Origin of the sequence: Paractinoplanes globisporus DSM 43857 (assembly GCF_000379645.1) — a bacterium.
Lineage (GTDB): Bacteria > Actinomycetota > Actinomycetes > Mycobacteriales > Micromonosporaceae > Actinoplanes > Actinoplanes globisporus.
Genome location: NZ_KB903311.1, coordinates 1 through 112,961 on the forward strand (window position 1 = coordinate 1; position 112,961 = coordinate 112,961).

At 71.5% G+C, this 112,961-nt stretch carries 102 protein-coding genes, 1 tRNA gene, 1 rRNA gene, 1 pseudogene and 2 riboswitches; of the genes and pseudogenes, 48 read left to right on the top strand and 57 right to left on the bottom strand.

All coding sequences use genetic code 11. The annotated features are described in order from the left end of the window. Positions 1 to 111: ribosomal RNA gene (locus A3CQ_RS0125830) — 16S ribosomal RNA — on the bottom strand; the annotation flags it as partial. A 339-nt stretch (positions 112 to 450) separates the two neighbouring features. Here A3CQ_RS0125830 and A3CQ_RS0125835 point away from each other — a divergent pair. Next, positions 451 to 2,055: an amidohydrolase gene (locus A3CQ_RS0125835; RefSeq protein ID WP_026206193.1), complete on the top strand. Its 1,605-nt coding sequence runs from the start codon at positions 451 to 453 to the stop codon at positions 2,053 to 2,055. Here the strand turns inward: A3CQ_RS0125835 and A3CQ_RS0125840 are convergent. The 7 genes from A3CQ_RS0125840 to A3CQ_RS0125870 form a co-directional block, all read right to left on the bottom strand. After that, positions 2,052 to 3,755 (bottom strand): SulP family inorganic anion transporter, encoded by a 1,704-nt coding sequence (locus A3CQ_RS0125840; RefSeq protein ID WP_051115351.1) that lies wholly within the window; start codon positions 3,753 to 3,755, stop codon positions 2,052 to 2,054. The genes A3CQ_RS0125835 and A3CQ_RS0125840 overlap by 4 nt on opposite strands. Positions 3,756 to 3,836: 81 nt before the next feature. After that, a complete protein-coding gene (locus A3CQ_RS62990; protein ID WP_157296308.1) occupies positions 3,837 to 5,243 on the bottom strand; it encodes a phosphatase PAP2 family protein in 1,407 nt (468 codons plus the stop codon). Between the two features lie 188 nt (positions 5,244 to 5,431). Continuing rightward, positions 5,432 to 6,397 (bottom strand): cyclase family protein, encoded by a 966-nt coding sequence (locus A3CQ_RS0125850; protein WP_020513851.1) that lies wholly within the window; start codon positions 6,395 to 6,397, stop codon positions 5,432 to 5,434. Continuing rightward, a complete protein-coding gene (locus A3CQ_RS0125855; protein WP_020513852.1) occupies positions 6,394 to 7,539 on the bottom strand; it encodes an alpha/beta hydrolase family protein in 1,146 nt (381 codons plus the stop codon). The genes A3CQ_RS0125850 and A3CQ_RS0125855 overlap by 4 nt, the downstream gene beginning before the upstream one ends. Beyond that, positions 7,539 to 8,459 (bottom strand): fumarylacetoacetate hydrolase family protein, encoded by a 921-nt coding sequence (locus A3CQ_RS0125860; protein ID WP_020513853.1) that lies wholly within the window; start codon positions 8,457 to 8,459, stop codon positions 7,539 to 7,541. Before A3CQ_RS0125860 ends, A3CQ_RS0125855 begins: the two co-directional genes overlap by 1 nt. Further along, entirely contained in the window at positions 8,459 to 9,397 is a 939-nt protein-coding gene (locus A3CQ_RS0125865; protein WP_020513854.1) for a VOC family protein, read from the bottom strand. Before A3CQ_RS0125865 ends, A3CQ_RS0125860 begins: the two co-directional genes overlap by 1 nt. A gap of 11 nt (positions 9,398 to 9,408) precedes the next feature. Beyond that, positions 9,409 to 10,539, bottom strand: a complete 1,131-nt coding sequence (locus A3CQ_RS0125870) for an FAD-dependent monooxygenase (RefSeq protein WP_026206195.1) — start codon at positions 10,537 to 10,539, stop codon at positions 9,409 to 9,411. Between the two features lie 116 nt (positions 10,540 to 10,655). On the opposite strand from A3CQ_RS0125870, the gene A3CQ_RS0125875 reads away from it, so the two are divergent. After that, positions 10,656 to 11,624: a LysR family transcriptional regulator gene (locus A3CQ_RS0125875; RefSeq protein ID WP_020513856.1), complete on the top strand. Its 969-nt coding sequence runs from the start codon at positions 10,656 to 10,658 to the stop codon at positions 11,622 to 11,624. A 49-nt stretch (positions 11,625 to 11,673) separates the two neighbouring features. Further along, positions 11,674 to 13,272, top strand: a complete 1,599-nt coding sequence (locus A3CQ_RS0125880) for a methyl-accepting chemotaxis protein (protein ID WP_020513857.1) — start codon at positions 11,674 to 11,676, stop codon at positions 13,270 to 13,272. A gap of 8 nt (positions 13,273 to 13,280) precedes the next feature. Here A3CQ_RS0125880 and pcaDC read toward each other — a convergent pair whose 3' ends face one another. Genes pcaDC through pcaH form a run of 4 tightly spaced genes read right to left on the bottom strand, consistent with a single transcriptional unit; the run spans position 13,281 to position 16,862 of the window. Then, positions 13,281 to 14,420 carry a bifunctional 3-oxoadipate enol-lactonase/4-carboxymuconolactone decarboxylase PcaDC gene (gene pcaDC / locus A3CQ_RS64355; RefSeq protein ID WP_020513858.1) on the bottom strand — a complete coding sequence of 380 codons (1,140 nt, stop codon included), beginning with the start codon at positions 14,418 to 14,420 and terminating at the stop codon, positions 13,281 to 13,283. Further along, positions 14,414 to 15,568, bottom strand: a complete 1,155-nt coding sequence (locus A3CQ_RS0125890) for a lyase family protein (protein WP_020513859.1) — start codon at positions 15,566 to 15,568, stop codon at positions 14,414 to 14,416. The genes pcaDC and A3CQ_RS0125890 overlap by 7 nt, the downstream gene beginning before the upstream one ends. Then, complete coding sequence (gene pcaG / locus A3CQ_RS0125895) at positions 15,565 to 16,125, bottom strand: protocatechuate 3,4-dioxygenase subunit alpha (protein WP_020513860.1); 561 nt, start codon at positions 16,123 to 16,125, stop codon at positions 15,565 to 15,567. Before pcaG ends, A3CQ_RS0125890 begins: the two co-directional genes overlap by 4 nt. Next, positions 16,122 to 16,862 carry a protocatechuate 3,4-dioxygenase subunit beta gene (pcaH, locus tag A3CQ_RS0125900; protein WP_020513861.1) on the bottom strand — a complete coding sequence of 247 codons (741 nt, stop codon included), beginning with the start codon at positions 16,860 to 16,862 and terminating at the stop codon, positions 16,122 to 16,124. Before pcaH ends, pcaG begins: the two co-directional genes overlap by 4 nt. A gap of 67 nt (positions 16,863 to 16,929) precedes the next feature. On the opposite strand from pcaH, the gene A3CQ_RS0125905 reads away from it, so the two are divergent. Together A3CQ_RS0125905 and A3CQ_RS0125910 are read left to right on the top strand one after the other, a co-directional pair. After that, on the top strand, positions 16,930 to 17,673 hold the full coding sequence (locus A3CQ_RS0125905; RefSeq protein ID WP_020513862.1) for an IclR family transcriptional regulator: 744 nt from the start codon (positions 16,930 to 16,932) through the stop codon (positions 17,671 to 17,673). A gap of 40 nt (positions 17,674 to 17,713) precedes the next feature. Next, complete coding sequence (locus tag A3CQ_RS0125910) at positions 17,714 to 18,871, top strand: 4-hydroxybenzoate 3-monooxygenase (RefSeq protein WP_020513863.1); 1,158 nt, start codon at positions 17,714 to 17,716, stop codon at positions 18,869 to 18,871. On the opposite strand, the gene A3CQ_RS0125915 is transcribed toward A3CQ_RS0125910, so the two are convergent. Then, positions 18,804 to 19,946, bottom strand: a complete 1,143-nt coding sequence (locus A3CQ_RS0125915; protein WP_020513864.1) for a YibE/F family protein — start codon at positions 19,944 to 19,946, stop codon at positions 18,804 to 18,806. The two genes, A3CQ_RS0125910 and A3CQ_RS0125915, sit on opposite strands and share 68 nt — an antisense overlap. A gap of 124 nt (positions 19,947 to 20,070) precedes the next feature. On the opposite strand from A3CQ_RS0125915, the gene A3CQ_RS0125920 reads away from it, so the two are divergent. From A3CQ_RS0125920 to A3CQ_RS0125930, 3 genes are read left to right on the top strand one after another with little or no spacing between them, the layout of a single operon-like run. Then, positions 20,071 to 21,102, top strand: coding sequence for a permease (locus tag A3CQ_RS0125920; protein WP_020513865.1), 1,032 nt, complete (start codon positions 20,071 to 20,073; stop codon positions 21,100 to 21,102). After that, complete coding sequence (locus tag A3CQ_RS0125925; RefSeq protein WP_020513866.1) at positions 21,099 to 21,860, top strand: TIGR03943 family putative permease subunit; 762 nt, start codon at positions 21,099 to 21,101, stop codon at positions 21,858 to 21,860. Before A3CQ_RS0125920 ends, A3CQ_RS0125925 begins: the two co-directional genes overlap by 4 nt. Further along, a complete protein-coding gene (locus tag A3CQ_RS0125930; protein WP_020513867.1) occupies positions 21,857 to 22,921 on the top strand; it encodes a hypothetical protein in 1,065 nt (354 codons plus the stop codon). Before A3CQ_RS0125925 ends, A3CQ_RS0125930 begins: the two co-directional genes overlap by 4 nt. A 94-nt stretch (positions 22,922 to 23,015) precedes the next feature. Here the strand turns inward: A3CQ_RS0125930 and A3CQ_RS0125935 are convergent, their stop codons facing one another. Next, positions 23,016 to 24,371 carry an extracellular catalytic domain type 1 short-chain-length polyhydroxyalkanoate depolymerase gene (locus A3CQ_RS0125935; protein WP_026206198.1) on the bottom strand — a complete coding sequence of 452 codons (1,356 nt, stop codon included), beginning with the start codon at positions 24,369 to 24,371 and terminating at the stop codon, positions 23,016 to 23,018. 118 nt (positions 24,372 to 24,489) lie between these two features. Continuing rightward, positions 24,490 to 25,896 carry a glycoside hydrolase family 10 protein gene (locus A3CQ_RS0125940; protein WP_020513869.1) on the bottom strand — a complete coding sequence of 469 codons (1,407 nt, stop codon included), beginning with the start codon at positions 25,894 to 25,896 and terminating at the stop codon, positions 24,490 to 24,492. Between the two features lie 608 nt (positions 25,897 to 26,504). On the opposite strand from A3CQ_RS0125940, the pseudogene A3CQ_RS64250 reads away from it, so the two are divergent. Continuing rightward, a pseudogene (locus A3CQ_RS64250) lies at positions 26,505 to 26,627 on the top strand (metal ABC transporter permease); the annotation flags it as partial. A gap of 72 nt (positions 26,628 to 26,699) precedes the next feature. Here A3CQ_RS64250 and A3CQ_RS0125945 read toward each other — a convergent pair. From A3CQ_RS0125945 to A3CQ_RS0125960, 4 genes are all read right to left on the bottom strand, one after another. Continuing rightward, positions 26,700 to 27,254, bottom strand: coding sequence for a hypothetical protein (locus A3CQ_RS0125945; protein ID WP_157296310.1), 555 nt, complete (start codon positions 27,252 to 27,254; stop codon positions 26,700 to 26,702). A gap of 61 nt (positions 27,255 to 27,315) precedes the next feature. Then, positions 27,316 to 27,846: an AAA family ATPase gene (locus A3CQ_RS0125950; RefSeq protein WP_020513871.1), complete on the bottom strand. Its 531-nt coding sequence runs from the start codon at positions 27,844 to 27,846 to the stop codon at positions 27,316 to 27,318. Between the two features lie 3 nt (positions 27,847 to 27,849). Next, complete coding sequence (locus tag A3CQ_RS0125955; RefSeq protein WP_211216684.1) at positions 27,850 to 29,136, bottom strand: MFS transporter; 1,287 nt, start codon at positions 29,134 to 29,136, stop codon at positions 27,850 to 27,852. 22 nt (positions 29,137 to 29,158) lie between these two features. After that, complete coding sequence (locus A3CQ_RS0125960; protein ID WP_020513873.1) at positions 29,159 to 33,265, bottom strand: bifunctional nitrate reductase/sulfite reductase flavoprotein subunit alpha; 4,107 nt, start codon at positions 33,263 to 33,265, stop codon at positions 29,159 to 29,161. A 134-nt stretch (positions 33,266 to 33,399) separates the two neighbouring features. Here A3CQ_RS0125960 and A3CQ_RS0125965 point away from each other — a divergent pair, with 134 nt between their 5' ends. Together A3CQ_RS0125965 and A3CQ_RS0125970 are read left to right on the top strand one after the other, a co-directional pair. Beyond that, on the top strand, positions 33,400 to 33,777 hold the full coding sequence (locus A3CQ_RS0125965; RefSeq protein WP_051115353.1) for a YccF domain-containing protein: 378 nt from the start codon (positions 33,400 to 33,402) through the stop codon (positions 33,775 to 33,777). Positions 33,778 to 33,792: 15 nt separating this feature from the next. Further along, on the top strand, positions 33,793 to 34,065 hold the full coding sequence (locus tag A3CQ_RS0125970; protein WP_020513875.1) for a GlsB/YeaQ/YmgE family stress response membrane protein: 273 nt from the start codon (positions 33,793 to 33,795) through the stop codon (positions 34,063 to 34,065). Positions 34,066 to 34,115: 50 nt separating this feature from the next. Here the strand turns inward: A3CQ_RS0125970 and A3CQ_RS63000 are convergent, their stop codons facing one another. Then, the gene (locus A3CQ_RS63000; protein WP_020513876.1) at positions 34,116 to 35,153 is read right to left on the bottom strand and encodes a DUF4352 domain-containing protein; all 1,038 of its coding nucleotides are present in this window, start codon (positions 35,151 to 35,153) and stop codon (positions 34,116 to 34,118) included. 283 nt (positions 35,154 to 35,436) lie between these two features. Here A3CQ_RS63000 and A3CQ_RS63720 point away from each other — a divergent pair, with 283 nt between their 5' ends. Then, positions 35,437 to 36,204: a helix-hairpin-helix domain-containing protein gene (locus tag A3CQ_RS63720; protein ID WP_026206201.1), complete on the top strand. Its 768-nt coding sequence runs from the start codon at positions 35,437 to 35,439 to the stop codon at positions 36,202 to 36,204. A gap of 212 nt (positions 36,205 to 36,416) precedes the next feature. Here A3CQ_RS63720 and pstS read toward each other — a convergent pair whose 3' ends face one another. The 3 genes from pstS to A3CQ_RS0125995 form a co-directional block, all read right to left on the bottom strand. Next, on the bottom strand, positions 36,417 to 37,487 hold the full coding sequence (gene pstS, locus A3CQ_RS0125985; RefSeq protein WP_245577331.1) for a phosphate ABC transporter substrate-binding protein PstS: 1,071 nt from the start codon (positions 37,485 to 37,487) through the stop codon (positions 36,417 to 36,419). Next, positions 37,484 to 38,794 (bottom strand): GlnX family signal transduction membrane protein, encoded by a 1,311-nt coding sequence (locus A3CQ_RS0125990; RefSeq protein ID WP_157296312.1) that lies wholly within the window; start codon positions 38,792 to 38,794, stop codon positions 37,484 to 37,486. Before A3CQ_RS0125990 ends, pstS begins: the two co-directional genes overlap by 4 nt. Before the next feature lie 89 nt (positions 38,795 to 38,883). Continuing rightward, a complete protein-coding gene (locus tag A3CQ_RS0125995; protein WP_245577332.1) occupies positions 38,884 to 39,252 on the bottom strand; it encodes a hypothetical protein in 369 nt (122 codons plus the stop codon). A gap of 163 nt (positions 39,253 to 39,415) precedes the next feature. Here A3CQ_RS0125995 and A3CQ_RS0126000 point away from each other — a divergent pair, with 163 nt between their 5' ends. After that, complete coding sequence (locus tag A3CQ_RS0126000; RefSeq protein ID WP_020513880.1) at positions 39,416 to 39,679, top strand: class I SAM-dependent methyltransferase; 264 nt, start codon at positions 39,416 to 39,418, stop codon at positions 39,677 to 39,679. A gap of 1 nt (position 39,680) precedes the next feature. On the opposite strand, the gene A3CQ_RS0126005 is transcribed toward A3CQ_RS0126000, so the two are convergent. Genes A3CQ_RS0126005 through A3CQ_RS0126020 form a run of 4 tightly spaced genes read right to left on the bottom strand, consistent with a single transcriptional unit; the run spans position 39,681 to position 44,415 of the window. Next, entirely contained in the window at positions 39,681 to 40,208 is a 528-nt protein-coding gene (locus tag A3CQ_RS0126005; RefSeq protein WP_026206203.1) for a GNAT family N-acetyltransferase, read from the bottom strand. A gap of 8 nt (positions 40,209 to 40,216) precedes the next feature. Further along, positions 40,217 to 41,509: a threonine/serine exporter family protein gene (locus A3CQ_RS0126010; protein ID WP_020513882.1), complete on the bottom strand. Its 1,293-nt coding sequence runs from the start codon at positions 41,507 to 41,509 to the stop codon at positions 40,217 to 40,219. Further along, positions 41,490 to 42,845, bottom strand: coding sequence for a dipeptidase (locus A3CQ_RS0126015; RefSeq protein WP_020513883.1), 1,356 nt, complete (start codon positions 42,843 to 42,845; stop codon positions 41,490 to 41,492). The genes A3CQ_RS0126010 and A3CQ_RS0126015 overlap by 20 nt, the downstream gene beginning before the upstream one ends. 13 nt (positions 42,846 to 42,858) lie before the next feature. After that, positions 42,859 to 44,415, bottom strand: a complete 1,557-nt coding sequence (locus tag A3CQ_RS0126020; RefSeq protein WP_040432889.1) for an MFS transporter — start codon at positions 44,413 to 44,415, stop codon at positions 42,859 to 42,861. 145 nt (positions 44,416 to 44,560) lie between these two features. Between A3CQ_RS0126020 and A3CQ_RS0126025 the strand changes: the two genes are divergently transcribed. Together A3CQ_RS0126025 and A3CQ_RS0126030 are read left to right on the top strand one after the other, a co-directional pair. Continuing rightward, positions 44,561 to 46,054 carry an MFS transporter gene (locus A3CQ_RS0126025; protein ID WP_020513885.1) on the top strand — a complete coding sequence of 498 codons (1,494 nt, stop codon included), beginning with the start codon at positions 44,561 to 44,563 and terminating at the stop codon, positions 46,052 to 46,054. A gap of 119 nt (positions 46,055 to 46,173) precedes the next feature. Further along, positions 46,174 to 46,941 carry an ATP-binding protein gene (locus A3CQ_RS0126030; protein WP_020513886.1) on the top strand — a complete coding sequence of 256 codons (768 nt, stop codon included), beginning with the start codon at positions 46,174 to 46,176 and terminating at the stop codon, positions 46,939 to 46,941. A gap of 2 nt (positions 46,942 to 46,943) precedes the next feature. Here the strand turns inward: A3CQ_RS0126030 and A3CQ_RS0126035 are convergent, their stop codons facing one another. After that, a complete protein-coding gene (locus A3CQ_RS0126035; protein WP_020513887.1) occupies positions 46,944 to 47,552 on the bottom strand; it encodes a TetR/AcrR family transcriptional regulator in 609 nt (202 codons plus the stop codon). A gap of 92 nt (positions 47,553 to 47,644) precedes the next feature. On the opposite strand from A3CQ_RS0126035, the gene A3CQ_RS0126040 reads away from it, so the two are divergent. After that, positions 47,645 to 48,739 carry an epoxide hydrolase N-terminal domain-containing protein gene (locus A3CQ_RS0126040; protein WP_020513888.1) on the top strand — a complete coding sequence of 365 codons (1,095 nt, stop codon included), beginning with the start codon at positions 47,645 to 47,647 and terminating at the stop codon, positions 48,737 to 48,739. A 111-nt stretch (positions 48,740 to 48,850) separates the two neighbouring features. Here A3CQ_RS0126040 and A3CQ_RS0126045 read toward each other — a convergent pair whose 3' ends face one another. After that, a complete protein-coding gene (locus A3CQ_RS0126045) occupies positions 48,851 to 49,399 on the bottom strand; it encodes a DUF4190 domain-containing protein (protein WP_026206206.1) in 549 nt (182 codons plus the stop codon). Positions 49,400 to 49,755: 356 nt separating this feature from the next. Here A3CQ_RS0126045 and A3CQ_RS0126050 point away from each other — a divergent pair, with 356 nt between their 5' ends. Continuing rightward, positions 49,756 to 50,931, top strand: a complete 1,176-nt coding sequence (locus A3CQ_RS0126050; protein ID WP_020513889.1) for a nucleotide disphospho-sugar-binding domain-containing protein — start codon at positions 49,756 to 49,758, stop codon at positions 50,929 to 50,931. A 1-nt stretch (position 50,932) separates the two neighbouring features. Here the strand turns inward: A3CQ_RS0126050 and A3CQ_RS0126055 are convergent, their stop codons facing one another. The 4 genes from A3CQ_RS0126055 to A3CQ_RS0126070 all read right to left on the bottom strand — a co-directional run bounded on the left by A3CQ_RS0126055 (position 50,933) and on the right by A3CQ_RS0126070 (position 58,760). Next, complete coding sequence (locus A3CQ_RS0126055; protein ID WP_026206207.1) at positions 50,933 to 51,448, bottom strand: putative immunity protein; 516 nt, start codon at positions 51,446 to 51,448, stop codon at positions 50,933 to 50,935. 331 nt (positions 51,449 to 51,779) lie between these two features. Continuing rightward, on the bottom strand, positions 51,780 to 52,199 hold the full coding sequence (locus A3CQ_RS0126060; protein ID WP_020513891.1) for a VOC family protein: 420 nt from the start codon (positions 52,197 to 52,199) through the stop codon (positions 51,780 to 51,782). 5 nt (positions 52,200 to 52,204) lie between these two features. Then, complete coding sequence (locus A3CQ_RS0126065) at positions 52,205 to 57,364, bottom strand: diguanylate cyclase (protein ID WP_020513892.1); 5,160 nt, start codon at positions 57,362 to 57,364, stop codon at positions 52,205 to 52,207. 73 nt (positions 57,365 to 57,437) lie between these two features. Beyond that, the gene (locus tag A3CQ_RS0126070; protein WP_020513893.1) at positions 57,438 to 58,760 is read right to left on the bottom strand and encodes an L-serine ammonia-lyase; all 1,323 of its coding nucleotides are present in this window, start codon (positions 58,758 to 58,760) and stop codon (positions 57,438 to 57,440) included. Between the two features lie 126 nt (positions 58,761 to 58,886). Continuing rightward, a riboswitch (glycine riboswitch) is annotated at positions 58,887 to 58,981 on the bottom strand. Positions 58,982 to 59,114: 133 nt separating this feature from the next. Here A3CQ_RS0126070 and A3CQ_RS0126075 point away from each other — a divergent pair. Continuing rightward, complete coding sequence (locus A3CQ_RS0126075) at positions 59,115 to 60,413, top strand: methyl-accepting chemotaxis protein (RefSeq protein ID WP_020513894.1); 1,299 nt, start codon at positions 59,115 to 59,117, stop codon at positions 60,411 to 60,413. Positions 60,414 to 60,478: 65 nt separating this feature from the next. Continuing rightward, positions 60,479 to 61,438, top strand: coding sequence for a glutamate-cysteine ligase family protein (locus tag A3CQ_RS0126080; protein ID WP_020513895.1), 960 nt, complete (start codon positions 60,479 to 60,481; stop codon positions 61,436 to 61,438). On the opposite strand, the gene A3CQ_RS0126085 is transcribed toward A3CQ_RS0126080, so the two are convergent. After that, positions 61,435 to 61,995: a dihydrofolate reductase family protein gene (locus A3CQ_RS0126085; RefSeq protein WP_020513896.1), complete on the bottom strand. Its 561-nt coding sequence runs from the start codon at positions 61,993 to 61,995 to the stop codon at positions 61,435 to 61,437. The two genes, A3CQ_RS0126080 and A3CQ_RS0126085, sit on opposite strands and share 4 nt — an antisense overlap. Positions 61,996 to 62,451: 456 nt before the next feature. Here A3CQ_RS0126085 and A3CQ_RS62205 point away from each other — a divergent pair, with 456 nt between their 5' ends. Both A3CQ_RS62205 and A3CQ_RS62210 read left to right on the top strand, forming a co-directional pair. Next, the gene (locus A3CQ_RS62205) at positions 62,452 to 62,769 is read left to right on the top strand and encodes a hypothetical protein (protein WP_020513897.1); all 318 of its coding nucleotides are present in this window, start codon (positions 62,452 to 62,454) and stop codon (positions 62,767 to 62,769) included. A 12-nt stretch (positions 62,770 to 62,781) separates the two neighbouring features. Continuing rightward, a complete protein-coding gene (locus A3CQ_RS62210; protein WP_026206210.1) occupies positions 62,782 to 63,057 on the top strand; it encodes a DUF4352 domain-containing protein in 276 nt (91 codons plus the stop codon). Positions 63,058 to 63,062: 5 nt separating this feature from the next. On the opposite strand, the gene A3CQ_RS0126100 is transcribed toward A3CQ_RS62210, so the two are convergent. After that, the gene (locus A3CQ_RS0126100) at positions 63,063 to 64,253 is read right to left on the bottom strand and encodes an aminotransferase class V-fold PLP-dependent enzyme (protein WP_020513899.1); all 1,191 of its coding nucleotides are present in this window, start codon (positions 64,251 to 64,253) and stop codon (positions 63,063 to 63,065) included. Between the two features lie 36 nt (positions 64,254 to 64,289). Then, a riboswitch (SAM riboswitch) is annotated at positions 64,290 to 64,404 on the bottom strand. Positions 64,405 to 64,435: 31 nt separating this feature from the next. Between A3CQ_RS0126100 and A3CQ_RS0126105 the strand changes: the two genes are divergently transcribed. Beyond that, on the top strand, positions 64,436 to 65,233 hold the full coding sequence (locus A3CQ_RS0126105; RefSeq protein ID WP_020513900.1) for a DUF1684 domain-containing protein: 798 nt from the start codon (positions 64,436 to 64,438) through the stop codon (positions 65,231 to 65,233). Here the strand turns inward: A3CQ_RS0126105 and A3CQ_RS0126110 are convergent. Continuing rightward, complete coding sequence (locus A3CQ_RS0126110; protein WP_020513901.1) at positions 65,214 to 65,651, bottom strand: CBS domain-containing protein; 438 nt, start codon at positions 65,649 to 65,651, stop codon at positions 65,214 to 65,216. The two genes, A3CQ_RS0126105 and A3CQ_RS0126110, sit on opposite strands and share 20 nt — an antisense overlap. A gap of 171 nt (positions 65,652 to 65,822) precedes the next feature. On the opposite strand from A3CQ_RS0126110, the gene A3CQ_RS0126115 reads away from it, so the two are divergent. After that, a complete protein-coding gene (locus A3CQ_RS0126115) occupies positions 65,823 to 66,626 on the top strand; it encodes an SDR family oxidoreductase (protein ID WP_026206211.1) in 804 nt (267 codons plus the stop codon). A gap of 45 nt (positions 66,627 to 66,671) precedes the next feature. Here A3CQ_RS0126115 and A3CQ_RS0126120 read toward each other — a convergent pair whose 3' ends face one another. The 3 genes from A3CQ_RS0126120 to A3CQ_RS0126130 all read right to left on the bottom strand — a co-directional run bounded on the left by A3CQ_RS0126120 (position 66,672) and on the right by A3CQ_RS0126130 (position 69,362). After that, a complete protein-coding gene (locus A3CQ_RS0126120) occupies positions 66,672 to 67,667 on the bottom strand; it encodes a PucR family transcriptional regulator (RefSeq protein WP_026206212.1) in 996 nt (331 codons plus the stop codon). Between the two features lie 14 nt (positions 67,668 to 67,681). Continuing rightward, positions 67,682 to 68,656, bottom strand: coding sequence for an alpha/beta hydrolase (locus A3CQ_RS0126125; RefSeq protein ID WP_020513904.1), 975 nt, complete (start codon positions 68,654 to 68,656; stop codon positions 67,682 to 67,684). A 103-nt stretch (positions 68,657 to 68,759) separates the two neighbouring features. Beyond that, entirely contained in the window at positions 68,760 to 69,362 is a 603-nt protein-coding gene (locus tag A3CQ_RS0126130) for a TetR/AcrR family transcriptional regulator (protein WP_020513905.1), read from the bottom strand. Positions 69,363 to 69,475: 113 nt separating this feature from the next. On the opposite strand from A3CQ_RS0126130, the gene A3CQ_RS0126135 reads away from it, so the two are divergent. Both A3CQ_RS0126135 and A3CQ_RS0126140 read left to right on the top strand, forming a co-directional pair. Continuing rightward, a complete protein-coding gene (locus A3CQ_RS0126135; RefSeq protein ID WP_020513906.1) occupies positions 69,476 to 71,635 on the top strand; it encodes a glycoside hydrolase family 3 C-terminal domain-containing protein in 2,160 nt (719 codons plus the stop codon). A gap of 422 nt (positions 71,636 to 72,057) precedes the next feature. Next, the gene (locus A3CQ_RS0126140) at positions 72,058 to 72,897 is read left to right on the top strand and encodes an NPCBM/NEW2 domain-containing protein (protein WP_211216685.1); all 840 of its coding nucleotides are present in this window, start codon (positions 72,058 to 72,060) and stop codon (positions 72,895 to 72,897) included. Positions 72,898 to 72,909: 12 nt separating this feature from the next. Here the strand turns inward: A3CQ_RS0126140 and A3CQ_RS0126145 are convergent, their stop codons facing one another. Continuing rightward, positions 72,910 to 73,950, bottom strand: a complete 1,041-nt coding sequence (locus A3CQ_RS0126145) for a LacI family DNA-binding transcriptional regulator (protein ID WP_020513908.1) — start codon at positions 73,948 to 73,950, stop codon at positions 72,910 to 72,912. A gap of 110 nt (positions 73,951 to 74,060) precedes the next feature. Between A3CQ_RS0126145 and A3CQ_RS0126150 the strand changes: the two genes are divergently transcribed. From A3CQ_RS0126150 to A3CQ_RS0126175, 6 genes are all read left to right on the top strand, one after another. After that, complete coding sequence (locus A3CQ_RS0126150) at positions 74,061 to 75,311, top strand: sugar ABC transporter substrate-binding protein (RefSeq protein ID WP_020513909.1); 1,251 nt, start codon at positions 74,061 to 74,063, stop codon at positions 75,309 to 75,311. Positions 75,312 to 75,313: 2 nt separating this feature from the next. Beyond that, entirely contained in the window at positions 75,314 to 76,255 is a 942-nt protein-coding gene (locus tag A3CQ_RS0126155; RefSeq protein ID WP_020513910.1) for a carbohydrate ABC transporter permease, read from the top strand. Further along, positions 76,252 to 77,061 (top strand): carbohydrate ABC transporter permease, encoded by an 810-nt coding sequence (locus tag A3CQ_RS0126160; RefSeq protein WP_026206214.1) that lies wholly within the window; start codon positions 76,252 to 76,254, stop codon positions 77,059 to 77,061. Before A3CQ_RS0126155 ends, A3CQ_RS0126160 begins: the two co-directional genes overlap by 4 nt. 9 nt (positions 77,062 to 77,070) lie before the next feature. Then, positions 77,071 to 78,954 carry a glycoside hydrolase family 127 protein gene (locus A3CQ_RS0126165; protein ID WP_020513912.1) on the top strand — a complete coding sequence of 628 codons (1,884 nt, stop codon included), beginning with the start codon at positions 77,071 to 77,073 and terminating at the stop codon, positions 78,952 to 78,954. 276 nt (positions 78,955 to 79,230) lie between these two features. Further along, positions 79,231 to 80,721: a carbohydrate-binding protein gene (locus A3CQ_RS54010; protein ID WP_020513913.1), complete on the top strand. Its 1,491-nt coding sequence runs from the start codon at positions 79,231 to 79,233 to the stop codon at positions 80,719 to 80,721. Between the two features lie 62 nt (positions 80,722 to 80,783). Beyond that, entirely contained in the window at positions 80,784 to 81,791 is a 1,008-nt protein-coding gene (locus A3CQ_RS0126175) for a LacI family DNA-binding transcriptional regulator (protein WP_020513914.1), read from the top strand. Positions 81,792 to 81,982: 191 nt separating this feature from the next. Here the strand turns inward: A3CQ_RS0126175 and A3CQ_RS57690 are convergent, their stop codons facing one another. From A3CQ_RS57690 to A3CQ_RS0126205, 6 genes are all read right to left on the bottom strand, one after another. After that, a complete protein-coding gene (locus tag A3CQ_RS57690) occupies positions 81,983 to 83,410 on the bottom strand; it encodes an MFS transporter (protein ID WP_020513915.1) in 1,428 nt (475 codons plus the stop codon). Between the two features lie 96 nt (positions 83,411 to 83,506). Then, positions 83,507 to 84,883: an FAD-dependent oxidoreductase gene (locus A3CQ_RS0126185; protein WP_026206215.1), complete on the bottom strand. Its 1,377-nt coding sequence runs from the start codon at positions 84,881 to 84,883 to the stop codon at positions 83,507 to 83,509. Between the two features lie 14 nt (positions 84,884 to 84,897). After that, positions 84,898 to 85,395 (bottom strand): GNAT family N-acetyltransferase, encoded by a 498-nt coding sequence (locus A3CQ_RS0126190; protein WP_040432871.1) that lies wholly within the window; start codon positions 85,393 to 85,395, stop codon positions 84,898 to 84,900. After that, positions 85,392 to 85,721 (bottom strand): ArsR/SmtB family transcription factor, encoded by a 330-nt coding sequence (locus A3CQ_RS0126195; RefSeq protein ID WP_020513919.1) that lies wholly within the window; start codon positions 85,719 to 85,721, stop codon positions 85,392 to 85,394. The genes A3CQ_RS0126190 and A3CQ_RS0126195 overlap by 4 nt, the downstream gene beginning before the upstream one ends. 12 nt (positions 85,722 to 85,733) lie before the next feature. Next, positions 85,734 to 86,987, bottom strand: coding sequence for a M28 family metallopeptidase (locus A3CQ_RS0126200; protein ID WP_020513920.1), 1,254 nt, complete (start codon positions 86,985 to 86,987; stop codon positions 85,734 to 85,736). Beyond that, positions 86,984 to 87,199, bottom strand: coding sequence for a hypothetical protein (locus tag A3CQ_RS0126205; protein ID WP_020513921.1), 216 nt, complete (start codon positions 87,197 to 87,199; stop codon positions 86,984 to 86,986). The genes A3CQ_RS0126200 and A3CQ_RS0126205 overlap by 4 nt, the downstream gene beginning before the upstream one ends. A gap of 101 nt (positions 87,200 to 87,300) precedes the next feature. Here A3CQ_RS0126205 and A3CQ_RS0126210 point away from each other — a divergent pair, with 101 nt between their 5' ends. Genes A3CQ_RS0126210 through A3CQ_RS0126220 form a run of 3 tightly spaced genes read left to right on the top strand, consistent with a single transcriptional unit; the run spans position 87,301 to position 88,809 of the window. Next, complete coding sequence (locus A3CQ_RS0126210; RefSeq protein WP_020513922.1) at positions 87,301 to 87,672, top strand: ArsR/SmtB family transcription factor; 372 nt, start codon at positions 87,301 to 87,303, stop codon at positions 87,670 to 87,672. Position 87,673: 1 nt separating this feature from the next. After that, complete coding sequence (locus A3CQ_RS0126215) at positions 87,674 to 88,408, top strand: aquaporin (protein WP_020513923.1); 735 nt, start codon at positions 87,674 to 87,676, stop codon at positions 88,406 to 88,408. Further along, on the top strand, positions 88,405 to 88,809 hold the full coding sequence (locus tag A3CQ_RS0126220; RefSeq protein ID WP_020513924.1) for an arsenate reductase ArsC: 405 nt from the start codon (positions 88,405 to 88,407) through the stop codon (positions 88,807 to 88,809). The genes A3CQ_RS0126215 and A3CQ_RS0126220 overlap by 4 nt, the downstream gene beginning before the upstream one ends. Positions 88,810 to 88,834: 25 nt before the next feature. Here A3CQ_RS0126220 and A3CQ_RS0126225 read toward each other — a convergent pair. Continuing rightward, a tRNA-Gly gene (locus A3CQ_RS0126225) sits at positions 88,835 to 88,907 on the bottom strand. A 63-nt stretch (positions 88,908 to 88,970) separates the two neighbouring features. On the opposite strand from A3CQ_RS0126225, the gene A3CQ_RS0126230 reads away from it, so the two are divergent. Both A3CQ_RS0126230 and A3CQ_RS54020 read left to right on the top strand, forming a co-directional pair. Beyond that, positions 88,971 to 90,638 (top strand): FAD-dependent oxidoreductase, encoded by a 1,668-nt coding sequence (locus tag A3CQ_RS0126230; RefSeq protein WP_020513925.1) that lies wholly within the window; start codon positions 88,971 to 88,973, stop codon positions 90,636 to 90,638. Between the two features lie 24 nt (positions 90,639 to 90,662). Continuing rightward, entirely contained in the window at positions 90,663 to 90,983 is a 321-nt protein-coding gene (locus A3CQ_RS54020) for an STAS domain-containing protein (RefSeq protein WP_020513926.1), read from the top strand. Here the strand turns inward: A3CQ_RS54020 and A3CQ_RS0126240 are convergent. The 3 genes from A3CQ_RS0126240 to A3CQ_RS0126250 form a co-directional block, all read right to left on the bottom strand. Continuing rightward, entirely contained in the window at positions 90,980 to 91,291 is a 312-nt protein-coding gene (locus tag A3CQ_RS0126240; RefSeq protein ID WP_020513927.1) for a hypothetical protein, read from the bottom strand. The two genes, A3CQ_RS54020 and A3CQ_RS0126240, sit on opposite strands and share 4 nt — an antisense overlap. Before the next feature lie 25 nt (positions 91,292 to 91,316). Continuing rightward, positions 91,317 to 92,003 (bottom strand): hypothetical protein, encoded by a 687-nt coding sequence (locus A3CQ_RS0126245; RefSeq protein WP_020513928.1) that lies wholly within the window; start codon positions 92,001 to 92,003, stop codon positions 91,317 to 91,319. Positions 92,004 to 92,085: 82 nt separating this feature from the next. After that, positions 92,086 to 92,847, bottom strand: coding sequence for an SDR family oxidoreductase (locus A3CQ_RS0126250; protein ID WP_020513929.1), 762 nt, complete (start codon positions 92,845 to 92,847; stop codon positions 92,086 to 92,088). A gap of 87 nt (positions 92,848 to 92,934) precedes the next feature. On the opposite strand from A3CQ_RS0126250, the gene A3CQ_RS0126255 reads away from it, so the two are divergent. From A3CQ_RS0126255 to A3CQ_RS0126270, 4 genes are all read left to right on the top strand, one after another. Further along, complete coding sequence (locus tag A3CQ_RS0126255; RefSeq protein ID WP_040432894.1) at positions 92,935 to 93,414, top strand: RrF2 family transcriptional regulator; 480 nt, start codon at positions 92,935 to 92,937, stop codon at positions 93,412 to 93,414. A gap of 309 nt (positions 93,415 to 93,723) precedes the next feature. Next, a complete protein-coding gene (locus tag A3CQ_RS0126260; protein ID WP_020513931.1) occupies positions 93,724 to 94,779 on the top strand; it encodes a glycoside hydrolase family 26 protein in 1,056 nt (351 codons plus the stop codon). Positions 94,780 to 94,837: 58 nt separating this feature from the next. Next, entirely contained in the window at positions 94,838 to 95,614 is a 777-nt protein-coding gene (locus tag A3CQ_RS0126265) for an alpha/beta fold hydrolase (RefSeq protein ID WP_245577333.1), read from the top strand. Positions 95,615 to 95,654: 40 nt separating this feature from the next. Then, complete coding sequence (locus tag A3CQ_RS0126270; RefSeq protein WP_245577334.1) at positions 95,655 to 96,227, top strand: GNAT family N-acetyltransferase; 573 nt, start codon at positions 95,655 to 95,657, stop codon at positions 96,225 to 96,227. Here A3CQ_RS0126270 and A3CQ_RS0126275 read toward each other — a convergent pair. Next, on the bottom strand, positions 96,224 to 100,297 hold the full coding sequence (locus tag A3CQ_RS0126275; RefSeq protein ID WP_051115355.1) for a trypsin-like peptidase domain-containing protein: 4,074 nt from the start codon (positions 100,295 to 100,297) through the stop codon (positions 96,224 to 96,226). The genes A3CQ_RS0126270 and A3CQ_RS0126275 overlap by 4 nt on opposite strands. 141 nt (positions 100,298 to 100,438) lie before the next feature. Between A3CQ_RS0126275 and A3CQ_RS0126280 the strand changes: the two genes are divergently transcribed. Together A3CQ_RS0126280 and A3CQ_RS0126285 are read left to right on the top strand one after the other, a co-directional pair. Beyond that, entirely contained in the window at positions 100,439 to 101,668 is a 1,230-nt protein-coding gene (locus A3CQ_RS0126280) for a cytochrome P450 (protein WP_245577335.1), read from the top strand. A gap of 10 nt (positions 101,669 to 101,678) precedes the next feature. Then, positions 101,679 to 104,780, top strand: a complete 3,102-nt coding sequence (locus A3CQ_RS0126285; RefSeq protein WP_026206220.1) for an ATP-binding protein — start codon at positions 101,679 to 101,681, stop codon at positions 104,778 to 104,780. On the opposite strand, the gene A3CQ_RS0126290 is transcribed toward A3CQ_RS0126285, so the two are convergent. Further along, positions 104,764 to 105,516 (bottom strand): ABC transporter permease, encoded by a 753-nt coding sequence (locus tag A3CQ_RS0126290; protein WP_020513937.1) that lies wholly within the window; start codon positions 105,514 to 105,516, stop codon positions 104,764 to 104,766. The genes A3CQ_RS0126285 and A3CQ_RS0126290 overlap by 17 nt on opposite strands. Beyond that, the gene (locus A3CQ_RS0126295) at positions 105,513 to 106,445 is read right to left on the bottom strand and encodes a daunorubicin resistance protein DrrA family ABC transporter ATP-binding protein (RefSeq protein ID WP_020513938.1); all 933 of its coding nucleotides are present in this window, start codon (positions 106,443 to 106,445) and stop codon (positions 105,513 to 105,515) included. Before A3CQ_RS0126295 ends, A3CQ_RS0126290 begins: the two co-directional genes overlap by 4 nt. Before the next feature lie 74 nt (positions 106,446 to 106,519). On the opposite strand from A3CQ_RS0126295, the gene A3CQ_RS0126300 reads away from it, so the two are divergent. The 3 genes from A3CQ_RS0126300 (at position 106,520) to A3CQ_RS61030 (ending at position 108,564) form a co-directional block, all read left to right on the top strand. Further along, complete coding sequence (locus tag A3CQ_RS0126300; protein WP_020513939.1) at positions 106,520 to 106,882, top strand: nuclear transport factor 2 family protein; 363 nt, start codon at positions 106,520 to 106,522, stop codon at positions 106,880 to 106,882. Between the two features lie 272 nt (positions 106,883 to 107,154). Continuing rightward, complete coding sequence (locus tag A3CQ_RS61025; RefSeq protein WP_157296317.1) at positions 107,155 to 107,439, top strand: hypothetical protein; 285 nt, start codon at positions 107,155 to 107,157, stop codon at positions 107,437 to 107,439. Between the two features lie 417 nt (positions 107,440 to 107,856). Then, a complete protein-coding gene (locus tag A3CQ_RS61030) occupies positions 107,857 to 108,564 on the top strand; it encodes a VOC family protein (RefSeq protein ID WP_169516307.1) in 708 nt (235 codons plus the stop codon). Positions 108,565 to 108,566: 2 nt separating this feature from the next. Here the strand turns inward: A3CQ_RS61030 and A3CQ_RS0126315 are convergent, their stop codons facing one another. Next, positions 108,567 to 109,010: a DUF2569 family protein gene (locus tag A3CQ_RS0126315; RefSeq protein ID WP_245577338.1), complete on the bottom strand. Its 444-nt coding sequence runs from the start codon at positions 109,008 to 109,010 to the stop codon at positions 108,567 to 108,569. Positions 109,011 to 109,138: 128 nt separating this feature from the next. Between A3CQ_RS0126315 and A3CQ_RS0126320 the strand changes: the two genes are divergently transcribed. After that, entirely contained in the window at positions 109,139 to 109,897 is a 759-nt protein-coding gene (locus tag A3CQ_RS0126320; RefSeq protein ID WP_020513942.1) for an MBL fold metallo-hydrolase, read from the top strand. An 18-nt stretch (positions 109,898 to 109,915) separates the two neighbouring features. Here A3CQ_RS0126320 and A3CQ_RS0126325 read toward each other — a convergent pair whose 3' ends face one another. Together A3CQ_RS0126325 and A3CQ_RS0126330 are read right to left on the bottom strand one after the other, a co-directional pair. Further along, positions 109,916 to 110,788 (bottom strand): TIGR03620 family F420-dependent LLM class oxidoreductase, encoded by an 873-nt coding sequence (locus A3CQ_RS0126325; RefSeq protein ID WP_020513943.1) that lies wholly within the window; start codon positions 110,786 to 110,788, stop codon positions 109,916 to 109,918. 68 nt (positions 110,789 to 110,856) lie between these two features. Next, positions 110,857 to 111,336, bottom strand: coding sequence for a DUF1772 domain-containing protein (locus tag A3CQ_RS0126330; RefSeq protein WP_020513944.1), 480 nt, complete (start codon positions 111,334 to 111,336; stop codon positions 110,857 to 110,859). Between the two features lie 54 nt (positions 111,337 to 111,390). Between A3CQ_RS0126330 and A3CQ_RS0126335 the strand changes: the two genes are divergently transcribed. Next, positions 111,391 to 111,936, top strand: a complete 546-nt coding sequence (locus tag A3CQ_RS0126335) for a TetR/AcrR family transcriptional regulator (RefSeq protein ID WP_020513945.1) — start codon at positions 111,391 to 111,393, stop codon at positions 111,934 to 111,936. Between the two features lie 17 nt (positions 111,937 to 111,953). Next, positions 111,954 to 112,340 carry a RidA family protein gene (locus A3CQ_RS0126340; RefSeq protein ID WP_020513946.1) on the top strand — a complete coding sequence of 129 codons (387 nt, stop codon included), beginning with the start codon at positions 111,954 to 111,956 and terminating at the stop codon, positions 112,338 to 112,340. Here the strand turns inward: A3CQ_RS0126340 and A3CQ_RS0126345 are convergent. Then, the gene (locus A3CQ_RS0126345; RefSeq protein WP_020513947.1) at positions 112,327 to 112,887 is read right to left on the bottom strand and encodes a hypothetical protein; all 561 of its coding nucleotides are present in this window, start codon (positions 112,885 to 112,887) and stop codon (positions 112,327 to 112,329) included. The genes A3CQ_RS0126340 and A3CQ_RS0126345 overlap by 14 nt on opposite strands. Between the last annotated feature and the right edge of the window lie 74 nt (positions 112,888 to 112,961).

Consider the following 112,961-nt stretch of genomic DNA (forward strand, 5'->3'; position numbering starts at 1 on the left):
TACTCACCCGTTCGCCGCTCGAGTACCCCCGAAAGGGCCTTTCCGCTCGACTTGCATGTGTTAAGCACGCCGCCAGCGTTCGTCCTGAGCCAGGATCAAACTCTCCAACAAAAACCTGTTGAACAATCGTCCCGGCAACAAACAAATGTTGCCAAAGGAATCCAAGCCGGAACAAACCGGCCAGGGTATAAAACAATTGGCACTGGCTTTACAAGCACCCTGTTGAGTTCTCAAAGAACAACCACACCCGAAACTGTACGCGACTCGTCGCCGCGCCATTTCCCCGGGGTTGCCTCCAGGACGGCCGCTCCGGCGGCCCGAAGGCCTCCGAATCGCTCGCCCGTCTCCCTGGCGGCTCGTAGAACACTACAGCCCGCCGCCGGGAGCGCCAAATCGGCCCCCGTCCCGCCGCTAGGCTCACCCGCAGGTGTGACCAAGAGGAGCGTGACCATGCAAGCCGACCTCGTCTTCCACGGCGGACCGGTGTTCACCGACGGCGCCCGCCGCACCGACCCGGTGGCCGTCCGCGGCGGCCGGATCGTCGCCGTGGGCACCGAGGTCAAGGAGTTGACCGGCCCCGGCACCGAGGTCGTCGACCTCCGCGGCCGCCTCCTGTTGCCCGGCTTCCAGGACGCGCACATCCACGCCGTGATGGGCGGCGTCGAGCTCGGCCAGTGCGACCTCACCGGCACCGTCGACCTCGACGAGTACCTGCGCCGCATCGTCGCCTACGCGGACGGCAATCCTGACGCCGAGTGGATCGTCGGCGGCGGCTGGTCTATGGAGAGCTTCGAGGGCGGCGTACCCGACAAGGCGCTCCTCGATCGTGTGGTCGCCGACCGCCCGGTCTATCTGATCAACCGGGACCATCACGCCGCCTGGGTCAACTCCCGCGCGCTCGAGCTGGCCGGCATCACCGCCGACACCCCCGACCCGGCGAACGGCCGCATCGACCGCACCACGACCGGCGAGCCGATCGGCGCCCTCCAGGAGGGCGCCATGGATCTGGTGTACGTGCCGCCCACCACGCCCGAGGTCCGGCTCGAGGGCCTTCTGCGCGCCCAGCGGCTGCTGCACTCGCTCGGCATCACGGCCTGGCAGGACGCCATGGTCTGCGCCACCAACGGCTACGACGACATCTCCGACGCGTATCTCACCGCCGCCGTCACCGGCCAGTTGACCGCGACCGTCATCGGCGCGCTCTGGTGGGACCGGGATCTCGGCGCCGAGCAGATCCCCGATCTGGAGGCCAAACGCGAGCGCTTCACCACCGGCCGGCTCCGCTGCAACACCGTGAAGCTGATGCTCGACGGTATCGCCGAGAACTTCACGGCCGCGCTGACCGAGCCGTACCGCGATTCGTGCGGCTGCGTGACCACCAATCGCGGGTTGTCCTTCATCGATCCGGAGCAGCTCCCGACGTACGTGCGAATGCTTGATGCCCTTGATTTTCAGCCGCATTTTCACGCCCTCGGCGATCGGGCGGTGCGGAACGCGCTCGACGCGGTCGAGGCGGCCCGGCGGGCGAACGGCGCGAAGGACACCCGCCCGCACCTGGCGCACCTGCAGGTCGTACACCCCGATGACGTGAAGCGATTCGCGGCGCTCAATGCCACCGCGAACATGCAGCCGTACTGGGCCGCGCACGAGCCGCAGATGGACGACCTGACCATTCCGTTCCTGGATCCGGCGCTGGCCGGTTGGCAATACCCGTTCGGCGATCTGCATCGCTCGGGCGCGCGCCTGGCCGGTGGCAGCGATTGGCCGGTGAGCACGCCCGATCCGCTGCAGGGCATTCATGTCGCGGTCAACCGGGTCCATCACGGCGACAATGCCGACGGATTCCTGCCCGAACAGGCCCTCGATCTGGGTACGGCGTTGACGGCGTACACGGCCGGATCGGCGTACGTGAATCACCTCGACGACACCGGAAGCATCCGTCCCGGATTCCGCGCCGACGTGATCGTCCTGGACCGCGACATCTTCGCCGGCCCGACGACAGAGATCGGGGACGCCCGGGTGGAAATGACGTTCGTGGATGGCCGGGCCGTTTAGACGTTCCACTCCGCGCCGGTCTGCTGGCGATAGGCGGCCACCGCGTCCTCGACGGTCGGGTAGAAATGCTCGGGGTCGATCGTCTTGGTCAGCTGATACCGGACGATCTTCTCCTGCACCCGGCTCTTCATCTCGGCGAAGACGAGGCTGATTCCCTGCTCGTTCAGCTCCTGGTCGAGCTCCTCGAGCACGTCGGCGGCGGTCGTGTCGACATCGGTGATCGGCTCGGCGGCGACTACGATCCACTTGAGCTCCGGCTCGGTCCGGGCGAACTCGCGGATCCGATCCCGGAACACGCGGGCGTTCGCGAAAATCAGCGGAGCGTCGAACCGGAACAGCAGCAGCCCGGGCATCCGCTCCGCGTCCGGATAGACGCTGACGTCGTGATAGCCGCTGACGCCGTGGGCCCGCCCGAGCACCGCCTGATACGGCCACCAGAGCCGCCGGAACACATTGAGCACCGACAATCCGACCGCGATCCCGATGCCCGGTAGCACCCCGAGAACCGCCACTCCCAGGAACGCCGCGACCGCGAGGCCGAACTCGACGCGCCGGCGCCGCCACAGGCTCGTCATCGCGGGCAGGTCGGCCAGCGACAGTGCCGCGGCGATCACGACGGCCGCGAGCGTCGGCTGCGGCAGATCCCGTAGCAGCCCCGGCGCGAACAGCAGCAACAGGCTGATCGCCACCGCGCCGACAACCCCGGTCACCTGCGTACGCGCGCCGGCCTGCTCGGCGACCGCGGTGCGCGACCCGCTGGTGCTGACCGGGAAGCCCTGGAAGAACGAGGCCGCGACGTTGGCCGCGCCGATGCCGACCATCTCCTGGCTGCCGCGCACCTCCTGCCCCGTGCGCGCCGCGAACGCCGACGCCGTGGAGATCGTGTCGGTCAGCGAGACCAGCGTGATCCCGAGCGCGCCGGCCGCGAGAACACCCAGGTCGGAGAATGAGAAGGCAGGCACCGTGAACGGCGGGAACCCCTGCGGGAGCGACCCGACCAGGTCCACCCCCCGGTCCTCGAGCCCGAACACCGGCACGGCCGCGATCGACAGCACGACCGCGATCAGCACACCCGGCACCCGCGGCAGCCACAGCCGCAGCCCCACGATGACCGCGAGCCCGAACAGGCCGATCACCAGCGCGGCCGGCACGATCTTCCCGTCCGCGATGCCCTCGACGAATCCCTTGGCCTCGGCGATCAGCCCCTCCCCGTCGACGGAGAAGCCGAAGAGCTTGGGCAGCTGCCCGACGAGGATGGTCAGCGCGAGACCGTTCAGATAGCCCACCTGTGTCGGATGCGACAACAGGTCGGCGAGAAACCCCAGCTTGGCCACGCCGGCCAGCACGAGCAGCACACCCGTGAGCAGTCCGAGCGCCGAGGCGAGCGCCACCGCCTCCGCCGGATCCGCCCCCGCGCCGAGCGAACCGACCAGCACCACCGCGATCATCGGCCCGAGCGACGAGTCCGGCCCGAGCACCAGGATCCGCGAGGGCCCGAAGACCGCGTACGCGAGCAGGCAGAGGATCGACGTGTAGAGCCCGGTGATCGCCGGCAGCCCCGCGAGCTCGGCGTAGGCCATGCCCTGCGGCACGAGCAGCGTGGTCAGCACGATCCCGGCCACCAGATCGCGAGGCAGCCACGAGACCTTGTAGGTGGTGACGGTCCGGATGCCCGGCACCCACCCACGAATATCGATCACGACCAGAAAACTACGTGACAATCGCCCTGAGCGACCCACCCCCGCAGGGTGGCTTTTTGCGTCCGTACGCCAAGAGCACCGTCACCGCCCACGCCGGTGCTCAGCGCCACCGCCCGCCGACCGCCCGTCCACGGCCCGCCCCACCGCGACCAGATTCCACCCCACGATCGGATCCACACCGCCCGACCGCGAGACACCCCCAGCCACCCCACCTTCCCGCCGGGCCGACGCGGCCTCCCGCCCGGCCGACGCCCCTTTCCGGTCGGCCGCCTCCCCGTCCCGGCGGCCCGAACGGAAGGGTTGGTTCCGTTCCACGTCGAGCAGCTCCGGGATCGGCGAGTGGAACGGCTGGTTCCGTTCCGAACCCCGCTGCCGCGGAATCGCAGGCCGCTGGACGGCAGGGCGCGGGGCAGCAGCAGGCGGGACGGCAACGGGCGAGACACCAGCGGGCGGGACGGCAACGGGCGGGACGGCAGCGGGCGGGACACCAGCGGGCGGGACGGCTTCCCGCGGGACGGGAGCACTCGGAACGGCAGGGAGCGAAGCGCCCCGACTGGCCGGCGTCGGGTCGCCAGGCGCCGATCGCGCTGACGCGGTCGGCTCTGGCGAGATGGTCTGACCTGCGAGCGAGACGGCAGGCCTAATCGACGCGATGGTCTGACCTGCGAGCGGGACCGGGCGTCTCGGTGTTGGGACGGGGTTTGGCCGAGGACGGAGGGCGGGCCTGGCGGTCAGGGACTGGCGGGACAACGGAGTCACCACCGCCAGGACCAGGGCCAGCAGGGCCACGGCTGCTATCGCGTCCAGCCAGTAGTGGTTGCCGGTTACCACCACTACCAGCAGGGTGGCGACCGGGTGGGCGAGCCACAACCAGCGCCAGCGGGAGCGGGTGGCGGCTATCAGGGCGATCGCTACTGCCAGGGCCCAGCCGACGTGGAGGGAGGGCATGGCGGCGTACTGGTTGCTCAGGGTGTCGGTCGACGGGGAGCCGTAGACCGAGGGGCCGTAGATGTGGCCGGTGTCGACCATGCCGGCCGTGGTCAGCATGCGCGGGGGCGCCAGGGGGAACAGGGCGTGGATCACCAGGGACAGGGCGGTCACGGAGGCCAGCGTGCGGCGGAACCAGAGGTAGATCTCGGGGCGCTTCACGTAGAGCCAGACCAGGGCGGCGGCGGTCGCCGGGAAGTGGACGTAGGCGTAGAAGCTGTTGGCTACGTGGATCCAGAACGTGTGAGCGAGCACGGTGGCCTGGAGCGACGCCTCGCTGGGCAGATGGACCAACCGTTCGAAGTCCCAGACGTTCTGAGCATTGGTCAGCGCGTCGCCGACGTGGCCCTCGACCAGGAGGCGGCCCAGCTTGTAGGCCAGGAACAGGACGGCCACGAAGACGATCTCGCGGACCGCGCGCCGCACCGAGGACGAGCGGGCGGAGGACGAGCCGGGAGGAGCGGTGGTTACCACCGGCGACGCTGACGGTTTCCCGCTCATCTGCACCTCCCCGGGCCTCGGACCGGCAGGCGCCCCGTTGGCCGGCAGTCCGGCTTCAAGGATTGTTCAGATCTTGCTCAATGCGCACACACCTGGCGTGAGAACTGGATCACCTTCTCAGCCCGCTCACAGCAACCCCCCGTCCGCCCGCAGTTCACCCGCAGGACGGGGCGGGGCAGCAGCCGCGGCTATTTGACGGCGATCGGGTTGATGGGTGAGCCGACGGCACCCGTGATCGGGAGCGGGGCCGCGGTCAGCCAGAAGTCGTAGACGCCGCTCGCGGCGCAGTCGACGGCCAGGGCGTCCGGGTCCCACATCTCGCCGATGAACAGACCTATGTGCGGGATCACCACCTGGTGCAACGGCTGGAAGGCGTCGTCGAACTCGTTCGGCCGCACCTCGAAGCCCCACGTGTCGGTGGCGATCGCGGCGATCTCCGTGTCGTGCAGCCAGTCCGCGGTGGTGAACGACAGGCCGGGGGCGGGACCGCCCGCGTAGTCACCCCAGCCCTCGCGGCGGCACCGGGACAGCTGGCCGGTGCGGACGACGACGATGTCGCCCCGCCCCACCGCCGAGCCCTGGCGGGCGATCGTCTCCTCCAGGTGCGCGGCGGTGACCGCGAACCCGTCCGGCAGCTCGCCGCCCATTCCGAGGCAGCGGCCGACGTCGAGCAGGACGCCTCGGCCGGCGATCACCGAGGCGACCGTCTCGATGCCGGTGGTGTTGTCGCCGAGGCTGGTGACGGTATCCGCGGCCAGGCGGCCGTTCCAGCTGTGGCCGTGGTCGAAGATGTGCCCGAGCCCGTCCCACTGCGTCGAGCACTGCAGCGGCATCGCGATCACGTCGTCGGCGCCGCCGATGCCGTGCGGGAAACCCTGGATCCCGGCCGCCGCGTCGGTGCCGGTGTCGAGCATCGTGTGCACCGGATTGGTCCGGCGCCGCCAGCCCTTCTGTGGTCCATCCATGTCGAAGGACTGCGCGAGCGAGAACGACACACCGCGCCGGATCAGGGCCGCCGCCTCGCGCCGATGAGCCGGGGTCAGAAAATTCATCGTTCCCCGTACATCGTCACCGCCCCACCGGCCCCAGTTGGAGTTGCGCCCGGCCGCGGCCGCGATCGCCCCCTCCGGATCGGAACGATCCAGTCCGGTCATGCGGTCGTCCCGAAGCGGTCGGCGATCCAGTCGGCGATGAAGACGCTCACGTGCGGCAGATGGTCCAACCCGATGTGCTCCGCCCCACCCTCGGCGGGCGTGAATATCCGCAGCTCCCGGCGCGGGCTCCCGGTCGCCTGCTCGTAGGAGCGATGCGCGTACTTCAAAGGGATCTGCCGGTCGTTCTCCCCGTGCGCGATCAGGAACGGCACCGTGATCTTTTCGACGACGCAGTCCAGGTGCACGGAAGCGGCCGCCTTGATGAAGGTGTCGAGGTCGGGCGCGCCCCACACCCACATGACGTGGTCCCAGTAGTGCGGAACCGGGTTCTCCCCCTCCCGCTCGAGCCGCCGCAGCTGCACCTCGCCCCAGTTGTGGTTGGCGCCCCACGCCACGCACAGCGCCAGCCTCTTCTCGAAGGCGGCGGCCCGCGGCGCGTAATAGCCGCCGAGCGACCAGCCGACCAGACCGATCCGGGACGCATCCACCCCGCCGCGTTCGAGCAGATGGTCGACACACGCGGCGGCCCAGTCCTCGGTCTCGACCCGCGCGGTCAGGCCGCCGAAGCGCAGCGCCTCCCCGCTGCCCGGGCAGTCCACCATCAGCGTCGAGATCCCCCGCGCCCGCAGTTCCTGCGGGAACCCCGAGACGTACATGTGCTCCTTGGTCGAATCGAGGCCGTTCCACATGATCACGCAGGGCGTGCCGGGACCGGCAGACATGAAGTAGGCCGGCAGGGTCGTGCCCTCGAACGGGATCGCGACGCGAACGGTGCCCGGGTCGAGGAGGTCGAACGTGTTCTGCATGAGGTCGAGGCAGCGCTGATAGACCGCCCGCCGCCCCGGCGCGTGCGCGCTCTGCATCCGCTCGGCCTGGGTCAGGTAATTCGTGGCCCGGAAATACCTTTGCCCGGCGGCCCGCCGGTGCCCGGCCGCGAGATCGGCCGACGCCTGCGCGACGAGGTCGTCCACGACGGCGGTCCACGACGCCATCAGCGCCCCGGTGCCCACGTCGGAGCCCCGGGCGGCCAGATCCCGGATCGGCCGGCACGCCCGGTCGACCTCGTCGATGAGCCCGCCGCTGTTGAGCGCGGCCACCACGCCGAGATTCCAGACGTAATTGCCGGGAAAGTACTCGAACATCAGGGATTCACCTTTCCGAGTGAGCGGCGAAAGGCCGGAATCGGCGCGGCCGGCGGCGCGGAGACGACCCGGTTCGAAAGGCTGCCGATGCCCTGAACGGTCAGGGTCACCACGTCGCCATCGCGCAGCGGCGGCGGTTCCTGCGTGCCGTTCCGGCCCCACAGCTCGGCGAGACAACCGCCGTTCCCGACCGTTCCCGAGCCGAGCACATCACCGGCGACGACCCGGCTGTCCCGGGCCGCGTAGGCGAGCAGGGTCTCGAACGTCCAGCCCATGTGCGACAGCAGATCCCGCCCGACCTCGACGCCGTTCACCGAGGCCGTGCATTCCAACTCCAGGAAGCCGTCGGCGTCCGCGAACCCGGACAGCTCATCGGCGGTGACCAGCCACGGCCCGAGGCTGCCGGCGAAGTCCTTTCCCTTGACCGGTCCGAGATTGACCCGCATCTCCCGGCTCTGCAGATCCCGCGCCGACCAGTCATTGAAGATCGTGTACCCGAATATCGTCGCGTCCGGCCCGACCACGGCCGCCACCTCGAGCTCGAAATCGCGGGCCACCGCGGCCGCCGGGAACGGCACGTCGGCGTCCGGCCCGAGCAGCGTGTGCGGGTTCGTGAAATAGAAGGCCGGCGCGTCGTACCAGGCATCGGGAACCCCGCCGCGGCCGTCGATGCTGCGCCGCACTCCCGCCACGTGCTCCTCGAACGCCACGAAGTCGCGGATCGAGGCCGGTTGCAGCGGCGCGAGCAATTGCACTTCTTTCCGAGGTACGCCCGGAAGCAGGTCGAGCGCGGAAGCTGCGGCGACTCCGAGGCCCACCGCATCGCGCACCGACAGGCCACCGGCGAACGGGCGCATCTGCGAGGAATCGACCACGCCGGCCGATACCCGGCCGGCATGCGAGAACGTGGCGAGCCGCATCAGACCGGCGGAGCGACGAAGACGCCGCGGTCGGGGTCGTTGAACGACTGCCGAGCCACGAGCTCGTTCATCGGGTTCGCGGTCCCCCACTGGTCGGAGACCATGGGATCGGAGAAGTCGTAGAGATGCGGATGCCAGGTGTCCTCGTCCAGCTGCTCCAGCTCGGTCGTGTATTCGACGGTGTTCCCGTGCGGGTCGAGGAAGTAGCTGAAGGTGTTGTTGCCGGCCATGTGCCGCCCGGGTCCCCACACCTTTTCCACGCCGGCCCGCAGCAGCCGCCCGGTGCCACGCATGTATTCGTCGATGCCGCGCATCTCGAACGACGCGTGGTGCAGCGCGACATGCGGCCCGCGCGCGATCGCGAGGCTGTGGTGAAAGCGGTTGGTGCGCAGGAACCACATCATCGAGCCCATGCGCGGGTGCATGAGCGTGTCCGAGAGCGCGAACCGCAGGTGCCTCTCGTAAAAGGCGACCGTCGCCTCCGGGTTCGGCGAGTTGATGACGACGTGCGACAGCTTCACCGGCACCGATTCGCCGGCCTCGACCTTGCGGTGGGCGCGCACCTCGACTTCGGCCGAGACCTCGACCGTGCGCCCGTCGTTGTCGAAGAACCGGAATCCGTAGCCGCCGCCCGGGGTCTGCATCTTGCTCGGTGAGGTGACGAGCTGGACGCCGTCGGCCGCCAGCCGCTCGGCGAGCGCATCGACATCGTCGGGAGTCGACGCCCCGAACGCGATGAGGTCCAGCCGCTTTTCGGCCGCGCGACGAAGGCGTACGGAATATTGTTCCGGACTTCCCGCGGCCGCGAGAAACGCGATTCCCTCGTCCGTGATCGCGGGGGTGAGGCCCCACATCGTCGTGTAGAACTCGAACTGCTTGTCGTAGTCGGGCACGGCCAAGTCGACGTGCCGCAGATGGGTGATCAGTCGCTCTTTCATGAAGGCGTTCCCTAAGATGGCTGCATCAGAAGGTGGGAGATCCGGCCCATCAGGCCGGGCACGTCGCCGCGCTCGTGGTCGAGCAGCCAGCGGCACAGCTGCAGCGAGCCCTCGACGACGGTCTTCGCGCGCCCGAGGCGCCGCTCGGTGAACGACCGCCACAGCGAGTCGTCCAGCGCGTCGCGGACCAGCAGCAGCTCGGCGAGCACCGACGCGTCCTCGAGGGCCTGCGCCGCGCCCTGGGCGAGCGTGGGCGGGCAGGCGTGCGCGGCGTCGCCGATCAGCACGACCCGGCCGCGGTTCCAGGGCCCGTCGAGCAGGTGGCTCTCGAACCACGTGTAGTTCACGCGGGACGGATCGGTCAGCGTCGCGCGGATGTCGTCCCACGGCCCGTGGTACGCCTCAGACAGCGAGCGCAGCACGCCGAGCGACTCCACCGGGGACAGCGTGCTGCGGTCCTGGGCGTCCTCCACCACGTACGCGTAGAGGGTGTCCTCCCCGGTCGGGCAGTAACCGGCGATGTAGCTGGGCCCGCCGTAGAAGAGGTCGGTGCGGGTGACGCTCGCCGGCCGCGCGGTGAAGGCGCGCCAGATGCCCATGCCCACACTTGACGTCGCGAGATGGATGCCCAGCATCCGGCGCGTCCACGACCGGATCCCGTCGGCCCCGATCACCAGGTCGTAGCGCCCCGAGGAGCCGTCGGCGAAGGTGACCGCCACGCCGTTCTCGTCCTGGTCCAGCGAGGTGTACGTGGTCCCGAACCGGATCTTGACGCCGGCCGCGGCCGCCCGCTCCAGCATGATCTTCGCGAGCGCGGGCCGGTACATGCCGAGCGTGGCCGGCAGGTCAGGTCCGCCGGTCCGAATGTCATCCAGTTGGACGATCAGGGTGCCAGTCCTGTCCGGTGCGCGCAGCCCGAGCGTGTCGAACGCGTACCCCTGCGACCGGATCCGATCCCAGACGCCGAGCGACCGGAGCACCCGCAACGCGTTGCCCTGCAGCGTGATCCCGGAGCCCAGGGCCGGGATGTCGGGCTTGATGTCGATGAGCTCGACCGAGACGCCACCCTCGGCGAGCAGGATCGCGGCGGCGGCGCCGGCAGCACCGCCGCCGACCACGAGAACATTGCGGACGGCGGGCACGATCGTTTCCCCTCTGTTGCCGGGCGATGTGACTGCGACCACTGTCCGTCGCCGCGCCGTCATCAGGAAAGGCCCAACCACTGATGCGAGCCATCAGCGGTGCTTATACTTCGGCGGTGCCGGTCGACCGGATGCTCGCGAACCTCGATCTGAACCTGCTGGTCACGCTGGACGCCCTGCTGCGCGAGCGGAACGTGACGCGCACCGCCGAGGCGCTCGGGGTCAGCCAGCCGGCCGTGAGCGCCGCCCTGGCCCGGCTGCGGCGCCATTTCGGCGACCCGCTGCTGGCCCGGACCGGCAACCGCTACGAGCTGACTCCGCTGGCGGCGCAGTTGCTGGCGCTGACCGGGCCGGCGCTGGCCGGCGTGCGGCGGGTCTTCGACGTGACCCCGGACTTCGATCCGTCCACGATGGAGCGCGAGTTCACCGTCATCACCTCGGACTACGCGGCCACCGTGCTCGGGCCGCTGATCGCGCGCCGCCTGGCCGAGGCCTCGCCGGGAGTGCGGCTGCGCCTGCAGCAGACGACGCCGTACACAGTGGACCACGCGGCGGACACCCTGCGGACGGCCGACGGCCTGTTGCTGCCGCACGGCTTCCTGACCGACATCCCGTTCGTCGACCTCTACGAGGACCGGTGGGTCTGCATCGTCTCGCGGGACAACGACGCCGTCGGCGCCGAACTGACGCTGGAGCTGCTGGCCGAGCTGCCCTGGGTCGTGCTCTACAACCTGCGGACCGCGTTCGCGCCGGCCGCGCAGCAGCTGAGGCTGCTCGGCATCGAGCCGCGCGTCGAGGTGGTCGCCGACGGTTTCCTGCCCATGCCGTTCCTGGTCGCGGGCACCCGGCGGGTCGCCCTTCTGCAGGCGCGTCTCGCCGGCCGTCTGGCAGAACCAGCGGGCGTACGCGTGCTGAAGTGCCCTTTTGATGTGGTCCCGCTGGCCGAGGCGTTCTGGTGGCACCCGATCTACTCGAACGACCCCGCCCACGTCTGGCTGCGCGGCGTGCTCGCCGAGGCCGGCCGCGAATTGGCGGTCGCGTCTTCCCGATCTGAGGATTTCGCCGGAATTGACCCGATAGGCTGAACTCCACGGGTCCTGCGGGCGGAGACCAGACGTGAACATGCTTCGGCGGATGCGGGTGACCACACGCCTGGTCGCCGGGTTCCTGATCCTCGCGTTGTGCGTGGTGGCGATGTGGATCGCCGCGATCTGGTCGGCGAACAGCACGCGGGCCACGGCCCAGGCGCTGGCCCGGGCGCAGGCGCAGCTCGAGGCGGCGCACCAGCTGAAGTTCCGGGTCACCGACGTGAGCGGCTGGCAGGCCGGGTACGCCTTCGAGATCCTGCGCGGCGCCAACAACGCCACCGCGGACACCGCGCCCGAGCGGGCCGCCTTCCTGGAGTCGATGGACAGCTTCACGCACGAGATCGACACGCTGGCCGCGCTCCCGCTGACCGACGCCGACCAGGCCGACGTGACGACCATCCGGGACGCGTTCGCCAAGTTCCAGGACATGGACAAACAGGTCATCGCCGCCTACCGGGCGGGCACGAAGTCGCAGGTCGACAAGGCCAACGACCTGGTCGCCGGGCCCGGCCTCGACCTGTACGCGGTCATCGCCGGCGGCGTCGACCGGCTGCTGGCCGGTGCACGGCAGCACGAGGCCACCGCGCACGACCGCGCCGACCGCACCGCGACCCGGACCGGTCACGTCGCCAACCTGGTGGGCTCGCTGGCGCTGCTGGTCGCGGTCGCGCTGGCCGTCGTGCTGTCGCTGTCGATCATCCGGCCGCTGAGCGCGCTCGGGGACCGCCTCGCCGACATCGCCGAGGGCGAGGGCGACCTGACCCGCCGGCTGGACACGACCGGGCACGACCAGTTCACGGACGTCGCCCGGTCCTTCAACCTGTTCGTCGAGAAGATCGCCGCCACCGTACGGGAGATCGCCCACTCGGCCGCGACCGTGACGCACGCCAGCGAGACGCTCACCACGACCGCGATCCAGATCATGGTGAGCGCCAAGGCGACGTCCGTGCAGTCGGGTCAGGTCGTGGAGGCCGCCGACGAGGTGGCGACCAACGTCCGTACGGTCGCCGCCGGAACCTCCTCGATGGGCGGCTCCCTGCAGAAGATCGCCGGCACGTCGGCGGAGGCGGCCAAGGTCTGCGAGCAGAGCCTCACCGCCGCCCGCGCCACCCAGGACGTGATCATCCGGCTCGCCGACTCCAGCCAGCAGATCGGCGAGATCGTCAAGGCCATCACGGCGATCGCCCAGCAGACCAACCTGCTCGCGCTGAACGCCACCATCGAGGCCGCCCGCGCCGGGGAGTCGGGCAAGGGCTTCGCCGTCGTGGCCGGCGAGGTCAAGGAACTGGCCCAGGAGACCGAGACCGCGACGGACGACATCACCGCGAAGGTTCAGACCATCCAACAGGACACGTCGATGGCCACCGCGGCGATCGGCGAGATTGTCGAGATTGCCGGCCGCCTGGGCGGCTTCCAGGAGACGATCGCCAGCGCGGTCCAGGAACAGACCGCGACCACCGACGGCATTGCTCAGACCATCAGCCAGTCCACGACCAGCTCCGCCGACATCGCCTCCAACATCGCCACCATCTCCAGCGGCGCCCAGACGACCGCCGACGGCGTCATCGACATCCAGTCCGCCACGCAGGAGCTCTCCGAGCTGAGCAAGGACCTCCGCGTGCTGGTCGGCCAGTTCCGCGTCTGACCGCGCCGTCACTCCTCGTCGAGGACGCGCTGGGCGATGCGGAACGCGGTGTTCGCGGCCGGCACGCCGCAGTAGATCGCGGCCTGCAGCAGCACTTCCTTGATCTCGTCGACGGTCAGACCGTTCGTCCGCGCCGCCCGCACGTGCATCGCGAGCTCCTCCTGGTGGCCGAGGGCCACCAGCGCGGTCAGGGTGATCATCGAGCGGCTGCGGCGGTCCAGGCCGGGGCGGGTCCAGATCTCCCCCCACGCGTACGCGGTGATGAGCTCCTGGAAATCCCGGGTGAAGCCGGTGGTGCCGGCAACCGCCCGGTCGACGTGCGCGTCGCCGAGGACGGCCCGGCGGACGGCCATGCCCGCGGCGCGCACGTCGTCGACCGTGCGGCGGCCGGCGAAATGCTCGTCGATGAGGGCCGCCACCTCGGCGGGACTCTCGGCCGGGGCCAGGTGCGCCACGCCGTCGAGCACGACGAGGCGGCCGTCGCGCACGGACTCGGCGATCAGCGCGAGGCCGGCGGGCGGCGCGGGCTGGTCGTCGGCGCCCGCGACGGCGAGCACCGGGATCTTGATGCCGGCGAGGCGATCCCGTACGTCGAAGGTCGCCAAGGCCTCGCAGACCAGGGCGTAACTCTCGGGATCGGCGGCACGCAGCGCCCCGAGCAGCTCCTCGGTCACCTCGGGCTCGCGCTCGGGGAAGCCGGGCGAGAACCAGCGCTGGATCGAGCCGGCCACGACCGCCTGGGTGCCGTCGGCCCGGACCGTCTCGGCCCGCTGCCGCCAGCCGGCGCTCTCCCCGATCTTCGCGCCCGTGCAGAGCAGCACGGCCGCCGTGACGCGATGCGGGGTGTCGAGCATGAGCTGGAGGCCCACCGCTCCGCCGACCGAGTCCCCGGCGTAGTGGAACGACGCTTCCGGGCGGATCCGGTCGGCCAGCTCGAGCACGGCCTTGGCCAGACCGGGGATGCCGAAGCCGGCCGCGGCGGGGGCGCTGCGGCCGTGACCGGGCAGGTCCCAGCCGACGACGTGATACCCGCCGCGCAGGAGGGCGGCACAGCGGGACCAGAGCGTCTCCACCGACGTCCCGAGCGAGGGCCCGAGCAGCAACAACGGCCGGCCGGGCGCGTCGTGAAGGACGACCGGGGTCAGCACGGCTTGCCCTGGGCCCGGGCCAGCGCGGCGTCGATGAGCAGGTCGTTCGCGCCCAGGTAGGGCTCGGCGCCGCCGGTGCTGCGGCGTTCGGCGTCGATGCCGGGGCGGGCCGCCACCAGCGTGGCCGCCATGCGCTCGGAATCCACTCGCAGTCCCTCCAGCAGCTCGGTGGTCTGGGAGGCGGCCACCACCGTCCGGCGGGCCAGGGTACGCAGGGTTGCCCACTCCACGTGCCAGGAACCGTCGGGGCGATCGTCGACCGCGTCGGCGGCGGCGGTGTGCAGGGTGGCGGCCAGGGGTGGCGCGGCCAGCGCCGCCCGCCGGATCAGGACGGAGAGGACCGGGTTCTGCTTGTTCGGCATCGTGGAAGAACCGCCCCGGCCCTCCTTGGCCGGCTCTAGAAGCTCGCCCACCTCGGGCCGGCTGCCGAGCAGCACGTCGTTGGCTATCCGGCCCCAGGCGTCGGTGCAGGTCACCAGGGCGTCGGCCACGCGGGTGAAGGGGGCCCGGGCGGTGTGCCAGGGCGGCCGGACCGGCAGGCCGAGGCGCTCGGCGGCGGCGGCGACCAGCGCCAGGGCCGCCGCCGGGTCGTCCCCGGCCAGGGCGGTGGGCGCGGCCAGGGTGCCGGCCGCCCCGCCGATCTGGACGGGGAGGTCGGCCGCGCCGGAGAGCGTGTCGCGGGCGTCGAGGACGCTGTGCAGCCAGGTGGCCGCCTTCAGGCCGAAGGTGGTGGGGATGGCGTGCTGGGTGAGGGTGCGGGCGGCCATCCGCGTGCCGCGGTGCCGCTCGGCCAGAGCCGCGAGCGCCTCAACCTGTTTATTCAGATTTTTCGTGACTTCTGCGGACGCGGCCCGGAGGTTGAGGACCAGTGCCGTGTCCAGGACGTCCTGGCTGGTCAGGCCCGTGTGCAGCCGGTCGGCGACCGCGGGGTTGTGCGCGCGGAGCCACGCGAGCAGGGGGATGACCGGGTTCCCGCCGTCCTCGGCCGCGTCCGCGAGCGCCGACGCGTCGACCGGCGCCGACAGGGAAGCCGGATGGCCGCGCGCCGCCAGCCACGCCTCCTCGACGCGCACCATCGCGTACACGATGCTCTGGTCGGTGAAAAGGTCGCCGGCGCGCGCGTCGCCCGGCCAGAGCAGGTCAGTCATGCCCAGACGCCGCGGTGTTTCGGGAAGCTGAGGAAGACCGTCTCGCGCGGCCCCTGCAGGTGGATGTCGAAGACCAGGCCCTGCTCGTCGCGCGTGGCGACAAGCGTGTGCCGCCGGGCCGGCGCGACCGCCCCGAGCAGCGGATCGGCGCCGTAGACGTCGGGGTCGGGCAGGTAGGCGCGGGTGAACAGCCGGTCGAGCAGCCCGCGGGCGAAGACGGTGACCGCGAAGAACGGCGGCCGGCCGGGCTGGGTCTCCCCCGGCTCGACGGTCGAGAACCAGTAGTGCCCGTCGGCGTCGGTGGCGGCGCGGCCGAATCCGGTGAACGTCCACCCGTCGCGGCGCAGCGATCCCGGAACCCGGCACACCTTGCCGTCCGGGTCGGCCTGCCAGATCTCGATCATCGCGTCGGGCACCGCCACGCCGTCCCCGTCGAGCACCCGGCCGTGCAGCCGGATCGCGCCCGCCCGCCCGGGTGGCACGAGGTCATTCCCACCCTCGTACGGAAGACCCAGATGGAAGAACGGTCCGACGGTCTGTCCGGGCGCGGCGCTCACGCGAGCTCCTCATCGGTGTCGAGCGGGGTGCGGTGACTGCCGGTCAGCACGATGTCCCAACGGTAGCCGAGGCTGAACTCCGGGCTGGTCAGGTCGTGCTCGTAGGTCGCGATCAGCGCCTCCCGCGCCTTCGGGTCGGTCACCGACTGGAAGATCGGGTCGAGCGGGAAGAGCGGATCGCCCGGGAAGTACATCTGCGTGACCAGGCGCTGGGTGAAGTCCGTGCCGAACAGCGAGAAGTGGATGTGCGCCGGCCGCCACGCGTTGAGGTGGTTGCGCCACGGGTACGGCCCCGGCTGGATGGTCGTGAACTTGTACCACCCGTCGGCGTCGGTGAGGCAGCGCCCCTGACCGCTGAAGTTCGGGTCGAGCGGGGCCGGGTGCTGGTCGCGCAGGTGCGCGTAGCGGCCGGCCGCGTTCGCCTGCCAGATCTCCACGAGCTGGTGCGGGACCGCGCGGCCGTCGCCGTCGAGGACCCGGCCGCTCACGGTGATGCGCGAGCCCTGCGGCTCCCCGGAGTGCTGGATAGTGAGGTCGGCCTCGGCCTCGCCCACGTCGGAGTGGCCGAAACAGGGCGCCCACAGCTCGACGCCCTCCGGGTCGACCGGCTGCAACGCCTTGGTGGGGTGGCGCAGGATGCTGCTGCGATAGGCCGGGTAGTCGAGGCGCGGCTGATGCTCCCTCGACGAGTCCAGGCCCGCCTGGATCTCGCGGTCGATGTCCGCCTGGGTGGTCACCGAACCGACGCTATGCCCCGGGCCGGCGGTTCGCGATACTTGCCTTCCATCCACCGGAAGGTTGGTCATGTCCGCCAGCGTCACCTCCCGCGCGCTCGATCTGCTCGGCGCGTTCGACACGGACCACCGCGCGCTCACCCTCAGCGCCCTGGCCCGGCGGTCGAGCCTGCCGCTGGCCACCGCCCACCGGCTGGTCGGCGAGCTGCACCGGTGGGGCGCGCTGGCCCGGCTCGACTCCGGCGAGTACGTGATCGGGCGCCGGCTGTGGGACCTCGGGCTGCTCGCCCCGGTGCAGGCCGGGCTGCGCCAGGCGGCGTCGCCGTTCCTGCACGACCTGTACGGCGCCACGCTGGCCACGGTGCATCTGGCGGTGCGCGACGGCACCGAGGTGCTCTACATCGACCGGCTCTCCGGGCACGACTCGGTGCCGGTGGTCAGCAAGATCGGGTCGCGGCTGCCGATGCACGCGACCGGGGTCGGCAAGGTGCTTCTCGCGTACGGCCCGGAGGAGGTCCTCACCGAGGTGCTGGGCAACCTGACCCGGGTCACGGCGTACACGATCACCCAGCCCGCCCGCCTGCTCGACCAGATCCGCCGGGTCCGCGCCGACGGCTACGCCACCACCGGCGAGGAGATGAGCCTGGGCGCCTGCTCGGTGGCGGTGCCGGTGCGCGGGGCCGACCGCGAGGTGGTCGCCGCGCTCGGCATCGTGGTGCCCGACCTGCGGCGGGAGCGGGCGCGCCTGGTGTCGGCGCTCCAGGTCGCGGCGCAGGGGATCACCCGGACGCTGACTTCCGTTGAATGGAAATAGAGGGTTGCCGGTCCCGGGTCCGGGCGGGTTGGCTGGTGGCATGCGTACCCAGGTCGCCATCATCGGCGCCGGCCCGGCCGGTCTGCTGCTCTCCCACCTGCTCGCCCGCGGCGGCGTCGACTCGGTGGTCGTCGAGACGCGGTCGCAGGAGTACGTCGCGTCCCGCATCCGGGCCGGCATCCTCGAGCAGTCGAGCGTCGACCTGCTCACCGAGGTGGGCCTGGGCGACCGGCTGCGCGCCGAGGGGCACGAGCACCGCGGGATCTACCTGAACTGGCCCGGCGAGCGGCACCATCTCGATTTCGTCGACCTGACCGGCCGTACGGTGTGGGTCTATGGTCAGACCGAAGTACAGAAAGACCTCGTCACGGCCGGAACGGCCCAGGTGTTTTACTCGGTCACCGAGACCACGCTCCACGACGTGGAGACCTCCCGGCCCCATGTCACCTACGTCGACAGCGACGGCCGGCCGCAGCGCCTCGACGCCGACGCGATCGCGGGCTGCGACGGCTCGTTCGGGCCCAGCCGCAACGCCGTTCCGTCGGAGACGTTCGAGCGCACGTACCCGTACTCCTGGCTGGGAATCCTCGCCGACGTGGCGCCCTCGACCGACGAGCTCATCTACTCCTGGCACCCGAACGGGTTCGCCCTGCACTCGATGCGCTCCCCCACGGTCAGCCGCCTTTACCTGCAGGTTCCGAACGGCACCGACCCGGCCTCCTGGTCCGACGACCGGATCTGGGAGGAGCTGGCGCTGCGGCTCGGCCACGGGCACGACGGCTGGAAGCTCACGCCCGGCCCGATCACCGACAAGAGCGTCCTGCCGATGCGCAGCTACGTGCAGACCCCGATGCGGCACGGCCGCCTGTTCCTGGCCGGCGACGCCGCGCACATCGTGCCGCCGACCGGCGCGAAGGGCCTCAATCTGGCGATAGCCGACGTCTCGCTGCTGGCCACGGCGCTCATCGCGCAATTCAAGGAGAACGACCCGTCCCTCGCCGACTCCTATTCGGACGACGCGCTCCGCCGAGTCTGGCGCTGCACGCATTTCTCCTGGTGGATGACGACCATGCTGCACACCGGCGGCGACCCGTTCGATGCCCAGCTGCAGCTCTCCCAGCTGCGGTGGGTCACGTCCTCGAGTGCCGGGGCAACGGGCCTCGCCGAGAACTACGCGGGCCTGCCGATCGGTTTCTAGCGACCGCCACGGCCAGCGCGGTGGTGATCGGGACGGAGGCGACCAGCCCGATCGTGCCCACCGCGCTGCGCAGCACCTCCTGGGCGAGCAGCTCGCCGGTCAGCACCTGCCCGGCCGGTCGGCCGTCGGTGGCCAAGAGCAAGATCAAGGGCAACGAGGCTCCGGCGTACGCGAGGACCAGAGTGTTGACGGCGGAGGCGACGTGCGCCCGGCCGATGCGACTGGCGGCCCGGTAGAGGCCGTCGGTCGTGGCCGGCGCGAGCTCCGCGACCGCGGCGGCCTGGGTGACGGTCACATCGTCGAGCACGCCCAGCGCGCCGATCACGATGCCGGCCAGCAGCAGACCTCGCATGTCGATGTTTCCCCTGGTCGCGGCCAGGAACGCGTCGTCGTCGCCGGCCACGCCGGTCAGGTGCAGCGCGGCGATGAAGCCGGCTCCGAGCAGGCCGGTCAGCACGAGGCTCGCGAGGGTGCCGGCCACCGCGACCGAGGTGTGCGCGGAGAAGCCGTGGGTCAGGTAGAGGACGGCGAACATGATGGCGGCCGAGCCCACGACGGCGACGAGCAGCGGGTTCTCCCCGTCGAGGATGGCCGGCACGACGAACAGCAGCAGGATCGCGAAGCTCACGGCGAGGCCGGCCAGCGAGGTGAGCCCGAGCCGCCGGCCGAAGGCGAGCACGGCCAGGACGGCGGCCAGCGCCAGCCAGATCGTCGGCCCGGCCCGCTGGTGGTCGACGACCGTGTAGGGATGCCCACCGGGCACGGCGTCCGGGGCGTACAGCAGGACCACGTCGTCGCCGCTGCTCAGCTCCGGCGCGCCCGGTCCGGCCGGGACGTCCACCGTGGTCTCGGTGCCCTGGCCCGGGCCGTCGGTCACCCGCACGGTAGCGGTCGATCCCGCGATCGCGGTGACCGTGCCGAGCGCGCGCTCGCCGGTGGCCGGGGCGGGAGTCGCTTTCACGTGTCCCGGCCACAGCACGATCATCGCGACGAGCGTGGCCACCGCGGCCGGGATCAGCACCGCGGCCAGCAGCCGCGGGGTCCGGGCCTTCGGCGCCTCGTGCGTGTGGCTCAAGCCCGCGACGCTATGCCCGGCCCCCACCTATCAACAAATGAACATATGCGCAGCTCAGCCCGGTCTCGTCCGGACCCGCCGCCACGGTTAAGGTGGTCGCTGCCCATCCTGTGGGGAGTGATCCTTGAGCCAGACCCGCCTCAGCGACGAGGAGATCGACTGGTCCGCGCCGGCACCGGCGCCGCCGCCGGCCCCGCGCCGTCGTACGCGCCGGATCGGCTCCCTCGAGGTGCTCGCCGCGCTGCTCGTGCTGCTCGTGCTCCTGCGCGGCTGGCTGGCCGGCCAGTTCACCGGCGCGCGCCTGCAGACCTGGACGACGGTCTTCGTCTCGGTGCTGGTCCAGGCCGTGCCGTTCCTCGTCTTCGGGGTGGTCCTCTCCGCGATCATCGCGGTCTACGTCCCTCGCTCGTTCTGGGCCAAGGCGCTGCCCCGCCATCCCGCGCTGGCCGTTCCCGCCGCGAGCCTGGCCGGCGTGGTGCTGCCCGGCTGCGAGTGCGGCAGCGTCCCGATCGCGGGCTCCCTGATCCGCCGCGGCGTCACGCCCGCCGCCGCGCTGGCGTTTCTGCTGGCCGCACCGGCCATCAACCCGATCGTGCTGACCGCGACGGCGGTGGCGTTCCCCGGCCGTCCCGAGATGGTCGTCGGTCGCGGCGCCGCCAGCCTGGTGGTCGCGGTGGCGATGGGCTGGTTGTGGCTGCGCGTCGGCAAGGCCGAGTGGATCCGCCTCCCGCACCGCCCCGACCTCGACGGCAAGTCCAAGTTCCCGGCCTTCTGGTCGGCGATCCGGCACGACGTCATGCACGCCGGCGGGTACCTCGTGATGGGCGCCGCGGCCGCCGCCACCATCAACGTGCTGGTCCCCGGCTCCTGGCTGCAGCGCCTCGCCGAGAACCCGGTGCTGTCGATCCTGGCCCTGGCGGTGCTGGCGGTGCTGCTGTCCATCTGCAGCGAGGCCGATGCCTTCGTGGCCGCCTCGCTGTCGCAGTTCTCGCTGACGTCGCGCCTGGTGTTCCTGGTGGTGGGCCCGATGGTCGACCTCAAGCTGATCGCCATGCAGACCGGCGTCTTCGGCCGCCGCTTCATGCTGCGGTTCGCCCCCACGACGTTCGCCGCCGCCATCCTGGTCGGCGCGGCCACCGGGGCGGTCCTGCTGTGAGCCGGCTGACTCAGGCGGTGGTCCTGCTGCTGTTCGGGGGCGCGATCCTGCGCGCCTCCCTGACCGACCTCTACCTGCGCTACGTCAAGGAAGGCCTGCGCCCCTTCCTGATCGCCGCCGGTGTCCTGCTGATCGCGGCCGCCCTGGCCACCTTGTGGTATTCGCTGCGCGAGGGCGAGACGCCGGACGATCATCACGAGCACGACGCGCCGGCCTCCGGTGCCCCGGGGGACGACGACGGCCACGGGCAGGGCCATCACGAGCCGCGGGTGGGCTGGCTGCTCATCCTGCCCGTGCTCGGCCTGCTGCTGGTGGCGCCGCCGGCGCTGGGCTCGTTCGCCGCCGGGCAGGCCGGCAGCGTGAGCGCGGCCCCCGCGTCCGACTCGGACTATCCGCCGCTGCCGCCCGGCGACCCGGCCCCGGTCGGCCTGCTCGACTACGCGTCCCGCGCGCTGTTCGACGACGGGAAGAGCCTCACCGGCCGCAACCTGCGGCTGACCGGCTTCATCACGCCGGCGTCCGACGGCAGCCCGATGCTCGCCCGGATCGTACTGACCTGCTGCGCCGCCGACGGCCGCCCGATCAAGGTGGGCATGACCGGGAAGGTGCCGCTGGAGGTCCCGGCCGACGCCTGGGTCGAGGTGACCGGGGTCTACTCGCCCCACCGCGCCAAGGACCCGGTCAACGACGTCGACGTCGCCTACGTCGAGGTGACGTCCTGGCAGGAGGTCCCCGAGCCCAAGCAGCCGTACTCGTGACGCCCGCTCACACCGGCGGCGTGGTCAGCCTCGTGGTGGCCGTCGGCGCCGGTGCCGCGCTGCTCGTCGCGGGACCGGCGGCCAAGCCGGCGGCGGCCCCGGCCGGTCGGATCGATGCCGCGAAGGCGTGGCCGCACGCCAAGCGGGCCGATCTCGACCCGGCGCTGCCCGACGGCCCGCTCCTGACCCCGCTGCTGTTCCTCGACCCGGCGACGGTGCTGGGTACGGCGCCCACCCCCGACGCGCGCTGGGTGCGGCTGCTGCTCAAGGACGGCCGCGGGCTGCGCGAGCTGCGGCGGCTGCCGCTCGGCTCGAACCCGCAGTTCGAGGCGGTGACGGCGGCCGGGGACGACCTGGTGTGGACCGAGTCGGCCGACGGTGGCGGCCGGGTGCGGATCTGGCACGCCGGCCGCGCCGGCGGGCCCGCGCGGCTGCTCACCGCCGACACCGGGGACGCGCTGTTCTACGGCACCGAGTTCGACCTGGCGATCGCCGGCGGCCGGGTGCACTGGGCGGCCGCGTCCCGGACCCCGAAGTCCACCGATATCCGGTCGGTGCCGCTGACCGGAGGCGCGGTGTCGGTGCGCACCGAGCCCGGCGAGTGGGCGATGTCGGCGTGGCCCTGGCTGGTCGACGATCAGGACCGGCGACTGCGCAACCTGGAAACCAGGCGGGACACCGACGTGGCCGTCGGCGGCCCGGTGATCACGACCTGCGCGCCGGTCTGGTGCCTGGTGGTCGGGACGAGCCAGGACGGTCCGGCCCGGATCGACCTCGTGCGTCCCGACGGAACGGGCCGGCGACGGATCGCCGGTGGCACGGCGCGTTCGGCGGTGACCGAGGTCGCGGTGCTCGACCGGTTCGAGCTGCTGTCCGAGCCCGGCCCGAACTCGGACCTGACCGGGCGGGAGACGCTGCTGGCCTACGACGTGGCCACGAGCCGGACCGTGACGGTCGCGGCGGACGTGGACGGCGCGTTCACCGGCGGCGGGATGCTCTGGTGGTCCACGGGCGACGATGACAACGTGACGTGGCACGCGCTCGACCTCCGTACGGCATAGGGAAGTCACCTCCGTACGGCCAAGGAAAGCGCGACATCGCCGCGGAGCTGAAGCCCCGCGGCGACGCCGGCGCTGACCGGGCGGTGGAACCGGGTCAGGCGGTGGTGCAAGCCGTGCCGTTGAGGGTGTAACCGGTGGGTGCGGCGCTGTTGCCGGTGTGCGTGGCCTGGAACCCGATCGTCGTCGAGCCGCCGGCCGGCAGCGACCCGTTGTAGCTGACGTTCTTCGCGGTGACCTGGCCGCTCGTCGGGCTGTAGGTGGCGTTCCAGCCGTTGGTGATGTTCTGGCCGGAGGGCAGCGTGAACGCCAGGCTCCAGCCGTTGATCGCCGCCGAGCTCGTGTTGGTGATGGTGATGTTCGCGGTCAGGCCGGTGTTCCAGGCGCTGACCTGCGTGCTGATCCGGCAGGCGCCACCGGTCGGCGGCGTCGTGGGCGGGGTGGTCGGCGGTGTCGTCGGGGGCGTCGTGGGCGGGGTTGTCGGCGGCGTGGTCGGCGGCGTCGTGGGCGACGAGCCGTCGAGGCCGAAGAACGAGATCGCCATCTTCGCCTGGCCGGAGAGCGGCAGCGAGTGGCCGACTCCGGCGACGCTGATGCCCTCGACCGGGGCCTGTGTGGTGTTGGACCCGTACCGGGTGCGGGTCCAGCCGGACTGCGGCGTGTCGGTCAGGACCGGCGTCTGGCTGACGCCGAGCACGTTGGTCCACTGCTTGATCTCTTCGCCGAAGTTGTTGTAGTTCAGCGTGGTGTCGGCGGTGCCGTGGAACAGTTGCATGCGCGGGCGGGCGCCGGAGTAGCCGGGGTACGAGTTGCGGACCGCGTCACCCCATTGCTGCGCGGTCTTGCTGACCTGGCCGTTGGCGCAGGCGCTGTTCCAGCCGGCCTGGTTGGCCGGGTTGCTCGGGTCCCCGGCGCTGGCGGCGAAGCAGGTGTCCGGCACGCCCATGAAGGCGGCGCCGCCGGCGAAGACGTCGGGGTAGTCGGCGAGCAGGACGTTGGTCATCATGCCGCCGGACGAGGCGCCCGTGACGTACGTGCGCGCGGTGTTGGTGTGGTACGTCGACTGGACGTACTTGACCATCGACACGATGCCGACCGGGTCGCTGTTGCCGTTGTGGGTCAGCGCGCCGGAGCTCGAGACGTCCCAGCAGTTGCCGTTCCGGACGGTCGACGGGTAGATGACGATGAAGCCGTACTGGTCGGCCAGTGTGTGGAACTCGGTGCCGGAGTAGAACGCGGGTCCGGAGCCGGTGCAGTAGTGCACCGCGACGAGCAGGCCCGGGTTGGCCGCGAGGCGGTCGGGGACGTAGAGGTACATGCGGATGCCGGTCGGGTTGGTGCCGAAGCCGGTCACCTCGGTCAGCGACGCGGCGGCGGCGGGCGAGGCGGGCAGGGCCACCAGCCCGAGGACGACCGCCGCGGCCGCGGCGAAGGCGGCGAGCAATCTCTTCATGGTTGGTCCTTCGGGAGCGTTTCGCGTCGGACGGTGGGGATGACGCGGCCACGGGACGCCGGACGGGTGACGTCCCGTGGCCGCGCCTGCTCTCTTTTGTCTCAGCGGGCAGCTTGCTCTATCTAGCCGTGCAGGTCGGCGTGCCGGATGGGCCGACGCCGGTGCCCTGGAAGCCGAACTCCGTGTACTGGCCGGCGTTGACCTTGCCGTTGTAGCTGACGTTGGTGAAGCTCACCGCGCCGCTGCTGCCGCTGGCCGTGGCGTTCCACGTGTTCGTCACCGCGGCACCGCTGGGCAGGGTCAGCCCGGCCGTCCAGCCGTTGATTGCCGCCGATCCGGCGGTCACCCGGATCGTCGCCACGAAACCGCCGGTCCACTGGTTGAGGGAGACCGTGGCGCTGCAACCGGCGCCCGTGGGCGGGGTCGTCGGCGGCGTGGTGGGTGGTGTGGTGGGCGGCGTGGTCGGCGTGGTCGTCGGCGGCGTGGTCGGAGGCGTCGTCGGCTGCCCGGCGTTCAAGGCATCCAAAGCCGACGTGTACGCGGCCTTCTTGTTGCCGTTGTTGTCGAACAGCAGCGGGGTGTCGCCCGAGCGCCACGAGTCCGAGTCGCGGATGCCCCAGACGGTGAGGCCGTTGCAGCGGGCCACGGCCAGGCAGGCGCGCACGACGGTCGCGTACGTGTTGGCCTGTGCGGTCCCCGAGCCGGCGATGTCGAGCTCGGTGATCTGCACGTCGACGCCGAGGTCCGCGAAGCGCTGCAGGTTGGCCTGGTAGTCACTGGGCACCGGCGACGCCGAGTTGATGTGCGACTGGAAGCCGACGCAGTCGATCGGCACGCCGCGGGCCTTGAAGTCCTTGACCATGTTGTAGACGGCGGTCGACTTCGCGTTGACGCCGTCGGTGTTGTAGTCGTTGTAGCAGAGCTTGGCGGCCGGGTCGGCGGCCCGCGCGGCCTTGAACGCGGCCTCGATCCAGTCGTTGCCGGTGTTCTGCAGGTTGGAGGAGCGGCGGGCGCCGGAGGTGCCGTCGGCGAACGCCTCGTTCACCACGTCCCACGAGTAGATCTTGCCCTTGTAGTGGGTGGCGACGTTGGTGATGTGGTTGAGCATCGCGTTGCGCAGGGCGGTGCCCGAGAGGCTCTGCACCCAGCCCGGCTGCTGCGAGTGCCAGGCGAGGGCGTGCCCGCGGATGCGCATGTTGTGCGACTGGGCGTGGCTGACGATCTGGTCGGCGCTGGAGTAGGAGAACGAGTTCTGGGACGGCTCGGTGGCGTCCCACTTCATCTCGTTCTCCGGCGTGACCATGTTGAACTCGCGGTCGAGGATCGTGGAGTAGACGGAGTCGCTCAGCTTGTAGGCGGCGACGGCGGTGCCGAAGTAGCGGCCGGTGGCGGCCGCCGAGGCGCCGAGCGTGGTGGCCGCATCGGCACTGCCCGCGGTGATGAGCACCGTGCCGGCCGCGGCGAGGACCGCGGCGGTGGCGGAGAGGGTGGCGGCGAGGACGCGCCGCCGAGGGGAACGGTTCATGATTCCTTCCGGCCATTGCATGGAGGACGGGCCAAGGGGGACGGGCCTTAACCGATACAGCAGAAAGTGATCCGGATCGATCGAAACATTAACGGCCGGTTCCGGAAATCTCAACACCCGGCTTGTGCAGATGATGATCGCGGTGGGCGATTAGGTCACCGTTCTGTCCGGATATATCGTTGCTTCGACGGGCTTATCTCGGCGACCCTAGTTCCGGAAGTTTCGGAATGCAGCCGCTTACATCGTTGATAATCATAAATGAACCGTTTCAGTGATCGCCCACATGGCGATAGGACCAGCTAGTTGGTAACGGTTGTCGTTCCGGAGCATTCGCCTCGGGGCAGTCGCCGCCGTCCTCGCCGCCGCATTGACCGCAGCCGGCCGCGGTTCGTCGTCCTCACCGGCCGGCACCGTCTTCGTGGTCGCGCTGCTGATCGTCCCGTCCACCGCGGCGCGGCTGGTCATCGCGCACGGCCCGCAGTGCTTCCTCCCCCGCACCGCGTGCGGCGCCTGCTTTCCGCTCGCACGGCCAGTGGTCGCGATGATCTGGTGGCTCGAGGCCGGGCTCGTCGGCGTCCCTGGGCGGTCTGGCCTGAATCCAGGTCGTTCTGCGGCGGCTGTCCTTCTTCGCGATGGCGCTGACCCACGCGTCAGTCCCGGGAGTGGTCGCCGCCGCGATCCTCGGGGTCAACATCTACCTGGGCGGCGCGGTATCCGGGGCGGTTGTCGCCGTCGGCCTGGCCGCTGAGCCGGCGCCAGGTCAGAGCACCTCGGCCGCGACGGGCGTGCCGCCGGCGCCGCGATCACGCTGTCCGCGACGTCGATCCTGCTCGCCGCGCCGGCGTGGCGCCGCGTGCGGCCGGGCGGCCGAGCGGTGCCAGCGCACCCAGCAGAAGCGCCGCCGCCAGTGGCAGCAGGTCGAGGTTGATGCTGATCGCCGTGTACCCCACGAAGAACAGCATCGGGCTCCACACCGGCAGCCGTCCCGCCGCCACCTGCAGGCTGAGCAGGCCGATCATGCCGAGGACGAAGGCGATCGGCCCGGCCGTCTGCAGCGCGTCGGGCAGCGGCCACCTGTCGGCGAAGGACGAGCTGAGGTCGCCGAGGATCACCCAGATCATGCAGCCGGAACCGAAGACGGCGACCGACGCGGCCACCACGGCGGTCGGCTTCCCGAGCGTGGCCCGGCGGTACAGGGCGACGGCGAGCAGCACGAACGTCACCATCGAGGCGAGGAACGCAAGGTGGCCGAGGTCCCAGGCGGGCCCGCCCTTGCGGTGCCCGTCCAACCCGTCGATCCACCGCAGGACGCCGTAGGCCAGCATGAACAGCGGCGCGGCGAAGGCCATCGATCTCATGTTCCTGAGCCTAGGAATCGCCGCACCCGAGAAGGCATCGGTGAAGTCCCGGTCAGTCCCCCTACGGCCTTACCCTGATGGCCTCCTCGATCAGTGCCACCCTTTCTGGTAAAGGCGCCTTCGGAATGTCGACCAGCTCGAAGCCGAGCTCGAGGTAGGTCTCCTCATGAATTCGCTCGAACCTGAGCGACTCCGGCAGCGTGATCCGGCGCGCGGCCGTCGGTTCCACAAACCCCAGATTGCGTACGAGGAAGGCCGTCCTCCGATAACCGGCGATACTGGTAAGGAGCCCTTCCGGGGTAGGACGGGATGAGTAGCGGCCGAGGGCGAGGGTGCAGACGGGCGAACGGTCGAAGAAGACGACCCCTTCCTGGAAGGCTTCATCGGCAGCCTGCCGCCGCCGCAGCTGCAGATCCAGGACCCGTTCCAGGAAGCCGTCCCGCTCCCACGGCCGAGGGTCGCCGAGCGCCTGCCCGAGCGCGATGACGTCGGTCGCCGCCTCCTCGACGACGGCGTGCCCGTTCGCCTCGAGCTGGCGCAGGATGGCCGTCTTCCCGGCACCCGGCGTGCCGGTGATGATGTACGCGCGCATGGTTCATCGACCCTTCTCGACGGGAATGATCGCGGCCGCGGCCAGCGGGAACGCGATGGTGACCGCGAAGGCCGCGCCATACCCGGCCCCCGCGACGACGGTGGCGATGGCAGGAATGGTGGCGATGGCGACCAGGTTCTGCGCCGTGTTCTGAATGCCGAGCGCCCGCCCGGCCCAGCCACGCCCCGCGAGCTCGGCCACTGCGGTGTAGGCGAGCCCGTTTGGGCTGACCGTCAGGACTCCCGCCGCCAGCAGCGCGACCAGCGCCACGGACCCGGTGCTCACCGCGAGCAGGGCCACGACCGCCGCGATCGCCAGCGCGACCTGCCGCATCGGCCTCAGCCGGGCGCCGGCCCGGTCGGACCACCAGCCGGCCACGATCCGCGCCAGCCCACCGCCGATCTGCCCGATCGCGAGCAACCGGCCGGCCCCGGCGGGCGCCCACCCATGGACGTCGACCAGGAACACCAGCGCGAACGTCCCCACCGTAGCCTGCGGAACGACCAGAAGCGCACTCGCCGCGTGGATCCGCCAGATAGCCGTCCCACGATACGGCGAGCCACCGCCGGGCCCGCCCGCTCCCGCGCGCCCGGGCGGCCCGGTTGCCGCGCCTTCTGACGGCGGCTCGCGCACCGCCGGCCCGGTCACCGCGCCTTCCGACAGCGGGTCACGCACGTCCGGCCCAGTCCCTGCCGCTTCCGACGACGGCTCGCGCACCGCCGGCCCGGTCCCGGCGGCCTCCGACGGCGGGTCGCGGACGATGACGACCACCAGGACGGCCGCCAGCAAACAGAGCGCGCCCAAGACCCCCAGCCCGCCGGCCAGCGCCATGCCCGGCAGCGTCAGCGCCGCCACCGCCACCCCGAGCGGCAGCGCTGTCTGCCGCAGCCCCATCGCCAGTCCCCGCTCGTGCGCGGCGAACCAGCCGAGAATCAGCCGCCCGCTGGATGCGTTTACCGACCCGCCGAAGGCCCCGGCCAGAAAGAAACACACCGCTAGCGCCGGCGCCGAAGAGACGAAAGCCGCGGCCAGCACGACCGATCCGGCCACACCGAGACCGATCGTCAGCACCAGCCGCTCACCCCACCGGTCGGCCGCCGCGCCCCACGCGACCAGCGTGACCAGCAGTCCCGCCACCGGCGCCGAGCTGAGGAGCCCGGCCTGCGTGAGGGTCAGCCCGCCGGCACGCAGGGCCGGAATGAGGAACGGCAGTCCGAATTGGACAGCACAACTCGCCGCCATGGCCGCCATCCCCGCCGCCAGGACGGCCCACCGCCGCCGGTCAGCCACGCCCCGAGCCTGCCAGGAAGCGTCAGTAGACGTCGCGGGCGTACCGCTTCTCGGCCGACAGCTGCTTCACGTACTCATCCGGGTCGACCCGCCCGTGGGTTGCCGCGATGTCGCGCAGTGCCTGGTCGACGTCCCGGGCCATCCGGCTGGCGTCGCCGCACACATAGAAGTGGGCGCCGTCCCGCAGCCACGACCAGAGCTGCGCCCCGTGCTCCCGCATCCGGTCCTGCACGTACACCTTGCTGCGCTGGTCCCGGGAGAACGCCAGGTCGAGCCGGGAGAGCACCCCGGCCGTCTGCAGAGCGGCCAGCTCGGACGCGTAGTAGAAGTCCGTCTCCCGCCGTTGCTCACCGAAGAACAGCCAGTTCGGCCCGGCCGCCCCGCGCGCCTGCCGCTCGCGCAGGAAGCCGACGAACGGCGCGACCCCGGTCCCCGGCCCCACCATGATCATGGGCGTGGCCGGGTCGGCCGGCGGCCGGAAGTGCGGCGACTTCTGCACGAACACCGGCACCTCGTCGGCCGAGTCCGCCAGGAAGGTCGAGCACACGCCCCGCCGTGACACCCCGCGATGATTCTCGAAGCGCACCACCGACACGGTCAGGCTCACCAGCGCCGGATCGGTCAGCGGCGTCGACGAGATCGAGTAAAGCCGGGGCTGCAACCGCTTGAGGGCGCCGGCCCACTCTTCCGCGGCCGCCCGCACCGGATACTCGGCGATCAGGTCGACCGCCTGCCGCCCCCACGTCCACTTGGCCAGCTCCCCCTTGTTGTCCGGCCGCAGCAGCGTCTTGAGGAACGGGTCCCCGGTCCGCTCGACGAGAAACCGCAGCAGGTCCGGCGTGATCCGGGTGATGTCCAGGTCACGGTGGAGCGCGTCCCGCAGTTCCCGCGAGCCGAGCTTGTCGAGCGTCACCGTCTGATCGGGCCGCAGCCCGGTAGCTGTCAGCCATTCCTTTACGAGAGCGGGCGAGTTAGATGGCCAGACCCCCAGCGCATCCCCCGCCGCGTACTCCAGCCGCCCGCCCGTGTCGAAGGTGAACTGCCGCACCTCCTTGGCCGACCCCGCCCCGCTGAGCAGCTCGTTCCTCACCAGCACGGCGGTCAGCGGCGCCGCCCGGGTTGGCTGCGGGGAAGGCGCGGCCACCGGAGCAGTGAGCGCCACGACCACCTGCTCGAGCCACTGGTGGGCGTCGTCCTCGAAGTCCGGCTCGCAGTCGACCCGGGGCGCCAGCCGCACCGCCCCGAGCTCCGCGAGCCGGTCGTCCAACCGCCGACCGTGCCCGCAGAAGTCGTCATAGTTCGAGTCGCCGAGCGCCAGCACCGCAAATCGCCGCCCATCGAGCCGCGGCGCGTCCGAACCGGTGAGCGACTCCCAGAACCCGGTCCCGTTGTCCGGCGCCTCCCCGTCCCCGAACGTGCTGGTCACGATCAGCAGATCCGCATCGGCCTCGAGCAGCTCCACCGCCGACGCATCCATGCCCCGCAGCGACGCCGGCCGCCCCGCATCCGCCAGCCGCTTCCCCACCGCCCGCGCGAATTCCTCGGCGTTCCCGGTCTGCGAGGCCCACAAAACCTGCAAACCACGACCCACAACCTTTTCCCGTACGGGGGAAAAAGTCCCCGCAAGCAAGCCATTCACCCAAGCGGTCGCGGAGTGATCGAACGGCGCCCCGGCCGGCAACACGGGCGGCGCCGACGCGGCTCCCGCCAGCACACTGACCGCGCTGAGGAACCCGGAAAGGTAGTGCTTCTGCGCCTCGTCGAGCACCGGAGCCACCGGCAGCCCCAGCGCCTGGCGCAGCACGTCGACCCCGACGTGAGCCGACGCCTCCCGCGGCGGCCGTGCGTCCACCGGCCGTGCGTCCGCCCGCACCGCGGCCGGCGCCACCGCGGCCGGCGGTACCGCGGCCGGCGGTACAGCGGCCGGCGGTACAGCGGCCGGCGCCACCGCGGCCGGCGCCACCGCGGCCGGCGTCAGCGCGACGGCGCACACCTTGAGCTCCGGCTGGAACGAGAGCGGGTCGACGGCGTCGTTCGTCACCGCGTTGACCGACACGTACTCCCCGAAGAGATCGTTCCAGTGGAACGGCGCGAAGCAGTTCCCCTCCCGCACCCGATCGGTCACCACCGCCGGCAGCACGGCCCGCCCCCGCCGCGACGCGATCTCCACCGGCACCCCGGCCGCGATCCCCAGCCGCGCCGCGTCCCCCGGGTTGATCTCGACGAACGGCCCCGGGTTGAGCCGGTTCAGCTTGTCCACCTTGCCGGTCTTGGTGAGCGTGTGCCACTGGTGCTGGACCCGCCCGGTGTTGAGCACAAAAGGGAAGTCGTCGTCCGGCAACTCGGCGGCCGACAGGAACGGCCGCGGATGAAACACCGCCCGCCCGTCGGAGGTGGCGAAGGTCAGCGCCGGGCGCGTGCCGTCTTCAAGAACCCGCAGCGCCTGGCTGACCCCGTCATTGCGGTAGCGGATCGGGTTGCGCCCCGAGCCGGCGGACGGCGGATACGGCCACTGCACCGGCCCCTCCGCCAGCCGCGCATAGGTGACCCCGCGCAGGTCGTACCCCGTCTGCGGGTTCCAGAACTGCTTGATCTCCTCGAGGATCTCCTCCGCCGACGAGTACGCGAACTGCTCCCCGTACCCCATCTTCGAGGCGACCAGGGCGATCAGCTTCCAGTCCGGCAAAGCCTCCCCCGGCGGGTCGACGGCCGGGTGCACCAGCGTCAGGTTCCGCTCCGAGTTGATCATGACGCCGTCGACCTCGGACCACATCGCCGCCGGCAGCACGATGTCCGCGTACGCGTTGGTCTCGGTCTCGGCGAAGGCGTCCTGGGTGATGACCAGCTCGGCCGCCTCGAGCCCGGCGATCACCGTGCGCCGGTTGCCGACGGACGCGACCGGGTTCGTGCAGATGATCCAGCAGGCCTTGATCTCGCCCGCCGCCATCCGCTCGAACATCTCGACCGTGCCCTTGCCGACCTCGCTGCGCAGGGTTCCTTCCGGCAGCCCCCAGGCGTTCTCCACGAACTCGCGGTCGGCCGGCACCAGCACCGACCGCTGCCCCGGCAGCCCCGGGCCCATGTAGCCCATCTCCCGGCCGCCCATCGCGTTCGGCTGCCCGGTCAGCGACAGCGGCCCGCTGCCGGTGCGGCAGATCGCCCCGGTCGCCAGGTGCAGGTTGCAGACCGCGTTCGTGTTCCAGGTGCCGTGCGTGCTCTGGTTGAGCCCCATCGTCCACAGCGTCACCCAGTCGCCGGCCGCCCCGATCCACTCCGCGGCCGTCCTGATGTCCTGCTCGGCCAGCCCGGTCAGCGAAGCGACCCGCTCCGGCGGATAGTCCTCGAGGAACGGAACCATCCCTTCCCAGCCCGAGGTGTACGACTCGATGAACGCGGGCGAGATGTCCCCGTTCGCCACCAGCAGGTGCAGCAGACCGTTCAGCAGGGCCAGATCGGTCCCCGGCCGGATCGGCAGGAACAGGTCGGCCTTGTCCGCCGTCGCGCTGCGCCGGGGGTCGACGACGATCAGCTTCGCGCCCGCCTTGATCCGCTCCATCATTCGCAGGAACAGGATCGGGTGGCAGTCGGCCATGTTCGCCCCGATGACGAAGAACAGGTCGGCGTGGTCGAGGTCGTCGTAGGAGCCGGGCGGCCCGTCCGCGCCCAGCGACAGCTTGTATCCGGTGCCCGCGCTCGCCATGCACAGCCGCGAGTTCGACTCGATCTGGTTGGTCCCGATGAACCCCTTCGCCAGCTTGTTCGCGAGGTACTGCGCCTCCAGCGTCATCTGCCCCGACACATACAGGGCCACGGCGTCCGGGCCGTACTCGTCGATGATTGTGCGAAGCCGGCGAGCCGTGAGCGAAACCGCCTCGGCGACCCCCACCGGCTCCGGAGCCCCCTCGCGCTCGGTCCGGAGCAGCGCGGTGCCCAGCCGTCCCGGCGCCGAGAGCATCTCCGCGCTGGTCGCGCCCTTGGTGCACAGGCGTCCCGCGTTGGCCGGATGATCCCGGTCACCGCGCGCCTTGACCGCGACGCGGCGCCCGTCCGGCCGCCGCTCGATGTCGAGCACCATGCCGCAGCCCACGCCGCAGTACCCACAGACGGTCCTGACCTGCGCGGCCACCATGTTCCCCACGCACAGAAGCTACGGGCGCGCCGTTTCGCCACCGTCAACCTTTTGTGCGCGAGGGGTTACTCGACTCTCACCTTCGCCGCGCGCCGATTGTGATCGCTCTGGCGCGCAGGGTTCATGCTTACCACGTGAGGTTGATTCTGAACGTTCTGTGGTTCATCTTCGGCAGCGGCTTCCTGCTGGCGATCGCGTACGGTTTCGCCGCCCTGATCTGCTTCGTGCTCATCGTGACCATCCCGTTCGGCATAGCCTCGCTGCGCCTGGCGGTCTACTCGCTCTGGCCGTTCGGCCGCACGGTGGTGAGCAGGCCCGGTGCGGGCGTCGCCTCCGGCATCGGCAACATCCTGTGGGTGATCGTGGCCGGCTGGTGGCTGGCCCTGACCCACCTCGTGACCGGCATCGCCCAGTGCGTGACGATCATCGGCATCCCGTTCGGCATCGCCAACTTCAAGCTGGTCCCGGTGGCGTTCTGGCCGCTGGGCCGGGAAATCGTCGACCTCGACTAGCGGGAGGACCCCCCAATGGAAATCTCCGGCATCTTCACGGCCATCATCGTCGGCCTCATCATCGGCGCGCTGGGCCGCCTGGTGCTCCCCGGCAAGCAGAACATCGGCTTCTGGCTGACGCTGCTGATCGGCATCGTGGCCGCGCTGGTCGGCACGTTCATCGCCGCCGCCCTCGGCGTCGCGAAAACCAGCGGCGTCGACTGGATCGAGCTGATCCTGCAGATCGCCCTCGCCGCCGGCGGCGTCTACCTGGCGTCGGCCGCGCTGAGCGGCCGCCGTCGCTCCTGATTCATCGAAGGCCCCGGGACTTTCCCGTACGCCCGGGGCCTCCCCATTCATCAAGCCAGCGGAATGCGCACCCCCGTCGAGAACATCGTCTCGTGCAGCACGATCGACTTCAGGCTCGCGCTCACCGGCACATCGAAAACCAGTTTCCCGCGTACGGTGTCACCGGGGTTGATCTGCTGCAGGAAGGTCGATTGCTGCTGGTTGGCGTAGACCCCCGCGGTGGAGTCGGCCGAGTACTGGTCGCCGGAGTTGTCGTACGCGGTCTGTGAGATGTCGGAGAAGATCTCGGCCTTCTTCCCGACGTTCTTCACCGAGATGTCGATGAGGCAGAACTGCCCCTGCGCCGGCTTCCCCTCCCCGTCGCCGACGTGGTCGAGCCCGCACTGCATGCCGGAAACGGTGAACTCGAACGTGCCGTCCTTGATCGGAACGTTCATCTTGCCGGTAGCGGCGTTGCGCCCGTTGGCGTTGTCGTCGAGCCCGGTCACGACGTTGTCGGCGCCCCAGACCACGAACGCGAACACGCCGGCGCAGCCGAGAGCCGCGACCAGCAGAATTCCGCCGAGGATCCACGGCCATTTGGGCCTGCTCTTCGGGGCCTGGGGCCGACCCGGATACGCCGGCGGCGGAGCGCCCTGGGGCTGCGGTTCGGCGTGAGGCTGGGCGCCGGCGTAGGCCTGGGCTCCGCCGTAATGCTGCGCGCCGCCGTTGGGCTGGACGCCGCTGTTGTAGGGCTGCGCGCCACCGTTGGGCTGCGCGCCACCGCCGTAGGGCTGCGCACCACCGCCGTAGGGCTGCGCGCCACCGTTCGGCTGGGTGCCGCCGTAGGGCTGGGATCCACCGTAGGGCTGGGGGTCGCCGTAGGGCTGGGCGCCGCCGCCGTACGGCTGCGCGCCACCGTTCGGCTGGCCGCCGCCATGGGGCTGGGATCCGCCGTAGGGCTGGCGGTCGCCGTAAGGCTCGGGGTCGCCGTAGGGGTCCGCCGGCGGATAGGGCGCGTCGGGCGGCGGCTGCTCGTAGCTGTTCTGGCGCGGCTGGCCGTATGGCTGCTGTCCATAGGGCCCACGGTGGTTCGGCTCGTGCGACATGGGGTGGACTCCATGCGGGCCGGTGCGGTGGCCGGGCGGCGCGGGCGGCACCAGCCCCCCAGTGAGACGCCCGCGTCACCACCCAACGACGATCATCGTTCCGGCGGAGTCCGTCGTCCGGCCCGCGCTTGCCGACAAACAGTCAGCACCGATGCACCTAAAGTCATTGCCCCCGCGCGCGCAACCTTTCACCCACCATCGTGGGCACCCTCATGATGTGCGGACAAAGGCATGTGCGAAGCTGCGCGCTACATCCGCAGCTCTCATTGTCCGGAGGCCCTCTATGGCTTCAATTCTTTCGCTGATCGCCGGCCTGGTCGTCGGCGCCGTCGCCGGCTGGTTCCTCCGGGGCCTCCGCACCGGCTCCCCGCAGACCGCCGACGCTACTTCCCCCTCCCCCGACACCCCGGAAACGGCCACCGAGGCCGAGCCCGTGGCGGTCGTGGCCGAGCCTGCCACCGACGCCCACGCGGCGGCAGACCCCGAGTCCGTCACGGTCGCCGACGCCGAGCCGAAGTCCGAGGTGGAGCCGAGCGCCGAGCCCACCCCGGTAGCAGCCGAGCCGGTCGCAGAGCCCGATCCCGTCGCGACCGAGCCGGTGGCCGTGGCCGAGCCGATCGCAACCGAGCCGGCAGCCGCCGAGCCGGAGCCCGTCGCCGTAGCCGAGCCGATCGCAGCCGAGCCGGAGCCCATAGCCGTGGCCGAGCCGATCGCCGAGCCCGAGCCGGTGGCGCAGCCCGTAGCCGTGGCCGAGCCGGAGCCGATCGCACAGCCCGAGCCCGTCGCGGCCGCGGTCGCCGCCTCCGAGCCGGCCGCTGCCGCCCCCGCCGCGGTCGTCGCGACCAAGGGCGACAACCTCACGAAGATCGCCGGCATCGGCCCGAAGGCGGCCGCCGCCCTCGCCACCGCCGGGATCACCACCTACCAGCAGCTGGCCGACTCCGACGAGACGGCCCTGCGCGCCGCCCTCACCGCGTCCGGGGTGCGAGCCACCGCGGGCATCGCAAGCTGGCCGGAGCGGGCCAAGGAACTGGCCGGCGCCACCAACTGACCCACCGCGACCACCCGGGCCGGGCACGACCACCCGGGCCGGGCACGAAACAGAACGGCGCGACCACCCGAAGCAGCGCTGCGGAATCCACGCGCGCGCGACCCGGGCTGCCCCGAAAGCGGCGGCAGCCCGGGCGGACTTCTTTCGTGTTTCGATCGTCCTCGAAAGAGTGATTTATCGGGGAATGATGGCCTTCTCCGAGCCTCCGCGGCTCACAGCGCGGCGACCGCCTCGGCCACCTTGGCCCGGAGCGACTCCGGCAGTGGCGCGTAGCCGAGCCGGCTTGCCGCCTCCTGACCCGCGGGGCTCGAGGCGTACGTCAGGAAGCTCTTGACCAACGACGGCGCGCCACTCTTGCAGACGATCTCGTAGGTCACCAGGACGATGGGGTAGGCATCCCCGGACGCCGCCTTGTAGTCGATCGCCAGCTGGAGGTCGCCGCCGGTGCCGGTGACGCGGGCGCTGGAGATCATGCGGCCGGCGGCCTCGTCGGTCAGCGGGGTGAAGGTGCCGTTGCCGGTGCCGACGCTCGCGGTCGGCAGGTTGTGGAAGCGCGCGTAGGACGCCTCGACGTACCCGATCGCGCCGTCGGACTGTTCGATGGTGGACACGACCCGGTTGCTGCCCTTGGCGGCGACGCCGCCGGGGGCCTTCCAGGCGCTGCCCGATCCATACGACCAATCGCCCGCGGCGGTCGTCGCCAGAAATTTCGCGAAGTTGTCGGTGGTGCCGGAATTGTCGGCGCGGTGGACCGTCCGGATCGGCGTGGCCGGCAGCGAAACCCCCGGATTGTCCCGGCGCACCGCGGCATCGTTCCAGACCGTGATCCGTCCACTGAAGATCTGCGCGATCGTGTCCGGCGCCAGCCGCAGCGTGTCGACCCCGGCGACGTTGTAGGCCAGCGCGATCGGCCCCACCACCATCGGCAGGTGCACCGCGGCCCCCTTGCACCGCGCCGCGACCTTAGGCTGATCGGCAGCGGACACCGGCGAGTCGCTTCCGGCGAAATCCCCGGTCCCCGCCGCGAACGCCGCGATCCCCGCCCCCGACCCGATGCTCGAGTAGGCGACGGTCGCGTCCGCGCAGCTCACCTGGTAGTCCTTGATCCACGCGCTGACGGCGTTGGCCTGGGCCGACGACCCCTGCCCCGCCACCGAGCCCTTGTCGCACGAGATCGGCTCGCTCGTCACGGACGGCGCGGCGTCACAGGCGCCCGCACCCGCCGCCAGCAGCAGCGCCACCCCGGCCACCCGAAGCTTCACGACTCCCTCACCCCGGCTCATCGGTACTCCGCGAACCGCTTGCGCACCGCCACCGGCACCAGCACGATCACCAGCCCCATCGCGACCAGCGGGATGACCGCCCACCCGGTCATCAGCGTCGACACGTCGTCCATCGCCCGATCGAAATCCGCCTTCCGGGCCGCGGCGATCTCCCCGACCGCGGCGTCGTAGTAGGTGAAGTCGAAGGCCGCGTCGCCCCGCTTGATTCCGGTCAGCGCGCCGATCGCCTCGTCGTTCTTCCCGGCCGCCGCGAGCGCGACGATCTTCTGGTGATCACGGGCGTAGGCCTGCCACCGGCTGACCACCTGATCGGACTCGAACGGGCTCACGTCGGGCCCACCGGCCACGACCGGCAGTGCCGTCTCGCAATCAGTTCCGGACAAGCAGGCAGACTTCTTCTTGAAGTCGTCGTCGTAGTAGGCCAGCCGCGAGCTGATCAGGTACCGGCTGGTGTCGGCGGCCGCGTCGTAGCTGACCGCACGCGCCTGCGACAGCCGCAGGAACGGCGTGAGGCTGTCGTCGCGCGCCTCCCCCAGCCGCTGCCCCTGCAGCACCAGCACCGCGATCGCCGGGAGGACCAGCCCGACCGTCAGCACCGTCGCCCCGAGCAGCGCCGGGTTGAGGACCCGCCGGAAGCGCCGGGCCAGCCACACCTGCAACGCGATCAACAGCACCAGCAGGGCGCCGCCGAGCACGATCGCGACGGTGACGGCCAGGACCTGGGTCACTCTCTTTCCCGCGTACGCGTCGGAGAGCCGTTGCTCGCTCGCGTCGCGCAGGGCCTGCGCGGCCGGGAGAAGGTCGAGATGCAGCGTGTTGGTCGCCTGCGTGTAGTAGCCGGGGGCGGCATCGCCGGCGGTGAGCGTCTGCCAGACCCGCTCGCGATAGACGGCGAGGTGATCGAGCAGCGTCAGGACCGCGGCCCGGTCGGCCTCGGTCGTCGAGGTTGTCAGCGATTTCTGCAGGTCGGCGTCGACCTGACGGCTGCGCTCCTGGTACGTGCCGAGGGCGTCGATCTGGCTGCCGGCCAGCGCGTCGTCCCCGGCGGTGAGCACCATGCGGGCGACCTGGGCATCCATGTCGCTGAGCGCGAAGTAGAGGTCGGCGGCGGTGGCGGCCTGCGGCGCTGCCTCGTCCCCGATGATCCGCACCTGGTCCTGGACGCGGGCCATCAGCAGACTCAGGCCGGCGAGCAGCAGGGTGGCGGTGAGAATCGTGACGGCGACCCAGAGGCGCAGTCGGGCGGGGGTCTCGGGCCGGACAGCCCGGCGAGCCATTGTTCGCGTGGCCTCGATAACGGCGGGCACGACGTCACGGTAATGCACGCGAGCAATTGCGGAATCGGCGGGAGATCCCATTCCCGGGCGTTAACCCGGTGGCCATTCACCGTTCAGAATCAGGACATGGAATTGCGAAGTCTCTGGTGCGGGACTCCGGCCGCGGTGAGCTGCTCGGCCAGCAGCGGCAACGGGTTGTGCACGAACACAGCCACCTGAAGATCATCACCGAGGTCGCATGCGGCCGCCACCGAGCCGACATTGATCGGGTCCAGCTCCGGGACATCGCTCAGATCGAGGATCAGCCGCAACGGCCGCACGCGGCGAACCGTGTGCACAAGAACCTGCCGAAGCTCGACCGCCTTGTCCAGGCCGACGATGCCGTGCGGAGCGATCACCACGCTCCCGTCGGCGCTCGTCCGCACTTCCAGTACAGAGGCGCCCATCGGATCACCCTTCGTTACCCGTGCGTTAAGCCGCCGGCCCACCCTACGACGCGAATCATCCTCCGGGAAGGAGGTGTGTCCTTTCATTCCACGGGAAAACTGAGTCGTCCTCCTTACCGGGGAGTCTTGCACGAAGATGGGAAGAACGCCGCTCGGCAGTCGCGAGAATGGCGCGGTACCAAGCACCTGACCGGGAGTCGCGATCATGACGATCGAAGCCGAACCTGTTGCCGAGGCCGACCTGTCGGCGTTCGTGCTGAACCTGCTGGACGACCATCTGGCCGCGATGCGGGACATACGGGAGCGGCTACGCCCCGGCGGGACGATCACGCCGGGCGGACGACGGATCATCGCCCTCGACAGCATCACGATCGCGCAGCGGTACGCCGATCGGATGACCCGGGCTCTCAGCGAGCCGGAGCTGACCCTCCGCCACCCGTACGCGGAAATCGACCCGCCCCGGCTGTGAGCTACCCGCCCGGCGTGGTGGTGGGCGACCACTCGTGGGCGAGGATCGCGTAGAGGTCGGAGTCGCGCCAGCCGTCGCGGATCAGGACGTTTTCGCGCATCCGGCCCTCGTGGCTCATGCCGATCTTGACGAGGACCCGCGCGGAGGCGACGTTGCGCGGGTCGCAGGTGGCGTAGACGCGGTGCAGCCCGTGCTCCTCGAACGCGATCCGCAGCAGCTCCCGCGCGACGGCCGTGGCCAGGCCCCGGCCCCACGCGCGCGGGTGGATCCCGTACCCGATCTCGCCCTGCTCGCCGCCGCGCAGGTGGAGGTCGCCGACCCCGGTCACCTCGCCGTCGGCGATCACCGCGTGCGGGAAGCTCGTCTGCGGCTTCTGGTGCCACAGCCGCGCGGCCTCCCGGACGTACGCCTGGGTCTCGGCCTCGGTGTTCGGACCCCACGCCTGGTAGCGGCAGGAGTCGATCAGCCGCGCCCACTCGTGCACCGCCGGCCAGTCCTCGAACTCCAGCGGGCGCAGTCGGATCTCCACCGTTCCGATCATGCCAGCGGGCCCAGGATCGGCCGGATCCAGCCGAGCGTCCGCGCCAGCGACCGATACAGCGGGTAACCACAGAGCACGCCGAGAGCGATCGCGATCATCGACCACACCGTGCCGAAAAGGTCCGTGGCCGCGGCCAGGGCGTCTTTGTCGACGTATTCGGTGACGCCGATCAGCCCCAGGGCGCCCGGCACCAAAAGCCAGAATGCCGGGAGAAATGACACCAGTGCCGGTGGGCCGGACGGCCGCCGCTCGACGAAATAGGCGACCGGGGTCATCGCGAGGGCCCCGAAGAATCCACTCAGATAGCCGCCGAAGATCTGATTGCCGACGAATTGGCCGATCCACGCGGCGGCCAGCACGACCAGCAGCCACGGCAGCGAGCGATGCGGCGCCGAGTAGTAGAGGTACGTGCCGACGCCGACCACGAGCACGCCCAGCCACGGCGCCCACCAGCCGATCAGGTTCTGCGGGCTGTCGATCAGCTGGTCGGCGGCGGGCAGGTTCACCACCTGCGTCGCCGCGGTGATGCCGAAGGCGAGCAGCAGCAGCTGCAGCGTCCCGGACACCAGCCGGCTCGCCCCGGTGATCATCTCGCCGGCGGAGAGCTCGACCACCGACATGGTCAGGGCCGCGCCGGGCAGGAAGGTGACCAGCGGCGCGATCATGGCGCGCAGGTCGGCGTCCGCCCAGCCCGGCCCGGCCAGCAGGAACGTCGTCGTGGCCACGATGAAGGCCACCAGCACCGGCATGATCAGCTGGAGGCTCGGCCACTTGCCACCGACCAGTTTGAGCCCGCCCACCAGCAGCCCGAACAGCGCCGCGAGAACCAGATCTCCCCAGGTCGGCTGGAGCACCAGGCAGATGCCCGCGGTCAGCACGGCGTGCCCGGCGATGGTCACCAGCCGGCCGAACCGTGGGCGCATCTCGACGATCTCGAGCACCCGCTTGCTGCCCTCCTCGGGCGGCAGCTTGCCGGTCTTCGCCTCGCGCAGCAGCTTGTACAGCGCGGCGGTCTGGTCCAGGCGAAGAGCGCCGCGGAGCTGGCGGGTGGGTTCCAGCGTTGCCGCGCGTCCCGGTTCAAGAGCGATTTCCAGGTACGTCGGGAGCACCGCGACCCGCGCGCTCGGGGCGCCGTAGGCCGCGGCCACCTCCATCAGGTGATCCTGGATCTCGTTGACCGCCTCCCCCGCCGCGGTCATTCCGCTGCCGAGAAACAGCAGGAACCGCAGCAGGGATCGCTCGTCGGGGCTCGAGGCGACGCCGGTGTGCTCAGCGCCGGTTTCTTGCATAGTTCCGCAGGAACAGCGCCTCCACCAGCGCCATGTGTTCGATCTCGGACGGGTCGACGCTCTCGTTCGGCGCGTGGATGAGGCAGCGCGGCTCCTCCACCCCGATCAGCATGATCTCGGCGTCGGGGAAGGTGTCCTGGAAGACGTTGCACAGCGGGATCGACCCGCCCTGCCCCTCGACGAGGGCCTTCCGGGCGTACGCCTGCTGCATGGCATCGGTCAGGGTGTCGTAGGCGGCTCCGCTGGTCGAGCCGGAGAACGGCTCGCCGTCGGCCTCGCGCTCGATGCTGACCTTGGCGCCCCACGGCGCGGCCTGGGCGAGGTGGGCGATCAGCGCGTCCTGTGCCCGCCTGGCGTTCATGCCGGGCGGCACGCGCAGGTTGATCCGGGCGCGGGCGTGCGGCTGGATGGCGGCCGACGAGCCGACGACGGGCGGGACGTCGATGCCGAGCACGGTCACCGCGGGCCGGGCCCAGACCATGTCGGCCACCCGGCCGTTGCCGAGCAGGTGCACCCCGGCCAGCACGCTCGCGTCCTCGCGGAACTGGTCGGGCGGGTAGTCGGCGCCGGGCCAGGTCTGCGTCGCGTCGAGCCCGTGGACGGTCGTGTTGCCCTGCTCGTCGCGCAGCGTCGAGAGCATGTGGATGAGGGCGGCGAGCGCGTCCGGTGCGGCGCCGCCGAACATGCCGGAGTGCATCGGGCCGGCCATCGTGTCGACGCTGACCACGACGTTCGCGAGGCCGCGCAGGGTGCTGGTGACCGCGGGGACCCCGACCGCGAAGTTGCCGGCGTCGCAGACCAGGATCGCGTCGGCACGCAGCAGGTCGGCGTGGGTGGGCACGAACGCCTCGAGCCCGCCGGTCCCCTGCTCCTCCGAGCCCTCCCCGACGATCTTCACGGTGACCGGCAGGTCGTCACCGAGCGCCCGCAGCGCGGTCAGGTGGGTGACGATGTTGCCCTTGCAGTCGGCGGCGCCGCGGCCGTACCAGCGGCCGTCGACCTCGGTGAGCTCCCAGACCGGCGTGTTCCAGGCGGAGTCGTCGAGCGGCGGCTGCACGTCGTGGTGGAAGTAGAGCAGGACGGTGGGCGCGCCCTCGGGACCCTTGCGCTCCCCGCAGACCGCCTTGCTGCCGTCCGGTGTCTCGTACGCCCGGACGTCGGCGAAGCCGAGCTCGCGGAACGTGCCGAGCAGCCAGTCGACCATGCCCTCGCACTCGCTCGGCGGGAACTGGGCGGCGTCGTGGACGGACTTGTACGCCACCATGGCGGCCAGGTCGTCGCGCGCCTTCGGCATCAGTGTCTTGATCCGGCCGCGGATCACCTCGTCGTCGACCACAGCGTCTCCTTCCCTACGGCTTCTTCGCGGTTGTGCCAAGCGCTTCGCGGCCGGGCCACAGCAGTTGGACGATGATCAGCGCGACCACGACGATCCCGGCCGTGACCAGCAGCGCGTCGGCGATGCCGTCGCTGAACCCGATCTCGACCGCGGTGGTCACCGACTTGCCGAGCCCGGCCGGCAGCGAGGCGATGGCGTCCTTGAACGACGCCGAGCCCACCAGCGCGTTCCTGGCCGTCTCGATGTCGGCGGCGGAGAGGCCGGCGCCCTTCAGCGCGTCCTCGGACGCGCCCGCCGAGAAGCCGCGGGTCAGCGCCGAGAGCACGGCCACGCCGAGCGCGCCGCCGACCATGCTGGACATCTTGAACACGCCGGCCGCCGCCCCGGCCAGATCGAACGGCACGCCGCCGACGGCGGTGTCGGAGATCGGCGTGGACAGCACGCCGAGGCCGACGCCGATCACCAGCAGGCCGGCGGCCAGCAGCCAGAGCGTGGAGTCGGCCGAGAGGAAGCCGAGCACGGCGAGCCCCGCGGCGAGAACCAGCAGCCCCAGGAGTACGGGCATCCGCCCGCCGCGCCGGGACTCGAGCCTCGAGCCCTGCGGGATGAACAGGAAGATGCCCAATGTGGACGGCAGCATCAGCAGGCCGGCCTCGACGGCGCCGTACCCGCGCACGTTCTGCAGCCAGAGCACCAGCAGGTAGCTGAGGCCGCCGAAGGCCAGGTTCATCACGAGGTTCGCGGTCAAGGCGCCGTCGTAGGCGCGCAGCTTGAACAGCTCGAGCTTGACCAGTGGGTCGGCCACGCGGCGCTCGATCGCGTACCAGGCGAGCACCAGCACGACGAACGCCACCAGCAACCCGACGACCAGCGGGTCGCCCCAGCCGACGGCGGGACCGTCGGTGAGCGCGAACAGCAAGGCGAAGATCGCCAGCCCGATCGTGGCCGAGCCCAGCCAGTCGATGCGGCGTGACGCCTGCTCGTCGCGAGACTCGGGCGTGGTCGCGCGCAGCACGAAGTACGTGGCGGCGCCGAGCGGCACGTTGATCCAGAACAGCCACGGCCAGCCGAGCCCGCTGGTCAGCACGCCGCCGATGGCCGGCCCGACCGCCTGCCCGCCCCAGGCCACGGCCTGCCAGACGCCGAACGCGGTGAGCTCGGCCGGGGCGCTGAACTCGGCCGGGATCAGCGCGAGCGTGGCCGGGAGGATCAGCGCGGCGCCGATGCCCATCAGCGCGCGGCCGGTGATCAGCAGCCCGACGTTCGGGGCGAGCGCGGCCACGATCGAGAACGCCGAGAACAGCACGATGCCGAGGCCGAGCATGCGGCGCCGGCCGAAGATGTCGCCGAACTTCCCGGCCGCGATCACCAGCGCGCCGGTGACGAGGCTGAACGCGTTGTTCGCCCACTGCAGCGCTCCCAGGTCGGCGTGCAGCTCCGACGCCATGGTCGGGATCGCGACTCCCAGGTCGGCGAAGGCCAGCCAGACCAGGCCGGCCGCCGTGCAGATGGCGGCCAGCGACAGGCCACGGCGTCCGGTCGTCGCCGCTGCGGCGGCAGCATCAGTCACGCGAATCAGTCTCTGGGCGGCGTCCTGGATGGTCATCATTCGCGACGGATGGCCTTTCCCGGGCTCATCCGCGCGGGGCGATGCGCCCTTTGCCCGTCGCTGCCGAGACTGACCATCGTGCGTACGTCTGAAGCGGGAGGCAGATATGGCTGACGTGGACGCGAAGGCCACCGCGGGCAAGGTAGCCGGGCTCGGGGTGCTGCTCGCCGCCTGTGTGTCGACCTTGGTGGTGAACGCCAACACGTCGGCGGTCACGATCCTGTTGCCGGCGATCAGCGAGGACACCGGCACGCCGGTCTCCACTCTGCAGTGGGCGGTGACCGGCTACATGCTGGTCGGCGCGGCGGTCATCGTGACCTCCGGCGCCCTCGGCGACGTCTTCGGCCGGCGGAAGATCTTCCTCGGCGGACTGCTGCTATTCGTCGTCTCGTGTGTGCTGATCGCGCTCTCCACCTCCGGCGGCGGCGTGATCGCCGGCCGGATGATCCAGGGCGCGGCCGGCTCGACGATCCTGGCCTGCGGCATGAGCCTGCTGTCCGTCGACTCCTCCGGCCCCGCCCAGATGAAGGCGATCACCCTGTGGGGCGCGGCCTCCGCGGCCGGCGGCGCAGCCGGTCCCCTGGTCGGCGGCGTCCTGGTCGGCGCCACCGGCTGGCAGGGCCTGTTCTGGATCGACGCGGTGATCGCGGCCGCGTGCATCCCGGTCACCCTGTTCATGGTCAAGGAGTCCCGTGACCCGAACCGGTCGCGCTCGATCGACTGGGCCGGCACGGTGCTCATCGCGGTCATCCTCGTCCCGCTGGTCCTGGCCCTGAGCGAGGGCGGCGACTGGGGCTGGGCCTCGGCCGCCACGCTCGGCTGCTTCGTGATCGCGGCGCTCGGCGTCGTGGGCTTCGTCCTCGCCGAGAAGAGGGTGAGCGCCCCGCTGGTCGACCTGGCCCTCTTCCGCAACCGCGTGCTGGTCGGTTCCACCATCGCGATCCTCGTCGTGGCCGGCACCATCAACGGCCTCATGTACGTGCTGAGCCTGTACTTCCAGGACCCGGCCGGCTTCGCGTACAGCGCCCTCGAGGCCGGTCTCGCGACGCTGCCCGCGGTGGCCGTGATGATCGCCGTGACCCCGCTGATCACCCCGGTGGCCATGAAGATCGGCCCCCGCCAGGCCGTCGTCCTCGGCTTCCTGCTGTCCGGCATCGCCTTCGCCTCGCTGGGCTTCGCCAAGGCCGACTGGACGTACGGCTACTTCGTGATTCCCCTGGTCGTGATGGCGATCGGCCTGGCCCTGGCCAACGGCCCGGCGTCGTCGGCCTCCACCTCGTCGGTCGAGCCCGCCGAGGTCGGCCAGGCCTCCGGAATCTCCAACATGGCCCGGTACGTGGGCGGTTCGCTCGCCACGGCCGCCACCGCCACCGTCTACGCGACGGCCATCGCCAACCACAAGGCGTCCGGTGCCACCGACGCCGAGGCGCTGGCCGCCGGCCTGTCCCGGGCGTCGATCCTGATGGCCCTGATGGCCCTGGGCGCCGTGCTGCTGGCGGTCCTGCTGGGCCGCCATCGCCAGGGCAAGGTCGACGCGGGCGTCAGCGCGGCCGCGTACTCCCACACCATTCCCGTGCAGGCGGGTCACACGGACGGGTGACTCCGGTGCCAAATCACCCGCAAGCCGTCGCCCACTCGGCCGGACTTCGTTGACCTGTTATGCCACCCTTTCCTTCCTCTGATCGGCGCGGCGCCGATGACGCTGGAACGATCAGCGTCGTGGCCGATGTCGCCGACGACGTCGCCGTCCTGGCCGCGACCGGCCCGTGGAGCCGGCAACTGGGCATGCGCGTGCACGGCGGGCTGCGCGAGGCGATGGCCGAGCACCCGTCCGCGCTCGTCCTGGATCTGTCGGCGATGGCCGATCCGCAGGCGGCCAGCGCGCCCGCCTGGATCAACGCCCGGCGGGTCGGCCAGGCTATGGACCCGGCCATCGAGGTCGCGGTCTGCGTGCCGGGCGGCACCGCCCTGGGCGACCGGCTGCGCGGGCGCGGCGACGCCCGCCTCGTGCCGGTCTATGACAGCGTGGCCGAGGCCCGCGCGGCCGTGCGCCGGCAGCCGCAGTTGACCGACGAGGTCCGGCTGGCCCTCCCGCCCCGGCTCGAATCGTGCTCGCTGGCCCGCCTGCTGGTCACCGACGCCTGCACCGCCTGGCGGATGCCGGCCCTGGTGAGCGGCGGGCGGCTGGTCATCTCCGAGCTGGTGGGCAACGCGGCGCAGCACGCTCGGACCCCGATGATCGCGACCGTGGCCCGGCGTGTCCGCGGCGTGCGCGTGGCCGTCTACGACCACGATCCCCGGATGCCGCTGCTGCTCCCACCGCCCCGGCCGCCGTCGAGCGTGCGCGTGCCCGATCGGCCGCTCTATCCCGACCGCGGTCACGGGCTACGGCTGGTCGAGGCGTCGGCGACGCGCTGGGGCTCGATGCCGACCGACGACGGGAAGATGGTCTGGGCCACCCTCCACCCCCGCCGCGACCTGCCCTGACGCTACTGGCTCCACCGCCAGCTCAGCTCCTGGACGGTGGGGGCGGGGCCGGGGAGCTCGGCGCCGGTGCGCAGGCCGTCGAGAAGGACGTCGACGTAGCGGACGCGTAGCTGGCGGGTGCGCTCGGGGTCGGGGACGCGGACGGCCGCGCTCATCTCCAGCAGCATGGTGATGTCGGCGAAAACGGCGCCGCGGCGCAGCATCGGTTGCACCCGCTCGAAGAGGACGAGGGCCAGCTCGTTGGCCCGGACGGCGTCGGCCCTCATCTCCTCGGTCGGCGTGAACGTGCCGGCCAGGTGGACGGTGAGCGAGTGGACGTCGGCGTCGACGACACCGCGGATGAAGGTCTCGAAGGCCGTCCAGTCGTCGGGGTGGCGCTGGGCGCTCTCGGCCTCGGCGATGAACAGCCGCAGGCCGTCATGGCAGAGGGTGCGCAGCAGGTCCTCCTTGCCGGCGTAGCGCCGGTAGAGCGCGCTGATGCCGACGCCCGCGCGCTCGGCCACCGCGGCGATGGGCGCCCGGCTGTCCTCGAGGAACACCTCGCGCGCCGCCGCCAGGATCGACTCGTCGTTGCGCGCGGCCTGGCGCGCGCGTCCCGCCGTACTCGTCATGCCGCCCAGAATAACAGTGGAACGGATCGTTCCGCTCTGCTACTCTAGAACGGAACGAAGCATTCCGTTCTAACCCTCGAAGGAGCAGGACGATGATCCGCGAGTTCCGCATCGACATCCCGCAGGCCGACGTCGACGACCTCCGCTTCCGCCTGTCCCGCACCCGCTGGGGCGCCGAGATCCCCGATCAGGGCTGGCGGCGTGGGGTCCCGGTCTCCTACCTGCGCGACCTCGCGACGTACTGGGAGAAGTCGTTCGACTGGCGCGCCGCCGAGGCCCGGCTCAACGAGCTGCCCCAGTTCCTCACCGAGATCGACGGGCAGACGCTGCACTTCGCGCACGTCCGCTCGACCAACCCCGACGCGCTCCCGCTGCTGATCAGCCACGACTGGCCGGGCTCGTTCGCGCTCTACCTGCCGGTCGTGGCGGCCCTCCGCGACGACTTCCACCTCGTGCTGGTGAGCAACCCGGGCGTCGCCTTCTCGGGCCCGCTGACCTCGGCCGGCTGGACCACCGCCCGCAGCGCCACCGCGCTCAACTCGCTGATGGCCGAGCTCGGCTACGACCGCTACGGCGTGCAGGGCACCGGCGGCGGCGCGGGCATCGCGGTCGAGATGGGCCGCCAGCGCCCGTCGAGTGTGGTCGGCGTCCACGTGAACGGGCACATCACGTTCCCGTCGGGCGACCAGTCCGACTTCGACGGGCTCACCGACGCCGAGCAGGACAGGCTGCGCCGCCTGCAGGAGTTCCGCGACGACAAGATGGGGTTCAACGCGATCCAGTCGACCCGGCCGCAGACGCTCTCGTTCGGTCTCACCGACTCCCCGGCCGGCCAGCTCGCCTGGATCGCCGAGAAGTTCGTGGAGTGGACCGACCCGAAAGCGGAGTTCGACCGCGAGCTGCTGCTCATCAACGTGAGCCTGTACTGGTTCACCGCCACCGCGGGCTCGTCGGCCAACCTCTACTGGGAGGCCGCGCACGACCCGTCGGCGTGGGCGCCGAAGGAGAAGTCGGCGGTTCCGCTGGGCGTCGCGCTCGGGGTCACCGACATCACGGTCCGCCGCTTCGCGGAGCGCGAGACTCCGGTCGCGCATTGGACGGAGCTTCCGGCCGGCGGCAACTTCCTCTCCGCCGAGCAACCCAAGTTGTACGCCGACGACGTGCGCGCGTTCTTCGCATCGCTCTGAGGTTCGGATGGTCTGGTGGTAGCGCCGGCGTTCGCCGGCGCCACCACCGTTTCGTGCGTCAGCCGCTTCCCGCCGTTCAGTTGCGTCGGGCGTCAAGCGCTTTCAGTGCTCTCAGCCCCCGATGGTGCAGAGCGAGTCGAGCTTCGCGCCGTCGGCGCTGACCTTGTCGAGCAGGTTCGGCGGCACCTGGCCGGTCTTCACGGCGGTCAGCATCTGCTTGTAGTCGTCGGCCACGGCCTGGACCGCCGCCTTGACGTCGTCGTGCTTGGCCTTCGCGGCCGCCGCGTTGAGCTCGTCGACGGTCTTCTGCAGCGTCTGCTCGTTGATGGTCGCGGAGTTGTTGATGATCGCGTTCTTCCCGTCGATGCAGCCCGGGTCGGCCACGGTCGAGTTGGCCGCGGCGATGATCAGGACCGTGGTGCCAGCCATGATCACCAGCGAGATGATGATGCCCGCGATCGCCAGGCCCTTGCCCTTGGCCTTGCCGGCACCGGTCTTGAAGACCGCGATGAGGCTGAGGACGAAGCCGATCGGCGCGACCACGATGGCGAGGATGAACCCGGCGATGGCCAGGCCGCTCGTCCGCTGCGGCGGGGGCGGCGGCGCCTGCTGGTAGTACTGCTGACCGGGCGGCGGCGGGAGCTGCTCGTTGATGGACACTATGCAATTCCAATCCTGGACTCTGGGCTCAGAACACGAGACCGTATCGGGTGCGCCGACGATTCGCTGACCCGTATCTGAATCGTTACTGGTCAACTTTTCGACACCGAACCGGGGATTGCCCGAATGGGGCGGAACGTCCGCGGGCACCAAATCCCCCGCCGTTCTCATTCCGGACTGTGTGCGATCCGGCGCCTGCGCAGCGTGCACCGTTTCTGCCATTCGCCGACGTCGCTGGCCCGGCCCGCCTTTCCCGCACCGCGCTCCTCGGCACACTCCGCTGTCAGATCTTGAGCACGGGGTTGCGCGGATCCGGCCTCAGCAGAGCCTCAGTCGGAGGGTGATAAACCACGATCATGCGCATCGTGTTCGTCGCCGCCCCGCTCCAAGGCCACCTGCTGCCGCTGGTCCCGCTGGCCGCGGCCTGCCGCGACGCCGGGCACGAGGTTCTGCTGGCCAGCGGCGGTTTCCCGGCCGACGTGCGGGGCCTGCGCACCGCCGACATCGGCGCCGGTTTCAGCCTGCCGCGCACCGCGATCCGGGTGGCGCTGCGCCATCCCGGCATCGCCCGGGCCGAGCTGCGCGGTGAGGCCGGGCTCGCCATGGTCGGCGAGCTCTTCGGCCGCGCCAACCTCGCGCTGGTCGACCCGCTGCACGAGGTGGTCGAGCGGGAGCGCCCCGACCTGATCGTCTTCGAGTCGCTGGGCGAGGCCGGCGCGATCGTGGCCGCGCGGTTGTCGATCCCGACCGTGCTGCAGGAAAACACGTTGTGGCCCGCGACCGACCTCTTCCGGGCCGTGACCACCAGCTCCGCCCTGGCCAAGCTCGACATTCCCAACCCCGAGCTGACCATCACAGTCCTTCCGCCCAGCCTGCGCGGCGCCGCTGTGCCGTCCCCTCTCGGTTCGCCTTCGGCGCCGCACCGTCCGTCGCGTGCGCCGCTGCATCTTGCGGAAAGCTCGCCCACTCCGGCGAGCCCGATCCCGATGCGACCGGTGCCATTCTCGGGTGGCGGCTCGGTTCCCGACTGGCTGCTCGAGCCGGGCGACCGCCCTCGCGTCCTGGTCAGCCGCAGCACCCTGAACGGCCCGAACGACGGCGACCCCGGTCCGGCCGTCGTCGCCGCGGCGGCCGCGGTCGACGCCGAGTTCGTGCTGGTCCGGCCCGCGACGACCCGCGGCCTTCCGCCGAACGTGCGGGCGGTCGACCGCGTACCGCTTGATGAGGTTCTGGTGCACGCCGCGGCCTTTGTCCACCATGCCGGCGCCGGCAGCGTGCTCGGCGGCCTGGCCGCCGGAATTCCTCAGCTGGTCACCCCCGGTGCCGGCGACCGCCGTCACAACGCAACGCTGCTGGCGGCGCGCGGCGCCGGCCTCGCCGTGGAGGCCAAGGCCATCACCGCCGCCGACCTCACCCGGCTTCTGACCGATTCCGGCCTTCGCGCGGCGGCACGGGAGGTGGCCCTCGAGATCGCCGCCATGCCGGCCCCCGCGACCGTGGTCCCCGAGCTGGAAAAGCTCGTCGGAAGCTGAGTCAGCCCTCGAACAGGCGCCAGCACGCCTCGTTCCGGATCCGCTGATCGTCCAGCACCAGCCCCCGGATCGCGTCGGGCAGCTGCGCCCGCTGCCAGTCCCGCTCCGTTCGCCCCGCCGCGTCCCGCTCGTCCGGGCCGGCGGCCGCCCGCGCGGCCCTGATCCCATAGGCGGCCGCCCCCAGCTCATGCGCAGCGACGTGCGGCACCGCCGCGGCCTGCCCCGCCGCGTGAGCCGCCTCCCGCGCCGCCCCGGTCACCTCCCGGGCCGCCGCGTTCGCCACGAAGGCGGCATTCCGCGACTCGGACATCTTGACCTCGCCCCGCACCCACCCGTACATCAGCTCCAACGCTTGACGCGGCCGGTCGTCGCCGGGCCGCTCGCGCTCGAAGAAGGGCAGGACATGCAGCGTGCATTCCGCCGCCCACAACGCGAGAAGCCGATGGTCCTCATCCGTCAGCGACCCACCACGACGCACGGTGATCAGTCGCGGATCTCGTTCCTTGGTAAGGATCATTTCGCCCATCCTCCCTTTCCTCGGCCGCCGCGAATTCTAACCATTTCCGATTCCCCACATTGTTTCCGGCTCGATGGCCCCTGCCCGTTGATCGCACTTATCACCGATTCGGCCGGTTGATTCCGGATGAGCCTCCGACAAGGCTGAGGTGCCACGTCCGATCGAGGAGCGCGCGGGGACAGCGCGGCTGATGACGTCGTTCTGGCGCTGGGCCGCGAGCGGCGGTCCTGACGGGACGGCGACCTGGGACCGATGACCGCTGCGGAGGCGACCGGTCATCTTCGAAGTACGGGGGCCCAGGACGCCGCCGGACCCGGGACCGGGTCGAAGGTCAGTCCACGAAGATGCAGAACGGGTGGCCGGCGGGGTCGGCGTAGACCCGCAGGGGCTCCTCCGGGTCGGCGCTGCGGTCGTAGATCATGCGGGCGCCCAGCGACAGCGCGCGTTCGTGCTGCGCGTCGAGCTCGGCGAAGGAATCCACCGTCGTGTCCAGGTGCAGCTGCATGGGGACTTCGTCGTCGGGCCAGGTGCTGGGGGTCAGTTTGTCCACCTGCTGGAAGGCCAGTTGCGGGCCACCGTGCGGATTCTGCAGGACCAGCCAATCCTGGCCTCGCTCGTCGGGGTCGCCGGCGGCGGGAGGCTCGTCGCCGGGGCGGTAGTCGAGGCCGAACATCTTGCGGTAGAACTCGGCGAGCGCCCGGGCGTCGGTGCCGTCCAGGACTACCTGTAGGACCATCGGGTAGCGCGTCATATGCCTCAGCAAACCACTACTCGGTTCCTTCCGCTCTCCTTGGCGCGGTACAGGGCGTGGTCGGCTCGGGCCAGCGTCTGGTCGAGCGTGGCGTCGGCCGGGTCGAGCTGGGTCAGGCCCACGCTGATCGTCACGTGCAGCGGGCCGGCGGCCGTCGAGATGGGTGTGTCGGCCACGGCGGAGCGCATGCGTTCGGCCAGTTCAACGGCGCTGCCGTCGTGGTCGGGCAGGACCAGGGCGAACTCCTCACCGCCGTAGCGGCCCAGCACGTCCGAATGCCGGATGCTCGCGCGGACGCGGGCCGCCACCTCGCGGATGACCTCGTCGCCCACACCATGCCCGTACGTGTCATTGACGCTCTTGAACTTGTCGATGTCGAGCATGACGGCGGCCAGGTCGCGGGACCCCCGGGCCGCGGAGGAGACGAGGGCGGTGGCGATGGCGTAGAAGTGGCGCCGGTTGTGCTGCTCGGTGAGCTCGTCGGTGGTGGCCAGCTCCTGCACCCGGCTGAACAGGCACGCGTTCAGATACGCGCTCATGCCCTGCGTGGCCAGCGACGACGCGACCTGAACGGCGCTGTCGTCGAACGAGTCGGCTCCGAGCACCACCACACCGCTTCGACCATCCCGGTGATCAAGCGGCACAATCAGCAGCTTATTTCCGTAGATTTCCGACAAGGCGGCGTCGGCGGAGATCACGGAAGGCCCGAGGACAGAAGGCAGCGCGACCGGGAACGAATCACCCAAAACCGATGGAGAGGCCTTACCAATAACCTCGACAACCATCGAACCATCAGCGGAAAGCAGACAACCAGCCGATGCATTCAACTGAGCAACCAACATTTCGAACAGGCAGCTCAACAGCCGAGCCGGATCGTGGATCCCGCTCAATTCCGCCAGCGACGCCCGCAGCATCTCCGCAAAGGCCTGCTGCTGCTGAGCCGCCCGCACGGCCAGGTGCAGCTGCGCCGCCCGAGCCGTCTCCAGCGACACCGCGACGTGGCTGGTGACCCCGACCAGCACCTCGACATCGTCGTCGGTGAAGATCCCGCGGGCCATCCGGCTGTCCAGATAGACCACCCCGAGCGTGTTCCCCTTGAACTGCACCGGCGCCACCATGATGCTCCGCAGCCCATGCACGACGGCGCTGCGAGACCCGAGCGCCGCCCCCTGCTCGGTCCCCGTCACGACGAGCGCCTCGCCGCTGAACGCGACCCGCCGCACCAATGTGGCCCCGTAAGCGGTGGTCGAAACGAGGTCACCCCCGTCGGCGCCGCGCCCGGCGAACTGCACCGGCTCCCCCGCCTCGTCCAGCAGGAAGAACAGCGCCCTCTCCGCACCGAGGATGCGCAGCATCTCGTCGAGCGCCACCCGCGCCAGCTCCTGCGGATCAAGCACCGTGGCCGCCGCGGCGCCGACCTGCTGCAACGCCTCGAGCCGCCGGTTGCGCGGTGCGTCGGAACGCCGCTCCACGACCGTGCGCCGGTTGGTCGCGGCGCCCTCCTCCGCACCGAACTCGGTGCGCGCCTGTCGCCGCCGCGACTCCCAGCCGTGCACCCCGGCCAGCGACAACGCGATCCGCGCCTGCCGGTCCGACTCGTTGACCAGCCCGAGCGCCCGGAACGCCCGGGCCCGGAACCGCGCCACCTCGAAATGCACGAGCGGCGCGTCCGCCGTACGCGCGACGTGCTCGGCCTTGTCGCTCCACTCGATGGCCTTGCGCGGCTCGCCCAGCAGCTGCGCGAGGGCCGCCTCCCCGATCAGGTACGCGGCGTCGAGCAGCGGCGAGCTCTTGCGCACCCGCCGCAGGTCGGCCACGGCCGCGCGGGCCGCCGCGATCCGGGCCGGCCGCTGCTCCTCCGTGGCCAGCCGCAACTGCGCCATCCGCCCGTGCGACTGGAACGCGTAGAACCATTTGTGCTGCGTCATCATGTCCCGCAGCCGCAGCCCGAGCCCGCGGAACTCGGCGACGATCGCCTCGAACGGCTCCCCGAACTCGCCCTGCTCGATCATCGCGCACGCCGCCGCCACCAGCATGTTCGCCCGCTGCACCGTCGTGCCCGTGCCCGGCGGGAGCGCGGCACGCAGGTCGGCCAGCGCCGCCGCGGCCTCACCCGGCCGCCCCTGCATCGCCGGGATCATCACCGAGAGCATGCCGAACGACGTTCCGTGCATCCGCGACACATCGGTGAGCCGCCGCAGCCCGCGCTCGTACTCGGCCTGGCTCTCGGTGGTGTAACCGCGCAGCAGCAGCCGGATCCCGATGGTCGCGAATCCCGGGATGAGCTGGGCCGGACCGAACCAGCGCGCGTCGCGGGTGATCGACTCCTCCCACGTGCTCCCGTCGTCGATGCCGCCGAACAGCCACGCGCACCCGCGCATCCACTCCACATAGGCCACGAGCCCCGGGTCTCCCAGCTCGTGGGCGACCGAGGCCGCGCGGTTGAGGCAGCGTTCCGCCGTCCCGCGCAGCTTGACCGCCGCCGCGACGTACCCGACCAGGGCGTACACCCGCACGTATTCGGGGCACGGTCCGATCCGGTTCACCGCGTACATCGCCCGCATCGCGAGCACGCCGGCCTCGCGCAGCCGCAGGCCGACTCCCGCGGCATAGCCGCCGGCATCCAAGGTCGCGGCCAGCGCGGCCAGGTCATCCCGCCGCCGGCCGCGTGCGTTCCCCAATCCCCATCCCGTACGCCGGACCGCGGCGCCCGCCAGCCCGATGCCGACCGTGGAAGCGATCACACCCAGACCGTTGCGCGGCAGCGGACGGCCCAGCTCGGTAAGCGCCGCCGCGGTCGCGACCAGGGCCTTCTCGTCGTCCCAGAGGGTGTGGTGCAGTTCGATCTCGGTGATCAGCAGGTGCGCCCGGGACCGCCGTTCCTGCTCGGTGGCCAGCGCCCGCTCGATTGTCGCGCCCGCCTCGGCGAACCGCGCCGCGCGCAGGTAGGCCTGGGCGAGCGGGTGCAGCACCGCGGTGGTGGGGGCGGGGTCGCCGTCGAGCGCGTCCTCGAGGTAGCCGACCGCCTCGGCCGGCGCGGTGTCGTCGAGCGCGCGCAGCCCGGCGGCCAGCGCACTGCGCCGGCGCGTCGCACCGGGGACGGCGTCGCCGGCCCGGCGGTGGTGCCGCGCCACCGCGTACACATGATCGGCGTCGCGCAACGGCTCGGGCAAACCCTCCAAGGCCTCCGCGATCGAGGCATGCAAGCGGCGCAGCCGCTGCTCGGAGACCCCGTCGAGCAGGGACTCGCGCAGCAGCGGGTGCAGGAACACGAACCAGCCACCCGGCCGCGCCTCCACGACCCGGCGCTCGACGGCGGCGCCGACCGCGGCCACGACCCGGTCCTCCGACGACCCGCCCGCCGCGACCAGCGTCTCGGTGCGGAACCGTGGACCGACCACCGCCGCCGTGACCAGGAATTCCCGGTCGTCCGGGGTGAGCGTGCCCAGCCGCGAGGCGAGCAGCGTGCGCACGTCCTCGGCGGCGGGCAGCGCGTCGGCCCCGGCCGCGTCGAAGTGCCAGGCACCCCACAGCGGCGTGAGCAGCCCGGCGTCGAGCAGCCGCAGCAGGTAGGCGACGACGGCGAGCGGCGACCCGTCGGTACGTCCGGCCACGTGCCCGGTCAGCTCGGCGGGAACGGCCGCGCCCGGCAGCCGCGACGCGATCAGCCCCTCGACCGCCGCCTGGTCGAGCGGCTCGCAGGTCAGCTCGAGGTCGGCCTCCACCGCGTTGGGCACCCCGGCCCCGTCGCGCTCGGTGAGCAGCACGAGCAGCGGCAGGCGGGGCAGGTCGGGCACGAGCCGGCCGAGCACCTCGCGGCTGCCCGGGTCGAGCCACTGCGCGTCGTCGCCGAGCAGCAGCAGGCCGCCGTGGGCCTTGGCCAGCTCGGCCAGGAACGTCGCGACGGCCGAGAAGAGGTGATCGTCGCGGGCCTCGGCGCCGCCGGTCTCGCCGATCAGCTCCCCGAGCCGGGAGCTCAGCCGGGCGACCAGGGCCGGCCCCGCGACCGCCACGGCGTCGCGCACGTGCTGCTCGGAGCCCACGCGCACCACGCCGTCGAGCAGGGTGATCGCCTGCAGGTGACCGTCGATCGCGGCGCGCAGGGCGGCCAGCGGCAGCGCCGAGTCCTCCTCGCCGGTCGCCCGCAGCACCGGCACGTCGGTGACCAGCGCGGCCGCCTCCTCGGCGAGCCGGGTGCGCCCCGAGCCGGCCGGCCCACGAAGAACGGCAACCCCGCCCCGGCCGGTACGGGCGCGGCGCCAGCGGTCGGCGAGAGCCTCGCGCTCGGCATCGCGTCCGCGGAGCGGCCAGCTGCCGGCGGCGGGCTCGGCCGCGGCGTCCCCGCCGGGAGCGGCGCGCAAGGCGGCCAGCAGGGCGCCCGCGTCCGGATAGCGGTCGTCCGGGTCCTTGGCGAGCAGCCGGGCCACGGCCGCGGCGAGCACCGGGTCGATCCCCGGGCTCAGCTCGGCCAGATCCGGTACGGGCGCGGTCAGGTGCAGCCGCAGCAGCTCGCCGACGTCCGACGCCTCGAACGGCAGCCGCCCGGTGAGGCACTCGAACAGCACGACGCCGAGGGAGTAGAGGTCGGAGCGCCCGTCGACCGGCCGCTTGAGCAGGCCGGACTGCTCGGGCGAGCTGTACAGGAAGGTGCCGACCGCCCGGTCGTCGTCGGCCGGACCGGCGCCGAGCAGCGCGAGCCCGAAGTCGATGAGCTTCGCCGGCCGCCCCGGCGACATCATGATGTTGCCCGGCTTCACGTCCCGGTGCACCAGGCCGACCCGGTGGGCGGCGGCGAGTCCCCGGCCGACCTGGCCGGCGATCTCCACGACGCGGGCGGGGGCGAGCGGCCCGTGCGCGAGCTGGTCGGCCAGCGAGCCGCCCGGGATGTATTCGAGGACCAGCGCGGGCGCGCCGTCGTAGCGCCCGGCGGCGTGGATGCGCGGCACGCCCGGATCGTCGACGCAGGCGAGCAGCGCGGCCTCGCGCTGGAACGCGGCGAGCAGCCCGGGGTCGCCGGCGCTGTCGGCGTTGGGGCGCTTGAGCGCGAACGTCTGATCGCCGCGCCGCACCCGGTGCACCGTGGTGAAGGCGCCCCGGCCGAGCTCGTCCTCGACGACGAGACCGGTCAGGTCCGCCGCCCGGCGCAGACTGTCGTCGTCGCTCACTCGCACCCACTTCGCCGCCGATTGGTTCGTTGCTCCTGATCGGCAACCGACGCGACGAGTTAAGTCAGGCGAATCAACATTCGACGACCGTGACGGCCAGGCCGCCCTGCGACGTCTCCTTGTACTTGGTCGACATGTCGCGGCCGGTCTCCCGCATCGTCCGGATCGCCGTGTCGAGGCTGACCCGGTGGCTGCCGTCGCCGCGCAGCGCGAGCCGAGCCGCGTTGATCGCCTTGACGCTGGCGATCGCGTTCCGCTCGATGCACGGCACCTGCACGAGGCCGCCGACCGGGTCGCAGGTCAGCCCGAGACTGTGCTCGAGCGCGATCTCGGCGGCGTTCTCGACCTGCGCCGGCGTACCGCCGAGGACCTCGCACAGGCCCGCGGCCGCCATCGCCGCGGCCGAGCCCACCTCGCCCTGGCAGCCGACCTCGGCGCCGGAGATCGACGCCGCTCCCTTGATCAGGATGCCGACCGCGGCCGCGGTGAGCAGGAACCGCACCACGCCGTCGTCGTCCGAGCCCGGCACGAACCGGCGGTAGTAGTGCAGCACCGCGGGGATGATCCCGGCCGCGCCGTTGGTCGGGGCGGTCACCACCCGGCCGCCGGCCGCGTTCTCCTCGTTGACCGCGAGCGCGTAGAGATTCACCCAGTCGATCACGTGCAGCGGATCGTCGGCGTCCGGCCGGCGTACGAGATCTCGCCAAAGACCCGGAGCCCGGCGCTTGACGCCCAGGCCTCCCGGCAGAACGCCCTCGCCGGCCGACAGGCCGCGCTCGACGCAGCCGCGCATCACCCGCCAGATGCGCAGCAGCCCGTCCCGGATGTCCGCGTCGCTGCGCCAGACCCGCTCGTTGGCCAGCATCACCTCGGACAGCGGGCGGTCGTACGCGAGCAGGTCGTCGCCGGTGGCGAAGGGATAAGGGAGCACGGCCACGTCCACGGCCGGCTCCTCGCCGTTCTCCACCACGAAGCCGCCGCCCACCGAGTAGTAGGTCCGCTCGGCGATCGGGGTGCCGTCAAGTGCCCAGGCCGTGAAGATCATCCCGTTCGGATGGAACGGCAGCGTGCGCCGGCGGTCCAGGACCACCTCGACGGGAACCCGGCGCTCACCGGCCAGCAGCACGGTGCCGCTCTCGCCGATCGCGGCGACCCGGCCGGCGATGTTCTCGACGACGACGGTCGCCGGGTCCTCGCCCTCCAGCCCGAGGAGCACGGCGACGTCGGAGTGGTGGCCGCGCCCGGTCGCGCCGAGCGAGCCGAGCAGTTCGACGCGTACGCGCGCGGCCTTGGGCGCCTCGAAGGCGAAACGGCGGGCGGCACGCATCGGCCCCACGGTGTGCGAGGAGGACGGGCCGATCCCGATGGAGTAGAGGTCGAACGCGCTGAGCGGCACGGAGGGACTCCTCGGTCTCGAGGTGGCCTCCCCGCTCTGTCATGGATACCCGAGAGCTTCATCACCGAATGCAGTGATTTGCACCTTTGGTGCGGGACCACGTCGTCCCGTCTTTCCAGAGTCGCCTGCCATGCGGCGGTAACGGGGCCTGAGAGATTCCCGGGGAGGGTTTGCTCCTTCGGCGCCCCGGCGACGGCCGGGGGCTCTCCCGCCGCGGTTCATACGGCGCGATCTTCGATTGTGACACGAGGGTGACAGCCGCACGCGCTCCCGTCAACCCGCTCAGCAGCGGCCGGAACCTGCCGAACGGGCAGTCGGCAGACATCGGGGGTGGCAATGACATTTGTACGACGTATGCGGCTCGGAGCACGCCTGGGCGCATGCTTCGCGGTGGTCCTCGTGCTGCTCGGCGTGGTCGTCGCGATCGGGGCGATCGCCCTGCAGCACCAGTCCGACTCGGCCGCCGAGGTGCACGATCTGCAGACCCTGCGCCGCCAGGTGGACGAGCAGAAGTACTACGACGGCGACATCTCGGGCTGGCAGATCGCATACGCCTGGGACGTCTACCGCCTGAGCCCGCAGAAGGCCGTCGACCCGAAGTCGGACAACCGCGCCGGGTTCCTGGCCGACGCCGCCCAGCTCAAGAAGCTGCTCACCGAGACCCGCACCGACCTGATGACCGACCGGGAGAAGACGGTCTTCGCCGGGCTGCAGCAGCAATGGACGTCGTTCTCCGAGAAGGCCACGAAGTCGGCGCAGAGCTCCGCGGCGAGCGCCCGCGACGCGATGCTCCTCGCCTTCGCGGTGGCCGTGATCGCGGCCGTGGACACCGCCGCCGAGGGCGTGCGCGGCACGATCCTCGAGATCAGCGACGACGCCCGCGAGTTGTCGGCCGCGGCGGACACCATGTACCGGGTCAGCGGGCAGATCGACGGGGCCGTGAACAACGCGTACACCCAGGCCGACCTGGTGGCCGGCACGGCCGGCGGCGTCTCCGGGAACGTGCAGACGGTCGCCGCCGGCGCCGAGCAGATGGGCGCCTCGATCTCCGAGATCTCCCGCAACGCCGCCGACGCCGCCGGAGTGGCCGCCGGCGCGGTCACCGCCGCCCGCGACACCAGCGCCACGATCAACCGCCTCGGCGAGTCGTCGGCGCAGATCGGCACGGTCCTCACCACGATCCAGGCGATCGCCGCCCAGACCAACCTGCTGGCCCTGAACGCGACGATCGAGGCCGCCCGCGCCGGCGAGCTCGGCAAGGGCTTCGCGGTGGTCGCGAGCGAGGTCAAGGACCTGGCCCAGGAGACCGCGCGCGCCACCGAGGAGATCGCCCAGCGCATCCAGTCGATCCAGGAGGAGACCGGCGAGGCGGTCACCGCGATCGACGGCATCAGCCAGATCATCGAGCAGATCAGCGACTACCAGACCACGATCGCGTCGGCCGTGGAAGAACAGAGCGCGACGACGGCCGAGATGAACCGCGGCGTCACCGAGGCGGCCGACGGCGCCAGCGAGATCGCCCAGGGCATCACGTCGGTCGCCCGAAGCACCGCGACCAGCCGGGACGCCGCCGGCGAGGCGACCCGGGCGGCCGGAGACGTGCAGGCCCTGGCCGGGCGCCTGCGCACGGCGGTCGACAGATTCAGCCTCTAGCTGTTTCCTATCGCGCAGATAGGAATGCTATGCTCGCCTCTCCCCGGACCATCGCGAGGCGTACCGTGACGACCCTGACCGAGCAGGCCGCCGAGCAGCTCATCGCCGGCCACGCGTTCGCCCCCGCCCCGCCCGGCTTCGTGGGCGCCGCGGTCGACGTCCCGGCCTCCCTGAGCGGTCGCCGCCCGCTGCGGCACGGCTTTCTCGCCGCTCGCGGCCCGCGACTGGCCGTGGTCAGCGGCCCTCCCTCCCCCGGCCTCGCGGTCTGTCTCGACCGCATGACCGACGACCTGCGCGCGGCCCGCTCGTTCGTGGGACTGCCGGGCCGGCCCGACGCCGAGGCCGGCATCCGGGTCGGTCTCGAGGCGGGTCTCGAGGGCGGCGGCGTGCTCGGCCTCCGCCGCCGCTGGCGCCTCGCGCACACCGTCGCGCCGGTTCTGGCCGCGTCCTTCGCTCACGCTCCGGCGCCCGGTTGGCGCAGCGTCCGCCAGGCGTCCCGCCGCGACCATCCGGTGGTTCCGCCAGGAGATCCCCTTCGGGCCTGGCTTGCGTACGCGATGAGCACCGCGACCGGCGACGGCGGCAGCCCGCGCGACCGCTTCCGCAACGGCGAGCCCGTCACCTCGGAGAAGCTGCTTCATCACCTGGACTCGCTGCGCCCACCCGTGGCGCCGCGCGGTCACCTCGAGCTCGACGTGGCCGACGCGCAGCCCGGCGACGGCTGGCGCGTCCCGATCGCCATCATCGCCACGCTCCTCGACGACCCGCAGGCCGCCGCCGAAGCAGCGGCCGCCACCGACCACCTCGCGGCCGAGCCCCGCCTCTGGGAGCGTGCGGCCCGCGACGCGCTGACCGACCCGGTCCTGGCCGCCGCGGCCCGCGACTGCTTCCTGGCCGCCTACGCGGCGCTGTCCCGTCAGGGCGCCGCCCGCTCCCTGCGCGACGCGGTGGCCGACTATGCCGAGCGCTACGTGCTGCGCTCCCGCACACCGGCCGACGACGTCCTCGACCACGCCCTGAGTTAGGCGGCCGTGTAGCTGGTCACCACGACCTGACCGTCGGCCACGCGCGACTCCACGGCCCGCAGGTTGAGGCGCTGCTTCGGCTCCCCGAACACCTTCCGGCCGCCGCCGAGCACCACCGGGTGCACGGCGATGTGGTACTCGTCGATGAGCCCCAGCTCGGAGAGCGTGGCGGCGAGGCCCGCGCCGCCGGTCAGCAACAGGTCGGCCCCCGGCTGGTCCTTGAGCGCCGTGACCTCGGCCTCGAGGTCGCCCCGGATGACGCGGGTGGCCCACTCGTCGCCCGCATAGTCCCGGGAGAACACGATCTTCGGCGTCGCCCGCCAGAACGGCGCGAACGCGAGCACGTGCGGGTCCTGCGACATGGACTCGGCGTTCGGCCAGAACCCGACCATCATCTGCCACACCGGCCGCCCGAACAGCAGGGTGTCGACCCGGTGGTCGAGCCCGTCGGAGTAGGCCGACAGCTCCGGCCCCATGACCGGCCAGTCGAACTCCCCGTTGGGCCCGTCCACGAACCCGTCGACCGACGTGTGCACCCAGTAGATGAGCTTGCGCATGGCTCTGATCCTCCAGCTTGTTGTCGTGCCCGTCGCCCGGTCAGACCGGCCCGGCCGCCAAAACTAATCGGTCACCGCCGGACCGCGGACCCGCTGCCGCTTTCCCAGCCGGAATCCGGGACTGTCCGGCGGATCCACCCGGGCCGATCATCGATGGGTGCGGGCTGCCCGGGCGACTCCGCGTGCACGTCCGATGCCGTTGAGTGGCGAGGCGGCCGGACGTCTCGGGCTGGGGTCCAGCCGCCACCACCAGCCCACCGACCGGCCCGCGCGGAGTCCCCCATGAGCTACAACCCGAACCTCGGCCGGCAGCAGCCAGGCCCGTACCAATATCCGCCCCGGCAGTACCCAGCTGCGCCGCCGCCGTATCAGGGGCAACCACAGCCGGGTGGGCAGCCGCCGCGGACTCCCTCGCCGCCGGGGACTCCTCCGCCGCCGGGGACCCCCCCGCCGCCGGTGAGGAAGAAGTCGAACCCGCTGCTGATCGTCGGCGTGATCGCGGCCGTGGTGATCGGCCTGTGCCTGTTCGGAGCCGCGATCGGCAACTTCGGCGACGACAACCCGGACAACTCGCTGGCCGGCGACGTGGCGAACGCGGCCGGAGACGCGGGCACCACGGCGCCGCGGGCGAAGGCGACCACCAAGGCGAAACCGAAGCCGAAGACGCCCGGCCTGCACGATCCGGCCCGGGACGGCAAGTTCGAGTTCACCGTCACCGGGGTGTCGTGCGGGAAGAAGAGGGTCGGGTCCGGGTTCCTCACCAAGGACGCCTAGGGCGAGTTCTGCCTGATCCCGGTGAGCGTGAAGAACATCGGCGACGAGGCGCGCACGTTCGACGGCGGCGCGCAGAAGGCCCTGGACGGGAACAACGTCCAGTACTCGAACGACGGCGCCGCCGAGTTGTACGTGAACTCGGGCGCGCAGACGTTCCTGGAGCAGATCAACCCGGGCAACACGGTGAAGGGGACCCTGGTTTTCGACGTGCCGTCCGGCACGAAGCTGACCGCCCTGGAGCTGCACGACTCATACTTCTCCGGCGGGGTGAAGGTGCAGCTCAGCTAATGGCTTCAGAGTGCCGCTAGGGCGGCCAGCAGGCCGTCAATGTCGTCGGGGGTCGTGCCCAGGCCGAAACTGGCCCGCAGCAGGCCGCCCTCGCAGCCGCCGTTCCCGGCCGAGGCGGTCAGCCGGCGTACTAGCGGATGCGCGCAGAACTTCCCCGCGCGCACGCCGATGCCGTGCTCGTCGGCCAGCCGGGTGGCGACCGCCGACGGGTCGCGGCCGGGCAGGGTCACCGAGACGATTCCGACGCGCTCGCTCGACGTACCGAAAAGGGAAACTTCGGCGAGCCCTGGCACTCGGCGCAAGCCATCGCGTAGCTGGGCCAGCAATTCCTGCTCGTGCGCGCGCAGCGCGGCCCGATCGGCCTCGGCCAGGGCCGCGCAGACGGCCGCCAGCGACACCGCGCCGAGCAGGTTCGGCGTGCCGCCCTCGTGCCGGGCCGGGCCGGACGCCCACCGCACGTCGCCGGCCCGGTCGCCCACCGCCGCGCTCGCGCCGCCACCGGCCAGGTAGGGCGGCGCGAAGTCCAGCCAGTCGGCCCGCCCGGCCAGCACCCCGGCCCCGAACGGCGCGTAGAGCTTGTGGCCCGACAGCGCCACGTAGTCGGCGTCGAGCTCGGCCAGCGAGATCGGCGCGTGCGGGGCGAGCTGGGCGGCGTCGACCGCGATCCGGGCGCCGTGGGCGTGGGCCACCGCGGCCAGCTCCCGGACCGGCCACACCTCGCCGGTGACGTTGCTGGCGCCGGTGACCGTCAGCAACACCGGGCCGCGCAGGCCACGCAGCGCGCGGTCGGCCGCCGTCACCGCCTCGGCCGGGGACGAGGGCGCGGGCAGCCGGAGCGCGTTCGGCCAGGGCAGCAGGTTGGCGTGGTGCTCGCCGTCGAAGACCACCGTGGTCGTGCCGGGCGGGAGGGCACGGGCGAGCAGGTTGAGCGCGTCGGTCGTGTTGCGGGTGAAGACGACCTGGTCGCCCGGGCGGCATCCGAGGAAGTCGGCGATCACGTCGCGGGCGCGCTCGTACTCGAGGGTGGAGGTCTGCGACCGCGGCCCGGTCCCCCGGTGGACGCTGCCGTAGCTGGGCAGCAGTGCGTTGACCGCGTCGGCGGCGGCGCGTACGCACGGCGCGGTGGCCGCGTAGTCGAGGTGGACGAAGCCGGCGCCGATGATCTCGAGGTCGGACGTGTGCAGGGCAACAGACATGAGGAAACGCCTCCGCGTGGGTCGTGGACCCGGGCGGGTCCGCGCTTGCCCGCGTCGATCGACGCCGGCCCGGTCCTCACCCGGGGCACCCCATCGCGAACGCAAGGGTTGCCGGTCAGCAAGCCGGGGCTACGCGCTGACACTCATGACCTGCCCGACACGCTAGCAAATAGGGTGGGCGCATGGACAAGGAAGAGTGGGCGGTCTGGCACGCCGAGCACGAGCGGCGCCGGTCCGCGCCGCACGGCTTCCTCGCGGTGACCGGGCTGCACTGGCCGGCCGCGACGCCGGAGCGCTTCGACGACGTGCCCGGAGCGTGGTCGGCCGGCCCCGACGGCGTGACCGTCACGCTGGACGAGGGCGAGGAGCTGACTCTGGGCGATCGCCCGCTCGGCCCGGGCACGCACGACCTCGGCAAGGTCGACGAGGAGGGCGTCACCGCGGAGTTCGGCGACGAGGGCGCAATCGCCGAGATAGCCCGGCGGGGGTCCGGCGTCATCGTCCGCCCGCGGCATCCGGGCCATCGAACCCGGCTTGCGTACGAGGGCACGCCGACGTTCCCGCCCGACGAGCGATGGCTGGTCCCCGCGCGCTTCGTCCCCTACGAGGCGCCGCGGCCGGTCACCCTCGGCACGGTCATCGACGGGCTCACGGACGACGACGTGGCCGAGGGCCGGGTCGAGTTCACGATCGGCGGACGGCCGATGAGCCTGACCGTCTTCCCCGGTGGCGTCCCCGGCACCCTGACCACGCTGTTCACCGACGCCACCTCGGGCGTGACGACGCACCCGGCGAGCCGCCGCCTGCCGGTCCCGCGCCCGGCCCCCGACGGCACGCTGACCCTCGACTTCAACCGCGCGACGAACCTGCCGTGCGCCTACACCGAGTTCGCCACCTGCGCGCTGGCCCCGCCCGAGAACCGCCTGCCGATCGCGGTCGAGGCCGGAGAGCGTACGCCGGTCAGATCCGCTCGCCGGTGATGTAGCCCTCGAGGCTGCTCCGCTCGGCCTCCAGCTCGTCGATGCGGTGCTTGACCACGTCGCCGATGCTCACGACCCCGCGCAGCACGCCGCCCTCGATCACCGGCACGTGCCGGAAGCGGCGCTCGGTCATCAGGCGCTCGACCTCCTCGACGGCGGCGTCGGGCGCGACCGAGCGCACCTGCGCGGTGTGGATGGCCGTGACCGGCTCCTTGAGCACGGCCGCGCCGCGCGCCGCGAGGGCCCGCACCACGTCGCGCTCGCTGACGATCCCCTCGACCCGGGCGCCGTCCGACGACACGACGACCGCACCGATCCGGTGCTCGGCGAGCAGCGTCACCAGCTGCGTCACGTCGGACCCCGGTGTCACGGTCACTACCTTGTTGCCCTTGACGCGGAGTATGTCGCTGATTCGCATCGTTGCTCCCCATCTCGTGCCGGTCCGCGGTAGCCGCCGGGCGGGCCGTCCGGTGACGGGGTGGCCACGCCACGTCGCGTGCATATGCCTAGATGCAGTCAATCACGTCCTGAAGTCAAGAGCATCAAGATGTCAAGACCGCGAACGTGGGGCACCGGCTATGGTGCATCGATGAATCGCACCGCGTTGGTCACCGGCGCGTCGTCGGGCATCGGCCGCGCGACCGCCGCCCTGCTCGCCGCCCGCGGCTACCGGGTCCTGGGCACCTGCCGCGCGCCGGAGTCCCTGCCCGCCGGCCGCCGGATCGCCGACGTGGAATACCTGGCCCTGGATCTGGCCGACGAGTCCTCGGTCGAGGCCCTGGGCGCCCGCCTCAAGGACGTCGACGTCCTGGTCAACAACGCGGGCGAGAGCCACTCCGGCCCGTTCGAGGAACTGCCGCCCGACGACCTGCGCCGCCTCTTCCAGGTCAACGTCTTCGGCCCGGTCCGCCTGGCCCAGCTGGCGATCCCCGGCATGCGCGAGCGCCGTTACGGCCGCATCGTCATGGTCGGCTCCATGCTGGCGTCGTTCCCCCTCTCCTACCGCTCGTCGTACGTAGCCACGAAGGCCGCCCTCAAGGGCTTCAGCAACGGCGCCCGCCACGAGCTGTCCCCCTTCGGCGTCTGGCTCACCACGGTCGAACCCGGCTCGATCAACACCGGCATCAGCGAACGCCGCACCAAACACATAGCCGCCGACTCGATCCACCGCACCGACTTCGAGACCATGCTGGCCGCCCTCGACCGCAACGAGCATTCCGGCGTCTCCCCCGAACGAGTGGCCGCCACGATCGTCCGAGCCATAGAGGATCAAAAGCCCAGGCAGAGGTACGCCGTGGGCAGTAACGCCCCGCTGGTCTTCGCCCTGCGCCGCGTCACACCCACGTCCCTGGTCGAAAAGATGACCCACCGCCGCCACAACCTCCACCGCTGACCGCCCTTGGGAAGCGGGATGGCGGATGGGCAGCGCCGCGCTCCCTCAGGAAGCGGGGTGGCGACGCAACCGGCGGATGGCCAATGCCAGCTGCAGCCGGAGGCGGCCGTGCGGATCGCGGACCGGCCAGCCCAGCAGGTGCTCGGCCTGCGCGATGCGGTCCTGGAACGTGGAATGGTGCAGGCGCAGCGCCGTGGCCGCCCCGCGCAGGCTGGCGGCATCGGCGAAGGCGTGCAGGGTCGACAGCACCCACGGCCCGGCGGCGATGGCGTGCTCGAGCGCGCGCAGGTCGGGCACGTCGGCGGAGTCCGGCATCTCGGCCAGCAGCGCGAGCCCGCCCAGTTCCTCGTAACGCACGACGGCCGGCCCCGGGTCCTCCGCGGTGCCGTCGGCGGCGAAACGCAGGGCCACCCGCGCGGCGGCGTAGGAGACGGGCAGCTCCGCCGGCGCGACGGCAGGCCCGATCCCGGCCCGTCCAAGCGCCACAACAGCGGAACCGGCACCGGCGTCCGCGTCGAGCAGGAGCGGGCCGGTGGGCCGCGCCACCGCCCGGTACCGCGTGGACTCCCCCAGTTTCAGCGTCACGGCGGCTTGCCGGCGTACATCCGAAGGAGCGGAAGGATCGACGATCAGCTCGACCAGCGCGGGGTCTGTCGAGGGGGCCCGGCCCCTCGTGCGGTCGAGGACCGCACGAGCCGCACCCGCCGCCCGCTCCAGAATCATGGCCTCGACCGGGCCGGGCTCGCCGGTTCGCTCCAGGCAGAGAGTGGCCGAGCCGTCCGCCACCAACTCCGTACGCATCCAGCTCCGGTTCGGCGGAGTGGGGTCGGGAGCGGCGTTCCCGGCTGGGTCGACGCGCACGTGGACGCGCCGGGAGACGTCATCGAGGCGGGCGGGGCAGCCGGCGAGGACGGCTGCCCCTCGTACGATCGCCTGAAGTCCTGCCTTGTTCTCGGTGAGGCCGTCGAAGTAGGCGATCACCCGCAGCGCGGCCCCGGCGTCCGCGTCGAGCGCCGCCAGCCGCACTGCGAGATCCTTCATGTCGCCCCCGAGCGTCAGCCGTTGAACAGGCGGTTGAGCCAGCGTACCCGGGCCTCGCGGGCGTCCCGGCTCACCTGCGCGGCCGGCGCGATCCCGTCGAAACCGTGGAAGCCGCCCGGCCAGACGTGCAGCTCGGCGCGGCCGCCGGCCTGCCAGATGCGGCTGGCGTAGGCCACGTCCTCGTCGCGGAACGTCTCGGCGGAACCGACGTCGATGAAGGTGGCGGGCAGGCCGGAGAGGTCCTCCGCGCGGGCCGGCGCCGCATAGGGCGAGACGCCGGGGGCGCCCTGCTGGTCGCCGAGCAGCGCGGTCCAGCCGAACTCGTTGGCGTTGCGGTCCCAGACACCGAGCCCGGCCATCTGGTGCGCGGACGGGGTGTCGTTACGGTCGTCGAGCATCGGGCAGATCAGCATCTGGCCGAGCAGCTCCGGGCCGCCCTCGTCACGGGCGCGCAGGGCGAGCGCCGCGGCCAGCCCGCCACCGGCGCTGCCGCCGGCCACGATCATCCGGCCCGGCTCGAAGCCGAGCTCGTCGGCGTGCCCGGCGGTCCAGAGCAGCCCGGCGTAGCAGTCGTCGATCAGCGCGGGGTGCGGGTTCTCGGGCGCGAGCCGGTACTCCACCGAGACGACGACCAGGTTGAACTGCGCGGCCCAGTCGAGCATCTCCACGACGCCGGTCCGGCGGTCGCCGATCACCATGCCGCCGCCGTGGGTGTGGTAGACGCAGCCGAGCGTGCCGGTGGGGCTGACCGGCGTGCAGATCAGCAGCGTGATGTCGGGGTCGTCGCCGAGCCCCGGCACGACACGCTCCTCGATCCGGAACGTCCCGTCCCGCCGCAGGTCGTCGTCCGTGGGCACGGCCATGACCGTTCCCGACCGCATCATGGCGAGCGTCTCGGTGTCGAACGACCGCGGCATCATGTCGGCGAAGACGGTGAGCGCCGCCCCGAGCTCGGGGTCGAACGGCGGCGGGGGCAGGATGGTCGTCACGAGGGCCTCCAGGTGATCGCAATGTGACCGCTGTCACCAGCATGAAACCGTCGCGTGCCCGGACCGAGCGCCATCCGGCGGATTCTCCCCGCCATTTGGCGGGCTATCGCGCCCCGGCGAACAGCACCGCGGCGGCGTCCTCCCACGCGCCGACCAGGTCGACCTCGGCCGGATTGCGCAGCCACTGGATCTGCAGGCCGTCCATCAGGGCGACGATGCGCAGCGCCAGCCCTTCCGGGTCGGCCGCGCGGCCCTTGAGCAGCTCAGCGAGCGTCTCGATCGTGCGCCGCTGGCGTTCCTCGAAGTAGTCGTGCGCCGGATGGTCGGGAGCGAGCGACTCCGCCTCGAGCACCGCGAACAGCCGTACGATCTCGGGCTGCCGGGCATTGCGCCGGACCAGGGCCGAGCAGATCTCCCGGGGCGACGCCACCGCGGCCGCCGGGATGCCGCCCAGCGAGATCTCGAGCGCCCGCCGGTCCTCCTCGTCCCGGTGGTCGAGCACGGCCAGCAGCAGCCCGTCCTTCGACCCCACGTGGTGCAGCAGGCCGGGCACGGTGAGCCCGCAGCCGTCCGCCACGTCCTGCATCGACAGGCCCCAGAACCCGCGCTCGGCGATCAGCCGCGTGGTGACGTCGATGATCTGCCGGCGCCGCTCGGCGGCGGGCAGTCGCGGACGCGAGCGCCGCAGCGGCTGAATCACGGTCATGGCTCCTTCACAGCGGGAAGACTCTTGCCCGGGGAACCTGCCAAGCCTATGTTGCAGAGTAGTTAATACCTAGTAGGTACTAAGTAGTTCGTCCGGCGAAAGGACCAGCGGGCATGGAACTGAACGACCAGGCCGCCATCACGAGCGGCAGCGACTTCTGGTCCAGCGCGGCCGCCGGCGACGTCCCGGCGATCACGCTGACCGACGGACCGCACGGCGTACGGCTGCAGGTGCCCCACGCCGACGACCTGCTCGCCGGCCAACCGGCCACGTGCTTCCCGCCCGCCGTCGCCTCCGGCTCGACGTGGGACCCCGAGCTGCTGCGCCGGATGGGCGAGGCGCTCGGCGACGAGTGCCGCTCGATGGGCGTCCAGGTGCTGCTCGGCCCCGGCATCAACCTCAAGCGCACCCCGCTCGGCGGCCGCAACTTCGAGTATTTCAGCGAGGACCCGCTGGTCGCCGGCGTGCTGGCGGCGGCCTGGGTGCAAGGCCTGCAGAGCCGCGGCGTCGGCGCCTCCCTCAAGCACTTCGCGGTCAACAGCCAGGAGACCGACCGCATGCGCATCAGCGCCGACGTGGACGAGCGGTCGCTGCGCGAGCTCTACCTGCGCGCCTTCCAGCGGGTCGTGACGACGGCCCGGCCGTGGACCGTCATGTGCGCGTACAACCGGATCAACGGCGTCTACGCGAGCCAGAACCGCTGGCTGCTCACCGAGGTCCTGCGCGACGAGTGGGACTACGAGGGCCTGGTCGTCTCGGACTGGGGCGCCGTGGTCGACCGGGTCGAGGCGGTCCGCGCCGGCCTGGACCTCACGATGCCCGGCCCCGACCCGGCCGGCGACCAGTCCCTGGTGGACGCCGTCCAGGACGGCAGCCTCCCCGCCGACCTCCTCGCTCGATCCGCGGAACGGGTGCGAGCCCTGGTCACCAGGACCACCGCCGCGGCCCGGACCGACGGCTACGACGCCGAGGCTCACCACGCGCTGGCCCGCGAGATCGCCGCGCGGGGCATCGTCCTGCTCAAGAACGAGGGTGACCTGCTGCCGTTGAACGCCGAGCAAACCGTCGCGGTCATCGGTGAGACGGCCCGCACCCCGCGCTACCAGGGCGGCGGCAGCTCTCAGATCACCCCCACCCGCCTCGACGACGCCCTGACCGCCATCTCGGCGGCGGCGCCGGGCAACGTCCGCTTCACCGCCGACCCCGCCGAGGCCGGGGAACTGGCCCGCACCAGCGACGTCGCGATCGTCTTCGCCGCCACCGACCAGGAGACCGAGGGCTCCGACCGCGACTCCCTCGACCTCCCCGCGGCCCAGCTCGACCTGATCGCCCGCGTGGCCGCCGCCAACCCCCGTACGGTCGTGGTGCTCTCGAATGGCGCCGTGGTCCGCACCTCCCCCTGGGATGGGCAGGTGGCCGCGCTGCTGGAGGGCTGGCTCCTCGGCCAGGCCGGCGGCAGCGCCACCGCGGACGTCCTCTTCGGCCGCGTCAACCCGTCCGGCCGCCTCACCGAGACGATCCCGCTCAAGCTGGCCGACCACCCGTCCTACCTGGACTTCCCCGGCGAGGCCGGGCACGTCCGCTACGGCGAGGGCATCCACGTCGGCTACCGCGGCTTCGACGCGCGCGAGCAGGAGGTCGCCTACCCCTTCGGCTTCGGCCTTTCTTACACCACTTTCGCGTACGCCCCGGCGACCGCCACGGTCACCGACGCGGGCATCGACGTCCGGCTCCAAGTCACGAACACCGGCGCCCGCGACGGCCGGGAGGTGGTCCAGGCGTACGTCAGCCTGCCCGGCTCCCGGGTCCGCCGAGCCCCGCGCGAGCTGAAGGCCTTCGCCGGCGCCGAGATCCGGGCCGGCGAGACGGTGGACGTGGTCCTGCACATCGACCGCGCCGACCTCGCCTACTGGGACGTGCCCCTCTCCCGCTGGGTGGTGGAGGACGGCAGCTACACCATCGAGGTGGGCGCCAGCTCCCGCGACATCCGCGCCGCGACCACCGCCGAGGTCCCCGGTGACGGCGCCCGCCACCCGCTGACCGCCGACTCCACCATCGGCGAGTGGCTCAGCGACCCGCGCGGCGCCGAGGTCCTCATGGAGGTCTTCACCAAGATGATGGAGGAGGGCGGCGGCGGCATGGCCGGCGCACTCACGATGGACCCCGCCATGATGCAGATGGCCGCCAGCTTCCCGCTGTCGCGCATGGCCATGTTCCCCGGCAGCCCGTTCACCCCGGAAACCCTGGCCAACCTGGTGAAGGCGGCCAACTAACGAGATCGCGCTCGTTTCAACTACTCGCTCGACGGTCTGATGGCCGACCCCCGACACCGACCTCTGGAAGTTCTGCTCCGACCTGCTCGACGACGCCGACGGCGCCGACCACAACGACCAGACCGTTGACTTCCGCCGGAGCGCGCACACGCACGTCATGGGCCGCGTCGCGTACGAAGGCGTGTCCACCTCCTGCCCGCCAACCCCGACCCACCACTGGGCCAGCATCATGAACGAGGACGCAAGGTTGTCTTCTCCCGGAGCATGACGACAGCCGACTGAACAACACGACCATCGCCAGCGGCGACACGGCCGAGGAGATCGACCGGCTCTGTCGGGGCGGCGTCACCCTCTGGAGCTCGCTCATGGCGCTCGATCTCATCGACGAGTGGCACTTCAGCCTGTACCCGTAGGTCACCGGCGTGGGCACCCGGCTGTTCGACGACGAGCCCAAGTCCTACGCGCTCGACCTGGTCTCCTGCGAAGCCAAGACCAACGGCCGACTCGAGCTGCGCTATCGCCGCCCCGCTGATCCGCCTGTCGGATCGAGCACACTGGGGCCGGACTCGTGCGCGGCGCTGCATACAGTCAGTCCGTCCTGCCGTCGCGAGCACGGCGCCGGGGCTGTGGGAGCACAAATGTTCAATCGACCTAGTTCCACCACGGACGAGCTGCCGGGAGGACGCCCGGAACGCAGCCAGGCACGGACCGTGGCGCTGATCGGTGGCGCCGCAACGCTGCTGGCTGCCGTGATCAGCGGAGTGTTCCTCCTAGCCTCGAACCACGCCAACGGCGGCACGCCGACGGTGGTCACCACGATCCTCCAACCGCTGGGCACGGGCGGCCCGGATGCCCAGAACGAGCTGCCGAAGGGCTCGGCCGGAGGCGCCTTCCTCGCGGACGAGAAGGCCATCAAAGATCCGGGCGCAGCGGACTACGCTACGACCATCGGGGGCCGATCGGTGGTGAAAGCGCTCGGCCTGGGGTCCGGCGGCGAGGCCCAATACACCATTCCTTCGTCGGCCAAGACGTTCGCCGCGAACGTGGGTCTCGACGACAATGGCCGCTACCTGGATCCCGACGATGTCGGCACGTTCTCGATCTTCGGCGATTCCACCGAACTGGGACAGGTGACGCTCAAGCGCGGTCAGCTCGCACAGATCAATGCCTCTGTCGCCGGGCACAAAGTTCTTCAGCTGGGGTACTCATCGAACAACGAATTCAGCCAAGGCGTCTTCGGCGTAGCGAGGTTCGTCTCCTAGCAGCCGGGCTAGTCAGGCGGGGTGGACCGCCGTTGAGGCGCGTGGGATCAGGCGGCCGGGCAGGGCGCGGCGGCCGTGGGCCGGGTCGCCGTTGATGGCGGCGAGCAGGAGCTCGGCCGCTGTGCGGCCGATGCCCTCCAGGTCCATGTCGATGCTGGTCAGGGCGGGACGGCAGCCGTCGACCATGACGTCCCAGTTGTCGAAGCCGACCAGGGCGATGTCGTTGGGGACCGGGCGGCCCGACTCCTGGAGCGCCTCGGCCAGCCCTCGGGCGATCTGGTCGCTGCCGCAGAAGACGGCGTCCACCTCGGCTTCCGTGGAGAGAAGGATCCCGGCCGCCTGGCGCCCCCACGCCTCGGACCACTCGCCGAACAGGACCGGCGCGGCCGGTTCCAGCCCGGCCGAGGAAATCGCTTGCATCGCGGCTGACGCCCGGACGGTGGCCGAGTGGTGGTGTTCGGGGCCGGTCACGTGGGCGATCCGGCGGCGGCCGATGGCCAGCAGGTGCTCGATCGCGCGGCGGGCGCCGTCGGCCTCGTCGGGGACCACCGAGCAGTCCGCCGGGTCGGTGGAGCTGATGAAGGCGTAGACCACGGGCACGGGCAGAGACCGGCCGATCGGCGGCCTGGCCTGGGTGCGGCGTCCCGTGACGATGATGCCGTCGACCTGGCGGCCGAGCAGGGTGCGCAGGTAGTACTGCTCGCGGATCGGGTCGTCGCGGGCGTCGCAGAGGAAGACCGAGACCTGCCCCGCCCCCAGAGCGTCCTCGGCGCCGATCAGCAGCGGGATGCTGAAACGCCCGATACTGTCGGTGGTGATCATTCCTACCGTGTAGGTGCGGCCGGCCTGAAGACTGCGCGCGGCCGCGTTGGCGACGAAACCGAGCTGCTCGGCGGCCTCCTGGACGCGCCGGCGAGTCTCCGGACGCAAGGCGCCCCGCCCGTTCAAGGCCTTCGAGGCCGTCCCGGGGGAAACTCCGGCCAGGGCCGCGACCTCGCTGATGGTCGCGGCGCGATCGATGGTACCCAGTGTTTCCTCCCCGTTTCCCGACACGTGCAACCAGACCGTAACTTCCCCTTGACACGGCCGCAAGAGCCTCCCTAGCGTCAGGGCAATCGTTTTCCTTCTGTTTCTTCCTCCTCGGAAACCAAGGGGTACCGAATATGACCCTCTCCCGCCGGGTGTGGGGCGCCGTGGCCGCCCTGTCGCTCGTGGCCGGCGTGACAGCCTGCTCCAACGACTCCTCGTCCGACAGCGCCTCCGGCAGCAGCGGCGGCGGCACCTACAACATCTGGGACCCGTACCCGCAGTTCGACGACTCGTCGGACTGGGTGAAGCTGCTGCAGAAATGCGGCACCGACGCGGGCGCCACCGTCAAGCGCACCGGCTACGACACCACCGACCTCACCAACAAGGCGCTGCTCGCCGCCCAGCAGGGCAACTCCCCCGACGTGCTGATCATCGACAACCCGGTCGTCTCCACCCTGGCCGAGGCCGGCGTGCTCACCACCACCGACGACACCAAGATCGACACCTCCGCGGTCGAGCCCAACCTGCTGGCGGCCGGACAGCTCGACGGCAAGACCTACGGCATCCCGATCGGGGCGAACACCCTCGCGCTCTACTACAACAAGAAGGTCCTGGACGCGGCCAAGGTCGACCCCGCAACGGTCAAGGACTGGACGACGCTGACCGCCGCGCTGCAGAAGGTCAAGGCGGCCGGCAAGAAGGGCATCACCTTCTCGGCGATCGGCACCGAGGAGGGCTCGTTCCAGTTCCTGCCCTGGTTCTGGGGCTCCGGCGCCAACCTCACCCAGCTCGACTCGGCGCAGGCCGTGGCGTCGCTGACCCTGTGGACGGATTGGCTGAAGAAGGGCTACGCGCCGAACTCGGTGCTCAACAACACGCAGACCACCAGCTGGCAGGAGTTCGCCAGCGGCAACTTCGCGTTCAGCGAGAACGGCACCTGGCAGCTGGCCAACGCCAAAAAGACCGGTTTCGAGTACGGGATCATCCCGATCCCGTCCCAGGCCGGCGGCACGGCCCCGGCGCCCACCGGCGGCGAGTTCGTGACGGCCCCGGTCCAGAAAGATACCGGCCGGTACGCCACGAGCGAGAAGATCATCCAGTGCCTGACCAGCGAGGAAAACGCCCTGACGACGGACACGACCCTGTCCTACGTGGCGGCCACGAAGGCCGTCCAGGAGAAGCAGGTCGCGGCCAACCCGGAGCTGAAGGTCTGGGTCGAGGCGGTCGGGGCCGCGAAGGGCCGGACCAGCGACAACCTCGGCACGAAGTACCCGAAGATCTCGGAGCAGATGTGGACCGCGTTCCAGGCGGCCCTCTCGGGTTCGAAGTCGCCGCAGGACGCACTGACCGCGGCCCAGTCCGCCGCGGCCGCGGCCACCAAGTAGTCGTGGCCCACGACGTGATGTCCCGCGCCGAGGTGGCGGTCGCCGCCCCGGCGCGGGCTCCTCGCCGGCGCTCGGGCCAGTGGGCGGCCTGGGGGTTCCTCGTCCCGGTCGTGATCTACCTGATCGCCTTCTACGCGTACCCGCTGTACCGCAACCTCGACCTGAGCCTGCACAAGTACACGGTCCGGTCGTTCGTCCAGGGCGGTGCCCCGTTCAGCGGGCTCGACAACTACCGGGCCGTGATCGACAACCCGACGTTCTGGCCGGCGCTGATGCACACGATCGTGTTCACGGGCGTCTCGCTGATCTTCCAGTTCTCGATCGGCATGGCCCTGGCCGTCTTCTTCGCCCAGAACTTCAAGCTGTCGGCGACGTTGCGCGCGCTCTTCCTCGTACCGTGGCTGCTGCCTTTGATCGTCAGTTCGTCGACCTGGTCGTGGATGATGAACAGCGACTCCGGCGTGATCAACTCGCTGCTGAGGGCCGTGGGCGTCGACCCGGTCAACTGGCTGACCTCACCCTCCTGGGCGCTGACGTCGGTGATCATCGCCAACGTCTGGATCGGGATCCCCTTCAACCTGGTGGTGCTCTACAGCGGACTGCAGGCGATCCCGAGCGACATCTACGAGGCGGCCGCGCTGGACGGCGCGACCAGCTGGCAGCGGTTCTGGCGGGTCACCTTCCCACTGCTGCGCCCGGTCTCGGCGATCACGCTGCTGCTCGGGCTGGTCTACACGCTCAAGGTCTTCGACATCATCTGGATCATGACGAAGGGCGGGCCGACCGACTCGTCGACCACCTTCGCCACGTGGTCCTACAAGCTCTCGTTCGGAAACCTGCTGCCGCAGTTCGGGCCGGGCGCGGCCGTGGGCAATCTGCTCATCGTCATGGCGCTGATCTTCGGGCTGCTCTACATCCGGACGCAGCGGAGGGCCATGTCATGAGAAGTCGGGTCAAGACCGGTGTGGCGCTCCTGCTCACCGCGATCATGCTCTTCCCGGTCTACTGGATGGTCAACGTGTCCTTCACCAAGGACACGGACATGCGGCACGATCCGCCGTACCTGTTCCCGGTTCACGGCACGCTCGAGGGCTACCGGGCCGTCCTGCACCAGCAGATGCCCTACCTGGGGACGAGCCTGCTCGTGGGGCTCGGCACCGTCGCGCTGACGCTGGCGATCTCGGCGCCGGCCGGTTACTCGCTGGCAAAACTGCGCCCCCGCGGCGGCGGGGTCCTGAGTTTCGTGCTCCTCATGGCCCAGATGATCCCCGGAATCATCATGGCGATGGGCTTCTACGCCATCTACCTGCGCCTCGGCGTCCTCAACACGGCCCCCGGCCTGGTCCTCGCCGACTCCACGATTGCCGTGCCGTTCGGGGTCCTGATCTTCACGGCCTTCATGTCCGGGATCCCGTCGGAGCTGACCGCGGCCGCGACCGTCGACGGCGCCGGCACCTTCCGGACCTTCTGGTCGGTCGTCCTGCCGGTGAGCCGCAACGCGATCGTCACGGTCTCGTTGTTCGCGTTCCTCTGGGCGTGGTCCGACTTCGTCTTCGCCACGACGCTCGACGGCGGCGGCACGCGGCAGCCCATCACCCTCGGCATCTACCACTACATCGGCAACAACAACCAGCAATGGAACGCGATCATGGCCACCGCCGTCGTCGCGTCCATCCCCGCAACGCTGCTGCTCATCCTGGCCCAGCGCTACGTGGCCGCCGGCGTCACCGCCGGCGCCGTGAAAGATTGAGGAACGCTCATGATCGGCCCCGCCGCGCCCACCCCGTCGGCGCTCGCCGCACTGCACCCGCTGCCCCTATCGGCCGTCCGGTTCTCCCCGGAGGGCTTGCTAGGCAGCTGGCAGGAGCGCAACGCGGCCGCCACACTGCCGCACTGCATCGACCAGCTCAGCGCGTACGGGAACCTCGCCAACCTGCGCCGGGTCACCGGTGACGCGGACACCCCGTTCGTCGGCATGTGGTTCTCCGACACGGATGTCTACAAGACACTCGAGGCGATCGCCTGGGAGATCGGCCGATCCGGTGGCTCGTCAGAGTTTCTTGCGGACACCGCGGCATTGCTCGAGAAGGCACAGGACGCCGACGGTTACCTGGACTCCTACTACCAGGTCGACCATCGCGACGAGCAGTGGTCCGACCTGGGCTTCAGCCACGAGATGTACAGCGCCGGGCACCTCATCCAGGCGGCGGTCGCTGCGGCGCGAGCCGCCGACGCTCCCCAGTTGGTCACCGTGGCGCGCCGGTTCGCCGATCTTCTCGTACGCCGTTTCGGGCCCGGCGGCGCCGAAGTGATCGACGGCCATCCGGAGGTCGAGACCGCGCTCGTCGAGCTGTACCGGCTCACCGGCCACCGCCCCTACCTCGAGCTCGCCGAGCGTTTCCTCACGTTGCGGGGGCACGGCCTGCTCGGCGAGGGACGCTTCGGCCCCCGCTACTGGCAGGACGAGAAGCCGCTGGTCGAGGCCGAGGAGGCGACCGGCCACGCGGTGCGGCAGATGTACCTTCTGGCCGGCGCCGTCGACGTCGCGGTCGAGACGCATGCGACGGACCTGCTCGACGCGGCCGAGCGGCTCTGGGAGTCCGCCCTCGCCAGCAAGACGTATCTGACCGGCGGCCAGGGTTCGCGGCACAAGGACGAGGGCTTCGGCGACCCGTACGAGCTGCCACCGGACCGAGCGTACGCGGAGACCTGCGCGGCGATCGGCAGTTTCCACCTGGCGTGGCGGCTGCTGCTGGCGACCGGCAAGGCGCGCTACGCGGACGAGATGGAACGCCTGCTTCTCAACGGGATCGCGGGCAGCACGGCGCTGGACGGGCGCTCGTTCTTCTACTCCAACCCGCTGCAGTTGCGCACCGGTCATGACGGCTCACACGAGGACACCCCGTCCCAGCGCCTGACCTGGTACTCCTGCGCCTGCTGCCCGCCGAACCTGGCCCGTCTGATGGCGTCGCTGCACACCTACACGGCGACCGGCTCGCCCACCGGACTCCAGCTTCACCTGTACGCGGCCGGCACAGTCGTCAGCGGTGACCACACGCTCGACGTGCGCACGTCCTACCCCTGGGACGAGCGGATCGACATCACGATGACGACCGCCGGCGACGGCCCGTGGACTCTGGCGCTGCGCGTGCCGGCCTGGTGCCGCGAAGCCCGCCTGTCCGTGAACGGCAACCTGGTGAGGGCGGGTGCCCAGGAAGGCTATCTGCGGATCACCCGCTCCTGGAAAGCCGGCGACGTGGTGACCCTCGTGCTCGCCATGCCGCCGCGGGCGGTCGCCGCGCACCCCCGGGTCGACGCGGTCCGGGGCAGCGCCGCCCTCGCCCGGGGCCCGGTCGTGTACTGCCTGGAGCACGCCGATGTTCCGGCCGGCACCCTCTTCGAGGACCTGGAGCTGGACGTCTCGGTTCCGCTCACGACCGCCGACCACCCCCTCGCGCCGGCCGCGATCATGGCCGCACTGCGGGCTCGTCCCGATACTTCGGACCTGCTCTACCGGCCGCTCGAGGCCGCCACCGCCGGCACCACCGCCGTGTCCGTGCCGGCCATCCCCTACTTCCTGTGGGCCAACCGGGCCCCCGGGCCCATGCGGGTCTGGGTCCCGCTCGCCGCACGGGAGGCGTAACCGAGCGGGACGGAGCCACCCACCGTCCCGCTCCCCCACCCATCCACATCCCCGAGGTGCCAGTGAAGAATCAGCGCCGTGCCGCATCCGCGGCGACCCTGACCGTCCTCACACTTATCACCGCCGGCGCTCCCCAGCCCGGCACAGGCGGCAGGCACCACCCTCACCGTCAACGCCGGAACGGCCATCCGCCCGGTCACCCACGTCGCGTCGGGCGGGCTGTACGGCCTCGCCGAGAACAGCCGGCCCGCCGACTCGACCCTGCTCCCGATCAAGATGAACACCCTCACCCAACCGGCCCCCGGCGTCGGGCAGAAGCCGAACGGGCAGCCGCCCGGCGGCGACTCGCTGCGGGTCGCCCCGCAGGCCGACCGGGTCGGCGCCGCCGAGATCATCCGGATGCCGGACATCTACCCCGACTTCCCGTACAAGTGGGTGAGCTGGGACGACTGGCTGTCGAAGGTGGACACCATGGTCCGGGCCCGGCTGAACGCCACGTCCGTCAGCAACATCCAGGCGTGGGAGATCTGGAACGAGCCGGACTGGACCTGGAACACGTCGGCGGCCGGCTCCTGGAACGCGGGCTGGGTCCGTACCTATCAGAGAATCCGGTCTCTCGACACGGTGACCCCCATCGCCGGACCCGGGTTCTCCAGCTGGAACCAGAGCCTGATGAGCTCGTTCCTGTCCTACGCGAAGGCCAACAACGCCCTGCCGGACGTCGTCGTCTGGCACGAGCTGTCCGGCGCCTCCGGCATCGCGGCGCACGTCGCCGCGTACCGGTCGATGGAAAGCTCTTTGGGGATCAGCGCCCGCCCGATCGTCATCAACGAGTACGCGACCACCGGCGAGGTCGACGTCCCGGGCGCGGTGACCAGCTACATCGCGAAGTTCGAGCGGGCCGGCATCCAATCGGCGCAGCGGGCCTTCTGGTACGAGTACGGCACGGTCAACGGTCTGGTCGTCAACAACAGCCAGCCGACCGGCACGTGGTGGCCGTACAAGTGGTACGGCGACATGGCCGGCAACATGGTGCAGACCGTCCCGGCCACCCAGACTGGGCTCGACGGTTTCGCCGCCTACGACGGCACGCGGAAGATCGTGAACGCCGTGGTGGGCAACGAGTCCGGCACCAACTACGTCCGGGTCACCGGCCTCGCGGCCCTCGGCAGCTCGGTCTCGGTGACGCTCGAGTCCGCCCCGAACTCCGGTCGCTTCACGGCGGTCACCGCCCCCACCACCATCTCGACGTCGACGTACACCGTCAGCGGTGGGGCCATCACCGTGACCGTGCCCAACATGGACGCCGGGCGCGCCTATCACCTGGTCGTCCAGCCGACCAGCGGCGTGCCCTCCTACCAGCAGCGGTACGAGGCCGAGAACGCCTCGGTGTTCCGGGCGACGCGGCTCAGCGCGTCGAGCGCCTCGAACGGCGGCTACGTCGGGCGCATCGACAACACCGGGGACGCCCGCACGGACAGCTACGTGGACTTCGTGGTCAACGTGCCGACGGCCCGGGCGTACACGATGACGGTCGGCTATGCGAACGCCACCGGCGCGACCGCCACGCAGGGGCTCGCGTACAACGGCGGCGCCTGGTCGACGATCAGCTATCCGCCGACGGCCGCCTGGGGCGTTTTCGGATCGACGGTGAGCGTCAGCGTCGCGCTGAAGGCCGGATATAACGTGATCCGTCTGGCGAAGGGGGCACCGAACTTCGCGGGCGGCACAGGCTACGCCGAGCTGGACTACATCCAGCTCACCTGAGGTGCCGACACGGCCGGGGTTGCCTGTGCGATCCCGGCCGTGCCGCACGGTAGTTTGCTGGCATGCAACGGCCGCGCACCGCCACCATCCGCGACGTGGCCGCGCTCGCGGGCGTCTCGGTCGGCACCGCCTCCAAGGCCCTCAACGGCCGCGGCTCCCTGCGCGCCGACACCATCGCGCGAGTCCGCCAGGCCGCCGACCAGTTGGACTTCCAGCCCAACCCCGCCGCTCGCAGCCTCCACGCCGGCCGCACCTACACGGTCGGCATGATCACCACCGACACCATCGGCCGCTTCAGCATCCCGCTCCTCATAGGCGCCGAAGACACGCTCGGCGCCGGCGAGATGTCGGTCCTGCTGTGCGACGCCCGAGACGACCCGATACGAGAACAACACCATCTGCGTACGCTGCTGGGCCGCCGCGTGGACGGCATCATCGTCACCGGCCGCCGGGCCGGCACCCGCCGGCCGTTGGCGTCCACCGCGGGAGTCCCGGTCGTCTACGCCTTTCTCGCCTCGACCTCCCCCGACGACTGCTCGGTGATCTCCGACGAGCCCGGCGGCGCCCGCCTGGCCGCCGACCACCTGCTCACGGTCGGCCGCCGCCGGATAGCCGTGATCACCGGCCCCGAGCACCACCACTCCGCCCGGGTGCGCGCCGTCGCCACCATCGCCCACCTGGCCGCCGCCGGCGTCGAGCTGGTGACGCCCCCGCTGCACGGCGAGTGGAGCGAGGCCTGGGGACGCCAGGCCGTCGGTCTGCTGTCGGCCCAGCAGATCTCCTTCGACGCGGTGATCTGCGGCAGCGACCAGATCGCCCGCGGCGTCGCCGACGCCCTCCGCGAGACCGGCCGCCACGTCCCCCAGGACGTGGCCCTCACCGGGTTCGACAACTGGGACGTGATCGCGCTGGCCAGCCGCCCCCCACTGACCAGCATCGACATGGACCTGGAGGGCCTGGGCCGGGCGGCCGCCTCGCTGCTCCTCAAGGCCATCGAGGGCAACCCGGCACCCGGCACCCACCCCCACCCGGCCAAACTCGTCATCCGCGACTCAACGGTTCCCGCCTGAGGCGGCGGGAACCTTCGCTGTGCAGTTGTCAATCGCGTCTCGACGCACCGTCGCCGGCTCGCTGACCGGCTGCCGACGAGGTTGCCAGAGGCCGGCGCCGGGCGCATCAGACCACGGTATGAAAGACCCGCGTGCGATGCGCGAGGCAATTCAGACCACGGTATGAAGACCTGGTGCGATGCGCGAGGCCATCATGGGTGGCGTCGACGAGACGGACCCACAGCGGTCGAGGCGCGGCTCGGCCCCGGCGCGGTGGTGGGATCGGTGCTCGGGAAGGGGGTGCTGGCGTGGGACACGATGCCGGCGGCGGCGAGCAGGCACAGTCCGCCGATGGCGGCGAGAACGGGCAGGTAACTGCCGGTGGCGGTGTAGAGCGCGGCCGCTCCCAGCGGCGCAAGGGCCTTGGCGAGGGTGACCGGCGCCGCGAGCGTGCCGGCGATGCTGGCGTAGGAGGTGGTGCCGTAACGGTCGGCCAGTAGGGCCGGAGTGGCGAGGCTGGCCACGCCGAAGCCGATGCCGAAACCGGTCACCGCGACGATCGCGCCCGGCCGGGTGGCGCCCGCCCACGGCAGGCTCAGCGCCGCGGCGGCCTGAATGGTGAAGACCACGGCCACGACGCCGGACAGGCGCAACCGGCGCTGGGCGGCGGTGAGCACGAGACGCCCGGTCACCGACAGCACGCCGAGCAGCCCGGCGACGGTCGCGGCGAACGTCGCCGGATGGCCTTCGCCGGTCAGGAAGCCGACGAGGTGGACGGTCATGGCGCTCATCGCGGCCGAGTGCGCGACGAACGCGACGGCCAGCCACCAGAACCGGCGGTCGTGCATCGCCGCGCGGACCAGCGCTCGCCGCTCCGCCGCCCCGGCCGTCACCGAGCCGCGCGCCGGATTCGGCCGCCGGGCCACGGCGCTTCCGCGCGGTCGGCGGTGCACGAATGCCGCGCGCAGGAGCTCGGTGATCCCGCGCAGTGGGCGGTGCCGGGGCACGGCGATCGCGCCCGGTGGGCGACGCACGACCGCAGCGTGCAGCGGCACGGCGATCGCGCTCGGTGGGCAGCGCACGACCGCCGCGTGCAGCGGCACGGCGATCGCGCCGTAGCCCGCCGCGAGCACCAGGAGGGTGGCCCGCCAGCCGTACCGGTCGTTGAGCAGCCCGGTCAGGGGCATGAAGATGGTGCTGGCGAATCCGGCCACCACGATCATCGCCAGCAGCGCCCGTGCCCGCCGGTCCGGCGAGAACCACGAGACGACCACGGCGGTGGCCGCGTCGTACAGGGACATCGCCATCGCCGCGCCGAGCCCGGCGAAGACCAGGTACAGCTGCCACAGCGCGTGCACCTGCGACCAGGCCGCCAGGAGTCCGGCGCCGGCCGCCGCGCCGGTCGTCATCAGCGCCCGGCCGCCGTGGCGGTCGAGCCATCGGCCCACCGGCACGGCCATCGCCGCCCAGGCCAGCACCGCCGTGGTCAACGCACCGGTGACCGCGGCCGGCGAGGCGTGCAGGTCGGCCGCGATCGGGTGGAGCAGCACGGCGAAGCTGTAATACAGGCAGCCGTATCCGACGGTCTGCGTGATCGCGAAGACCGCCACGATCCGCCGGCCCTGCCCGCCGCCGGTCATCGGGCCGGCAACCGGCGGCGAAAAGCCAAGACCGGAACAGCCAAGACCGGAACAGCCAAGACCGGAACAGCCAAGACCGGAACAGCCAAGACCGGATCAGCCGCAGCTGCCGGCCTGCTCACCCGAGCCGGTCGACACGTCGATGACCGTCAGCGGCGAGCGCCCCAGCCCGCCCTCGACGCCGGGGGCAGAAAGGCCGATCGCAGGTGTGCCGCAGCAGCCCGCGCTGACGGCGTCGACGCCGAGGACGGGATCGCTGTTGCAGACCCCGGTTTCCGGCAGATCGAGCCGCACGTCGCGGGCAGCAACCCAGTCACCGGCCAGCGCCGCGACCACCGAGCGAGCCTGCTCGTACCCGGTGGCCAGCAGGAACGTGGGCGCCCGCCCGTACGACTTGACCCCGATGGCGTAGTAGCCGGGCTCCGGATGGGCAAGCTCGTCGACACCGTGCGGCGGAACCGTGCCGCAGGAGTGCTCGTTGGGGTCGATCAGCGGCGCGAGCGCCCGGGTCGAGCCCATGATCGGGTCGAGGTCGAGGCGCAGCTCGGACACGATCCCGTGGTCGGCCCGGAACCCGGTGGCCGAGACGATCCGGTCCACGACAACCGTCCGCGTGCCGTCGGAAACCGCCACACCGCCGGACACCACCTCGACCCGCTCGACGCCAAAGCCGGTGATCAGCCCAACGACGCCCGACTCGACGTGCGAACGCAGCCGCGTCCCCAGCGCGCCCCGGGCCGGCAGCGCGTCGTCCGCCTCGCCGCCGTAGGTGCGCCACGGCGAACCCGACCGAATCGCCCACGTGACGGTCGTTCCCGGCAGCTCCACCAGCGACAGCAGCGTATTGGCCGCGGAATGCCCAGCCCCCACCACGAGCACCCGACGACCCGCGAACCGGTCACGGTCGCGACCCAAGACATCCGGCAAAGCATTGCTGACGTACGCCCCGGCGGTGAGCTCGCCGTGCGCCGGGATCCCCGAGGCGCCCAGCACATTCGGCGTGTCCCAGGTGCCGGAGGCGTCGATGACCGCGCGGGCCAGAACGTCCTCACCACTGCCGAGCCGGATGAGGAACGGCGCCTCCGTCCGCCCGGCCGTCCGCAGCCGGTCAAGCCCGAACCGGGTGACCGCCACGACCCGGGCGCCGTAGCGGACGTACGGCTTGATCGAAGGTAGTTCGGCCAACGGCCGCAGATAGTCGTCGGCGAGCGAAGCGCCGGTCGGCAGCCGATCGTCGTCGGGCCGGGCCCACCCGGCATCCGCCAGCAGCTTCGCCGCCGCGGCGTCGATGTTGTACCGCCACGGCGAGAACAACCGCACGTGCCCCCACGATCGGACCGCGGCGGCCGGCGCCTCACCGGCCTCGAGCACGAGGAACGGCAGGCCGCGCTCGGCAAGGTGAGCGGCGGCAGCCAGGCCGACAGGCCCGGCGCCGATGACAGCAACGGGCAGCTGATCGAGTGAAATGGTCACGAGTCGTCTCCTGGTCAGTCGATGAGCGGGCTGCGGCGTTCGATGAGGACGACGTCGCGCCATCGGTTGTTCTGGGTGAGGTGCCGGCCGACCCGCTCGCGGACGCCGACGGTGCGGAACCCGGCGGCCCGGTGCAGGGCGAGGCTGGCGGTGTTCTCGGGGAAGACGCCGGACTGGATCGTCCAGATCCCGGCCCGTTCGGTCGACTCGATCAGCGCGTCGAGCAAGGCCCGCCCGACGCCACGCCCCCGGGCCGCCGGGTCGACGTAGACGGAATGCTCGACCACGCCGGCATAGACCGCCCGGCCGGAGACCGCGGAGATCGCCACCCAGCCGAGCACCGTGTCGTCATCGTCGACGGCGACGAGCCGGTGGTCGCCGAGCTTGCCGTCGTCGAAGGCGGCCCAGGCCGGCGCGGTGTGCTCGAAGCTGGCGTTCCCACCGTCCATGCCCGCCTGGTAGATGGCGAGGACGGCATCGGCGTCGCCGGCGCTCATCGGCCGGATCCTCATGCGCAGCCTCCCGCCGCGGTCGGTGCCGGCCGGCCCATGACGACGTCGGCGGCGGACGGGAAGCAGTCGATGCAGGCGCCGTTGATGCGGTAGTGCCGGGCGTTTCCCACGGCCTCCACCAGCACGAACCGCACCTCGGTGAGGATCTTCAGGTGCTGCGAGACGGTCGACTGCGCCAGCCCGGCGGCCGCGACGATCTCGCCCACCGGCATCGGCCGCCCCTGCCGGGCCAGGTATTCCACGATCTGCACCCGCGACGGGTCCGCGAGTGCCCGGAACCAGGACGCGTACGTCTCCGCCGCCGCCCGGTCGAGCAGGTCGCCCACGATCCACCCTCTTCATCGTCTATCGCCGATCAACGATGAGAGCCTACCGCTCGCCAGCCAGGTGGTGGCAACCACCAGACGGCAGACGGCGGCGAGGGTGCCGGAGTCAACGCGGTCCGGGGTGTCGGCCGGACTGTGGTAACCGCCCATGCCGGCCCCGATGCCGACCGCCGCCAGCCCGGCGGCGGCGTAACGCCGGTTGTCCGAGGCCATGGGCCCCGGCGCCAGCGGCACCCCGGTGTGCCGCCCGGCCTGGTCGAGCATGGAGAGCAGAGCATGCGCCGGACCGCCGGCCTCGACCGCGACCGCGGCACCCAGCCGCCCGGCACCGTCGACGTTGACCACCAAAGGCCGCGCCTCGCGGGGCAGCCCGGCGCCGTCGACGTTGACCACCGAAGGCCGCGCCTCGCGGACCTGGCCGGCGTGCCGCGCGGAGCCGAGCGCGCCGATCTCCTCGGCGTCGAGCAGCGCGACGGCGAGCCCATCCGGCAGGACGGGAGCGAGCACCCGGGCGGCCTCGAGGACGACCGCGACGCCGGACGCATTGTCGGAGGCGGCCGGCTGCCGCAGTCCCGGAAGGTCTCCGACACCGTCGTAGTGGGCGGTCAGCAGGACGGTTCCGGCGTTCCCCCAGCGGGCGTGGACGTTGGCCGCGGTGACGTCGTCGCGGCGGATCGGCGCGGTTGCCTCGAGCCACCCCCGCCCGGACGCCGCGCTGACGGACATCGCGGCGTAGCAGGCCGGATCCAGGGTGAGGACCGGCAGCGGGCCGGGATCCGGGCCCACGAGCAGCGTGTAGTGCCAGCCATCCGCGTCCACCGCCCGGGAAACCAGCAGTCCGGCCGCCCCACCACCATGTCCGTACGCGTCGAAGAGCGACATCGACGGCGGGACCAGCAGCCATCGCCCGGCGGGATCTCCGGCCCCGGCGATCCCCAGGTCGCCGCGCCGGCGGCCGGGCAGATCCGCCGACGCGAAATGCGGCAGCACCTGCCGCCCGAACGCCGGCCGGTGCTCGGTGCTCCCGTCATGCCAGACCGCCTCGGGCGAGGCGCGGACGACGGGCACCGCCCGGACCGGGAACGGATCGACGCCGACATCGGCACCCAGGCCGGTCAGCCGATCGCGGAGCCAGTCCCGGGCCGCGGCACCACCCGCCGACCCGGCGCGCCGCCCGGCGAAGACATCACCCGCCAGCCGTACGACGGTCGCCGCCATCCGGGTCGCGTCGACCCGGGCGAGCAGGGCGTCGAGACCGGCGGTCATCCGCAGCAGCCCTGGCCGGCCGCGACCGCCGTCGACTTGGCGGCGCCGCCGCAGCACGAGCTCTCGGCCGACGCCTCGGCCTGAGTGCCGCAACACGGCCCGCCCGCCGCCGGCAACTTGAGGGCAGTGCCGCAACACCCATCGGAACCGGTCACGGTCAGGGCATCGGCCGGGTCGACGGCAAAGCCACCGCTGGTGTCGGTGTCGTTCATGAGGACCCTCCAGGATCACGTGCGGTTTCGACAACCATCGGATTCGACGTTTGTCGAAACCGAGGTTTGCACGCGGATTCGATACATGTCAAGCTCGACGCATGTCGAAACCAGCCGCCTCGGTGAACCTGCTCGACCAGCCCGCGGAGACACCGTGCTGCCCGCCGATGGCGGTTCAGCGCATGGAGCAGGCCACCGCCCTGCAGCTGGCGCCCGCGTTCAAGGCCCTGGGCGACCCGGTCCGCCTTCAGCTGATGTCGATGATCGCCTCGGCGCCCGGCGGCGAGATCTGCGTGTGCGACCTCACCCCGTCGTTCGAGGTCTCCGGTTCGACCATCTCCCACCACCTCAAGACGCTGCGCGACGCCGGCCTCGTCGACGCCGAGCGCCGCGCCAGCTGGGTCTACTACCGCGCCCGGCCGGGCCTGATGCTCCAGCTGGCCACCCTGCTCACCCCGGCCGCCGACGCCTGACGTGCACGCGATCGCCCTCTGGCGGCGGCTGCTGGCCGAGTTCGCCGGCACCGCGCTGCTGGTCACCGCCGTCGTCGGCTCCGGCATCATGGCCGCCACGCTGTCGCCGGACGACGTGGGCCTGCAGCTTCTCGAGAACTCCGTGGCCACCGCGTTCGCGCTCGGCGCGCTGATCCTGACCTTCGGACCGGTCTCCGGCGCCCACTTCAACCCGGTCGTCTCGGCCGCCGACTGGTTCCTCGGCCGCCGCGCCCGCACCGGCCTGACCGCGACCGACCTGGCCGGTTACACCGTGGCTCAGGTCGCCGGCGCGATCGGCGGGTCGATCCTGGCCAACCTGATGTTCGACCTGGACGCGGTGACCTTCTCGCACAAGGACCGCAGCGCCGGGCATCTGTGGCTGGGCGAGGTGGTCGCGACCACGGGACTTCTGCTGCTCATCTTCGCCCTGGCCCGGTCCGGTCGCTCCGCAGTCGCGCCCGCCGGGGTCGGTGCCTACATCGGTGCCGCGTACTGGTTCACCTCCTCGACAAGCTTCGCCAACCCCGCCGTGACGATCGGCCGCGCCTTCACCGACACGTTCGCCGGCATCGCCCCCGCTTCAGTGCCGGGCTTCGTCGTGGCTCAGCTCGTCGGGCTGCTCGCCGGGGTCGGCCTGCTTCTCGCCCTCTATCCCCGTCCGCGCGGCAACCCCGATCGCCAAGAAGAGCCGAAGAAAGCCGTGGAGATCCGATGAGTGACAAGCCCAGCGTCCTGTTCGTCTGCGTGCACAACGCCGGCCGCTCACAGATGGCGGCCGGCTGGCTTCGCCACCTGGCGGGAGACGCCGTGGAGGTTCGTTCCGCCGGCTCCGAGCCGGCCGATCAGATCAACCCGGCCGCCGTCGAGGCCATGCGCGAGGTCGGCATCGACATCACCGATCAAACCCCGAAGAGGCTTGAGTACGAGACCGCGCAGGACTCGGACGTCATCATCACCATGGGCTGCGGCGACGCCTGCCCGGTCTTCCCCGGCAAGCGTTACGAGGACTGGAAGCTCGACGACCCCGCCGGCAAGGGCGTGGAGGCCGTCCGGCCGATCCGCGACGAGATCAGAACCCGGGTCGAGGAGCTGCTGGCCGGCCTGCGCCCGGCGTAGGCGAAGACCCGGAGGGCACGAAAAGAGCGGACGACGGGATTCGAACCCGCGACCCTCACCTTGGCAAGGTGATGCGCTACCAGCTGCGCTACGTCCGCGTTGACGGCGACTTTACCGGATGCGCGTTGAGGAAAGCGCGCAGGCTCTGCGACGATTCCCCGGTGGTGTCGTCCTTTCCCGAACTCGGTGAGCTGCCCGAGGAGCTGAGCGCGGCCGCGTTCCACGCGCTCGATCCCGTCCAATTCGCCCGCGTCGCCGCGTACGGCACGCGACATGAGGTCAAGACCGGCGAGATTCTGTACGACGTGGGGGACGTCGACAGCGATCTGATCCTGGTCGAGTCGGCCGTGGCCCAGGTCGTGCGCACGCCCACCGCGACGGCGCCCGAGGAGCTGTTCCTCACCGCCGGCCGGGGGCAGTTCCTCGGCGAGATGAACCTGCTGACCGGGCAGACCCGCCTGCTGTCGGCCCGGGTCGCGGCGGCGGGCACGATCCACCGGATCGACGCCGAGGCGTTCCGCCTGATCATGGCGCGCGACACCGAGATCAGCGACCTGCTGCTGCGCGCGTTCCTGGCCCGGCGGCTGCTGCTGGCCGACCGGGTCGGCCGCAATCTCGAGGTGATCGGCGACGCGTCGACCGGCGCCGGGATGGCACTGCAGACGTTCCTGTCCCGGCAGGAACAGCCGCACCTCTGGCTCTCCGAGACGTCTGACGCCGGCCGGGCGGCAATGGCCGAGGCCGGTCTGACCGCCGCCGACCTCCCGGCCGCGGTCACCCCCCGGGAGACGTTGCGGTCGGTCAACCCGGGCATCCTCAGCCAGCATCTGGGTCTCACCTATCGGCGTACGCCCAAGGGGGTCGCCGACCTCACGATCGTCGGCGCCGGCCCGGCCGGGCTGGCCGCCGCGGTCTACGGCGCGTCCGAGGGGCTGGAGACGGTGCTGCTCGACGCCGTCGCGACCGGCGGGCAGGCCGCGGCGAGTTCGCGCATCGAGAACTACATGGGCTTCCCGTTCGGACTCAGCGGCGCCGCGCTGACCGGGCGCGCCGCCGTGCAGGCGCTGAAGTTCGGCGCGCATCTGGCCAGTCCGTGCGGCGTACGGTCGCTGCGGTCGTCGCCCGATGGCCCGCACCTGATCACCCTGGTCGACGGCACCGAGATCGAGACTCGCGCGGTGCTGATCGCGACCGGCGCGGCCTACCGGAACCTGCCGCTCAAGCGCTGGCCGGATTTCGTCGGCTCGGGCATCTACTATGCGGCCACCGACCTCGAGGCGCAGGCGGTGGCGGAACTGCCGGTGACCGTGGTCGGCGGAGCGAACTCGGCCGGCCAGGCGGCGATCTATCTGGCCCGGCGGGCCGGCAAGGTCACGCTGGCCGTGCGCGGCCCCGACCTGTACGCGAAGATGTCCAGCTATCTCGTCGAGCGGATCCTCGCCGACCGGCGCATCGAGGTGCGGACGGCCACCGAGGTGACCGCGCTGCAGGGCGGCGAGCGGCTCGAGCAGATCACGCTCACGTCGCGGCCGTCGGGCGAGCCGGACCCGTGCGGGTGTTTCGGCCTGTTCTGCTTCATCGGCGCCCAGCCGGCGACCGAGTGGCTGACCGATGTGGCCCTCGACGACGCCGGGTTCGTCCCCACCGACGTACGGCTGGGTGATCGGTGGACGGGGGTGGGTCGCGATCCGCTCCCGTTCGAAACCAGCGTGCCGGGGGTCTTCGCGGCCGGCGACGTGCGGCTCGACTCGATGAAGCGGGTGGCGGCGGCGGTCGGCGAGGGTGCGAGCGCGGTGCGGTCGGTGCATCAGGCGCTCGCGCTGCACTGAACGGCGGCGGGTAGCATCTGGCGAATGCCGAACGACCCCACGATCCGGTACGAACCGGCCTCGCCCGACGGTCTGGTCGTCGCCGCCCTGACCGGGGAGGTCGACGTGGACCGCGCCGACGCCGTGCGCGACAGCCTCGCCGCCGCGGCCGCCATGCCCGGCTGCCGTTACCTGCGGGTGGACGTCAGCGATCTGGGGTTCATCGACTCGTACGGGCTGGGGGCGCTGGTCAGCGCCCGCAACAGCGCGGCGGCCAAGGGGGTCACGCTGACGCTGGCCGAGCCCTCTCCCCCGGTCCGCAAGGCGATCGAGGTGACCGGGCTCGGTCACGTCTTCGGCCTCTAGTTCGAGGCCATTCTGATCAGGGCGTTGCCGCCGAGGACCAGCACGTCGGCCCCGGCGACCAGGGCCATGCTCAGGTGCAGGCGGCGGGACGCGAGCTCGGGGTCGGCGCCGGTCAGGCCGCGGACCGCCTGGACGGCGGCGGCGACGATCAGCGGGATGCCCCCGATGAGCAGGAAGCCGACCGAGCCGGGGGTGCGGCCCTGGGCGACCAGCAGGGTCACCATGACGGCCGGGACGATGCCGAACACGACCAGGGCGAGGACGGCGTACCAGCGCAACGAGCGCAGCGCGGCTGTCGTGTTCTCCATCGGAGAATCGTAACCGGGCCGGCGGTTACCGCCTCGGACGGCGGGTCATCCGCACGCCGGCCATCGTGCGCATCGCCGCCTGGCGACGCAGGCGCCGGCGCGCGGCCGACGAGGCGGCGCGGCCGGGGCCGGTGCGCGCGAGCTCGACGGTGTCCTTGGCCATCACCGGCTCGGCCGGCTCGTCGAACTCGGCCTGGTCGACGTCGTCAACCTCGTCGTCCTCGTAGCCAGACTCCATGGTCTCGATCTCGATGTCCTCGTCCGCCGCCGAGGCGGGGCTGATCAGCACCAGGGCGGCGGCGACGTTCGCGATCACGAAGAGCGCCCCCGCCACCGCCAGGAACAGCGCCCGGTCGAACAGGGACCCGTCGAACGTGACGGAGATCAGGACGCCCACCCCGACGGCGGTCGCCGTGGCGGCCGCGGCGCCGAGCCGGCGCACGCCGGCGCCGCCACCACCGCCGGTGACGCGGACGGTCGCGAGGGCGGAGGCGGCGCCCAGCGCGGTCGCCACCAACCACCAGGAGATCAGCGGCCACATCCGCTGCCAGGTGCCGGTGTCGTCGTCGGCGAAGATGTACAGCAGGAACGGCACACCGACCACGGCGATGAGCAGGAACAACGCGGCGTCGACGGTCAGCACGACGCACGCCGCGGTCACCACGTCGAAGCGGCGTGGCCGCGTGAACTCTCCGGCCTCGATGTCCACCATTGCGGCGCCGCCTTTCCGTGACCTTGACGGAGCACCGTAACGCATCGACGCTCGCCGCGCCGCCCCCTCGCCGCGGCGTTTCTCAGCGGGCGCCCTCCGGCCGGCTCAGCCACTCCGGGAAGGTCATCGCGCCGGTACGGGTGGGGTGGTCGCCGGTCGGGACGAGGGACGTGTCGGTCATGACACCGCCGAAGTAGCGGGCCTGCGGGTCCTCCACGACCTTGCGGCGGTCGTAGGTGGCGTCGAGGAAGCGGCGCAGGAACTGGGCCATCGGCTCCTTCTCGGGGCCGGCCAGGTCGATGATCCCGTCGACGGGCGGCGCCAGCGCGATCTCGGCGAGCGTCTCGGCGACGTTGTCCTCCGAGACCGGCTGGAACGCGCCGACCGGGGAGTGCACGACACCGTCGACCGTGGCGCCGTCGGCGATGGTCTCGAGGAACGAGTAGAACTGGGTGGCCCGCAGGATCGTGTACGGCCGGCCGGACGCGATGATCAGGTTCTCCTGCGCGACCTTGGCCCGCTGGTACCCGCTCCCCGGGTTGCGGTCGGCGCCGACGATCGTGAGCGCGACGTGGTGGCCGGCGCCCGCGGCCCGCCCCGCCTCGAGCAGGTTCCCGGTCGAGGTCGTGAAGAACTGAAGGACCTCGTCGTCGCCCCAGGCCGGCGCGTTGGTCACGTCGACCACCACCTGAGCCCCGGCGAGCGCCTCGGCCAGCCCCTCCCCCGTGACCGTGTCGACGCCGGTGGACGGCGACGCGGCGGACGCCTCGTGCCCGGCGGCGGTCAGGATCGGAATGAGCTTCCGGCCGATCTGTCCGGTTCCCCCGATGACCACGATCTTCATGTGCGCTCCTCAACTCGCCCAACTCGGACAACCGCTGTCCGGAACTCTACTCGGACAAGATCTGTCCGAGTCAAGTAGGGTGTGACCATGAAGATGTCCGGCGGTGTCGAGTGGGCCCTGCACTGCGCGTTCGCGCTGACCGCCGCCGACCGCCCGGTCTCCGCCGCCCGGCTCGCCGAGATGCACGACGTCTCCGCGAGTTACCTGGCCAAGCAGTTGCAGGCGCTGTCCCGGGCCGGGCTGGTGCGCTCGGCGCAGGGCCACGCCGGCGGGTACGAGCTGACCCGGGCGCCCGGCGAGATCACCGTGCTCGACGTGGTCGAGGCGATCGACGGGCGCACGCCGGCCTTCCTCTGCACCGACGTCCGCATGCGCGGGCCGCTCGCCACCCCGCCCGAGCGGTGCGTGACGCCGTGCGCGATCCACCGCGCGATGACCGCCGCCGACGAGGCCTGGCGGGCGTCGCTGCGCTCGGTGACGATCGCCGACCTCGCGGCCCAGGTGACCGGCGAGCACGGGCCGGCCGTGCTGGCGGGCGTCCGCGCCTGGCTGAGCTCACCCGCCTGACGAGCTGGGGCGTTTTGCACCGAAGGGGCAGTTCCGAGGGGTGTGACAGAGACCGGAACCGCCCCTCCGGGCCCACGGCCGCACCTTGGGGGCAAGGGCGCGCCGGGAGCAGGGATACCTACATCTTGTAGGTGAGCGACGGAACCCTCAACCCGGAAGGTGCCCCGCCGATCGCAACGCTCGACCGATCGGAGGTCCGCCGACCGCAACCGCGTGGCACCCCGGCGGGCACTTGGCGCGCACCGGACGGCCCCCAATCTCTTTCGCATGCCCGGCCGACGACACGGCCGGACAACAGGGGGAGATTGAATGTTCCGCAAGTCCGTGTACTCGCTTGCCGCTGTGGTCGCCGGTGTCAGTGCCGCGCTCGGCGGAGCAGCTCAGGCCCACTCCGCCCCTTCGGCGACGGCGCCCGCCGCCGCGAAGCCGGCCTGTGTGACCGACGCCAAGCTGGTGCCGAGCTGCAACGTGCTCTGGGGCGCCGCCGCGGGCGGTTTCACCAAGGCGCCGCACGACCAGGAGCTGCGCACCTGGGAGAAGCTCAGCGGGCGCACGTCGACGATCTTCCACACGTACCACAAGGGCGACCAGAAGTTCCCCACCGCCGCCGAGATCGCGATGACCCAGGACCCGGCGCACCCGCGGGTGCTGCTGCTCAACTGGCGGGTCGAGTACGGCTCGACCTGGGCGAACGTGGCGGCCGGCAAGCTCGACAAGCGCATCGACGCCTTCGCGGCGCGGGTGAAGGCGACGTACCACCAGAAGTTCTTCCTGGTTCTCAACCACGAGCCCGAGGACGACGTACGCCCGGCAGCCGGCTCGGGGATGACGGCGAAGGACTTCCGCGCGTCGTTCCGCCACGTCATCCAGCGGTTGCGGGCCGAGGGCGTGGACAACATGGTCAGCGTCGTCGCGTACATGGGCAATGAGAAGTGGATGGCCCAGCCCTGGTGGAAGGACCTCTACCCGGGCGACGACGTCGTCGACTGGGTGGGCCTGGACTCGTACGTCTCGGCCGAGCAGGGCTATTACCACCACGGCATGTTCGGCGACCTCGTCGACCGGCGCGCCCTCAACGGCGTCGGCTTCTACGACTGGGCGACCCGCAACCACAAGAGCAAGCCGATCATGCTCGCCGAGTGGGGCGTCTACCACCGCGTCGGCCGGGTGACCGACAAGTCGGCGCAGTTCGACAGCGTGCTGCCCGAGCTGGCCAAGCGCCCGGCCATCAAGGCGATCGTCTACTTCGACACGAAGAAGGACGCCTCCGGCGACCGCGACATCAGCATCAACAGCTCGGCCCGCAGCCTGGCCGCGTTCCGGAAGCTGGCGGCGAGCCCGCGCTTCAACGTCCAGATCCGATAACCGTACGTCCGAGTCGCCCGGCCCTCGTGCCGGGCGACTCGTCTCTATGCTGGCCGTCGTGAGCTACTCCACGGGCGAGCTTCCGCTCTACTACGAATGGCACGGCAAGCCGCAGGAGGGGCGCGCTCCCCTGCTGCTCATCCACGGCGGCGGGTCGACGATCGAGTCCAACTGGGGGCGCCTGATCCCCGTGGTGGAGGACTCCCGTCAGCTGCTGGCGGTCGAGCTCCAAGGGCACGGCCGCACCGGCGCGGGCACGTCGCCGGCCTCCTTCGAGGGCTCGGCGGACGGGGTCGCGGCCTTGCTCGACGAGATCGGCGCCGCGCCGGTCGACGTACTTGGCTTCAGCAACGGCGGCCAGGTCGCGATGCAACTGGCCGCCCGCCACCCGCGGGCGGTCCGGCGGCTCATCGCCGCCTCCGCGCCCTTCCGCCGGGACGGCATGATCGACGGCTTCTGGGAGGGCCTCGCGGCCGGGACGTACGCCGATCTGCCCGAGCCCTATCGCGAGGCCGACCTCGCGGTCAGCGGCGATCCCGCCCACGCCGAGCGCATGTTCCACCTGGACCGGGAACAGATGCTGACCGGCTTCACGGACTGGCCCGACTCGGTGCTCGCCTCGATCGCCGCGCCCACCCTGATCGTCGTGGCCGACCAGGACGTGGTCCGCCGTGAGCATGCGGTGCTGCTCGCCTCCCTGATCCCGCAGGCTCGCCTGCTCGTCGTCCCGGGCAATCACGGCGACTATCTGGGCGAGCTGGCCGCCGCCGGCGATCCCGGCCCGCTGCAACGGACGCTGCCCTTCGTCGTCGATTTCCTCGACCGGGCGCGTTAATCGAATCGCGCGCCGATCGCCCCACGGCTAGCCTGGCGCCGTGAGTTCGCCTGAGGTGGTGGTCCGGCCGGAACGGGCCGAAGATCACGAGGTCGTACGGGACGTTCACCGGCGGGCATTCGGGGACGGCGAGCGGGTTCCCGCGCTCGTCGACGCGCTGCGCGCCGCCCCGGCCGCACTGACCCCGTTGTCGTTCGTCGCCACCGCTGACGAGCGGGTGGTCGGCCATGTGATGCTCAGTGCCTGCCGGCTGGACGCCCTGCCCCGGCTCGTGGACGTGTTCTCGCTGTCGCCCCTCGGGGTACTGCCGGAGTTCCAGCGCCAGGAAATCGGTACCCGACTGGTGGCACACGCCCTCGCGGGAGCCGACGGCCTGGGGGTTCCCCTGGTGTTTCTGGAGGGCTCCCCGCTCTACTACGGCAAGCGCGGCTTCGCCGATGCCACGAAGCTGGGTTTCCGTCCGCCCTCACTGCGCTACCCGCCCGGCGCGTTTCAGGTCGCCAAGCTTTCCTCGTACGAGGAATGGATGACGGGCACCTTCGTCTACTCCGACGTCTTCTGGTCCCAGGACTGCGTGGGCCTGCGAGGCGAGCGCCTCGCGGCCTCTTCCTAGATCTCCTGGAAGTGGGCCAGCTCGTTGCGGCGGGTGTTGAGGTCCAGGGCCAGGGAGCCGGCGGTCAGGCCGACGAAGAGCAGGTTGGCCACCTCCAGGCAGGCCAGCACGGGATGGTGGACGGGGATCGCCAGGGCCAGTGAGCGGCTCGCCAGATCCCACACGCGGACTGTGCGGTCGCGGCTGCCGGTGGCCAGCATCGGGCGGTCGTCGACGGTTGCCGGGCAGGCGGCGTCCACTCCGTCCAGGTGACCGGTCAGGACGGCCACGCACTCGCGGGTCGCCGGGTTCCACAGGCGTACGGTCTGGTCGTCGCTGCCGCTGGCCAGCACGGTGTGGCCGTCCACGGTGACGCTGGTCAGGGAGCGGACCGGGCGGCGGTGGCCGTGCAGGGCGTCCAGGAGGCGGCCGCCCGGGGTCCAGAGCAGGATGGTCTCGTCGTTGCCGGCGGTGGCCAGCATCGTGGGGGTCGCCTGGCAGGCCGTGTGGATGGTGTGCAGGTGGCTGAAGACGTCATCCGCCGGGAGGAAGCCGCCCATCCGGTGCCTCGCCACCACCCGGTCGGCGTCGGGGCGGTAGTGGTAGATGCGGCGGTTGCCGACTATCGCCAGCAGCGGGGCGCCGTCGGCGTCGCGGAACGGGCAGATGGCCTGGAGGGTTTCGAAGCGGCGGAACTTCGTCTGGCGGGGGCCGGACATCGGGTCCCACGTCTGCAGGGTGCCGGTGGCGGTGGCGGAGGTGACCAGGTCGTTGACCGAGCACATGCCGGTCACCGTCTCCGAGACGCCGCCCAGGGTGCGGGTCTCGGCGCCGGTCTCGACGTCCTGCAGGCGGATCACGCCGCTGTTGCCGTCGACGGCCGCCACCAGCTGGCGGTTGCCGGCTCGGACGGGGCAGGCGGCGCTGACCCGGCCGCCACGGCCGTCGGGGCCGTGGCGCATGTCGTCGGCGGTCAGGTCCCACAGGCGGGCCGTGCGGTCGCGGCTGCCGGTGGCGAGCAGGTCGGTGCCGTCGAGGGTGACCGTGCAGATCGAGGTGACCGCGTCGGTGTGGCCGCTGAGCACGCGCAGGCACTTGCCGCCGACCGGCTCCCACACCCGGACGTCGCCGTCGGCGCCGGCCGTGGCCAGCAGCGACTGGCCGGCCACGCCGATCGGGGCCATGCCGCGGATCGCCTTCTGGTGGCCGGGCAGGGTCTCGGCGGTCGAGCGGCCGGGGCCCAGGCTCCACAGGCGCACGTCGGTGAAGTTGGCGGTGGCGATCAGCGGGCGGCCGCCGGCGACCAGCGCGCAGGCGGCCCGGACGGCGTCGATGTGACCGTCGAAGGTGTTCACCGGGCGGCCGGTCGCCGGGTCCCAGATCCGGGCCGTGAAGTCGTCGCCGGCGGTGAGCAGCAGCTCGCGGTCGCCGGTCCGGACCGCCGAGATCGTCCGGATCGGGCCGACGTGGCCGAGGAAGGCGCGGGAACGGCCGTCGGCGAGGCTCCACATGCGCACCATGCCGTCGTCGCCGCCGGCGGCCAGGTACGCCTGCGAGCCGATGGTCACCTGACACAGTGCCCGTACCGGCACCGGGGGGCCGCTCAGCGTGCCGGCCGGGCGCCGTTCGAGCGGGTCGACGAAGCAGATCTTCCCGCTGGGCGCGCCCGCCGCCAGCAGCTGACGGCCGTCGACCCGGACCGCGCAGAGCGCCAGGAACCGCGAGTCGCGCATCGGGAGCTCCCAGTGGCGGCCGCTGGCCGGGTTCCACAGGCGCACGTGCGGGTAGTCGCCGGCCGTCGCCACGTGGGTCCGCCGGTCGACGGTGACCGCGCAGATCGCCCGGACCGCGCCGGCATGGCCCTCGAGGGCGGTGCGCTCGGCCCGGCTGGGCACCGACGCCCAGCGGATCCGGTAGGGCAGGCCGCGCCAGGTCGTGAACGTGTTGCCCAGGCGCTCGACCTCGGCGGTGACACCGAACATCGCGGCCCGCTCGGCGGGAGCGGCCCGGATCGCGTGCGGGGTGAGCCGCAGCAGCCGGGCCCGGGCGCGTCCCTCCTTGGTGGCGGCGTGCTCGGCCAGCTGGGTCAGGCGGGGCAGGTCGGCGTGCAGCAGGTACGCGTCGTCGGTCAGCAGGGCGTCGATCATGCCGGCCCGGGCCGCGAACGCCGGCAGCGACCGGAGCAGGTAGGGGTCGGCGCGGGCCCAGCCGGTGCTCCGGCCGTACGCGATCAATTGCCCGGCGAGCGATCGCTCGTCGCCCTGGCGCAACCCACCACTCTCCCGCCCGCGAAGCAGGGCGTCGTTGAGGGCCTGGTGGAAGAGGCGGAAGCGCGGGGTTCCGGCGTCGGTGCTGGACTCGACCAGGAAGTTGGCGGCCGACGAGACGACGAACTTGGCCAGCGCCTCGCGGGTGATCGTGACGCCGAGCGCCTCGAGCGCGACCTGCCACACGTCGGTGGACAGGCCGGGCGGCTGCGCGTAGGCGAGGGCGGTGAGCACGGTGGTGGCCGGAACGCCGTCGACCGGGTGCAGGCGCTTGAGGTACGCGGCCAGCGCCTCGTCGACGGTCGCGGTGAACGACAGGTCGTCCGGGCTGACCGCCGTCGTGTCGTAAAGGCCGTGCGAGCGCGCGATCAGGCCGGCGATCAGGAAGTTCTTGTCCGCGAGCGCGGCGATCCGGCGGGCCATCGGGGCGGCGACCGCATGATCCGCGTACGGGTTGCCGGGGCGTTCCGCGCCGAGCAGGGCGAGCGTCGCCTCGGCGTAGTCCTCGAGGTCGGCCGGCGCGAAGTACTCCTGGCGGTCGAGGTCGATCAGCGGCGTGCCCCGGCCGAACGCCTGGAGCAGGTCGCCGCCGTCGTCGACCCGGCGACTGCCCACGATCACCTGGGCGCCGTGCCGGGCGCACTGCCGGGCGATCGGCAGCAGCAGCGAGGACACGACCAGCCGGGCCTGGCGCGGGTTGGCCGCCTCGTCGAGCGCGTCGAAGATCAGGTTGAAGTGGCGCCGGCCCTGCTCGGCGGCGAGCCGGTCGCGCAGCGCGGGCACCAGCTCGTCGACCGTGTGCGGGATGCGCACCGAGGCGGCCCGCGCCACCTCCACCGCGACATCGAGCGCGGTCTTGCCCTTGACGTGCACGGCGCAGGCCACCGAGCCGATCGGCGCGGAGACGTTGCGGTCGTCGGCCGGCAGCGCGGCCCGCACGTCCTTGTCGGCGGTGGTCACGATCCGCCCGAGCACGGCCGACTTGCCCACGCCCGGGGAGCCGGTCACGACCAGCACCCGCGGGTCGGGCCGGGAGCGGCGAAGCCAGTCGACGATCTCGGCGAGGGCCGCGCCCCGGCCGCGGAACCGGTAGCCGCCCTCGGTGTCGATCGAGACACCGCGCGCCCGGGGACGCCAGTGGCGCACCGCCTCGACGTCCTCGCGCAGCGTCCAGCCCCAGGCCTCGAGCGCGGTGTCGCCGGCCGCCGCGACCGACCAGGCGGTCAGCTCGCGCAGTTTCTCCTCGGGCAGGTCCTGGTCGATCTGGTGCACGGTGATCGCCTGGGCGTCGCCGGCCCGCTCGCCGCCGGCGCGGGCCTGCCCGACCAGGCCGACGACGGCGTTGAAGTCGCGCGACCACAGGCCGGCTCCGCTGAATCCGGTCTTGACCACGTACCGCGAGCGGGTTTCCAATCCGATCCAGCCGTACGCGAGGGGACCGCCCACCCGGCCGTGCGCCTCGGCGCCGAGCGGGGAATCGCGCGGGAAGCCGAACGCCCACCACTGGTCGCCGTGCAGGGCCCGCGGGAGGGGGCTGCGCAGCGGCGCCGGGGTCGCCTCGGGCGGGGCGAGCTCGTCCAGCTGAAGGACCGCTATGTCGGACTCCGCACTCCCCCGTACCTCATGGATCTGGCGCCGGACCGCGCGCGACACGCCCGCCTTGGGGAAGGTGACGAAGAGGTCGTGCTTGCCGTCGACAACGTGCCAGCAGGTCAGCACCCGTCGCCGGTCGATCAGCACGCCACAGCCGAGGGCCGCGCGCGGGTCGGCCGCGGCGAACAGCGCCACGGTCCACGGGTCATGCCCCGGCCCGGCGGCTACCATGCGTCGATACTTCCAGCACGGTGAGCTACCGTCCAGAGCGACACTGGAGAGCGGGGGCTTGCGCTCTTGTGTGATCATGCTCCGAACGATCCGGCGGACGCACTGGAGGACCCGGTGGGCATGACGGCGATGGTGTCCGCGATGCGGTCACAGATGGTGGGGCTGGTGACGCGCCGGTTCTCGCTGTCCATGCTGCCCGACAAGATCCTCTGGCCGCTGCACCGGGACGGCCTCGACCCGATCCCGCGGATGGCGCAGTGGCGCGCCGAGCGCCCGGTCAGCCGCATGCCGCTGCCGTTCGGCATGCGCGCCTGGCTGGTCACCGGCTACGAGCCGGTCCGGCAGGTGCTGGCCAGCGTGGACGGCTACAGCAACGACTTCAGCAAGTTCGCGGGCCGGGTCGGCATCAGCGTCGGGCAGGACCCGGGCGGCCTCGGCTTCGCCGACCCGCCGGTGCACACCCGGCTGCGGAAGGTGCTGACCCCCGAGTTCACCATGCGCCGTCTCGCGCGCCTGCAGCCCCGCATCGACGCGATCGTGGCCGGCCGGCTCGACGCCATGGCCGAGCTGGGCGGCACCGCCGACCTCTGGCACGACTTCGCGCTGCCGCTCCCGGCGCTCACGATCTGCGAGCTGCTCGGCGTCCCGTACGGCGACCGGGACTACTTCCAGAAGCTCAGCACGGCCCGCTTCGACCTGGGCCAGGCCGGCAGCGCCGCGCTCGGGGCGATCAGCGAGTCGCTCAGCTACCTGGGCGGGCTGATCGAGTCGCAGCGGCGCAACCCCGGCGACGGCCTGCTCGGCTCGCTGATCCGCAACCACGGCGACGAGATCGACGACCGCGAGCTGGCCGGGCTGGCCGACGGCGTGCTCACCGGCGGGCTGGAGACGTCGGCGAGCATGCTCGCGCTGGGCGCGCTCGTCCTGATGACCAATCCGATCATGGCCGACAAGATGCGGGCCGGCGAGGGCGTCGACCTGATGGTCGAGGAGCTGCTGCGTTACCTCACCGTGGTGCAGGTGGCCTTCCCCCGGGTCGCCGTTCATGACGTACGCGTCGGAGACGCCGACATCCGGGCGGGCGACGTCGTCATGTGCTCGCTCAGCGGCGCCGACCGGGACGACCTGATCGGCGACGATCCGGACCGCCTCGACCCGGCGCGCACCCCGAACCGCAACCACATGGCGTTCGGCTTCGGCATCCACCGCTGCATCGGCGCCGAGCTGGCCCGGATGGAGCTGCGCACGGCGTACCCGGCCCTGGTCCGCCGCTTCCCCGCGATGGCGCCGGCCGTGCCGCCGGCCGAGCTGAACTTCCGCCGGGCCTCCATCGTGTTCGGCCTCGACGCGCTCCCGGTGACCCTGGACTGAGATGGCCGGCGTGCGGATCGGGTTGCTCGGGCCCTTCGAGGTACGCCTGGACGACGGCGCCCTCGCCGACGTGCCGGGCGCCCGGCTGCGCGCGCTGCTGATCGCCCTCGCGCTCGAGCCGGGCCGGGTGGTCCCGAAGGCGACGCTCGCCGACTGGATCTGGGGCTCGCAGCCGCCGGCCGACGCCACGAACTCGCTGCACCGGCTGGTGTCGCGGCTGCGCAAGGCGCTGCCTCCGGGGTCGATCGAGGGACACCTCGACGGTTACCGGCTGGCCGTGGAGCCGGAGGCCGTCGACGCGGTGCGCTTCGAACGGCTCGTCGCGGCGGGCTCGCTCGGACCGGCGCTGGATCTGTGGCGCGGCGCCGCCATGCAGGACGTCGGGCTGCCGGACAGCACGGCGCTCGAGGCGGCGGTCGCCCGGCTCGAGGCGATGCGGCTGGCCGCCCTCGAGGACCACTTCGAGGCGGAGGTCGGCCTGGGCAACGGCGCGTCGCTGGTCGCCGAGCTGACCTCCCTGGTCGCGCTTCATCCCGTACGGGAAAGGCTGGTTGCCGCGCTGATGCGGGCGCTGGTCGCGGCCGGGCGCGACAACGAGGCCCTGCTCGTCTACCAGCGCGCCCGGGAAGCCCTCGCCGAGACGCTGGGCGTCGATCCCTCGCCCGCGCTGTCCGATCTGCACGTGGCGCTGCTGCGTGCCTCGTCGTCGCCGCGTCCGGAGCGCCGGACCAACCTGCGGGCCGAGCTGACCAGCTACGTCGGCAAGGAGAGTGATGTCGCCGCGGTCCGCGAGCTGGTCGCCGGGCATCGGCTCACCACGCTGATCGGGCCGGGCGGCACCGGGAAGACGCGGCTGGCCGCCGAGACCGCGCGCACGCTGCTCGACGAGCTGCCGGACGGCGCCTGGCTGGCGGAGCTCGCCCCCATCGGTCTCGATGCCGACGTGGCGCAGGCGGCGCTGGCCGGGCTCGGGCTGCGGGACGCGCTGCACGCTCCCGTGCCGAACGCGGATCTCACGGACCGGTTCATCACGGCGGTCGGCGAGCGGGAGGCGCTGCTCGTCCTGGACAACTGCGAGCACGTGATCGATCAGGCGGCCGCGTTCGCCTACCGCGTCCTCGGCGAGTGCCGGCGGCTGCGGATCCTGGCGACCAGCCGGGAGCCGCTGGGCATCACCGGCGAGGCGGTGTGGCAGGTCGAGCCGCTCGCCCTGCCCGGCGAGGGCGCCGATCCCGGCGAGATCAAGACCTCTCCGGCCGTACGCCTGCTGCGCGACCGGGCGGGCGCGGTGCGCAAGGACCTCGCTTTCGACGTGCCGACGCTGTCCACGATGGCGCGCGTCTGCCGGGCGCTGGACGGGATGCCGCTGGCGATCGAGCTGGCCGCGGCCCGGCTGCGCACCATGTCGCTCGACCAGCTGGCCAACCGGCTCGACGACCGGTTCCGCCTGCTGACCGGCGGGAGCCGCACCGCGCTGCCGCGGCACCGGACGCTGCGCGCGGTGGTCGACTGGAGCTGGGAGCTGCTCGCCGAGCCCGAGCGGAAGGTCCTGCGCCGGCTGTCCGTGTTCTCGGGCGGGGCGAGCCTGGAGGCGGCCGAGCGGGTCTGCGCCGGGGCCGGGGTCGAGCCCGGCGAGGTGCTCGAGCTGCTCACCTCGCTGGCCGAGAAATCGTTGCTGGTCACCGTGGGCGACGGCACGCCGCGCTACCGGATGCTCGGCACGATCAGGGAGTACGCGCGGCAGCGGCTCACCGAGGCGTGGGAGGCGGAGGCGGCGACGCGGGCGCACCTCGCGTACTTCACCGAGCTGGCCGAGACGGCCGAGCCGCAACTCCGCCGGGCCGGTCAACTCTCCTGGCTGGCCACGCTGGAGGCGGAACACGACAACATCGCCTCGGCGATGCGCGGGGCACTGGCGGCCGGCGAGGCGCCCGCGGCCATGCGGCTGGCCGCGGCCGCCGGCTGGTACTGGTGGCTGGGCGGGCACAAGGCCGAGGGGCAGGCGCTGACCCTCGCGGCGGCCGAGCTGTCGGGCGAGGTGCCCGACGAAACCCGGGCGACCGTGTACGGCCTGGTCACGATGTTCCTGAGCTCGGGGCGCAGCGGCGAGCAGCAGATCGCCGAGTGGATCCACCGGGCGTACGAGTCGAGCCAGCGCACCGGCCGGGGCCGGCACCCGGCGCTGGCGCTGGTCGTCCCGCTGGAGCGCCTGCTGCGGGCGCCGGAGGAAGCCCTCGATGCCTTCGCCCCGCTGCTGGACGACCGGGATCCGTGGGTTCGCGCGCTCGCCCGGTTGCACCTGGGCAAGATGCGGGTGCAGCTCGGGCGGGGTGGTCTCGAGGCGGACGACTATCTGGCGCAGGCGCTGGCCGAGTTCCGGGTCATCGGCGAGCGGTTCGGGATCTCGTTCGCGCTGACCGAGCTGGCCGACCGCATCGCGTCGCGGGGTTCGTTCGCCCGCGCGTGCTCGTACTACGACGAGGCCATCGGGGTCGTTGCCGAGGTCGGCGCCACCGAGGACGTCATCCGCATGCGGGCGCGGCAGGCCCGGCTGTTCTGGCTGCTGGGCGACGCCGCCGCCAGTGCGGCAGCCATCGCCGAGGCGGAACGGTCGTCGGCCCGGGTCAACTGGCCGGAGGCGCTGTCCGAGCTGGCGTTCTCCAAGGCGGACCTCGCCCGGTGGTCGGGCGACGCCGGGGAGGCGCGGCGGCAGATCGGCGTGGCGACGGAGTTGCTGGGGGCGGAGGCCTCGCAGCCGTACATCCGGGCGGCGGTGCACGACGCGCTCGGCTACATCGCCGGCTCTCTCGACGAATCTCGGGCGCATCGGGTGGCGGCCTATGCGGCGGCGTCCGAGTCGGGCCATGCGCACCTGATCGCGGGGGTCATCGTCGGGGTCGCGGATCTGGCGTTGCGCCGCGGGGAGCACGAGCAGGCGGCTCGGCTGCTCGCGGCGAGCGCCTCGGTGCGGGGATTGCAGGATCGATCACACCCGGACGTGACCCGCATCTCGCAGGCGGTGCGCGACCGCCTCGGCGACACGGGGTTCGCCGAGGCGGCCGCTTCGGGCGAGGCCGGCCCTCACCTGGTCGAGGTCACGCTCGCTTCTTGAACGTGGACGTCGCCCACGCGTACCCGATGATGGCGAGACCGGCGCACCAGGCGATGGCGGCGATGGCGTCGCTCGCGTGGAGGTTGCCGAACAGCAGGCCGCGGAAGGTCTCGATGATCGGCGTGAAGGGCTGGTACTCGGCGAACTGCCGCGCGCCGGGCCCCATCTTGTCGGCCGGCACGATCGCGGTGCTGAGGAACGGCAGCATGATCAGTGGGACGGTGGCCAGGCCGGCGGTCTCGACGCTCTTCGCGGCCAGGCCCAGCGCGACGGTGAGCCAGCCGATCGAGAAACCGACCAGCAGCACCAGGCCGGCCACGCCGAGCCAGTCGACGAAGCTCGCCGACGGCCGGAAGCCCAGCGCGAACGCCGTCCCGATGATGGCGGCGACGGCCAGCACGTTGTTGACGATGCTGCCGATGACCTGCCCGGAGAGCACCGCGCCCCGGGAGACGTCCATGACCTTGAACCGGTTGATGATGCCCTTGGTCATGTCGGAGTTCACGCCGGTCGCGGTGGCGCCGAGCCCGTAGCAGATGGCCAGCAGGATCATGCCCGGCGTCGCGTAGTCCACGTAGTCGACGCCAACACTGAAGGCGTCACCCAGCAGATATACGAACATCAACATGATGATCACCGGGAACAGCACCGCGTTGAAGACGGTGGTCGGGTTCCGGAGGGTGTGCTTGAAGTTCCGGCGAATCATGATCGCCGAGTCGGTGGTCACGGTGCTCATTTCGCGGTCTCCTCGGTGCTCGCGTGCCCGGTCAGTGCAAGGAAGACGTCGTCGAGATCCGGCGTGTGCACGGAGAGCTCCTCGGCCTCCAGGGAGTGCTCGTCGAGCCGGTCCAGCACGGCGCGCAACGACTTCGTGCCGCCGTCGCTCGGGATCTGCAGGGTCTGCGACTCTTCGTCGCAGGTGGCGCCGGCGAAGAGCGGGACGGCCGCGTCGAGGTCGCGGGGGTCGGTGAAGCGGAGCCGGACGTGGCTGCCGGGGACGAGCCGCTTGAGCTCGGCCGGGGTGCCCTGGGCCACCACGCGGCCCTGGTCGAGCACCGCGACCTTGTCGGCGAGCTGGTCGGCCTCGTCGAGGTACTGGGTGGTGAGGAAGATGGTGACGCCGGCGCCCACCAGCTCGCGGATGATCTGCCACATCGTCCGGCGGCTGCGCGGGTCGAGCCCGGTCGTCGGCTCGTCCAGGAAGATGATCTGCGGGCTGCCCACCAGCGTCATCGCCAGGTCGAGCTTGCGCCGCATGCCACCGGAGTAGGTCGACGTCATCTTCTGCGCCGACTCGACCAGGTCGAACCGCTCGAGCAGGGTGGTGACGATCTGGCGGTCGACCCGCTTGAGGTCGGCCATCAGCTGCAGGTTCTCCCGCCCGGTCAGCAGCTCGTCCACCGCCGCGAACTGACCGGTGACGCCGATCGCCTTGCGCACGGCCTTGGCCTCGCCGGCCACGTCATGACCGGCGACGCGGATCGTCCCGCCGTCGGCCTTCATCAGGGTGGTCAGCACGTTCACGGTCGTCGTCTTCCCCGCGCCGTTCGGCCCGAGCAGCGAGAAAACAGTGCCCGCCGGCACCTCCAGGTCGATCCCGTCGAGGACAACCTTGTCCCCGAACGCCTTACGCAGCCCCGAAATCGCAATCGCTGAACTTCTCATGAGCCCAGCCTCCGCGCCCGCCCTGTCACGGCCCTTACACGCCCCTGACACGGTTTGTCGGGCAAAATCGCCTCGTGACTTCAGATGCCCACTCGCTGCTGCGGGCCTTCGACGAGGCCGAGCTCCACGCCGACACCGACACGCTGCACACTCTGCTGACCGACGACTTCCGCTCCATCGGCGACCAGGGCTACGTCCTCGACAAGGCCCAGTGGATCGCCAAGTTCGCCGATTTCGCCTACACCAGCCTGGAGAGCACCGACGTCGAGATCAGCCGCTACGACCGGGCAATCATCATCCGGTACGTCCAACGGAGCCGCTCGATCTGGCGCGACCAGGAGATGGCCCTGACCGTCCGCGCAAGCCAGACGTGGGTCGAGCAGCCCGACGGCTGGAAACTCGCGGGCATCCAGTTCAGCACGCTCGCCAACGCCTGACGGCAACCACCCCGCCGCCACTTCCCGACACACGACTGGACAGCCCACGAGCGCGCGCCTTCCCCGAGGTTTGTCGGCGCCGGGAATTGGTGTTCACGTTCTGACCTGATGCGACGCCGGAGGTGACCTGCCTGCGAGCCCGGTCCGGGAAGCGGCTTCCGTCCGGCGTCCGGCCCCGGTCCGGGCAACGGCTTCCTTCGGCGTCCGGCGTCGGGGTCCGGGCAGCGCCCTTCGCCCGGCGTGCGGCTCGGTCCGGGCAGCACCTTCATCTGGTGTGCGGGCGGGGTCATAGCAGCGGCTTCCGCTTGGCGTGCGGGCTCGGCCAGAGCGGCGGCCTCGGCCTGGCGTGCGGGCTCGGCCAGAGCGGCGGCCTCAGCCTGACGTGCGGGCTCGGCCTGAGCGGCGGCCTCGGCCTGACGTGCGGGCTCGGCCTGAGCGGCGGCCTCGGCCTGGCGTGCGGGCTCGGCGCGCGGTGCGGTCTGCGGGCGGCGTGCACACGTTGCCTCGTCTGGCCAGATCAGCGGCGGGGCGGCCTCGGCGTCGTCGTGCAGGCCTAGCGCGGCGCATTCACAGGAGCAGCCGCGCGATCGGCACAGTTTCTGCGCGTGCCGCCGGGCAAGGCCCCACCGCCGGCGACGGGCGTGCTCGCGGCGGAATTCTTCTTTTGCTGGGGAATAGTTACGCGCTTTGGTGCGGTCGCGCATGGCAGCGGTTGCCGGCCGGGTGAACAACTGAAGCTGCTGGTACCGCATAAACTATTTTCCCGCACCCGGCACCGCGTTCGCCAATGAAGGATCATGCCAATTCCGGAAACCGACCCGGAATCGCGCAGCCAGTTGCTTGACCAATCATCCAAACAATGGCCGACAGCCTCGGCCGGCGCGAACGATGCCGAGCCAACCGCGCGTGGGGGGGCGGCTTGACTCTCGGGTAGCCCGAGACTGGATGCTGTGGGAGTGAACGGCGGCGATCTCATGAGCATCGGTGTCTTTGCCATGGCCAGCGGGCTTTCGATCAATGCCTTGCGGCACTACGACGAGGTTGGGCTGCTGCGGCCGGCGGTCGTCGACGCGGCGACCGGGTATCGGCGGTACCGGCCCGAGCAGGTTCGCCAAGCCATGATGATCGGCGCGCTGCGTCGGGTGGACCTGCCGCTTGACGCCGTTCGGGTGGCGCTGGCCGACCCCGACGCGGGATCGCTGCGCACGGTTCTGCTGCGGCACCGGCAACAGCTGCTGGAACGTGCCGATGCCCTGTCCCGCACCGTCCGCGCGGTGGACTACTACATCGAACACGGAGTGACGATGCCCGAGCTCAAGACCCCACGGATCGTCCAGGTGACGATCAACGTCACCGACCTCGCCGAGGCGATCCGGTTCTACCGGGAAGCGTTCGACGCGGCCTTCCAGGAGGAGGTGTCCTCATTCCAGTTCGGCACCTGGCCGAGCGAGGACTTCTTCCTGCTCACCGTGGCGCATGAGGCCACCGACCACGGGGCGCACGAGGGGCCGGCCGGCACCTCACGCTTCGGCCTGTTCGTCGCCGATGTCGACGCTGCGCACCGGCGTGCCGTCGAGGCCGGCGCCACCGAGGTACACCCGCCGGTGGACACGCCCTGGAAACCGCGATGGTCGTGCATCGCCGACCCCAGCGGGAACCGGATCGATCTTTACCAGAGCTGAGATTACCTCCGGAAGGTTCGCTCGACTCGCTTGGAGGTGAGAATGTAGGCGGCCATCACGATATTCGGAATGGTGTCGATCGCCACGCCGAGGGTCGACTTCATGTGAAACACGTGCCAAGCCAGGAGGAAAGCCACCGACAGGGCATTGAATACGACGTTGTGCGCGATGGCGGACCGTTTTCTCCGGAGCATGAGCACAAACAAGTAGATGGTGTAGAGGATCAGCAGCGCATTCGACGTTACATAAAAGACCAATGCGGGCGCCGGTACGAAGGAGGCGAGGCCGACGAGCGAAGGATCGGCGGCGATGATGAGGGACGCGATGGTCAGTTCCAACCCGTGCGCGGCCAGCCCGGCCAGGACGACGAGGTAGACGATGAGCCAGCCACGTATCGGCTGCTCCTTCGATATCTGACCGGTGGGGATCCGTTCCGTCGGGTGCATGACCACACACCCATCCTTCGGCCCGGCGGCCGGGCGGTCCACCGTGGTAGCACCCGCTCCCGTGGTGGTGTTAGCTCCACCCGTCGCGCGGGGTCACTGTTCGCGTCGCCGCGCTGAGAGAATGCGGCATGACCGATGGCAGATTTTCCCGGCGTGGCCTGTTCTTCACGGCCGGCGCCGGGGTCCTTGGCGTGGCCGTGCTGAACACGGTGGCCGGCTGCGCCGATAACTCGTCCCACTCTCAGTCCGGCTCCTCGGCGGCGGCGGCGACGCCGTCCGCGCCGCCGCCCAGCCCGGCCGGCATCGGCGGCTGGAAACAGGTCAACATGTCCTACGTCTCCGCCTACCTGCTGGTCCGCGGTAAGGAGGTCGCCGTCGTCGACCTTGGCATGCCGGGCTCCGAGTCCTCCATCGAGCAGGGGCTCAAGGCGGCCGGGCAGAACTGGGCCGCTGTCAAACACGTGATCCTCACCCACCAGCACGACGATCACGTGGGCGGGCTGGAGGCGGTGTCCACGGTGGTGAAGGCGTCGTTCTACGCCGGCATCCTGGACGTCGACGCGATCATCACCAAGACGAAGCTCAAGCCGGTGAAGCAGGGCGACGAGGTGTTCGGCCTGCAGATCATCGACACGCCGGGGCACACCCTCGGGCACATCTCGGTGTTCGATCCGTCGAACGGCGTGCTCGTCTCCGGCGACGCGCTGCGCACCAACACCGGCTCGCTGACCGGCTCCGACCCGAAGTACACGACCGACCCGTTCCGGGCCGCCAGGTCGGTGAAGAAACTGGCCACGATGGACATCAAGGCGATCCTGCCGGGCCATGGCAGCCCGGTGCTCGTCAACGCGTCCGGCGAACTGCAGAAACTGGCCGCGACACTGTGACGGCGTCCGCCGGCGGGCTCAGGAGAGCAGATCGGGGACCAGGGCCGCGAGCTTTTCCAGGTCGGCCGGGGCGAAGTTGCCGCCCTCGCCGAGGGGCTGGACGACAACGTGGTCGGCGCCCGCCCCGAGGTGCTGGCGGATGCGCTCGGCGGCGGGCTGTGGCCCGTACGGGATGATGGTTTTGATCAGTTGTGGGCTTCCGTCGTTGCCGAGGTCCTCGTCGGTGAAGCCGAGACGCTTGAGGTTGCTGGTGTAGTTCGGCAGCTGGAGGGAGTACTTGGCGGAGGTGCGGGCACTTGCCTCCCCCTCGGCGCCGGGCGCGAGGGCGACGGCGACCTCCGGAATGAGCAGCGGCTCCGGCCCGAGCGTCCGTCGCGCGAACGCCGTGTGCCCGGGTGGCACGAAATACGGGTGGGCGCCGAGCGCGCGCTCCCGGGCGAGCCGCAGCATCTTCGGGCCGAGCGCGGCGAGCACGACCGGTGTCCGGGTGGGCGGGAACGCGTCCAGGAACTGCACCATTTTGGAATAGGGCTTCTCGTACGCCTGACCGAGCGACTCGACCATGCGCGCGTGGCTGTTGCCGAGGCCGAGGATGAACCGGCCCGGGTAACGCTCGCTGAGCCGGTCCGCGCGGGACGCCAGGTCGGCCGGGTCCCAGGTCCACACGCTCGCGATGCCGGTGCCGACGATCAGGCGGCCGGTCGCGGCGAGGACCGCGGCCAGTGGCTCCAGGCTCTGCGGGCTGTTCACCTCCGGGAACCACACCGAGCGGAAGCCCGCCGCCTCGATCGCCTTCCCGAACTGGGCCGGGTCGAGACCCAGCGCCGGCATGGGCGGCATCCAGATGCCCAGCCGGCCAAGTGCCTGCCGAATTTCCGCGGTCGCGGTCACGACGGCAAAATTACTACCGGCCGTACGCCCGAGCCTCCGTGTAGTGACGAGGCTCGCACCTCGGCGTGTCAGACTGCGGCCAGGGCGAGCGTGAGGCAGAAGCCGAGCAGGGCGACTCCCTGGAGGGTCGCGCGCAGGTTGATGATCGAGTCCCACCGCTCCTGAAGCCGGCGCGCCTCGGCCGGCACCCGGCCGGCCTCGGCCGCCTCGATGAAGACCTTGTTGATCGGCAGCGAGACGCGGTTGAACAGGACCAGCCAGATCAGCAGCAGGAGCAGGGCGATCCCGGCGGCGACGCCGGCGGCGGGGCGGCCGGTGAGGAACGCAACGAGCGTGGTCGCGGCGCCGGCCACCACGCTGAGGATGCCGGGCAGGGGCATGCGGGCGTTGCCGTAGCGGTGGGACACGCCCACCACCCGGGTCATGGTGGCGTCGTCGACCGCGGCGTAGGTCGGGCGCATGACCAGCGCGCCGAGCGTGTCGGTGCCGAAGATGACGGCCGTGGCCAGCGCGGCGACGGTGGCGAGGACGTCCACGAGTACGGTCATGATTCCTCCCAGAATCTAGCGTTGCTAGAAATCTAGCACTGCTAGGATGGAGATGTGAAGGCTCCAACGAAAGCGCAACTGGCCCGGGCCGGGCGGCGGGATCGGATCGTCGCCGCCGCCCGGGAGATCGCCGAGGTGGACGGGTGGCCGGCGGTGACCGTGCGGCGGCTCGCCGACACGATCGGTTTCAGCCAGCCGGTCCTCTACGGACACTTCCCCGACGGCCGGGACGGCATCATCCGGGCGGTGGCACTGGACGGCTTCGGCCGGCTCGCCGAGCTCCTGACCGCGGCGGACGGGCTGGGCGAGCTCTGCGCGGCGTACCTCGACTTCGCCCGTGCGGCGCCGGCCACGTACGAGGCGATGTTCTCGATGCCGACCGACCTGGAGTTCGCCCGGCCGACCACGCCCGAACAGCTGCGTGCCGGATTCGCCCCGCTGCTGGCGGCCATGGGCGACGAGACCGGGGCGGAGATCTTGTGGAGCGCGCTGCACGGCCTGGCCGACCTGTCCCGGCACGACCGGCTGCGGCCCGGCCACGCGGCGGCCCGGGTCGATATGCTGATCGGCCTGTTCCGTCCCGGGCGACTGCCCTCCTGACCGAATAGAGGAGAACCGTGGAACGACAAGCGATCTCGACCGGGCAGGCGCCGCCGGCGATCGGACCGTACAGCCAGGCGATCGTGGCCGGAGGCCTGGTGTTCTGCTCCGGCACGGCCGGCATCGACCCGGTCACCGGCGAGATTCCGGAGGGGATCGCCGAGCAGACCCGGCTCGCGCTGCGCAACCTGGAGGCGGTTCTCACCGCGGCCGGGGCGTCGCTGTCCACCCTGGTCAAGACCACGATCTTCTACCGGGACGTGGCCGATTTCGCGACCATCAACGAGATCTACGCGGCCCACATGCCGGACCCGCCGCCGGCCCGCTCGGCCCCGGCCGGCGTCCAGTTGCCGCGCGGCCTGCTGATCTCGATCGAGGCGATCGCCACGGTCACGGCGTCGTGATCGCCTTGGCGCGCAACGCACCGATCAGGGCGAGCAGGCCGAAGACCGTCAGCGACAGCCCGGCGCCGACTCCGGTGACCGTGCTGGGCGCCACGTCGGTGACCAGGCCGGCGACCAGTGCCACCACCGCGGTGGCGGCGACCAGGACGGCCAGGGGAATGAGGTTCCGGTCGCGCAACACCGCGGCCAGCGGTACGAAGTGGACGCCCACCACGGCGCAGATCCACACCGGGATGTAGTCCGCCTGTCCGAGCACCCCCAGCAGGGCGGCACCCAGTCCCGCCAGCCCGAACTCCACACCGACAATGATCCCGTACCGCCGGCCGGCTTCTCGGTTGTTGATCGCCGCCGTCGAGGCCGGACTCGTGAAGCCCACCACCGCCCCGGCGATCGCGACGAGAAGCGCGGCCACGCTGCCGACTGTCAGCCACGGGCTCAGCCACGCCGGCGGGGCCGCCTGCCCCCAGCCGAACCAGGCCGCGCCGAAGAACCCCTCCACCAGAGCGGTGATGCCGCCGTCACGGCGCGATTGCCGCAGCTTCTCCACGGCGCCGACTCTAGCGCCGGGCTTCGTGGGCAGGGCCCGATCGACTTGTCGGTCGCTGCGGCTAGATTCGGCAT

Excerpts from the sequence above, each read along its gene's own strand:
- A3CQ_RS0125835 (WP_026206193.1), top strand. The coding sequence starts at position 451 with ATGCAAGCCGACCTCGTCTTCCACGGCGGACCGGTGTTCACCGACGGC.
- A3CQ_RS62990 (WP_157296308.1), bottom strand. The coding sequence starts at position 5,243 with ATGAGCGGGAAACCGTCAGCGTCGCCGGTGGTAACCACCGCTCCTCCC.
- A3CQ_RS0125850 (WP_020513851.1), bottom strand. The coding sequence starts at position 6,397 with ATGACCGGACTGGATCGTTCCGATCCGGAGGGGGCGATCGCGGCCGCG.
- A3CQ_RS0125855 (WP_020513852.1), bottom strand. The coding sequence starts at position 7,539 with ATGTTCGAGTACTTTCCCGGCAATTACGTCTGGAATCTCGGCGTGGTG.
- A3CQ_RS0125860 (WP_020513853.1), bottom strand. The coding sequence starts at position 8,459 with ATGCGGCTCGCCACGTTCTCGCATGCCGGCCGGGTATCGGCCGGCGTG.
- A3CQ_RS0125865 (WP_020513854.1), bottom strand. The coding sequence starts at position 9,397 with ATGAAAGAGCGACTGATCACCCATCTGCGGCACGTCGACTTGGCCGTG.
- A3CQ_RS0125880 (WP_020513857.1), top strand. The coding sequence starts at position 11,674 with ATGCGGGTGACCACACGCCTGGTCGCCGGGTTCCTGATCCTCGCGTTG.
- A3CQ_RS0125890 (WP_020513859.1), bottom strand. The coding sequence starts at position 15,568 with ATGACTGACCTGCTCTGGCCGGGCGACGCGCGCGCCGGCGACCTTTTC.
- A3CQ_RS0125905 (WP_020513862.1), top strand. The coding sequence starts at position 16,930 with ATGTCCGCCAGCGTCACCTCCCGCGCGCTCGATCTGCTCGGCGCGTTC.
- A3CQ_RS0125910 (WP_020513863.1), top strand. The coding sequence starts at position 17,714 with ATGCGTACCCAGGTCGCCATCATCGGCGCCGGCCCGGCCGGTCTGCTG.
- A3CQ_RS0125935 (WP_026206198.1), bottom strand. The coding sequence starts at position 24,371 with ATGAAGAGATTGCTCGCCGCCTTCGCCGCGGCCGCGGCGGTCGTCCTC.
- A3CQ_RS0125940 (WP_020513869.1), bottom strand. The coding sequence starts at position 25,896 with ATGAACCGTTCCCCTCGGCGGCGCGTCCTCGCCGCCACCCTCTCCGCC.
- A3CQ_RS0125945 (WP_157296310.1), bottom strand. The coding sequence starts at position 27,254 with ATGAGATCGATGGCCTTCGCCGCGCCGCTGTTCATGCTGGCCTACGGC.
- A3CQ_RS0125950 (WP_020513871.1), bottom strand. The coding sequence starts at position 27,846 with ATGCGCGCGTACATCATCACCGGCACGCCGGGTGCCGGGAAGACGGCC.
- A3CQ_RS0125960 (WP_020513873.1), bottom strand. The coding sequence starts at position 33,265 with ATGGTGGCCGCGCAGGTCAGGACCGTCTGTGGGTACTGCGGCGTGGGC.
- A3CQ_RS0125970 (WP_020513875.1), top strand. The coding sequence starts at position 33,793 with ATGGAAATCTCCGGCATCTTCACGGCCATCATCGTCGGCCTCATCATC.
- A3CQ_RS63000 (WP_020513876.1), bottom strand. The coding sequence starts at position 35,153 with ATGTCGCACGAGCCGAACCACCGTGGGCCCTATGGACAGCAGCCATAC.
- A3CQ_RS63720 (WP_026206201.1), top strand. The coding sequence starts at position 35,437 with ATGGCTTCAATTCTTTCGCTGATCGCCGGCCTGGTCGTCGGCGCCGTC.
- pstS (WP_245577331.1), bottom strand. The coding sequence starts at position 37,487 with ATGAGCCGGGGTGAGGGAGTCGTGAAGCTTCGGGTGGCCGGGGTGGCG.
- A3CQ_RS0126000 (WP_020513880.1), top strand. The coding sequence starts at position 39,416 with ATGACGATCGAAGCCGAACCTGTTGCCGAGGCCGACCTGTCGGCGTTC.
- A3CQ_RS0126010 (WP_020513882.1), bottom strand. The coding sequence starts at position 41,509 with ATGCAAGAAACCGGCGCTGAGCACACCGGCGTCGCCTCGAGCCCCGAC.
- A3CQ_RS0126025 (WP_020513885.1), top strand. The coding sequence starts at position 44,561 with ATGGCTGACGTGGACGCGAAGGCCACCGCGGGCAAGGTAGCCGGGCTC.
- A3CQ_RS0126035 (WP_020513887.1), bottom strand. The coding sequence starts at position 47,552 with ATGACGAGTACGGCGGGACGCGCGCGCCAGGCCGCGCGCAACGACGAG.
- A3CQ_RS0126040 (WP_020513888.1), top strand. The coding sequence starts at position 47,645 with ATGATCCGCGAGTTCCGCATCGACATCCCGCAGGCCGACGTCGACGAC.
- A3CQ_RS0126050 (WP_020513889.1), top strand. The coding sequence starts at position 49,756 with ATGCGCATCGTGTTCGTCGCCGCCCCGCTCCAAGGCCACCTGCTGCCG.
- A3CQ_RS0126055 (WP_026206207.1), bottom strand. The coding sequence starts at position 51,448 with ATGATCCTTACCAAGGAACGAGATCCGCGACTGATCACCGTGCGTCGT.
- A3CQ_RS0126060 (WP_020513891.1), bottom strand. The coding sequence starts at position 52,199 with ATGACGCGCTACCCGATGGTCCTACAGGTAGTCCTGGACGGCACCGAC.
- A3CQ_RS0126075 (WP_020513894.1), top strand. The coding sequence starts at position 59,115 with ATGCGGCTCGGAGCACGCCTGGGCGCATGCTTCGCGGTGGTCCTCGTG.
- A3CQ_RS0126085 (WP_020513896.1), bottom strand. The coding sequence starts at position 61,995 with ATGCGCAAGCTCATCTACTGGGTGCACACGTCGGTCGACGGGTTCGTG.
- A3CQ_RS0126100 (WP_020513899.1), bottom strand. The coding sequence starts at position 64,253 with ATGTCTGTTGCCCTGCACACGTCCGACCTCGAGATCATCGGCGCCGGC.
- A3CQ_RS0126105 (WP_020513900.1), top strand. The coding sequence starts at position 64,436 with ATGGACAAGGAAGAGTGGGCGGTCTGGCACGCCGAGCACGAGCGGCGC.
- A3CQ_RS0126110 (WP_020513901.1), bottom strand. The coding sequence starts at position 65,651 with ATGCGAATCAGCGACATACTCCGCGTCAAGGGCAACAAGGTAGTGACC.
- A3CQ_RS0126115 (WP_026206211.1), top strand. The coding sequence starts at position 65,823 with ATGAATCGCACCGCGTTGGTCACCGGCGCGTCGTCGGGCATCGGCCGC.
- A3CQ_RS0126120 (WP_026206212.1), bottom strand. The coding sequence starts at position 67,667 with ATGAAGGATCTCGCAGTGCGGCTGGCGGCGCTCGACGCGGACGCCGGG.
- A3CQ_RS0126130 (WP_020513905.1), bottom strand. The coding sequence starts at position 69,362 with ATGACCGTGATTCAGCCGCTGCGGCGCTCGCGTCCGCGACTGCCCGCC.
- A3CQ_RS0126135 (WP_020513906.1), top strand. The coding sequence starts at position 69,476 with ATGGAACTGAACGACCAGGCCGCCATCACGAGCGGCAGCGACTTCTGG.
- A3CQ_RS0126150 (WP_020513909.1), top strand. The coding sequence starts at position 74,061 with ATGACCCTCTCCCGCCGGGTGTGGGGCGCCGTGGCCGCCCTGTCGCTC.
- A3CQ_RS0126160 (WP_026206214.1), top strand. The coding sequence starts at position 76,252 with ATGAGAAGTCGGGTCAAGACCGGTGTGGCGCTCCTGCTCACCGCGATC.
- A3CQ_RS0126165 (WP_020513912.1), top strand. The coding sequence starts at position 77,071 with ATGATCGGCCCCGCCGCGCCCACCCCGTCGGCGCTCGCCGCACTGCAC.
- A3CQ_RS54010 (WP_020513913.1), top strand. The coding sequence starts at position 79,231 with ATGAACACCCTCACCCAACCGGCCCCCGGCGTCGGGCAGAAGCCGAAC.
- A3CQ_RS0126175 (WP_020513914.1), top strand. The coding sequence starts at position 80,784 with ATGCAACGGCCGCGCACCGCCACCATCCGCGACGTGGCCGCGCTCGCG.
- A3CQ_RS57690 (WP_020513915.1), bottom strand. The coding sequence starts at position 83,410 with ATGACCGGCGGCGGGCAGGGCCGGCGGATCGTGGCGGTCTTCGCGATC.
- A3CQ_RS0126190 (WP_040432871.1), bottom strand. The coding sequence starts at position 85,395 with ATGAGGATCCGGCCGATGAGCGCCGGCGACGCCGATGCCGTCCTCGCC.
- A3CQ_RS0126200 (WP_020513920.1), bottom strand. The coding sequence starts at position 86,987 with ATGACCGCCGGTCTCGACGCCCTGCTCGCCCGGGTCGACGCGACCCGG.
- A3CQ_RS0126205 (WP_020513921.1), bottom strand. The coding sequence starts at position 87,199 with ATGAACGACACCGACACCAGCGGTGGCTTTGCCGTCGACCCGGCCGAT.
- A3CQ_RS0126210 (WP_020513922.1), top strand. The coding sequence starts at position 87,301 with ATGTCGAAACCAGCCGCCTCGGTGAACCTGCTCGACCAGCCCGCGGAG.
- A3CQ_RS0126220 (WP_020513924.1), top strand. The coding sequence starts at position 88,405 with ATGAGTGACAAGCCCAGCGTCCTGTTCGTCTGCGTGCACAACGCCGGC.
- A3CQ_RS54020 (WP_020513926.1), top strand. The coding sequence starts at position 90,663 with ATGCCGAACGACCCCACGATCCGGTACGAACCGGCCTCGCCCGACGGT.
- A3CQ_RS0126240 (WP_020513927.1), bottom strand. The coding sequence starts at position 91,291 with ATGGAGAACACGACAGCCGCGCTGCGCTCGTTGCGCTGGTACGCCGTC.
- A3CQ_RS0126245 (WP_020513928.1), bottom strand. The coding sequence starts at position 92,003 with ATGGTGGACATCGAGGCCGGAGAGTTCACGCGGCCACGCCGCTTCGAC.
- A3CQ_RS0126250 (WP_020513929.1), bottom strand. The coding sequence starts at position 92,847 with ATGAAGATCGTGGTCATCGGGGGAACCGGACAGATCGGCCGGAAGCTC.
- A3CQ_RS0126255 (WP_040432894.1), top strand. The coding sequence starts at position 92,935 with ATGAAGATGTCCGGCGGTGTCGAGTGGGCCCTGCACTGCGCGTTCGCG.
- A3CQ_RS0126260 (WP_020513931.1), top strand. The coding sequence starts at position 93,724 with ATGTTCCGCAAGTCCGTGTACTCGCTTGCCGCTGTGGTCGCCGGTGTC.
- A3CQ_RS0126275 (WP_051115355.1), bottom strand. The coding sequence starts at position 100,297 with ATGGTAGCCGCCGGGCCGGGGCATGACCCGTGGACCGTGGCGCTGTTC.
- A3CQ_RS0126280 (WP_245577335.1), top strand. The coding sequence starts at position 100,439 with ATGCGGTCACAGATGGTGGGGCTGGTGACGCGCCGGTTCTCGCTGTCC.
- A3CQ_RS0126290 (WP_020513937.1), bottom strand. The coding sequence starts at position 105,516 with ATGAGCACCGTGACCACCGACTCGGCGATCATGATTCGCCGGAACTTC.
- A3CQ_RS0126295 (WP_020513938.1), bottom strand. The coding sequence starts at position 106,445 with ATGAGAAGTTCAGCGATTGCGATTTCGGGGCTGCGTAAGGCGTTCGGG.
- A3CQ_RS61030 (WP_169516307.1), top strand. The coding sequence starts at position 107,857 with ATGAGCATCGGTGTCTTTGCCATGGCCAGCGGGCTTTCGATCAATGCC.
- A3CQ_RS0126315 (WP_245577338.1), bottom strand. The coding sequence starts at position 109,010 with ATGCACCCGACGGAACGGATCCCCACCGGTCAGATATCGAAGGAGCAG.
- A3CQ_RS0126320 (WP_020513942.1), top strand. The coding sequence starts at position 109,139 with ATGACCGATGGCAGATTTTCCCGGCGTGGCCTGTTCTTCACGGCCGGC.
- A3CQ_RS0126330 (WP_020513944.1), bottom strand. The coding sequence starts at position 111,336 with ATGACCGTACTCGTGGACGTCCTCGCCACCGTCGCCGCGCTGGCCACG.